This window comes from Xenorhabdus doucetiae (assembly GCF_000968195.1).
GTDB classification, from domain to species: Bacteria; Pseudomonadota; Gammaproteobacteria; order Enterobacterales; family Enterobacteriaceae; genus Xenorhabdus; species Xenorhabdus doucetiae.
In genome coordinates this window covers 749,728-865,070 of sequence record NZ_FO704550.1, presented here as the reverse complement: position 1 = coordinate 865,070, position 115,343 = coordinate 749,728, and the positions used below count along the sequence as shown (strand labels likewise).

101 protein-coding genes and 1 other annotated feature (2 of these 102 only partly in view) are annotated in these 115,343 nt (G+C 43.4%); of the genes, 52 read left to right on the top strand and 49 right to left on the bottom strand.

The genetic code is table 11. The features are described from left to right. Positions 1 to 355: the 5' end (the start) of a SmdA family multidrug ABC transporter permease/ATP-binding protein gene (locus XDD1_RS04130; RefSeq protein WP_045968963.1), read on the bottom strand. It extends 1,394 nt beyond the left edge of the window; the window shows 355 of its 1,749 coding nt (coding positions 1–355); the start codon lies at positions 353 to 355; the stop codon falls past the left edge of the window. Positions 356 to 411: 56 nt separating this feature from the next. Continuing rightward, on the bottom strand, positions 412 to 882 hold the full coding sequence (locus XDD1_RS04125; RefSeq protein ID WP_045968961.1) for an Lrp/AsnC family transcriptional regulator: 471 nt from the start codon (positions 880 to 882) through the stop codon (positions 412 to 414). Positions 883 to 1,004: 122 nt separating this feature from the next. Here XDD1_RS04125 and XDD1_RS04120 point away from each other — a divergent pair, with 122 nt between their 5' ends. Next, entirely contained in the window at positions 1,005 to 2,057 is a 1,053-nt protein-coding gene (locus tag XDD1_RS04120; protein WP_045968959.1) for a PLP-dependent cysteine synthase family protein, read from the top strand. 32 nt (positions 2,058 to 2,089) lie between these two features. After that, positions 2,090 to 2,788 carry a 7-cyano-7-deazaguanine synthase QueC gene (gene queC / locus XDD1_RS04115; protein ID WP_045968957.1) on the top strand — a complete coding sequence of 233 codons (699 nt, stop codon included), beginning with the start codon at positions 2,090 to 2,092 and terminating at the stop codon, positions 2,786 to 2,788. Positions 2,789 to 2,900: 112 nt separating this feature from the next. On the opposite strand, the gene XDD1_RS04110 is transcribed toward queC, so the two are convergent. The 9 genes from XDD1_RS04110 to bolA form a co-directional block, all read right to left on the bottom strand. Then, positions 2,901 to 3,308, bottom strand: coding sequence for an acyl-CoA thioesterase (locus tag XDD1_RS04110; protein WP_045968955.1), 408 nt, complete (start codon positions 3,306 to 3,308; stop codon positions 2,901 to 2,903). Positions 3,309 to 3,456: 148 nt separating this feature from the next. After that, positions 3,457 to 3,843: a ComEA family DNA-binding protein gene (locus tag XDD1_RS04105; protein ID WP_045968952.1), complete on the bottom strand. Its 387-nt coding sequence runs from the start codon at positions 3,841 to 3,843 to the stop codon at positions 3,457 to 3,459. A 148-nt stretch (positions 3,844 to 3,991) separates the two neighbouring features. Next, entirely contained in the window at positions 3,992 to 5,872 is a 1,881-nt protein-coding gene (ppiD, locus tag XDD1_RS04100) for a peptidylprolyl isomerase (RefSeq protein ID WP_045968950.1), read from the bottom strand. A gap of 174 nt (positions 5,873 to 6,046) precedes the next feature. Continuing rightward, entirely contained in the window at positions 6,047 to 6,322 is a 276-nt protein-coding gene (gene hupB / locus XDD1_RS04095) for a nucleoid-associated protein HU-beta (RefSeq protein ID WP_167541622.1), read from the bottom strand. A gap of 256 nt (positions 6,323 to 6,578) precedes the next feature. Beyond that, entirely contained in the window at positions 6,579 to 8,933 is a 2,355-nt protein-coding gene (gene lon, locus XDD1_RS04090) for an endopeptidase La (protein ID WP_045968945.1), read from the bottom strand. A gap of 205 nt (positions 8,934 to 9,138) precedes the next feature. After that, entirely contained in the window at positions 9,139 to 10,410 is a 1,272-nt protein-coding gene (gene clpX / locus XDD1_RS04085) for an ATP-dependent protease ATP-binding subunit ClpX (RefSeq protein WP_045968944.1), read from the bottom strand. Positions 10,411 to 10,560: 150 nt separating this feature from the next. Continuing rightward, entirely contained in the window at positions 10,561 to 11,184 is a 624-nt protein-coding gene (clpP, locus tag XDD1_RS04080) for an ATP-dependent Clp endopeptidase proteolytic subunit ClpP (protein WP_045968942.1), read from the bottom strand. Between the two features lie 271 nt (positions 11,185 to 11,455). Further along, positions 11,456 to 12,760, bottom strand: coding sequence for a trigger factor (gene tig / locus XDD1_RS04075; RefSeq protein WP_045968940.1), 1,305 nt, complete (start codon positions 12,758 to 12,760; stop codon positions 11,456 to 11,458). 395 nt (positions 12,761 to 13,155) lie between these two features. Further along, the gene (gene bolA, locus XDD1_RS04070) at positions 13,156 to 13,479 is read right to left on the bottom strand and encodes a transcriptional regulator BolA (protein WP_045968938.1); all 324 of its coding nucleotides are present in this window, start codon (positions 13,477 to 13,479) and stop codon (positions 13,156 to 13,158) included. A 256-nt stretch (positions 13,480 to 13,735) separates the two neighbouring features. Between bolA and XDD1_RS04065 the strand changes: the two genes are divergently transcribed. The 9 genes from XDD1_RS04065 (at position 13,736) to XDD1_RS04025 (ending at position 23,601) form a co-directional block, all read left to right on the top strand. Beyond that, positions 13,736 to 14,323 (top strand): lipoprotein, encoded by a 588-nt coding sequence (locus tag XDD1_RS04065; RefSeq protein WP_045968936.1) that lies wholly within the window; start codon positions 13,736 to 13,738, stop codon positions 14,321 to 14,323. Positions 14,324 to 14,394: 71 nt separating this feature from the next. Then, the gene (ampG, locus tag XDD1_RS04060; protein WP_045968934.1) at positions 14,395 to 15,924 is read left to right on the top strand and encodes a muropeptide MFS transporter AmpG; all 1,530 of its coding nucleotides are present in this window, start codon (positions 14,395 to 14,397) and stop codon (positions 15,922 to 15,924) included. Positions 15,925 to 16,180: 256 nt separating this feature from the next. Beyond that, on the top strand, positions 16,181 to 16,948 hold the full coding sequence (locus tag XDD1_RS04055) for a nucleoside-specific channel-forming Tsx family protein (RefSeq protein WP_045968932.1): 768 nt from the start codon (positions 16,181 to 16,183) through the stop codon (positions 16,946 to 16,948). 350 nt (positions 16,949 to 17,298) lie between these two features. Continuing rightward, positions 17,299 to 18,264, top strand: coding sequence for a cytochrome o ubiquinol oxidase subunit II (cyoA, locus tag XDD1_RS04050; protein WP_045968930.1), 966 nt, complete (start codon positions 17,299 to 17,301; stop codon positions 18,262 to 18,264). Positions 18,265 to 18,268: 4 nt separating this feature from the next. Then, positions 18,269 to 20,251: a cytochrome o ubiquinol oxidase subunit I gene (gene cyoB / locus XDD1_RS04045; RefSeq protein ID WP_045968928.1), complete on the top strand. Its 1,983-nt coding sequence runs from the start codon at positions 18,269 to 18,271 to the stop codon at positions 20,249 to 20,251. Next, a complete protein-coding gene (locus XDD1_RS04040; RefSeq protein WP_045968926.1) occupies positions 20,251 to 20,862 on the top strand; it encodes a cytochrome o ubiquinol oxidase subunit III in 612 nt (203 codons plus the stop codon). The genes cyoB and XDD1_RS04040 overlap by 1 nt, the downstream gene beginning before the upstream one ends. Beyond that, entirely contained in the window at positions 20,862 to 21,194 is a 333-nt protein-coding gene (locus tag XDD1_RS04035; protein ID WP_045968924.1) for a cytochrome o ubiquinol oxidase subunit IV, read from the top strand. The genes XDD1_RS04040 and XDD1_RS04035 overlap by 1 nt, the downstream gene beginning before the upstream one ends. Positions 21,195 to 21,206: 12 nt before the next feature. Beyond that, the gene (gene cyoE, locus XDD1_RS04030; protein WP_045968922.1) at positions 21,207 to 22,091 is read left to right on the top strand and encodes a heme o synthase; all 885 of its coding nucleotides are present in this window, start codon (positions 21,207 to 21,209) and stop codon (positions 22,089 to 22,091) included. 142 nt (positions 22,092 to 22,233) lie between these two features. Next, positions 22,234 to 23,601: an MFS transporter gene (locus XDD1_RS04025; RefSeq protein WP_045968920.1), complete on the top strand. Its 1,368-nt coding sequence runs from the start codon at positions 22,234 to 22,236 to the stop codon at positions 23,599 to 23,601. A gap of 83 nt (positions 23,602 to 23,684) precedes the next feature. Here the strand turns inward: XDD1_RS04025 and XDD1_RS04020 are convergent, their stop codons facing one another. Next, on the bottom strand, positions 23,685 to 24,176 hold the full coding sequence (locus tag XDD1_RS04020; RefSeq protein WP_045968918.1) for a YajQ family cyclic di-GMP-binding protein: 492 nt from the start codon (positions 24,174 to 24,176) through the stop codon (positions 23,685 to 23,687). A 172-nt stretch (positions 24,177 to 24,348) separates the two neighbouring features. Here XDD1_RS04020 and panE point away from each other — a divergent pair, with 172 nt between their 5' ends. After that, positions 24,349 to 25,263: a 2-dehydropantoate 2-reductase gene (gene panE, locus XDD1_RS04015; RefSeq protein ID WP_045968916.1), complete on the top strand. Its 915-nt coding sequence runs from the start codon at positions 24,349 to 24,351 to the stop codon at positions 25,261 to 25,263. A 93-nt stretch (positions 25,264 to 25,356) separates the two neighbouring features. On the opposite strand, the gene thiI is transcribed toward panE, so the two are convergent. Then, positions 25,357 to 26,805 carry a tRNA uracil 4-sulfurtransferase ThiI gene (thiI, locus tag XDD1_RS04010; RefSeq protein ID WP_045968914.1) on the bottom strand — a complete coding sequence of 483 codons (1,449 nt, stop codon included), beginning with the start codon at positions 26,803 to 26,805 and terminating at the stop codon, positions 25,357 to 25,359. 242 nt (positions 26,806 to 27,047) lie between these two features. Between thiI and xseB the strand changes: the two genes are divergently transcribed. The 5 genes from xseB (at position 27,048) to XDD1_RS03990 (ending at position 31,753) form a co-directional block, all read left to right on the top strand. Continuing rightward, on the top strand, positions 27,048 to 27,305 hold the full coding sequence (xseB, locus tag XDD1_RS04005; RefSeq protein ID WP_045968912.1) for an exodeoxyribonuclease VII small subunit: 258 nt from the start codon (positions 27,048 to 27,050) through the stop codon (positions 27,303 to 27,305). Between the two features lie 4 nt (positions 27,306 to 27,309). Continuing rightward, complete coding sequence (gene ispA, locus XDD1_RS04000) at positions 27,310 to 28,242, top strand: (2E,6E)-farnesyl diphosphate synthase (RefSeq protein ID WP_045973320.1); 933 nt, start codon at positions 27,310 to 27,312, stop codon at positions 28,240 to 28,242. Between the two features lie 76 nt (positions 28,243 to 28,318). Next, the gene (dxs, locus tag XDD1_RS03995) at positions 28,319 to 30,184 is read left to right on the top strand and encodes a 1-deoxy-D-xylulose-5-phosphate synthase (protein ID WP_045968910.1); all 1,866 of its coding nucleotides are present in this window, start codon (positions 28,319 to 28,321) and stop codon (positions 30,182 to 30,184) included. A 13-nt stretch (positions 30,185 to 30,197) separates the two neighbouring features. Next, a complete protein-coding gene (locus XDD1_RS20300; RefSeq protein WP_331710070.1) occupies positions 30,198 to 30,509 on the top strand; it encodes a 2OG-Fe dioxygenase family protein in 312 nt (103 codons plus the stop codon). Positions 30,510 to 30,526: 17 nt separating this feature from the next. Further along, complete coding sequence (locus XDD1_RS03990; protein ID WP_045968908.1) at positions 30,527 to 31,753, top strand: MFS transporter; 1,227 nt, start codon at positions 30,527 to 30,529, stop codon at positions 31,751 to 31,753. 86 nt (positions 31,754 to 31,839) lie between these two features. Here XDD1_RS03990 and XDD1_RS03985 read toward each other — a convergent pair whose 3' ends face one another. From XDD1_RS03985 to XDD1_RS03975, 3 genes are read right to left on the bottom strand one after another with little or no spacing between them, the layout of a single operon-like run. Continuing rightward, positions 31,840 to 32,808: a hypothetical protein gene (locus XDD1_RS03985; protein WP_045968906.1), complete on the bottom strand. Its 969-nt coding sequence runs from the start codon at positions 32,806 to 32,808 to the stop codon at positions 31,840 to 31,842. A 1-nt stretch (position 32,809) separates the two neighbouring features. Then, complete coding sequence (locus XDD1_RS03980) at positions 32,810 to 33,811, bottom strand: hypothetical protein (RefSeq protein ID WP_045968904.1); 1,002 nt, start codon at positions 33,809 to 33,811, stop codon at positions 32,810 to 32,812. Then, positions 33,812 to 36,520 carry a toxin VasX gene (locus tag XDD1_RS03975; RefSeq protein WP_045968902.1) on the bottom strand — a complete coding sequence of 903 codons (2,709 nt, stop codon included), beginning with the start codon at positions 36,518 to 36,520 and terminating at the stop codon, positions 33,812 to 33,814. It lies immediately after the preceding gene. 926 nt (positions 36,521 to 37,446) lie between these two features. On the opposite strand from XDD1_RS03975, the gene XDD1_RS03970 reads away from it, so the two are divergent. From XDD1_RS03970 to XDD1_RS03955, 4 genes are all read left to right on the top strand, one after another. After that, positions 37,447 to 38,121 (top strand): helix-turn-helix transcriptional regulator, encoded by a 675-nt coding sequence (locus XDD1_RS03970; RefSeq protein WP_045968900.1) that lies wholly within the window; start codon positions 37,447 to 37,449, stop codon positions 38,119 to 38,121. A 129-nt stretch (positions 38,122 to 38,250) separates the two neighbouring features. Beyond that, complete coding sequence (locus XDD1_RS03965) at positions 38,251 to 39,252, top strand: LacI family DNA-binding transcriptional regulator (RefSeq protein WP_045968898.1); 1,002 nt, start codon at positions 38,251 to 38,253, stop codon at positions 39,250 to 39,252. Positions 39,253 to 39,291: 39 nt separating this feature from the next. Then, a complete protein-coding gene (nhaC, locus tag XDD1_RS03960; RefSeq protein WP_045968896.1) occupies positions 39,292 to 40,731 on the top strand; it encodes a Na+/H+ antiporter NhaC in 1,440 nt (479 codons plus the stop codon). Between the two features lies 1 nt (position 40,732). After that, complete coding sequence (locus tag XDD1_RS03955; RefSeq protein WP_045968894.1) at positions 40,733 to 41,911, top strand: MalY/PatB family protein; 1,179 nt, start codon at positions 40,733 to 40,735, stop codon at positions 41,909 to 41,911. A gap of 597 nt (positions 41,912 to 42,508) precedes the next feature. Here the strand turns inward: XDD1_RS03955 and XDD1_RS03950 are convergent. Beyond that, positions 42,509 to 43,492 (bottom strand): IS30 family transposase, encoded by a 984-nt coding sequence (locus XDD1_RS03950; protein ID WP_045968892.1) that lies wholly within the window; start codon positions 43,490 to 43,492, stop codon positions 42,509 to 42,511. Positions 43,493 to 43,564: 72 nt separating this feature from the next. On the opposite strand from XDD1_RS03950, the gene XDD1_RS03945 reads away from it, so the two are divergent. Beyond that, positions 43,565 to 44,176, top strand: coding sequence for a helix-turn-helix transcriptional regulator (locus XDD1_RS03945; protein WP_084720928.1), 612 nt, complete (start codon positions 43,565 to 43,567; stop codon positions 44,174 to 44,176). A 258-nt stretch (positions 44,177 to 44,434) separates the two neighbouring features. Further along, positions 44,435 to 45,100, top strand: coding sequence for a pyroglutamyl-peptidase I (gene pcp, locus XDD1_RS03935; RefSeq protein WP_045968886.1), 666 nt, complete (start codon positions 44,435 to 44,437; stop codon positions 45,098 to 45,100). A 70-nt stretch (positions 45,101 to 45,170) separates the two neighbouring features. Here the strand turns inward: pcp and pgpA are convergent, their stop codons facing one another. The 11 genes from pgpA to queA all read right to left on the bottom strand — a co-directional run bounded on the left by pgpA (position 45,171) and on the right by queA (position 55,185). Then, a complete protein-coding gene (pgpA, locus tag XDD1_RS03930; protein WP_045968884.1) occupies positions 45,171 to 45,662 on the bottom strand; it encodes a phosphatidylglycerophosphatase A in 492 nt (163 codons plus the stop codon). Next, positions 45,655 to 46,704, bottom strand: coding sequence for a thiamine-phosphate kinase (gene thiL, locus XDD1_RS03925; RefSeq protein ID WP_045968882.1), 1,050 nt, complete (start codon positions 46,702 to 46,704; stop codon positions 45,655 to 45,657). Before thiL ends, pgpA begins: the two co-directional genes overlap by 8 nt. 101 nt (positions 46,705 to 46,805) lie before the next feature. After that, positions 46,806 to 47,222, bottom strand: coding sequence for a transcription antitermination factor NusB (gene nusB / locus XDD1_RS03920; RefSeq protein WP_045968880.1), 417 nt, complete (start codon positions 47,220 to 47,222; stop codon positions 46,806 to 46,808). A gap of 29 nt (positions 47,223 to 47,251) precedes the next feature. Beyond that, positions 47,252 to 47,722: a 6,7-dimethyl-8-ribityllumazine synthase gene (gene ribH, locus XDD1_RS03915; protein ID WP_045968878.1), complete on the bottom strand. Its 471-nt coding sequence runs from the start codon at positions 47,720 to 47,722 to the stop codon at positions 47,252 to 47,254. Between the two features lie 98 nt (positions 47,723 to 47,820). Beyond that, on the bottom strand, positions 47,821 to 48,927 hold the full coding sequence (gene ribD / locus XDD1_RS03910; protein ID WP_045968877.1) for a bifunctional diaminohydroxyphosphoribosylaminopyrimidine deaminase/5-amino-6-(5-phosphoribosylamino)uracil reductase RibD: 1,107 nt from the start codon (positions 48,925 to 48,927) through the stop codon (positions 47,821 to 47,823). 16 nt (positions 48,928 to 48,943) lie between these two features. Then, a complete protein-coding gene (gene nrdR / locus XDD1_RS03905) occupies positions 48,944 to 49,393 on the bottom strand; it encodes a transcriptional regulator NrdR (RefSeq protein WP_045968875.1) in 450 nt (149 codons plus the stop codon). Positions 49,394 to 49,526: 133 nt separating this feature from the next. Next, the gene (gene secF / locus XDD1_RS03900; RefSeq protein WP_045968873.1) at positions 49,527 to 50,495 is read right to left on the bottom strand and encodes a protein translocase subunit SecF; all 969 of its coding nucleotides are present in this window, start codon (positions 50,493 to 50,495) and stop codon (positions 49,527 to 49,529) included. 10 nt (positions 50,496 to 50,505) lie between these two features. Continuing rightward, positions 50,506 to 52,353, bottom strand: a complete 1,848-nt coding sequence (secD, locus tag XDD1_RS03895) for a protein translocase subunit SecD (protein ID WP_071827241.1) — start codon at positions 52,351 to 52,353, stop codon at positions 50,506 to 50,508. A 28-nt stretch (positions 52,354 to 52,381) separates the two neighbouring features. Further along, positions 52,382 to 52,720 (bottom strand): preprotein translocase subunit YajC, encoded by a 339-nt coding sequence (yajC, locus tag XDD1_RS03890; protein WP_045968871.1) that lies wholly within the window; start codon positions 52,718 to 52,720, stop codon positions 52,382 to 52,384. 123 nt (positions 52,721 to 52,843) lie between these two features. Beyond that, a complete protein-coding gene (gene tgt / locus XDD1_RS03885) occupies positions 52,844 to 53,968 on the bottom strand; it encodes a tRNA guanosine(34) transglycosylase Tgt (protein ID WP_045968868.1) in 1,125 nt (374 codons plus the stop codon). Positions 53,969 to 54,084: 116 nt separating this feature from the next. After that, positions 54,085 to 55,185 (bottom strand): tRNA preQ1(34) S-adenosylmethionine ribosyltransferase-isomerase QueA, encoded by a 1,101-nt coding sequence (gene queA, locus XDD1_RS03880; RefSeq protein ID WP_045968866.1) that lies wholly within the window; start codon positions 55,183 to 55,185, stop codon positions 54,085 to 54,087. Positions 55,186 to 55,305: 120 nt separating this feature from the next. Between queA and XDD1_RS03875 the strand changes: the two genes are divergently transcribed. The 3 genes from XDD1_RS03875 (at position 55,306) to ggt (ending at position 58,628) form a co-directional block, all read left to right on the top strand. After that, entirely contained in the window at positions 55,306 to 55,893 is a 588-nt protein-coding gene (locus tag XDD1_RS03875) for an acyl carrier protein phosphodiesterase (protein WP_045968864.1), read from the top strand. Positions 55,894 to 56,071: 178 nt separating this feature from the next. Next, complete coding sequence (locus XDD1_RS03870) at positions 56,072 to 56,674, top strand: peroxiredoxin C (protein ID WP_045968862.1); 603 nt, start codon at positions 56,072 to 56,074, stop codon at positions 56,672 to 56,674. 193 nt (positions 56,675 to 56,867) lie between these two features. Beyond that, complete coding sequence (ggt, locus tag XDD1_RS03865; RefSeq protein ID WP_045968860.1) at positions 56,868 to 58,628, top strand: gamma-glutamyltransferase; 1,761 nt, start codon at positions 56,868 to 56,870, stop codon at positions 58,626 to 58,628. Between the two features lie 45 nt (positions 58,629 to 58,673). Here ggt and XDD1_RS03860 read toward each other — a convergent pair whose 3' ends face one another. The 4 genes from XDD1_RS03860 to phoB form a co-directional block, all read right to left on the bottom strand. Continuing rightward, complete coding sequence (locus XDD1_RS03860; RefSeq protein WP_045968858.1) at positions 58,674 to 59,987, bottom strand: sodium-dependent transporter; 1,314 nt, start codon at positions 59,985 to 59,987, stop codon at positions 58,674 to 58,676. Between the two features lie 226 nt (positions 59,988 to 60,213). Further along, positions 60,214 to 61,554, bottom strand: coding sequence for a branched-chain amino acid transport system II carrier protein (gene brnQ / locus XDD1_RS03855; RefSeq protein ID WP_045968856.1), 1,341 nt, complete (start codon positions 61,552 to 61,554; stop codon positions 60,214 to 60,216). A 424-nt stretch (positions 61,555 to 61,978) separates the two neighbouring features. Continuing rightward, on the bottom strand, positions 61,979 to 63,277 hold the full coding sequence (gene phoR / locus XDD1_RS03850) for a phosphate regulon sensor histidine kinase PhoR (protein ID WP_045968854.1): 1,299 nt from the start codon (positions 63,275 to 63,277) through the stop codon (positions 61,979 to 61,981). Between the two features lie 26 nt (positions 63,278 to 63,303). Next, positions 63,304 to 63,993 carry a phosphate regulon transcriptional regulator PhoB gene (gene phoB / locus XDD1_RS03845; RefSeq protein WP_045968852.1) on the bottom strand — a complete coding sequence of 230 codons (690 nt, stop codon included), beginning with the start codon at positions 63,991 to 63,993 and terminating at the stop codon, positions 63,304 to 63,306. A gap of 281 nt (positions 63,994 to 64,274) precedes the next feature. On the opposite strand from phoB, the gene sbcD reads away from it, so the two are divergent. The 4 genes from sbcD to XDD1_RS03825 all read left to right on the top strand — a co-directional run bounded on the left by sbcD (position 64,275) and on the right by XDD1_RS03825 (position 69,922). Next, positions 64,275 to 65,492 (top strand): exonuclease subunit SbcD, encoded by a 1,218-nt coding sequence (gene sbcD / locus XDD1_RS03840; protein WP_045968850.1) that lies wholly within the window; start codon positions 64,275 to 64,277, stop codon positions 65,490 to 65,492. Between the two features lie 17 nt (positions 65,493 to 65,509). Continuing rightward, a complete protein-coding gene (locus XDD1_RS03835; RefSeq protein WP_045968848.1) occupies positions 65,510 to 69,190 on the top strand; it encodes an SbcC/MukB-like Walker B domain-containing protein in 3,681 nt (1,226 codons plus the stop codon). Between the two features lie 92 nt (positions 69,191 to 69,282). Then, the gene (locus XDD1_RS03830; protein ID WP_045968846.1) at positions 69,283 to 69,465 is read left to right on the top strand and encodes a type II toxin-antitoxin system HicA family toxin; all 183 of its coding nucleotides are present in this window, start codon (positions 69,283 to 69,285) and stop codon (positions 69,463 to 69,465) included. A gap of 52 nt (positions 69,466 to 69,517) precedes the next feature. After that, entirely contained in the window at positions 69,518 to 69,922 is a 405-nt protein-coding gene (locus XDD1_RS03825; RefSeq protein ID WP_045968844.1) for a type II toxin-antitoxin system HicB family antitoxin, read from the top strand. A 39-nt stretch (positions 69,923 to 69,961) separates the two neighbouring features. Here XDD1_RS03825 and XDD1_RS03820 read toward each other — a convergent pair whose 3' ends face one another. Continuing rightward, positions 69,962 to 71,584, bottom strand: coding sequence for an ABC transporter substrate-binding protein (locus XDD1_RS03820; protein WP_045968842.1), 1,623 nt, complete (start codon positions 71,582 to 71,584; stop codon positions 69,962 to 69,964). 470 nt (positions 71,585 to 72,054) lie between these two features. On the opposite strand from XDD1_RS03820, the gene XDD1_RS03815 reads away from it, so the two are divergent. Beyond that, positions 72,055 to 72,501, top strand: coding sequence for a VapA/VapB family virulence-associated protein (locus XDD1_RS03815; protein WP_167541621.1), 447 nt, complete (start codon positions 72,055 to 72,057; stop codon positions 72,499 to 72,501). A gap of 137 nt (positions 72,502 to 72,638) precedes the next feature. Here XDD1_RS03815 and XDD1_RS03810 read toward each other — a convergent pair whose 3' ends face one another. The 5 genes from XDD1_RS03810 to mak all read right to left on the bottom strand — a co-directional run bounded on the left by XDD1_RS03810 (position 72,639) and on the right by mak (position 81,071). Beyond that, positions 72,639 to 74,261: an ABC transporter substrate-binding protein gene (locus XDD1_RS03810; protein WP_045968838.1), complete on the bottom strand. Its 1,623-nt coding sequence runs from the start codon at positions 74,259 to 74,261 to the stop codon at positions 72,639 to 72,641. A gap of 190 nt (positions 74,262 to 74,451) precedes the next feature. After that, positions 74,452 to 76,086 (bottom strand): ABC transporter substrate-binding protein, encoded by a 1,635-nt coding sequence (locus XDD1_RS03805; RefSeq protein WP_045968836.1) that lies wholly within the window; start codon positions 76,084 to 76,086, stop codon positions 74,452 to 74,454. A 126-nt stretch (positions 76,087 to 76,212) separates the two neighbouring features. Further along, positions 76,213 to 77,862, bottom strand: coding sequence for an ABC transporter substrate-binding protein (locus tag XDD1_RS03800; protein ID WP_084721109.1), 1,650 nt, complete (start codon positions 77,860 to 77,862; stop codon positions 76,213 to 76,215). 261 nt (positions 77,863 to 78,123) lie between these two features. Next, positions 78,124 to 80,094: a bifunctional 2',3'-cyclic-nucleotide 2'-phosphodiesterase/3'-nucleotidase gene (locus XDD1_RS03795; protein ID WP_045968834.1), complete on the bottom strand. Its 1,971-nt coding sequence runs from the start codon at positions 80,092 to 80,094 to the stop codon at positions 78,124 to 78,126. Between the two features lie 62 nt (positions 80,095 to 80,156). Beyond that, positions 80,157 to 81,071, bottom strand: a complete 915-nt coding sequence (mak, locus tag XDD1_RS03790; protein ID WP_045968832.1) for a fructokinase — start codon at positions 81,069 to 81,071, stop codon at positions 80,157 to 80,159. Between the two features lie 168 nt (positions 81,072 to 81,239). On the opposite strand from mak, the gene rdgC reads away from it, so the two are divergent. After that, a complete protein-coding gene (gene rdgC, locus XDD1_RS03785; RefSeq protein ID WP_045968830.1) occupies positions 81,240 to 82,151 on the top strand; it encodes a recombination-associated protein RdgC in 912 nt (303 codons plus the stop codon). A 112-nt stretch (positions 82,152 to 82,263) separates the two neighbouring features. Here rdgC and XDD1_RS03780 read toward each other — a convergent pair whose 3' ends face one another. From XDD1_RS03780 to XDD1_RS03765, 4 genes are all read right to left on the bottom strand, one after another. Continuing rightward, entirely contained in the window at positions 82,264 to 83,412 is a 1,149-nt protein-coding gene (locus XDD1_RS03780; RefSeq protein WP_045968828.1) for a porin, read from the bottom strand. 577 nt (positions 83,413 to 83,989) lie between these two features. After that, positions 83,990 to 85,042: an alpha-xenorhabdolysin family binary toxin subunit B gene (locus XDD1_RS03775; protein WP_045968826.1), complete on the bottom strand. Its 1,053-nt coding sequence runs from the start codon at positions 85,040 to 85,042 to the stop codon at positions 83,990 to 83,992. A gap of 39 nt (positions 85,043 to 85,081) precedes the next feature. Further along, positions 85,082 to 86,296, bottom strand: a complete 1,215-nt coding sequence (locus XDD1_RS03770; RefSeq protein WP_148885885.1) for an alpha-xenorhabdolysin family binary toxin subunit A — start codon at positions 86,294 to 86,296, stop codon at positions 85,082 to 85,084. A 507-nt stretch (positions 86,297 to 86,803) separates the two neighbouring features. Further along, positions 86,804 to 88,678, bottom strand: a complete 1,875-nt coding sequence (locus XDD1_RS03765) for a BglG family transcription antiterminator (protein ID WP_167541620.1) — start codon at positions 88,676 to 88,678, stop codon at positions 86,804 to 86,806. Positions 88,679 to 88,907: 229 nt separating this feature from the next. Between XDD1_RS03765 and XDD1_RS03760 the strand changes: the two genes are divergently transcribed. The 7 genes from XDD1_RS03760 (at position 88,908) to XDD1_RS03730 (ending at position 93,974) form a co-directional block, all read left to right on the top strand. Further along, positions 88,908 to 89,222 (top strand): PTS sugar transporter subunit IIB, encoded by a 315-nt coding sequence (locus XDD1_RS03760; RefSeq protein WP_045968820.1) that lies wholly within the window; start codon positions 88,908 to 88,910, stop codon positions 89,220 to 89,222. A 64-nt stretch (positions 89,223 to 89,286) separates the two neighbouring features. Next, positions 89,287 to 90,531 (top strand): PTS transporter subunit EIIC, encoded by a 1,245-nt coding sequence (locus XDD1_RS03755; RefSeq protein WP_045968818.1) that lies wholly within the window; start codon positions 89,287 to 89,289, stop codon positions 90,529 to 90,531. After that, positions 90,528 to 90,902, top strand: coding sequence for a PTS lactose/cellobiose transporter subunit IIA (locus XDD1_RS03750; protein WP_231854454.1), 375 nt, complete (start codon positions 90,528 to 90,530; stop codon positions 90,900 to 90,902). The genes XDD1_RS03755 and XDD1_RS03750 overlap by 4 nt, the downstream gene beginning before the upstream one ends. 11 nt (positions 90,903 to 90,913) lie before the next feature. After that, positions 90,914 to 92,353 carry a glycoside hydrolase family 1 protein gene (locus XDD1_RS03745; RefSeq protein WP_045968814.1) on the top strand — a complete coding sequence of 480 codons (1,440 nt, stop codon included), beginning with the start codon at positions 90,914 to 90,916 and terminating at the stop codon, positions 92,351 to 92,353. Positions 92,354 to 92,380: 27 nt separating this feature from the next. Further along, positions 92,381 to 92,641, top strand: coding sequence for an HPr family phosphocarrier protein (locus XDD1_RS03740; RefSeq protein WP_045968812.1), 261 nt, complete (start codon positions 92,381 to 92,383; stop codon positions 92,639 to 92,641). Positions 92,642 to 92,788: 147 nt separating this feature from the next. Continuing rightward, a complete protein-coding gene (locus XDD1_RS03735; RefSeq protein WP_197540999.1) occupies positions 92,789 to 93,178 on the top strand; it encodes a cytidine deaminase family protein in 390 nt (129 codons plus the stop codon). 154 nt (positions 93,179 to 93,332) lie between these two features. Next, positions 93,333 to 93,974 (top strand): hypothetical protein, encoded by a 642-nt coding sequence (locus tag XDD1_RS03730; RefSeq protein ID WP_045968810.1) that lies wholly within the window; start codon positions 93,333 to 93,335, stop codon positions 93,972 to 93,974. 115 nt (positions 93,975 to 94,089) lie between these two features. Here the strand turns inward: XDD1_RS03730 and exbD are convergent, their stop codons facing one another. Together exbD and exbB are read right to left on the bottom strand one after the other, a co-directional pair. Continuing rightward, on the bottom strand, positions 94,090 to 94,515 hold the full coding sequence (gene exbD / locus XDD1_RS03725) for a TonB system transport protein ExbD (protein WP_045968808.1): 426 nt from the start codon (positions 94,513 to 94,515) through the stop codon (positions 94,090 to 94,092). A gap of 6 nt (positions 94,516 to 94,521) precedes the next feature. Then, complete coding sequence (exbB, locus tag XDD1_RS03720) at positions 94,522 to 95,532, bottom strand: tonB-system energizer ExbB (protein WP_045968806.1); 1,011 nt, start codon at positions 95,530 to 95,532, stop codon at positions 94,522 to 94,524. A gap of 341 nt (positions 95,533 to 95,873) precedes the next feature. Between exbB and metC the strand changes: the two genes are divergently transcribed. The 4 genes from metC to XDD1_RS03700 all read left to right on the top strand — a co-directional run bounded on the left by metC (position 95,874) and on the right by XDD1_RS03700 (position 99,450). Then, positions 95,874 to 97,085, top strand: coding sequence for a cystathionine beta-lyase (gene metC / locus XDD1_RS03715; RefSeq protein WP_045968804.1), 1,212 nt, complete (start codon positions 95,874 to 95,876; stop codon positions 97,083 to 97,085). 32 nt (positions 97,086 to 97,117) lie between these two features. After that, entirely contained in the window at positions 97,118 to 97,789 is a 672-nt protein-coding gene (locus XDD1_RS03710; protein ID WP_045968802.1) for a DedA family protein, read from the top strand. A gap of 212 nt (positions 97,790 to 98,001) precedes the next feature. Then, on the top strand, positions 98,002 to 98,832 hold the full coding sequence (dkgA, locus tag XDD1_RS03705; RefSeq protein ID WP_045968799.1) for a 2,5-didehydrogluconate reductase DkgA: 831 nt from the start codon (positions 98,002 to 98,004) through the stop codon (positions 98,830 to 98,832). Positions 98,833 to 99,168: 336 nt separating this feature from the next. Continuing rightward, positions 99,169 to 99,450, top strand: coding sequence for a hypothetical protein (locus XDD1_RS03700; protein ID WP_045968797.1), 282 nt, complete (start codon positions 99,169 to 99,171; stop codon positions 99,448 to 99,450). A gap of 38 nt (positions 99,451 to 99,488) precedes the next feature. Here XDD1_RS03700 and XDD1_RS03695 read toward each other — a convergent pair whose 3' ends face one another. After that, a complete protein-coding gene (locus tag XDD1_RS03695; RefSeq protein ID WP_045968795.1) occupies positions 99,489 to 100,154 on the bottom strand; it encodes a YtjB family periplasmic protein in 666 nt (221 codons plus the stop codon). A 116-nt stretch (positions 100,155 to 100,270) separates the two neighbouring features. On the opposite strand from XDD1_RS03695, the gene serB reads away from it, so the two are divergent. The 4 genes from serB to XDD1_RS03675 all read left to right on the top strand — a co-directional run bounded on the left by serB (position 100,271) and on the right by XDD1_RS03675 (position 105,896). Continuing rightward, positions 100,271 to 101,248 carry a phosphoserine phosphatase gene (gene serB, locus XDD1_RS03690; RefSeq protein WP_045968793.1) on the top strand — a complete coding sequence of 326 codons (978 nt, stop codon included), beginning with the start codon at positions 100,271 to 100,273 and terminating at the stop codon, positions 101,246 to 101,248. 39 nt (positions 101,249 to 101,287) lie between these two features. Beyond that, complete coding sequence (gene radA, locus XDD1_RS03685; protein ID WP_045968791.1) at positions 101,288 to 102,670, top strand: DNA repair protein RadA; 1,383 nt, start codon at positions 101,288 to 101,290, stop codon at positions 102,668 to 102,670. Positions 102,671 to 103,276: 606 nt separating this feature from the next. After that, the gene (gene nadR, locus XDD1_RS03680; RefSeq protein WP_045968789.1) at positions 103,277 to 104,503 is read left to right on the top strand and encodes a multifunctional transcriptional regulator/nicotinamide-nucleotide adenylyltransferase/ribosylnicotinamide kinase NadR; all 1,227 of its coding nucleotides are present in this window, start codon (positions 103,277 to 103,279) and stop codon (positions 104,501 to 104,503) included. A 664-nt stretch (positions 104,504 to 105,167) separates the two neighbouring features. Then, positions 105,168 to 105,896: an ATP-binding cassette domain-containing protein gene (locus XDD1_RS03675; RefSeq protein WP_045968787.1), complete on the top strand. Its 729-nt coding sequence runs from the start codon at positions 105,168 to 105,170 to the stop codon at positions 105,894 to 105,896. A gap of 89 nt (positions 105,897 to 105,985) precedes the next feature. Here the strand turns inward: XDD1_RS03675 and ettA are convergent, their stop codons facing one another. Further along, complete coding sequence (ettA, locus tag XDD1_RS03670; RefSeq protein WP_045968785.1) at positions 105,986 to 107,653, bottom strand: energy-dependent translational throttle protein EttA; 1,668 nt, start codon at positions 107,651 to 107,653, stop codon at positions 105,986 to 105,988. A gap of 379 nt (positions 107,654 to 108,032) precedes the next feature. On the opposite strand from ettA, the gene sltY reads away from it, so the two are divergent. Together sltY and trpR are read left to right on the top strand one after the other, a co-directional pair. Beyond that, positions 108,033 to 109,952, top strand: coding sequence for a murein transglycosylase (gene sltY, locus XDD1_RS03665; RefSeq protein ID WP_045968783.1), 1,920 nt, complete (start codon positions 108,033 to 108,035; stop codon positions 109,950 to 109,952). 57 nt (positions 109,953 to 110,009) lie between these two features. Further along, positions 110,010 to 110,333, top strand: coding sequence for a trp operon repressor (trpR, locus tag XDD1_RS03660; RefSeq protein WP_045968782.1), 324 nt, complete (start codon positions 110,010 to 110,012; stop codon positions 110,331 to 110,333). A gap of 118 nt (positions 110,334 to 110,451) precedes the next feature. On the opposite strand, the gene yjjX is transcribed toward trpR, so the two are convergent. Next, complete coding sequence (gene yjjX / locus XDD1_RS03655; protein ID WP_045968780.1) at positions 110,452 to 110,985, bottom strand: inosine/xanthosine triphosphatase; 534 nt, start codon at positions 110,983 to 110,985, stop codon at positions 110,452 to 110,454. Positions 110,986 to 111,039: 54 nt separating this feature from the next. Between yjjX and gpmB the strand changes: the two genes are divergently transcribed. Further along, positions 111,040 to 111,687: a 2,3-diphosphoglycerate-dependent phosphoglycerate mutase GpmB gene (gpmB, locus tag XDD1_RS03650; RefSeq protein WP_045968778.1), complete on the top strand. Its 648-nt coding sequence runs from the start codon at positions 111,040 to 111,042 to the stop codon at positions 111,685 to 111,687. On the opposite strand, the gene robA is transcribed toward gpmB, so the two are convergent. Beyond that, positions 111,684 to 112,565 (bottom strand): MDR efflux pump AcrAB transcriptional activator RobA, encoded by an 882-nt coding sequence (gene robA / locus XDD1_RS03645; protein ID WP_045968776.1) that lies wholly within the window; start codon positions 112,563 to 112,565, stop codon positions 111,684 to 111,686. The two genes, gpmB and robA, sit on opposite strands and share 4 nt — an antisense overlap. 570 nt (positions 112,566 to 113,135) lie before the next feature. Between robA and creA the strand changes: the two genes are divergently transcribed. Further along, entirely contained in the window at positions 113,136 to 113,612 is a 477-nt protein-coding gene (gene creA, locus XDD1_RS03640; protein WP_084720926.1) for a protein CreA, read from the top strand. A 101-nt stretch (positions 113,613 to 113,713) separates the two neighbouring features. On the opposite strand, the gene arcA is transcribed toward creA, so the two are convergent. Next, positions 113,714 to 114,430, bottom strand: coding sequence for a two-component system response regulator ArcA (arcA, locus tag XDD1_RS03635; protein ID WP_045968774.1), 717 nt, complete (start codon positions 114,428 to 114,430; stop codon positions 113,714 to 113,716). A 696-nt stretch (positions 114,431 to 115,126) separates the two neighbouring features. Then, positions 115,127 to 115,243, top strand: a sequence feature (Thr leader region). A 23-nt stretch (positions 115,244 to 115,266) separates the two neighbouring features. Here arcA and thrA point away from each other — a divergent pair. Then, positions 115,267 to 115,343, top strand: the 5' end (the start) of a protein-coding gene (gene thrA, locus XDD1_RS03630; RefSeq protein WP_045968772.1) for a bifunctional aspartate kinase/homoserine dehydrogenase I. The gene runs 2,413 nt beyond the window's last position; 77 of the gene's 2,490 nt are visible here — the first part of the coding sequence; its start codon is at positions 115,267 to 115,269; its stop codon lies beyond the right edge, outside the window.

Sequence of the window (115,343 nt, the reverse complement as noted above, 5' to 3'; positions counted from 1 at the left end):
GAGCCATAAGATCACCTGTCCTATGGCGCAAATAAAATTCAGGATTCTGGCTACTCAAACGCCAATAGAAGTCACTACGCAGCTTAACAGCCAGCCGATAAGAAGCACCGAACAACCATACACGCCAAACATAGCGCAAGCCATAGATTGCCAACGCAATAAACAGCATTAACCCCAGCCACATGGTGAGTTGACTCAACGTCATGGTTTTTGTACTAATGCCATCAACGATAACCCCGACCAAACGGGGAGGAATGAGTTGCAGCACTGCAATCAAAACAAGGAAAATAACAGCACCCAAATAACGCCGCCATTCCCTAATAAAATACCAGCTTAATTGTGAAAATAATCTCACACACCTATTCCTGAGATAAAAATGAAAGAGTTAGCACCTACCGACCAAAAAGATCTTTATGTTACTGAATCTGGGATTGGCAGCGCCGTTGTATATTTTATCTTTTCCATAGCAAAGTTAGAGGTGACATCAATCAAACCAGAAACCCCATTTACCATACGCTTGTAGAAACGATCATAACTTTTCATATCAACAACTTCTACATGCATGAGGTAATCATATTCACCCGCCATGCGATAAAATGTTAAGACTTCTGGCATCTCTTTTATAAAGGAGACAAACTGTTCATACCATTCACTGTTGTGTTGCTGAGTTTTAATCATCACTATCACTGTCAAACTCAGGCCAAGTTTTACCCCATTTAACAAGGCAACTTTGCCCACAATATAACCTTCATCTTCAAGCCGCTTGAGACGCTTCCAGCAAGGTGTCGAAGTTAAATTCACGGCTTCAGCCAGTGCATTCAGGGATAGACTACAGTCCTGTTGCAGCAGTTCCAGTAGCTTACGGTCTATTTTGTCTAGCATATCTAAATCCTGTAGAAATATTTCCCAAATATAACGGATAAACCCAGAAAAATAACAATCTATTTCTCTGAATGTAAGGGTAATCTATATACCACTACGGTATTATTATTCAGGGTCAATTTATGTCGTCTTTATGGGCTACAAATGCCATAAAAGCTATCCAAGCTGATTATCAACGCAGTGCTGATACACATCTCATTCGTCTTAACCTTCCTATGTTTCCAGGTATTCACCTCTATCTAAAAGATGAGAGCACCCATCCTACTGGTAGCCTCAAACATCGGCTTGCTCGTTCCCTGTTCCTTTATGCACTGACTAATGGCTGGATTAAGGAAGGAACCCCTATTATTGAAGCCTCATCTGGAAGCACTGCTGTTTCTGAGGCTTATTTTGCCCGCTTACTGGGTTTACCTTTTATTGCGGTCATGCCCTCCTGCACCGCTAAACGCAAAATTCAAGAAATTGAGTTCTATGGTGGTCAATGCCATTTTGTAGAGCATTCTGCCTTGATTTATCAAGAATCAGAGCGTCTGGCAAAAGAGCTGAATGGCCATTATATGGATCAATTTACCTACGCCGAACGAGCGACTGACTGGCGAGGAAACAACAATATTGCAGAAAGTATTTTCCGCCAGATGCAGCTAGAGCCTTTTCCTGAACCCACTTACATTGTGATGAGTGCAGGAACCGGTGGCACATCGGCGACACTCGGCCGTTATATCCGCTATAAGGGATATAACACTAAACTTATTGTTGTCGATCCAGAAAACTCCGTCTTCTACGATTGCTACCACCAGAATCGCCGTGATATTTACGGAAGTATTGGCAGCAAAATAGAAGGCATTGGCCGCCCACGCGCAGAACCGTCTTTTATTCCCTCAGTTATCGATGACATGATCCAAGTTCCTGATCTTGCCACTATTGCTACCATTTATTGGCTTGAAAAACTAATTGGCAGAAAAACCGGAGCATCAACGGGAACTAACGTCTGGGGAGCTTTAAAACTCGCCAGGCAAATGCACGATAACAACCAACAAGGGGCAGTTGTGACATTACTCTGTGATAGTGGAGAGCGTTACCTTGATACTTATTACAACCCAGAGTGGGTTCGCAATAATATCGGTGACATCTCTCAATATCTCACACAACTACCCAAGTTAAACGGTTATGAGTAACATATCTCCTTCAATTTACAGAGGCAGGTATCATGAAACGAGCCGTTGTTGTATTCAGTGGTGGGCAGGATTCCACCACTTGTTTAATTCAGGCACTTCGCCAATATGACGAAGTTCACTGTGTCACCTTTGATTATGGACAGCGCCACCGTGCTGAAATTGATGTGGCTTGTCATATAAGCAAAGAATTGGGAGCCGCTGCCCACAAAGTACTTGATGTGACTTTATTAAATGAGCTCGCAATCAGTAGCCTGACAAGGGACAATATTCCCGTACCCGATTTCAGTGAAAGTGAAAAAAGTGGCCTCCCAAGTACGTTTGTGCCTGGCCGTAATATTTTATTTTTAACTCTGGCGGCAATTTATGCCTATCAAGTTGAGGCTGAAGCCGTTATTACCGGCGTTTGTGAAACCGATTTTTCAGGCTATCCGGATTGCCGTGATGAATTTGTCAAGGCTCTCAACAAAGCTGTCAGCCTTGGCATTGCCCGCAATATTCGTTTCGAAACTCCTCTAATGTGGTTAAACAAAGCGGAAACTTGGGCACTGGCAGATTATTATCAAAAATTGGATTTTGTCCGCAATCAAACCCTAACTTGTTATAACGGTATTCAGGGTGATGGATGCGGTGAATGCGCTGCCTGCCATCTCAGGGCTAAAGGGTTAACTCATTATTTAAGCAATGCCCAAACTATTATGTTAGACATGAAATCCAAAACACATCTCAGTTAGTCAGAACGTTTTATACCCTATAAACTTCAAGTGCGGCTCGCAGGACAAAAGCCGCTTATTATCACCCCGCGCCGCGGGGCGATAATAAATATCTTAAGTACGGCAGGTATAGTTATCCGGCCTTGTTCTTATATGGTTCCATTCTTTCTCGTAACTCACCTTCTAAAACTAATGCTTTTTGCGTTTTTAAATCAATACAGGCAAATGTCGTTAAAGCATCTGCAATAATTTGATTATCACTCCTGCGTATGATTTCCTGAAAAAATGTCCCGCTTTTGTTGCGTAATTCCTGTATCGAAGATTTCACTTCCAGCTCATCCGCAATCACGGCTGGATGACGATAATTAATATTAATATTCACCACAACAAAACCAATATTTTTACGATTTAACCATGCCAACAGGTTATTTTCAGTCAGTAAATCCCAACGGGCTGCTTCCATAAATTCCAAATAGCGGGCGTTGTTCACATGCTGGAAAATATCAATATGATAGCCCCTGACTTTGATCATTGTGCTCATTGCTATTTCTTTCCTTACTCTCATCCGACCAGACAAAAAATAACAATAGCAAAACAATTTAATTACAATAAGGTTTAATGAATGATTCTTGATCAATATCACAGCCCCCTTGATAAAACTGCTGCGAATTCACAAGAGGGCCTAACACTTAGTAAGTTAATTTATCCCGATTTTTTTCTATAAACATAGGTCCAATACCTTGAACTTCCTGTAATTGATCTATTGCGGTAAAAGGGCCATATTTCTCACGATATTCAATAATCGCCTGTGCTTTTTTCACTCCCACTCCATTGAGTTCCTTAGCTAACTGTTCGGCATTTGCAGTATTAATATTAACAAGCTCCTTGTCCTGTATCTGCGGTTCCCCTCCCTCTTTCACCTGACCGTTTTCAATAGTGGCTTTGTCTTTATATTGACCAACAGGTTGTTTCACTATTTTATCAGTAGGTTCATTAGCTGTAGCTGCATGGGATAGCGGTATGCTAAAACACCATGCCATAATAAATGAATTGAATAATATCCTTAAATATTTCATGTAAATCTCTCCATGTTTTGTTGGTGAAGGAAAGATTGCCACAACAATATTTCTGAGCAACAGGCAAGATTCAGATATGCGAAAGGCCACGAAAGTGGCCTTTTTCAATTACGATTTTGCAAAAATAGATGCGAGCAGCTTCACAATTTTATTCAAGTTGACCAAACTTAATATCCGCATCATCACGTAAATTCATGATGAGTGACTCCAGCATGATATTACCTGTCTGGTATTGATAACCCATCATATATTGCTTGAGCTGATCATCTGTAACCGATCCCGGAACAACTTTATCCAATTGGATAAGCACAGCGTTACCCAATTCATCTTGGGCTAATCCATATACAGGCTTACCCTCTTTAGGATGCGGTAAAGTGAATGCCACATCGATAGCCTGATTAGTTTGTGACAGATGTTTTATCACAGTAGGCTGCTCGAACTGAATTCCGGCTGATTTCAGTGCCTGTTCACCTTTACCTTCTTTCAGGTCAGCCAGTAGTTTTTCACTTTCAATCTGAAGCTGTTTTTCCGCTTTTTGGCGTTTCACCAACTCAGTCACCTCAGATTTAGCCTGTTCAAGCGTTTGAATAGTCTCCGGTTTAACATCATCAACACGCAGAATAAAGGCTCTGTCACCTTCAACCGAAATGACATCAGAGTTAACGCCTGTCGCCCCTTTACCATCAATCAAATTGCCAGAGAAAATGGCCTGAACAACTTGATTGAAATTGATGTCAGCCGGAACATGATCGCGATCAAACCAGTCAGTGGTCACGGCCTGATAACCTGCCGCTTTTTCTGCTGCTGCCAACGATTCATTGTCATTCGCGGCGGCATCACTGACTTTTCGCTGTAATACATAAAATGCATCAACTGCTTTTTCCTGCTTAACAATTTGTTCTATTTCCGAACGCACATCCGCCAGTGGCTTGACTTCCTGAGGTTTAATATCATCCAAACGAAAAATGGCATATCCATTAGATAATTTGATCACTTCTGAAAGTTGCCCTTTCTGGGTCAAATTCGCTGATTTAAGTTCATTCGGCAGAGCGCTTTCTTCCATCCAACCCAGATCACCGCCCTTTTGAGCAGAAAATTTGTCGGTCGATTTTTCTGATGCCAATTGACTAAAGTCAGCTCCTTTTTTTAACTCATCCAAAACCGATTTAGCGGCAGCGTCTGAATCCTGTTGAATAAGGCTATACTTCTTCTGTTCAGGTTTAGTGTATTTTGCCAGATTATTTTTATAATACTTTTCAATATCAGCGTCAGATACAGTGACATGATTCAGTTCATTCTCTGCATCCATTTTGATATAACTGACTTTCACTCTTTCCGGCACAGTGAAATGCTGACTATTCGCGTCATAATAGCTTTTCAGCTCTTCATCAGTCACTGTTTGCTTCTCTTCAATTGATTTCAATTCAAGAGTGGCAAAACGCACTGTTCTTTCTTGAAAAAGTAAGGCTGCTTGCTGTTTTATTTCTGTCGGTAACGCAATTTCCGCACCGATAACAGCTTGCTGCAATTGACGATTAATCAGCTCCTGGCGAATCTGCTCTGCCAGACTATCAAGGCTGACGTTTGATTGGGCAAGCCAGTTTAAATATTCCTGATACTTTTTGTTATCAAATTGGCCGTCAGTCTGGAGAAATGGTAAATTACGTATCTCTTGGGCAACTTGATTATCGCTGGCTGATAAACCCAGCTTACGGGCATATTGTTCAATCAAGGTCGCATTGATGAGTCTCTCCAATGATTGGAGCCGAAGCTGTTGTAGCCTCTGTTCGTCGCTTAATAAAGTTGAAAATTCATCACCCAGCTTCTCCTGTTGAGCATTTTTTTCTTGCAAAAATGCCTGCTCCAGTTGAGCACGGCTAATGGTTTGGCCATTCACTTTGGCAGCATAACTACCACTTTCACTGGACAGGTAACCTGTGACACCTGTCAGCAAAAAAGTCAGGATAATTAGAGCCAACACAATTTTGAGCACAGGACCGTTTGCCGCCGTGCGTAGGTTGTCCATCATAAAGACGTAAAACTCCGCTTTAGTGAAAAAGAAACTGTCATATTACGCTAATTCAAACGCTAAGAGAAAAAAAGCGCACCAATCAGTTGATGCGCTTATATTCTAGCCTATCAATACGGGCTAGTCAGTTGAAGTTTATCGTAATAACAAGAACCAGAGCCGGTTTCCTGCTCATTAACCATTAACAGCATCTTTTAAACCCTTTCCAGCCCGGAAAGCAGGGACTTTTGCTGCTGCTATCTTGATTGCCTTGCCTGTCTGAGGGTTACGCCCTGTACGTGCAGCTCGCTCACGCACAGTAAACGTGCCGAACCCCACTAAAGCGACATCATCACCGTTTTTCAATACACCAGATACTGAAGAAATGAATGCATCTACTACACGTCCGGCTGCTGCCTTAGAAATGTTTACGTCAGCAGCAATTTTGTCGATCAGTTGTGACTTATTCACTCTTATCATCCCCATTTTAGTTTTACTATCGTAACGGAAACTGATTTATAACGGATAACACGGCAGTTATGCCGTCATATCAACCCTTTCCAGTATTAGCAAGAAATCATGGAACAGCAAAATATTTAATCAGATAATCAGACTAATCTAACTTAATGACACAAAAAAAGGCTGGCAAGTCTGAATTCACTCACCAACCTGAATTTTATATACAGTTCTTGAGTTAGCTCACTATTTTTGTACTATCTTAGTGATACTACTTTAGTGATACTATTTCTGCACCAAACGCGGGTTCCTGCAAAGCAATAGATAGAACATCTTCTATACGCTTAACGGGGTGGATCTCCAAGTCTTGGATCACATTCTGTGGGATCTCTTCCAGATCGCGTTTATTGTCATCCGGGATCAAAACCGTTTTTATTCCCCCACGGTGCGCCGCCAGTAATTTTTCTTTCAGTCCACCGATTGGCAGAACTAAACCACGCAGAGTAATTTCCCCTGTCATAGCCACATCAGCGCGAACTGGATTACCTGTCAGGCAGGAAACCAATGCGGTACACATTGCAATTCCCGCACTTGGGCCATCTTTAGGTGTCGCGCCTTCCGGCACATGAACATGGATATCACGTTTTTCATGGAAGTCAGCACTGATGCCCAGCTTATCAGCACGAGCCCGAACAACGGTCAACGCCGCTTGGATAGATTCCTGCATCACTTCACCCAGTGATCCGGTATAAGTCAATTTACCTTTACCTGGTACACTGGCAGTTTCAATCGTCAGCAAATCACCACCCACTTCTGTCCACGCCAGACCGGTTACCTGACCCACCCGGTTTTCTGTATCAGCACGGCCATAATCCACTCGTTGCACACCCAGATACTCTTTCAAATTATCCGCGTTGATTTCGATGTGCTTAAGTTTTTTATCCATCAGTAATGCTTTGACCGCCTTACGACACAATTTAGAGATTTCACGCTCCAAACTACGAACGCCAGCTTCACGCGTGTAGTAACGGATAATGCCAATAATTGCACCATCATCGATAGTCAGTTCACCTTTTTTCAGGGCGTTGCGCTCAATCTGTTTCGGCAGCAGATGACGTTTGGCAATATTCAATTTTTCATCTTCGGTATAGCCCGATAGACGAATAACTTCCATGCGATCCAACAAGGGGGCGGGAATATTCATGGAGTTAGATGTTGCCACGAACATGACATCGGAGAGATCGTAATCAACTTCAAGGTAATGATCGTTAAATGCGATGTTTTGTTCAGGATCAAGCACTTCTAACAATGCTGAAGCTGGGTCACCACGCATATCGGATGACATTTTGTCAATTTCATCCAATAAGAACAGTGGATTTTTAACCCCTATCTTGGACATTTTCTGGATTAATTTGCCCGGCATTGAACCAATATAGGTACGACGATGACCTCGGATCTCCGCTTCATCGCGTACACCACCCAATGCCATACGCACATATTTACGCCCCGTTGCACGTGCGATAGAACGACCCAATGAGGTTTTTCCCACCCCAGGAGGCCCTACCAGGCAGAGTATTGGCCCCTTGATCTTGCTAATGCGGCTCTGTACCGCAAGATATTCAAGAATACGCTCTTTAACGCGCTCCAAACCATAATGGTCTGTATCCAGCACTTCCTGCGCTTTGACTAAATCTTTTTTTACCTTGCTACGCGCAACCCAAGGAACTTGTACCATCCAGTCAATATAACTGCGAACAACCGTTGCTTCGGCTGACATCGGAGACATCATTTTTAATTTCTGCAACTCAGCTTCGGCTTTTTCGCGTGCCTCTTTTGGCATCTTCGCGTCTTCGATCTTGAGCTTCAGCGTCTCATATTCATCAGGTGCATCATCCATCTCACCCAATTCTTTCTGAATCGCTTTCATTTGCTCATTCAGGTAGTATTCGCGCTGGCTTTTTTCCATCTGTTTTTTAACGCGATTGCGGATACGTTTTTCTACCTGTAGCAGATCGATTTCTGATTCCATCATGGCAATCAGATATTCGATACGCTCAACAATATCAGACATTTCTAAAACTGCCTGCTTATCGTTGATTTTCAAAGGCATATGTGCAGCGATGGTATCTGCCAATTTTGCCGCATCTTCAATACTGTGCAACGATGTCAAGACTTCTGGTGGGATTTTTTTGTTCAGTTTGACATAACCTTCAAACTGATTAATCGCTGTTCTTACCAGAACTTCTTGCTCACGTTCATCAACGTCAGAGGATTCAAGGTACTCAACTTGTGCATAAAAATATTCGCCATTATCCGTCAACGTGGTAATGCGAGCGCGCTGCAAGCCTTCAACCAGCACTTTGACTGTGCCATCCGGCAACTTTAACATCTGTAACACAGAAGCCACTGTACCTACGGAGAAAAGATCATTGACTCCCGGCTCATCAGTAGATGCTTCTTTTTGCGCGACCAACATGACTTGTTTGTCATGCTCCATTGCTGCTTCCAGGCAATGAATCGACTTCTCACGCCCAACAAACAGAGGGATCACCATATGTGGGTAAACCACTACATCGCGCAAAGGCAATACAGGGATTTCTATGCGTTCGGAACGCTCAGGATTCATAGAGCTCTCTCTTCGTTTAGCTTTCGCCAGTTTTAGGAATCTCGTGAAACACGGTTTTCACGAGTTTCACTTCAAAGAATACAAAATATATGGGGACAGGAATCTGACATTCAATAGCCTATGTCTGCAAAAAACAAAATGAGGGAGAACCCCTCATTTGTTTTTTCAATGCGTCTTGATAATCAGCACTTCCTACCCCATTTCTTCACTCACCAGAAACTTGGGCATCCGGCTTGCTATATATCAATAATGGTGCGGAGTTATCTTCAACAACTGTTTCATCAACGACAACTTTCTCTACATGTTCCATCGATGGCAGATCGTACATTGTATCCAGTAAAGCACCTTCAACAATGGAACGAAGACCACGGGCACCGGTTTTACGCGCCATAGCCTTTTTCGCTATGGCAGTCAGTGCTTCTTTTCTGAACTCCAGCTCAACACCCTCAAGGTTAAACAGGGCCTGATACTGTTTCGTCAACGCATTTTTCGGTTCCTGTAGGATTTGAATCAATGCATCTTCACTCAGTTCAGTCAGCGTTGCTACAACGGGCAGACGACCGATAAATTCAGGAATTAACCCAAATTTGATCAAATCTTCCGGTTCAACCTGAGACAGCAATTCGCCTTCTGTTGCTTTCTCCGATTCACCTTTAACTTTAGCACTAAAACCAATGCCTGAACTGATATTCAAACGCTGGCTGACAACTTTATCCAAACCAGCAAACGCACCGCCACAGATAAACAGGATCTTGGAAGTATCGACTTGCAAAAATTCCTGCTGTGGGTGCTTACGGCCACCTTGAGGTGGAACCGCCGCCACCGTGCCTTCAATCAGTTTCAACAGAGCCTGCTGAACCCCTTCTCCCGATACATCGCGAGTAATTGAAGGGTTATCAGATTTACGAGAAATTTTATCTATTTCATCAATATACACGATACCACGTTGTGCTTTCTGCACGTCGTAGTCACATTTTTGCAGAAGTTTCTGGATAATATTTTCTACATCTTCCCCAACATAACCCGCTTCGGTCAATGTCGTGGCGTCAGCCATCGTAAACGGGACGTCTAAATAGCGAGCTAATGTCTCGGCCAACAACGTCTTACCGCTACCTGTCGGGCCAATCAACAGAATATTACTTTTGCCGAGTTCCACACCGTTAGTGGCGTCACCATTACGTAGTCTCTTGTAATGGTTATAAACCGCAACTGCTAACACCTTTTTCGCTGTTTCCTGGCCGATAACATAATCATCCAAGTGTTGGCGAATTTCATGAGGAGTAGGCAATGCGCTACGCTCACGATGTGGTACTAGCTCCTTAATTTCTTCGCGAATGATATCATTACATAAATCGACACATTCATCGCAGATATACACTGACGGGCCAGCGATTAATTTCCGTACTTCATGTTGGCTTTTCCCGCAGAAAGAGCAATACAGCAGCTTTCCTGAACCGTCTTTGCGCTTATCTGTCATCAGTCAACCTCACTTTATGAACTGTTATCCCAGTTTGTCTGGCATAACAGGAAAAACGCTGTCATTACTCCACTCCGACTCGTTTAGCGTCAACATCAAGAAACGCTTAGAGAAAGGCTAGCATCGGAGTAATAAAGTAATTATTAATAATTAGTTACGTTGAGTGAAAATACTATCAACCAATCCGTATCCTACAGCTTCCTCGGCTGACAAGAAACGATCGCGTTCTGTATCTCCAATGATTTTCTCAAGTGATTGTCCGGTATGTTTTGCCATCAATTCGTTCATACGAGCTTTAACTTTGAGTATTTCCTGCGCATGAATTTCAATATCAGTCGCCTGTCCCTGGAAACCACCCAGTGGCTGGTGAATCATAACTCTGGAATTTGGCAGACAAAAACGCTTCCCTTGTGCGCCAGCGGTCAGCAGGAATGCTCCCATTGAACAGGCCTGTCCCATACAAATAGTACTCACATCAGGTTTGATAAACTGCATCGTGTCATAAATAGACATACCTGCCGTAATAACCCCACCTGGTGAGTTGATATATAAATGAATATCTTTTTCTGGGTTTTCTGCTTCCAAGAATAACATTTGGGCAACGATCAAGTTCGCCATATGATCTTCAACAGGCCCAGTTAGAAAAATAATACGCTCTTTCAATAAGCGGGAGTAGATATCAAATGCACGCTCTCCACGTGCTGTTTGTTCAACCACCATCGGCACCAAAGACATGTTAGGTGCATATTGATCTTGCTTGCCACTGTATGACATTTCCGTCTCCTAATAGAACTCACGCTGGTGCCATTCATAACTGATTCTACTTGAGATAAGCGATGATGACCATGATCCAAAGTTAACTAACAAGGGGGCCTCCCCCTTCTAAAAAGTAGTAAGCTCTTACATAATAGTAAGAAAGGATATGAGGTTAAATCTGTTTTTTTCAAGAACAATAAAAAAACCCGCAAGCATAGCCTGCGGGTTTACTTCGGTTTGCTTCATTGAGTGCGAGGTTTCATCATCTCAGGCAATCAATAAATGAAACTTATGCCCATTGATTTTGGTTCATAAGATCATTAAAGCCAGTTTCTTTTTCAGAAACTTTAGCTTTGCTCAGAACAAGTTCAACAGCCTGCTCTTCCAGAGCAATGTTGCGAACGCTGTCCATCATTTCTTTGTTTTTACTGTAGTATTCAACAACTTCTTTTGGATCTTCATAAGCTGCCGCCATTTCTTCGATCAACGTAGTCACGCGATCTTCTTCGACTTTCAGCTCATTGCTGCTGATAACTTCGCCTAACAGCAAGCCAACAACAACGCGGCGTTTTGCCTGCTCTTCAAACAGTTCACGTGGCAGTTCAAGAGCTTGTTTTTCGTTGCCGCCAAAACGTTGGGCAGCCTGACGGCGCAGTACATCGATTTCACCATCAACCACTGCCGCAGGAACTTCAATTTCGTTAGCCTTAACCAGACCGTCAAGAACCTGAGTTTTGATGTTGTTACGAACCGCATTTTTCAGTTCACGTTCCATATTCTTACGAACTTCGGCACGCAAACCTTCAACGGTACTATCAGAAATACCAAAACGCTTGATGAATTCTTCAGTCAGCTCTGGCAGTTCACGCTGTTCAACTTTTTTCAGGTTGATCACGAACTTCGCCACTTTGCCTTTCAGATTTTCTGCATGGTAATCTTCCGGGAAAGTCACATCGATAGTAAATTCTTCACCGGCTTTGTGGCCAACAACACCGTCTTCAAAACCTGGGATCATACGACCCTGGCCCATTGCCAGAACGAAATCGGTTGATTTACCGCCTTCGAACTCTTCACCATCAATGGAACCCGTGAAATCAACAGTGACGCGATCTTCCGCAGTCGCTGCTTCATCGGTTTCTTTCCAATTTGCTTGCTGTTTGCGCAGTGTGTCCAGCATGTTGTCAACATCTGCATCTTTAACTTCAACAACCGGTTTTTCGACTTCGATTTCTTCCAGACCTTTCAGTTCAATTTCTGGATAGACTTCAAATTCAACAGCGTAAGTGAAGTCTTCGCCTTCTTTAAACTGTTCAGGTTTGTAGCTTGGTGCGCCTGCTGGATTGATTTTCTGCTCAATGATCGCATTGATGAAATTGCGCTGCATCAGATCACCCAGAACATCCTGAAGAACAGAAGCGCCGTAACGCTGCTTAACGATCTTCATTGGCACTTTGCCCTTACGAAAGCCGTCGATACGGACTTTCTTTGCTACATTAACCAGTTCACTGTTAACTGCTTTTTCGATATCGGCAGCAGGAACGGTGATTGACACACGACGCCCAAGGCCTTGAGTGGTTTCAACAGAAACTTGCATCTTGTTACCTCAAAAAAATCATAGTGCTCGGTCAACTTCAGAATGACTGTAATGCTTATCACAAGCTAATTACAGTACTCTTTAAGAACCGGGGCGGTCGCATTAAAAAACCGAGAATCCCTGTGATCAGAAGCGTCCCGAAACCATTCTAAAAATTTAGACGCAACATTATAGCGACGCAGACAGGATGAGTCGAGAATTGCAGACAAAAGCATGCATGATTCGTCGACTTAATATGGTAAACGTTGCTCAATGACTACATCACGATATCATTTATGATGATATTGTTTATGCAATATACATATAAACAAAAAGACAGCCCGAAGGCTGCTAGCTAAAATTAAACTTGGATGAATCAAATAATAACAAACAAGCTACTTGATTATCCTAAACAGTCACAGGCTTGACGTCGTTGTACTTCCGCCACGACAGGCCGGAGAAGCCAAAAAGGTATCTTCCAGTTCAGCCCACTCCTTTTCCGTATAAGTATGAAGCGCCAACGCATGTACGCCTTCCTCTAATTCTTTAGCCAAGACACTATATACTGAACGATGGCGACTCAGCATTCTTTGTTCAACAAATTCATTGCTGATGACAATGATTTTAAAATGGCTTTCAGAACCCGCTGGCACATTGTGACGATAACTTTCATCAATCACTTCCAGATGAGAAGGCTTAAATGCCGCCTGTAACTTTGTTTCTATTTCTTGACGAACCATCCCATTCTCCTAAATCACCAAAGGTTATTTATCAACCACATCATTGATTCTAGTTTATTTCCCGTGGTTTATAACATCGGGAGTAACCAAATCTCTTTAACCGCGTTCATGTGAAGTATTTCTCACTAAATTTCGACCATCAGGGGTTTCAACCATCAGGGATATGCCGCTACCTATGACGATGCTATGATTACTGCGGTTTATTCCACCCGTATTACTATATTGAATATCTGAATCTTGAATTGAGAAAACCCAAATGCTAAAGAAAATACTTATGCCATTGATGACGCTTTTCTTTTTAGCTGGATTATCTGGCTGCGCAGACTCAAGCAATACGTTGGCCATTGCGCCCAAAATTACCCTGCCGCCAGCCGATCCAACCATGAAAGCGATTACTGTCACTATTAGTGGGGTCGACCAGCGTCCATCTCAAGCCCTGGCCCAAATTAATCGTGATGCACGATTGGTCACATTGGTTCCTTCCCGCGATTTGCGCTTTCTACTGCAAGAAGCCCTGGAAAAACAAATGGTGGCTCGCGGCTATATGATTGGTTCGCCTGCCAATGCCAATTTGCAGGTCATTGTGAACCAACTCTATGCCGATGTGAAAGAAGGCAGTCTTCGTCACGATATTTCAGCAAAAGCTGAAATTTCCATCATTGCTTATGCCCAAGGCGGTAGTCAACAAATCAAAAACTATCGTACTAGCTACAATGTTCAGGGGCCATTGAGTGCAACAAACGCAAAAATTGCTGATGCCGTAAATACAGTCTTATCTGATGTGATCGCAGATATGGCTCAAGATGCGTCAATCAGCACCTTTATCAAGCAAAACGTCCGTTAACAGGATAATGAATAAACTTTCTGCTTAATTCTGGCAAAACGAGATGATATGCAGAAAGTTTTGGGAGGCCCATGACTAACCACCGTTATTTAAACCTATCTGCATTACGCAACTATCGTACCCTTCTATTGCTGGGCTTTGCCTCAGGTCTGCCTCTTGCGCTCACTGCTGGAACATTACAAGCATGGATGACTGTCGAAAATGTCGATATCCGAACTATCGGTTTTTTCACTTTGGTTGGTCAAGCCTATGTGTTTAAGTTTCTCTGGGCGCCTGCAATGGACCGATATTCCCCCTCCTTTTTAGGACGCCGGCGGGGATGGATGCTCATTACTCAACTTTTTCTGATTGTCAGTATTGCCGCAATGGGATTCCTGCAACCCTCCCAGCATCTATGGTGGCTCGCGGCATTGGCTGTCGCTGTTGCATTCTTCTCAGCTTCCCAAGATATTATTTTTGATGCCTATAAAACCGACCTGTTGACACCGGAAGAACGGGGGTCAGGTGCCGCCATTTCTGTACTGGGCTATCGGTTGGCGATGCTGACTTCGGGGGGGCTTGCCTTACTGCTCGCCACCTATATTGGCTGGCAAAGTATGTATTGGGTTATGGCTGGCATGATGTTGATTGGCGTTTATGCCACGCTCACAGCCAAAGAGCCGAAACTGAATACCGCACCGCCAAAAACATTGCATCAAGCGGTATTCGAACCCTTATCTGATTTTTTCAGCCGAAACAATGCCTGGCTTATCCTGCTATTGATTGTCTTGTACAAACTGGCTGATGCTTTTGCGCTCTCACTCAGCACACCTTTTCTTATTCGTGGCGTAGGCTTCAATCCAGCCGAAGTCGGGATGATCAACAAAACCCTCGGACTCGCTGCCACCATTGTCGGTGCCTTATACGGGGGTTATTTGATGCACAGACTGAGTCTGTTCCGTGCCCTGATGATCTTTGGCATTCTCCAAACCGTTTCAAATTTTGGTTACTGGATACTTGCTGTTACCCCTAAAGACATCTATGTCATGGGGAGCGCGATTTTTCTGGAAAATATCTGTGGCGGGATGGGAACAGCGGCTTTTGTCGCCCTCCTGATGACTTTGTGCAATAAATCATTTTCAGCCACCCAGTTCGCTTTGCTTTCTGCATTATCAGCCGTTGGCCGAGTTTATGTCGGCCCGGTAGCAGGATGGTTTGCAGAAGCTTATGGCTGGTCAACGTTTTATCTCTTCTCTATCATTATTGGATTACCAGGGCTTGCGCTGTTGCTCGTCTGCCGTAAGACACTGGATTACACCCAGAAAAATGATAGCTTTCTGCCCCGGACACTCTTCAAGAATGCTTATAAATCCGCCTTTATTATCATGATATTGGCTGCCCTGATGTTCATTGTTTGGTTAATGATCAGCAGCGTGTTGTTTATCATCATTCATTTAGTCTCTCTGATATGCACGCTATCTCCAGAATCTATGCTCAATCTGCATAAAGTCAGTGACTGGATATCCCCGCTATTATCCTGGAGTGTCATCATTGGCACCTTGGGTCTTCTTTTAGGAGGAATATTGGATTATTTCGCTTTAAAGAAAAGTCAGCTCACTTAATCGATTCTCCCCACTCCAGATGCTTTTTTCACATCTGTCTACAACAGAAGGCTGACAAAGTTCAGTCTTCTGTTGCCAGTTTATAGTGACAAACTTCACAAGAAGAATAAAAAACCACAATTCTGTGGCCTAGCGAACATCTTTTTCAAGGTGGAATTATTTATATTTGAACTAACAAATATTATCATTTGAACGCATATTATTTCGAACTATTCGAAATATCGTTAATCACCTTAAAACCATATAAAGGGAATTTATGAAAAGACGTATTTTGACACTCACCGCCATTGCCGCTGCCTTAGTTTCTGCTTCAGCCAGCGCGGAATACCAGTGGGGGTTTGGCAATGTCAGCATGAACTACCTTGACTGGAGCAAACATACCACGCATAAAACCGGGCAAACCTCACATAAGGATGATTTTGCTTATCTAGAACTGGAAGGTGGGGCAGGATTTAGCTGGGGCGAACTGTACGGCTTCGCTGATTTAGAGAATCCTTTTAACAGCAAAACCGCCCAACCAGGTGATAACCAACGTTACACGTTCAAGACAACCGGCCGTTTCTATCTGGGTGAGACGGGTTTCAACCTTTATGGTCATGTCTATGGAACCTACTCATTACCCGGCAAAGCAAACGGTGGAAACTTCCATGAAGTCAATACACTTTACGGATTAGGCTATAACGCTAATATTGCTGGCCTGTGGTTCAAGCCTTTTGTCGCACTGCATTATGTTGACCAACCTTTCTATTCAGGAAACAACGGTTATGTCGTAGGCTGGGTTGCCGGATACGATTTCAATCTTTGGGAACAAAAATTCAGCGTGACAAACTGGAATGAAATTGAATTAAACCGCAATCAACGTTACGGCAACGGCGGACGCGAAGGTATCAATGGCGCTATCGCATTATGGTGGACGCCACATCCTTCTTTTACTACTGGCGTTCAATACCGCTATGCGGATAACAAACTGGGCGAAGATTTCTGGCAGGATGGTATTGTTTATAGTGTAAAATATAACTTTTAATAACTAGTTTAATCAATGAGCAGCCTAATGCTGCTCATTAAAACTAATAAATAATAGTTATCCTATCGATAAAAAAGCGTATTTCAGGATTTCCCCTTTTATTTTTATTCTATTTTTTCTTTATAAAATAGAGACTTACATAAAATTAACTGTCTATTTTGATTTTTTGGCTAAGATAACCATCCGAAATTAACGTTTTGTTAAATTTAGAATCACATGTGATCCCTCTAGCATAAAAAGCCTACAAGCCAACCTGCTTCTATTACAATTGTTTACACCCCGGTAACCTTACCGTAGAATGCCCACACTGATGAAACGACAATAAAGCTTTTGTTATCTGGGGTCGCTCAATGAGACTTATGAAATACAAAAAAATTATTGGGTTATCGTCACTACTCACAGCCACTTTAATGTTAGGTGGTTGCGATATGGTATTGATGAATCCCAAAGGTGCGATCGGCGTCGAACAAAAAACGCTGATACTAACAGCGTTTGGCTTGATGCTGATCGTTGTTATTCCGGCTATTGTAATGGCAATCATTTTTGCCTTACGTTACCGGGAAGCCAATAAATCTGCAACTTATCGTCCAAACTGGGCACACTCAAATAAAATTGAGCTTGTCGTTTGGACAGTGCCTATCCTGATTATCATCACTTTGGCGACGATTACATGGAAAACGACGCATGAGCTCGATCCATATAAGCCATTGGACAGTGATGTGAAACCGGTGACGATTGAAGTGATTTCCCTTGACTGGAAATGGCTATTTATCTATCCGGAACAGGGTATCGCAACGGTAAACGAAATTGTATTCCCGAAAGATGTGCCAATTAATTTCAAAATCACCTCAGACTCTGTGATGAACTCTTTCTTCATCCCACAGTTGGGTGGTCAGATTTATGCAATGGCTGGTATGCAGACAAAACTGCACTTAATTGCTAACTCAGCGGGTAAATACGACGGGTTCTCAGCAAGTTACAGTGGTCATGGCTTCTCTGGCATGAAATTCACTGCAACAGCAACTGATGATCGCGCAGGTTTTGAAGCGTGGGTGCAGAAAGTTAAAGCCTCACCTAAAACCCTGGATACCGTGCAAGCATTCAATGCGTTGGCTAAACCTAGCCAAAACAACCCTGTTGAATACTTCTCAAGCGTGAAACCAAAACTGTTCCAAGAGACTATCGCCAAATTCATGGGTGACATGGGCCACGGCGGTATGCATGGCATGGCAAGTCATGGCAAAACAGAACATGGTGAAGCTGCGGGTCATAATATGAATATGAGTCAGCCGGCTCATTCAGGTGTTGAGGAATAAAAGCATGTGGGGAAAATTAACACTGGATGCTGTCCCATTGCATGAACCCATTATTGTGGTGACATTGCTTGGGATCTTGCTTGGGGGACTGGTCGTTGTCGGTTCCTTGACTTATTTCCGTAAATGGAAATGGCTCTGGAGTGAATGGTTAACCAGCGTTGACCATAAAAAAATTGGTGTCATGTACATCGTCGTTGCCATGGTGATGATGCTCCGTGGTTTCGCTGACGCCATCATGATGCGTGGACAGCAAGCCCTGGCTTCCGCGGGTGAAGCCGGTTTCCTGCCCCCGCACCATTATGATCAGATCTTCACCGCTCACGGCGTTATCATGATCTTCTTTATGGCGATGCCTTTCGTTGTCGGCCTGATGAACATTGTTGTTCCTCTGCAAATCGGCGCACGCGACGTTGCATTCCCATTCCTGAACTCTCTGAGCTTCTGGCTATTTGTTGTCGGCGTCGCGCTGATCAACATCTCTCTGGGGGTGGGTGAGTTTGCACAAACGGGTTGGTTGGCTTATCCGCCGCTATCCGGTCTGGAATATAACCCCGGCGTTGGGGTCGATTACTGGATATGGAGTCTTCAGCTCTCCGGTGTCGGTACCTTGCTGACAGGGGTTAACTTCTTCGTAACCATCCTGCGCATGCGTGCGCCAGGCATGTCCATGATGAAACTCCCTGTCTTCACTTGGGCTTCACTGTGCACCAACGTACTTATTATTGCTGCGTTCCCAATCCTGACGGTAACCATCGCGTTGCTCACTCTGGATCGTTATCTGGGCACCCATTTCTTTACCAACGATATGGGCGGCAACATGATGATGTACATCAACCTGATTTGGGCTTGGGGCCATCCTGAAGTTTACATTCTGGTGCTGCCTGTCTTTGGTATCTTCTCCGAAGTCACGGCAACCTTCTCGAAAAAACGCCTGTTTGGTTATACCTCACTGGTGTGGGCGACAATCGTGATTACCATCCTGTCGTTCATTGTCTGGTTGCACCACTTCTTTACCATGGGTTCCGGCGCGAACGTCAACGCCTTCTTTGGTATCGCCACGATGATTATCTCCATCCCAACCGGGGTTAAGATCTTCAACTGGCTGTTCACCATGTACCGTGGCCGTATCGAATTCAAAACCCCAATGCTGTGGACGGTTGGCTTCCTGGTTACCTTCTCCATTGGTGGTATGACAGGGGTTCTGCTGGCAGTCCCGGGTGCCAACTTCGTTCTGCATAACAGTCTGTTCCTGATCGCTCACTTCCATAACGTGATCATCGGCGGTGTGGTATTCGGCTGCTTCGCAGGTACAACTTACTGGTTCCCGAAAGCATTTGGCTTCACGCTGAATGAAAAATGGGGCGTCCGTGCATTCTGGTTCTGGATCACCGGTTTCTTCGTTGCCTTTATGCCACTGTACGCATTGGGCTTCATGGGAATGACCCGTCGCCTGAGCCAAGATATCAACCCAGAATTCCACCCACTGCTGGTTGTTGCCGCAGGCGGCGTTGTCTTAATCGCCTTAGGTATTCTGTGTCAGATTATCCAGTTTTACGTCAGTATCCGCGACCGTGACCAAAACCGCGACCTGACTGGCGATCCGTGGGGTGCCCGTACTCTCGAATGGTCAACTTCATCTCCACCGCCGTTCTATAACTTTGCCGAAGTTCCACACATCCAGACTCGTGATGCATGGTGGGATATGAAAGAAAAAGGCACTGAATATAAGCGCCCTGCTAAATATGAAGAAATTCATATGCCTAAAAACACAGGTGCAGGCGTGATCATCAGCGCATTTTGTCTGACATTAGGCTTTGCTTTGATCTGGCATATCTGGTGGATGGCTATCGCAAGTTTCGCAGGTATCGTCATCAGCTGCATCGTGAAAAGTTTTGACGAAGACGTTGATTACTACGTCCCTGTCGCTGAGGTCGAAAAAGTTGAGAATCAGCGTTACGAAGAACTGAGAAAGGCAGGTGTGAAATAATGTCGACTCAAACCCTTAACAACACAGCCGCCCATGACGCTCATGGGCACCACGATACAGGGGCTAACAAAGTCTTTGGCTTCTGGATCTACTTGATGAGTGACTTGGTTCTGTTTGCAAGTCTGTTCGCGACCTATGCAGTGCTGGTTAATGGCACTGCCGGTGGCCCATCTGGTAAAGATATTTTTGAACTGGATTTTGTTCTGGTCGAAACCTTCCTGCTGTTGTTCAGTAGTATTACCTATGGTTTCGCCATGCTGAACATGAACAAAGGTAAAGCCGGTCAGGTTAACCTGTGGCTGTTCATTACCTTCTTGTTTGGCCTTGGCTTCGTTTCAATGGAAGTTTACGAGTTCCATAAACTGATCACTGAAGGCTATGGCCCTGACCGCAGCGCATTCCTGTCTTCCTTCTTTGCACTGGTTGCCACTCACGGTCTGCACGTCACCTTCGGCCTGATTTGGATCATCACGTTGATGGTTCAGGTTTCACGCCGTGGTCTGACTGACGTGAACCGTACGCGTCTGAACTGCCTGAGCCTGTTCTGGCACTTCCTTGACGTCGTATGGATCTGTGTATTTACTATCGTTTATCTGATGGGAGCGATGTAATGAGTCATCCAAATACTTCTCATTCCGGCGCCAGCCACGGTAGTTTCAAAACCTATATGATTGGTTTTGTACTGTCAGTTATCCTGACCGTGATCCCATTCTGGATGGTGATGGAAGGTACAGCTTCACACAGCACAATTTTGGTGACAGTCGTTGCCATGGCTGTTATTCAGGTTTTTGTTCATTTCATCTACTTCCTGCATATGAATACATCATCTGAAGAGCGTTGGAATCTCCTTGCCTTACTATTCACATTACTGGTCATCGCTATCGTTGTTGTTGGCTCCCTGTGGATCATGTACAACCTGAACATCAATATGATGGTTGATTAAGGGTTGATTTGAATGATTAAGCAATACCTGCAAGTGACCAAACCAGGAATTATTTTCGGAAATCTAATTTCTGCGATTGGTGGTTTTCTACTCGCTTCCAGGGGCGTGATAGATTACCCCTTGTTCTTTGCAACGATGGTCGGGGTATCGCTGGTGGTAGCATCAGGTTGTGTATTCAACAACTATATCGACCGCGATATTGACCGTATCATGGAAAGAACAAAAGAAAGGGTCCTTGTGAAAGGGCTTATCGATCCGAAAATCAGCCTGATTTACGCCTCAGTGTTAGGTATTGCTGGCATCGTGCTGCTCTATGTAGCAGCCAATGCCTTAGCAATGCAGTTAGCTCTCATTGGGTTCATCATTTATGTTGGGGTGTATAGCCTCTACATGAAAAGAAAATCTGTTTATGGCACGCTGGTTGGTAGCTTGTCAGGCGCAGCTCCTCCCGTGATCGGTTACTGTGCAGTAGCGGGACATTTTGACACAGGCGCGTTGATCTTGTTGTTGATCTTCAGCTTGTGGCAGATGCCCCATTCTTACGCCATTGCTATTTTTCGGTTCAAAGATTATCAAGCGGCCAATATTCCAGTATTACCCGTGATTAAAGGTATTTCCGTCGCGAAAAACCATATCACTCTGTATATTCTGGCCTTTATGATTGCCACCTTGATGCTGGCCATCAGTGGTTATGCCGGTTATAAATACCTTATCGTCGCTACCGCAGTGAGTATCTGGTGGCTGGGTATGGCATTATCAGGTTATAAAACCTCCAATGACCGTATTTGGGCCCGTAAGCTATTTCTGTTTTCTATCGTCGCTATTATGTCATTAAGCGTCATGATGTCTGTAGATTCAGCAGCATCGCCAGAAAACCTCCTGACTTACGTCTGGTAATCTTTAGATGGCAGGGTAAACCCTGCCATCTTTTTCCTTTCCTTTATCTCTATTCAATGACAACTTATTCGGTTGCAAACGCTGCTTTTCCGTTTGCCTCTCACTTAATTGAAATGTCATATCAGATTTTTTTGAGGTATCCGTGAACGATAATAAAATGACTCCGCTTGAACTCCGGGCGACATGGGGCTTAGGTTCTGTTTTCTCTCTGCGCATGTTAGGCATGTTCATGGTTCTGCCTGTTCTGACGACCTATGGCTTAGAATTACGTGATGCGACAGAAGCGCTTATCGGCATTGCCATCGGTATTTACGGCTTAACACAGGCCATATTCCAGATCCCCTTCGGGCTGCTTTCAGACAAAATTGGCAGAAAGCCTTTAATCATCGGCGGGCTGCTCATTTTTGTATTAGGCAGTCTTATTGCCGCCTTAAGTGACTCTATTTGGGGGATTATTATTGGCCGCGCCCTGCAAGGCACAGGCGCCATATCCGCCGCTATCATGGCATTACTGTCAGATCTGACCCGTGAGCAGAATCGAACAAAAGCCATGGCATTTATCGGCATTAGCTTCGGTATCACCTTCGCTTTTGCGATTGTTGTCGGCCCGATTATCACCCACCAAATCGGTTTAAATGGCCTGTTTGGCGCCATTGCACTCCTTGCCGGTTGCGGTATTTTTATCACACTGTTTGCTGTGCCGAGTACACATAAACATTTGCTCAATCGCGAATCAGGTATCGCACGCGGCAGCCTCAAACGGGTGCTTTCAGATCCTCAACTCATAAAACTCAATTTTGGTATTCTCTGCCTGCATACCTTATTGATGTCGAGCTTTGTTGCCCTTCCCCTGATTATGGAAAAAGTGGGCTTTCCTCCACAACAACACTGGAAAGTGTATTTAATTACCACCCTGATCTCTTTTGTCGCTGTTCTGCCTTTCATTATTTATGCAGAAGTAAAACGTCGCATGAAGCAGGTATTTTTACTGTGTATCGCGCTGCTATTTATTGCGGAAATTGTTTTGTGGTCTCAGGGTTCACATCTTTGGGGGATCTTTGCCGGCATCCAAATTTTCTTCCTTGCGTTTAATATTATGGAGGCCATTTTGCCTTCACTGATCAGCAAAGAAGCACCGGCGGGTTATAAAGGCACTGCGATGGGCGTTTACTCCACCAGCCAATTCCTTGGCGTTGCTTTGGGAGGCAGCCTTGGGGGAATGCTTTATGAATGGCAAGGCGCATCCTTCGTCTTTATGGGAGGCATCGCGCTGACGACATTCTGGTTTATTGTCAGTCTGACATTACGGCAACCGCCCTATGTCAGCAGTATTAGGATCATTTTGCCGGAGCAACTGAGCACTCCTGAGATTTTAGCGAAAAAGCTATTGGCGCAAGCCGGGGTAAAAGATGTTGTTATTGCACCCGAAGAGTTCAGTGCCTATATCAAAGTCGATACCAAACTGACCAATCGCGAGCAGTTAGAACAGCTTGTCTTATCCCATAAATAGCCCGCGCTATTTGTCACAAGTACGGTTGTCACAAGTACGGTGTTGGCAAACACCGTACTATTATTGAGATTAAGTTATCGATATTAATCGCGGAAATTCGTAAACTGGAAAGGCTGCCCCAATTCTGCGCCGCGAATCAATGCAATAACCCCTTGCAAATCATCGCGCGCCTTGCCAGTTACCCGCACTTGCTCACCCTGAATCTGGGCTTGTACTTTCAGCTTGCTGTCTTTAATCAGCTTCACAATTTTTTTCGCTAATGGCGTCTCAATACCTTGCAGCAAAGTCGCTTCTACACTGTAGGTTTTGCCGCTATGAACCATATTTTCAGAAACATTGAGTACTGCACCATCAATTCCACGTTTAGCAAATTTTTCACGCAGAATATCGACCAGTTGGTTCACCTGAAAATCAGATTCACTGGCAATTTTGATCGATTCATTCTTTTCATTTAATTCAAAACTTGCGTTGACGTTGCGGAAATCCCAACGGCTGCTTAACTCCCGCTGCGCGTTTTCTACTGCATTACGCACTTCCGGCATCTCAACTTCAGAAACAATATCGAATGATGGCATTGCCCGTCACCTCCTGCTAATCAATAAATCGGCATGATAACCGCTTTCTATTATTGGCAAAAGCTCTATACTCGGGAAGCGCAATGATCTTTTCGAAATTATCCTATTTCGGGATCAATTAGCGTTAATGACGATCGAGGTTTCCCATGAAAGCGTCCCTCAAGGAAGAAATATGAAAATAACTGTTCTTGGCTGTGGCGCGATAGGTAAACTGTGGCTTGCCGCCCTATCCCAAAAAAATCATCATGTTCAGGGATGGTTAAGAGTTCCACAGCCTGTTATTTCCGTCCAAATCGAAAACTTTAATGGTCTGGTTTTTAAGCAACAATTTCCTGCCAATGACGAAAAACACCTTGCTGAAAGCAAATTACTCCTCGTGTGTTTAAAAGCATGGCAAGTTTCTGATGCGGTTAATCATATTGCTGACAAACTTTCCCCTAATTGCCCAATCCTGTTATTGCATAATGGAATGGGAACCCAAGAAGAGTTCGCGCCGTTGCCCAACCCGATTTTACTGGGTGTGACCACCCATGGTGCCTATCGAAAAAACGACATTGTGCACTATAAGTCACAAGGCATGACTCACATTGGTGCCATCACCACCAATGCCAACAAATTCAGCAACCTGGCCGATGTTTTACACTGCGCCCTGCCCGATGTCGCCTGGCACAATGAAATACAGGCTGTCAGTTGGATGAAACTTGCCGTTAACTGTGTCATTAACCCACTCACCGTTATCTATGACTGTAAAAACGGTGAATTACGGCATCATCATGCACAAATTCAGGCACTCTGTGATGAAATTTATCAAGTGATGAAGCATGACAATATCCATACCACCCAACAAACGCTGGTTGATTATGTTATGAACGTCATTGAGCAAACTGCTGAAAATTACTCATCCATGCTGCAAGATATACGGGCACAGCGGCATACAGAAATAGACTACATCACTGGCTTTTTAATGCGTCGGGCCCGTGTTCATGGTTTGCCAATCACAGAAAATATCAATGTTTATCATTACATTAAGCGCAAGGAGGAAGAATATAAGCCCCTCAGTCCTTATTTGCCTCGCTCACGGCAGTGAAGACATTGAGGCCATCACGACGATAGAGGGACACAGGCTGCCTGCCGGATCGGTTCCGTAAGCAGCCCTATGCTTTATGACAAATTAGACAAATTAAGGCCGATACACCTTCACGTTATCGAAGCCTTGTTCACGCAGATAAAGTGCCTGTAAACGGCTCATCACACCACGTTCACAATACAGCAGATAGGTTTTTTCTTTCGGCAGATCGCCAAACTGAGTGCTCAGTTTATAGAAAGGCAATGACTGAATTTCAATACCTTCTATGTTTAACGGACGATCATCCTGTTCATCGGGGGAACGGATATCCAGCAACACATCATTAGAAGAAAGTGCCGATACCATTTCCACTTCTACCACTTGCTCACTGGTTTGCTCGGCAATCTGGCGAATATCCAGATTCTGGGCTTCACGCACGACCCGCTCTAAAATCTCAAAGTCAAAATGGTTTTCTTCTGCTTCAATTTTGGCTTTAACCGCTTTCACGGTCGGGCTTTTTGATATCACACCACAAAATTCTGGCATCGTGCGGGCAAAATCTTCGGTGCCAATCTCACGCGCCAGCTTAATAATGTGTTCTTTATCATGAGAAATCAGGGGACGGAGGATCAGCGTATCGGAGGCATTATCGATCAACCTTAAGTTAGTCAAAGTCTGGCTGGATACCTGCCCCAAGGCTTCCCCGGTGACGATCGCCTGCACCCCGTAGCGCTCTGCAATTTGAGACGCTGCCCTGACCATCATTCTTTTCAGCACAACCCCCATCTGGCCGTCATCCACTTTTTCCAGAATTTCAGCAACAACTGGTTCAAAATCGACCGCAACGAAGCGAACTTTATGCGAACTGCCAAACCGGTTCCACAAATAATGGGCAACCTGTTTAACGCCAATCTCATGGGCGGAACCACCAAGATTAAAGAAACAGTAGTGCACGCGGCAGCCACGACGCATCAACATATAACTGGAAACACCGGAATCAAAGCCACCGGAGATCAATGACAGCACATCTTCCTGCGTACCGATAGGAAAACCGCCAATTCCTTCATGACGGGCTTTCACCAGGATCAGCGTGTCCTGATCAATTTCCAGATTCACCGTCACATCAGGCTTGGTCAGTTTCACTTTGGCTGATTCGATATGCTGGTTCAGTCCACCACCGACATAACGCTCAACTTCATTAGAGGTAAAGCTGTGTTTACCACGGCGTTTTGCGCGCACACAAAATGTTTTACCGTGCAGTAAATGGCCATAGGTTTCGTAGGTTTGCTCAAAGATATGATGTAGATCACGAAAATCCCGCTCTTCTACTTGCAGGATATGGTGAATACCGGGAATACGTGTCAGTGCGTCACAAATTTCGGCATCGAGGTTATCATTCTTGACCCGAACTTCGATATTATCCCAATGACGAACAACAGCAATGCCTTCGCCAAATGTTTTCAACACATTGCGGATATTGCTGGCAAGAATTTTAATAAAACGCAACCGGACGGTCTGGCTCTTGATCGTAATTTCTGGGAATAATTTAATGATAAACTTCATAGTAAGATATAGTAGTCATTCAATGTTGAACTATCACAAACAATATCAATGATTGTTCTTAAATGTTCAGTTGGATAGGGCGCAGAGTATAACATCATCTCGCTATATCACCCGTAAAAAATCACCTGTAAAAAAACAGCGGTAACGCATGATTTATTTTTCTTGGTGTAGTAGGGTACTGGGCAAGTCTGTAACGAACTTGCTTTGCTGTAATTCGTTAAATAACCATAAGTTAAGTCATTATGTCTAAAGCAAATCAAACATCAGCAACTGAACAAATGTCGACATTCGAGACCTCTCTCAAAGAGCTGGAAGAAATTGTGATTCGGCTGGAATCCGGAGAACTCCCTTTAGAAGATGCGTTGAATGAATTTGAACGTGGTATTCAACTTGCAAGACAGGGGCAGAAAACGCTGCAACAGGCGGAACAACGAGTGCAAATTTTATTGAATCATGATGCACAATCGCCACTTGATGAATTTTCTTCCGATGCTGAGTAAATTTATGTCCGAACAATATAAGACGCCTTTGGAAGCGCAATCTTTTGCAGAAAGATTACTCTCTTGTCAGCAACATATTAATGACAAGCTGCTGGCAACATTTTCTGCATTGCCTTTTTTAAACAGCCCATTAGGCACAACCATGCAGTATGGTGCGGTACTGGGTGGAAAGCGGCTGCGCCCATTTTTAGTTTACAGCGTGGGGGAAATGTTTGGCCTTCCCAAACAGAGTCTTGATGCCGCCGCCCTCGCAGTAGAATGCATCCATGCCTATTCATTGATCCATGATGATTTACCTGCAATGGATAACGACGATTTACGTCGCGGGCAGCCTACCTGCCATATCAAATTTGGTGAAAGTCAGGCTATTTTAGCCGGTGATGCCTTACAATCACTGGCCTTTGAAATTCTGGCAAAACAGGACATGCCCGATGTTGCCCTATCCGATCGCCTTGCCATGATCGCTGAATTGGCAAGCGCCAGCGGGTTTGCCGGCATGTGTGGTGGGCAATCATTGGATTTGGAAGCCGAAGGCAAACAGATCGATCTTGCCTCGCTGGAACAGATCCACCGGCATAAAACCGGGGCATTAATACGTTCAGCCGTCCGGTTGGGCGCTTACAGTGCCGGGCAACGTGGCCGTGAAGTATTGCCTTTGCTGGAGCAATACGCCCAAGCCATTGGTCTGGCATTCCAGGTACATGATGATATTCTGGATGTCATTGGCAATACGGAAGTTATTGGAAAACGTCAGGGCAATGATCAGCAACTCGGCAAAAATACCTACCCGGCTTTATTAGGGTTGGAACAAGCCCAGAAAAAAGCCCAGGAGCTGTATGAAGAAGCGCTTGCCGCCCTGACAGAACTGGAAAAATTGTCATATAACACCGCAATCTTAAAAAAACTGGCTGGTTTTATCATTGAGAGAAACAGCTAAAAAAGTCGGTCACATTAATTCCCGAATTCACCCTCAACCAATTTCTAACGGGTATAGCATTTTATACAGGCATAGCATGAGCATTGATATAGCGAAATATCCAACATTGGCATTGGCGGAAACTCCAGAAGAGCTTCGCCTGCTACCCAAAGACACCTTGCCAAAGTTATGCGATGAACTGCGTCAATTTTTGCTTAACAGTGTCAGCCGCTCCAGTGGTCACTTTGCTTCCGGCCTTGGCGCTATCGAATTAACCGTCGCACTCCATTATGTTTATAAAACGCCCTTTGATAATTTAGTCTGGGATGTGGGTCATCAGGCCTACCCCCACAAAATTTTGACTGGACGTCGTGATCGCATTAATACCATTCGCCAAAAAAATGGCCTTCATCCCTTCCCTTGGCGGGAAGAAAGTGAATACGACACTTTATGTGTCGGTCACTCATCCACCTCCATCAGTGCGGGCTTAGGGATGGCGATTGCTGCCAAACACGAAGGCAAAGGCCGCAAGACCGTATGTGTCATCGGGGATGGCGCCATTACCGCGGGCATGGCGTTTGAAGCCATGAACCATGCCGGAGCTATCGACCCCGACATGTTGGTGATCCTCAATGACAATGAAATGTCTATCTCTGAAAACGTCGGCGCATTGAATAACCATCTGGCACAAATTCTGTCAGGCAAGCTGTACACAACGTTGCGTGAAGGCGGCAAAAAAGTGTTTTCCAACCTGCCTCCGATCAAAGAGTTATTGAAAAAAACGGAAGAGCACCTGAAAGGCATGGTTGTTCCCGGAACGCTGTTCGAAGAGCTTGGCTTCAACTATATCGGGCCGGTTGATGGTCATGACGTACTGGCACTGACCCAGACATTGAAAAATATGCGTGAACTGAAAGGGCCACAATTCCTGCATATCATGACGAAAAAAGGCCGGGGTTATGCGCCAGCGGAAAAAGATCCCATCAGTTGGCATGCCGTCCCCAAATTTGATCCCGCGACCGGTTCCCTGCCAAAAAGTGCAGAGACCCGCCCGACCTTCTCCAAGATCTTCGGTGACTGGCTGTGTGAACAAGCCGCGCATGATAAGAAATTGATGGCGATCACCCCAGCCATGCGCGAAGGTTCCGGCATGGTGCGTTTCTCCCGCGAGTACCCTGAGCAATACTTTGATGTTGCGATTGCCGAACAACACTCGGTCACGTTTGCCGCAGGTTTGGCCATTGGCGGTTACAAGCCTGTCGTCGCCATTTACTCCACCTTCCTGCAACGCGCTTATGATCAGGTGATCCACGATGTCGCCATCCAAAACCTGCCGGTCTTGTTTGCCATCGACCGTGGCGGCATCGTCGGTGCAGATGGCCAAACCCATCAAGGGGCATTCGATCTCTCCTTCCTGCGCTGTATCCCGAATATGGTCATTATGGCACCCAGCGATGAAAACGAATGCCGCCAGATGCTGCATACCGGATATCATTACCAGGCAGGCCCGACGGCTGTCCGTTATCCTCGTGGAACAGGCACCGGCGCTGAACTTCAACCGCTGGAAACACTCCCCATCGGCAAGGGCGTGATCCGCCGTTTGGGAGAACGCATTGCAATCCTTAACTTTGGCACATTCTTATCTTACGCGCTGCAAGCAGCGGAAGCCCTGAATGCAACTGTGGTGGATATGCGTTTTGTCAAGCCACTGGACAAAGAACTTGTGCTGGAAATGGCAGCCAGCCACGATCTATTGGTGACGTTGGAAGAAAATGCCATCATGGGCGGTGCCGGCAGTGGGGTTAACGAATTGCTGATGCAGGAAAAGTTATCCATTCCCGTATTGAATTTGGGTTTACCCGATTACTTTATCCCGCAAGGAACACAACAAGAGCTTTATGCTGATCTCGGACTCGATGCAGCGGGTATTCAACATCATATCGAAAAATATCTGGCTAAATAATTTTTAATCATGGATGAATGTTTCATTAAACATTCATCTATTTTTCTATTTCAAATATATTCATTGTATTGCAACACGCTTTTATTATTTCTCCGCATCGCGGGGAGATAATAAGCAACTTTCATTTTACGATCTGCAACTTGAAGTTTATCGGGTAGAACTCCTAATTATAATGTTACATACCGCAATGGAACACTTTCTTGAAACACTCACAATAAATGATAAACAACTTTATCATCGAGCAAGCAATGTTCGGCAAATATCTCCTACAAACGCGGCATTTCGGGATCTATTGCTGGTCACTTTCCGGCAACTTCCGCAATAACCAGTGAGCTAATCATAATGTCAAATCAGGAAAATAGTTTGAATTTGCGTTGGTCCAGCCTTAATGGCTTACTGATCGTCAGTGCCCGATTCGTCTCTGATTTTGGCGCGTTCCTGAATATGGTGGCACTCTCCACCTACGTTTATCTGCTCAGTAACAGCGTCATGCACGTCAGTCTATTTCTCGCCTGCCGTGTTGCCGGTGGTATCATCGCCAGCTTGATCGGAACGCCGTTTTTCAGACGATTTGCGGGAAGATGGCCGCTGGTCTTTTTTGATCTGGTGCGGGTTATTTTGCTGTCCCTACTATTGCTGATCCCCACATCGCAGCAACTGCTGATCTTACCGATAATCGCCTTCGGTATTGGTTTAGGCAATTCAATGTTTGCTATCGGGCTAAACAGCCAATTACCCTATTGGGTACACGCCTCACAACGCATATCAACCAACTCCTGGCTCACCTCCGTTGCGGCCACGGGGGCAGTATTCGGCAGTCTGGTATCGGGATTGCTGGTCGCAAGCAGCGGTTATGAAACAGTATTTACCGTCAATATCATGACTTACCTGCTGGCAGCGATCCTGATTATGCCCCTGCGTTTCCTCTCTTTGCCTGAGCAAAAAACATCAAGAGAACTTGGTAACGAATGGCGTGAATTGCGCCACGGCCTGCGCGGTGCCCCCATGCTGGCGGGCATGTTATTTCTCAGCCTGGCCGACACACTGGGCAGTGCCGCCCATAACGTCGGTTTTCCCATCATTTCGAAACTCCTTACTCCTGATAATGCCAGTACTACCATGGGATTACTGCTGGCGACATGGGCAATAGGGAAATTCAGCGGTGCACGATTGGCGAGCTACTTGCTACGCAGCCGCAATCTGTTAAAGATGGAAAAACTGTTCTTTGTCGGCGTCGCTCTGATGTCAACCGGATTTATCCTCACATTCCAACAAAGCAGCGTATTCTGGTTACTGCTGTTTGCCGTCTGGGCAGGAATCGGGGATGGGATCGCAGAAGTCAGCCTGATATCGCGGGCACAAAGCGAACCGGAAAGTTTACGTCTGCCGATTTTCAGTTTGCTGACGCTATTGCAAATGACAGGCTTTGGGATAGGAATGCTGCTGGTCGCTCCCTTTTACGTCTGGCTGCCGCCTTCCATCGTAATCCTGATATTCCACGGCTTGCCGTTAACGGTATTAGTGCTGGTTTTATTGTGGGTACGGCGTTTAACCACAAACAATATGTAATTTTTGGTAATTGAATAATCAGCACCGAGATCATTATCATATTCTTCGGTGCTATTTTTTCTGGAATAGAAATATCACTGACTCTATTAATATTTTTCTCCAACGATATACTCAGGGTCAGTCGCCCTTTTCGGTACCCCAAGCCGGTCCAATTCAGCTAAAATAGCTGTAATCTGAGTTTCCCAATCGGTAGGTTTTGGATTTTTACATAGTGGAAATATGGGTGACTGGCGCTTAAAATCCACTGAACTGACAGACTCTTTTCCTTGTATCAGATATTTTGCAACAAAAGCCAATAAATATTTTTTGCTTATTATATCGTCGATCAGATTAGGGATACGAGGCTCAAAATCATAAATCATCAATTGGTTATTTTTGTCGAATCCATAAACCCTTAAATACAAAACATCATATAGATTAATCACATCGACTTGAGAATAACGTGCAACATACATTTTCCCCCTGCGCCAGGTATAAAACAGTTGCTTTTCCCGATCAATAACAAGCGGGGAAATTTTAAGCAGTAAAGATAATACCCATAAGTGGATTAAAATCATTGTAATAGAAAACAGGAAAAAACCACCATCCAGTAACAACGCTTTTCGAACACTCGATTTACTGTAAAAACCACTATCCGTATAACGAATATGAAAATATTGGGAAAAAGAAATGCTCTCGGCATCAGCAATATACTCATAAGCTTTATTATAAACTGGCAATTTAGGATTGAGGTAAAAATCCTCCCCATATCTGTCTTTAATAAGACTGACAATTTCTAAATAAGATTTTTCATTAGCTTTCCATGATGGAATATAATCATCAATAAAAAAACAAAAACCTAATACAAAACCCGCTAAAGAGGCAAGTAAAATTTTCACACGATAATTATTCTCTCCATATTTTATCTCACATTTTTTATCATCAATAAAATCAATAAAATCAATAAAACCCTCTGCTTTTATTTGCCCTTTATCCAGCATGCCGATATCTTCATCCAAAAGAGGATCACACACTGTTGACATTCGTGCTAATTTAATTCCGTTATCCTTAGCCATATCAATATTTCTCTCCAACGATATATTCAGGGTCAGTCGCCCTTTTCGGTGGGCCAAGCCGGTCCAATTCAGCTAAAATAGCTGTAACCTGAGTTTCCCAATCTGTTGGTTTTGAATTTTTACGTGAAAAAAATATTGATGAATGACGTTTAAAATCCACTGAACTGACAGACTCTTTTCCCTGTATCAGATATTTTGCAACAAAAGCCAATAAATATTTTTTACTTATTATATCGTCGATCAGATTAGGGATACGAGGCTCAAAATCATAAATCATCAATTGGTTATTTTTATCGAATCCATAAACCCTTAAATACAAAACATCATATAGATTAATCACATCGACTTGAGAATAACGTGCAACATACATTTTCCCCCTGCGCCAGGTATAAAACAGTTGCTTTTCCCGATCAATAACAAGCGGGGAGATTTTAAGAAGTAAAGATAATACCCATAAGTGGATTAAAATCATTGTAATAGAAAATAGGAAAAAACCACCATCCAGTAACAAATCTTTTCGAACACTTGATTTACTGTAAAAACCACTATCCGTATAACGAATATGAAAATACTGGGGAAAAGAAATGCTCTCGGCATCAGCAATATACTCATAAATTTTATCATCATCTGGCAATTTAGGATTGAGATAGAAATCCTCCCCATATTCATCTTTAATATCGTTAACAGCTCTTAAATAAAATTTTTCATTAGCATTCCATGATGTAATATAATCATCAATAAAAAAACAAAAACCTAATACAAAACCCGCTAAAGAGGCAAGTAAAATTTTCACACGATAATTACTGCTGCCATATTTTATCTCACATTTTTTATCATCAATAAAATCAACAAAACCCTCTGCTTTTATTTGCCCTTTATCCAGCATACCAATATCTTCATCCAGAAAGGGATCGCACACGGTTGATAGCCGGCTAATTCTGATATTATTATTTACTTTACCCTCAGGCTTTTTGGTCAGCCATTTTTTTATTGATTTTATCATTTAACGCACCTTCTCATCAGAATATCCATAAATCGCATTTTCTATTGTAGGCTCTTTTCCCCATTGATAACGCAGGGGGGAAATTGCATCTTCTTTTGGCATATAGTACCAATCAATTGTGATATATTCAGCATACTCTTTTTCTATTTCCAGTGTTAAAGTAAGCGTGCCATTTTCATCAATGGGATTTTCATGTTTATAAATGATTTCAGAGAGAGCTTGTTTCATTAATTCATCAAACCGCTGCTTAGCTTTAGCGTAATAACGGTCATTGACATAAATTGTGTGATCACTTCTGGAAGTAACCGTAGATGATGGTGCAACATGATAAATTAACTCTGATCTTTCCCATTGGAAATTCGGCAACATAAAATGATAAGCCATCATTCCTTTTTGATTACTCTCTTTTTTTAATATTGGTCTGGTGAAAAAATTTAAAAACTCCTGATATTCCACCTTAAATGCGTTAATGATTTCATTATCCATTTTACGAATTTTTTCAAATTGGTGTGTTATTTCTTCATATCGTTCAAATCCCATCTCCAAAAATGAATATTTATCACCACTTCCCCAAAAACAATTCATTAATAAATATTCAAATTGACTTTTGCCAAACAAAACCACATAAAAAGTGCCTGCTAACATACCGAGAATTCCCACCCATACCATACCAGTAAAAAATGTTCCTGCTCCTGCTGCTCCAGCACCTGTACCCAAAAGTGATGGTCCCAAAAATCCAGCAGTTAACATTAACGTACCGGTACCAATAGCAACATGTGCATATGCTTCCTTATGGCTGCCTAAAGCGCTGGCATGATAAGCATCATAGTAAGAAAGCGCCCCGCTTAAAATTCCGGTTACCCCAATCGTCCCCTTTGCCAGCAGTTTTATCTGAGCACTATTTAATAATGTAAGTCGGCGGGAAGCAGCACCTAATAGTGCTTCTGCCGCAGGATGATTCATCCTTCTCGCCAATGCTTCTGCTTTTGCAAGCCCTTTCCCGATAAGCTCAGAAGAATTTCGTACCGCTACTGCCATACCAAGTACCGTATTCAGGTAGGAAAAAGCTAAATACACAATTTTTCGATTCGCTTTCAATGGATTATTTCTATCAAAACCCGATTGTGATAATAAAGTATAGAAGGTATAACTTTTCATCAACAGATCAAATCCAGTTAGACTACAATCCAGCGCAATACTGATCGGTTTATCCAGATGTTGCATAAATTTAACATTGAATGTTGGACTGTTAATTTTAATGGTCGGTATTTTTAGTTTTAAATCGCCCGTATAATTTTTCACCCTATTTGCCCAATTAAATACCGCCGTCCCGCCTTTCTTTTGAAAATTCACCTTGGCTTTTTTTCTCAATATTTTCGACTTCCCGATAAGCCCTTGTTGTTTATATTTCTCAAGATCATTGATCAGTTTTGTTACTTCTTTTTCTGTCAATAAAACAGATCCTTTATATTCTTCTACGCCTAAAGCACCAAAAACTTTGTCAGTAAAAGTCTGGGTTACCTTTTCAATACTTTTTGCATATAAACTCACAGAGCCTTGAGCCATTTTCTCCGCTCCCCAGGCAAGAAACATTCCTATAACTTCACCTGTTGCACCGAATATTTTATCTATTCCTTTTGTTACAAAGTTTGTCATCAATAGTTTGTTAGCACCATCATGCCCTAGCGTATTGACGATGCCATTGTTAATGACATCCCATGAACTACTCTCATCTAATGCAAGCTTACCGCCAATAATCTGTTCTAATATCGACGTTCCCTCTGGGGTTTTCTGTAACGGTTGCATTAACTCTGCGGCAAGATCGCAGTATATTTCAAATTCCTGACCATCTTCTTCTGTCAGATCACTTTTTTTATCACCCAACGAAAAAAAATACTTGAAATAATGTGACAACCCTCCTAATTTACCGGCAACACTTGGACTTTCAAAAAATTCTTTGTATATTTCAAGAATTTTTTCTTGTCTTTTTTTTACATCCACAATCGGATCGGTAAGTTTAGGCCACCAGATTTTCCAATTCTCCTGATGAATATGTTCGTTAAAAGATTTTTTAATACTCTCATCCTTTGATGCAGCAATTATCTCAACAAAGCTTCCTATCGTCAGTGGATAAATATTTGTCGCAGAATAACTTAGCTGCCAAAGATTAAGTAACTCATATGCCATTAAAATATCACGCTGATATCCCACAGGATCATGCAATACCACAATCTTCGCTTTATCTTTGTAATAAGGACAGATAAGGCTGTCTATATAACGCATTTCCATATCTGCATCCATGAAAAAACTGCCTTCAGTCGTCATATCTCCCAAATCAGCAGATTGTAAGGTCGGATCGGATAATTTATTTTTGTACGCCTGAAATTGTTTTTCAGGATCTTTGAAATCTTCCACTAATCCGTCGAAATGTTCTTGTCTGGCATCAATGGCATAATCTGATGCTTCACTCTCTAAATCCACAAATTGCATCGCACTCTCGCGGAAGTTTTTATCGTTATCCATCTTATTCAGGACAGACTTAGCCAGCTTAACTTCACTGTAAACGATACTGATTTTGGTCACATCTTTATCAATTGCCAGAAAAGGATAGCCTAACCCCGCTGTACCGCTGGCAGGATGGATTTCTTTTGCCAGTTGCCTCAAGTAGTCAAGTTCCCATTGATAATAATACTCAAACGGATTCACCATTCACTCCTTTTCCCTTAAAGCAAAGCGATACGCCGCGCGCAATCTCCCTGCTTGCTCAAATACGATTAAATATGCAACCACACTCTTTACAAGAGAGTAGAATGTTAATTTAAGATAAAGCCTATTTCAGGCACAGCCATATTTAAAATAAAAAGGTTTTATATAGAATAAAATGACCTGTCATTATTTATTAATTAAAAAATCAAATAGTAATCATTGGCGAAAATATGTCAAACAAAAATCGACCAATAGGACAGGAGCTTCCCGACAATCATTTCATGATAACATTCAGATACTGATTAAACTGGAACAATAAGCCAAATTAGAAATAAAATTTAAAATATTAGTATATAAAATCGAGGAAAATTAACTTAACGCAATAAGTTGACAATAATCCATATAAAAAAGAGAAGTTGATCACATTACGTTAAATCCCATGAGAAATCAAAACCCATACATAAAAACAATGTTATCAACATATAATTAATAACATTGAATTAGTCACTCGTATTAATTTATAACGTTACAAGTAGTTTCTTACACAAAAATCACCTTAATTCACCAAAAACACTTAAAAATATACTCTTCCAGAAAATATTGAGCCTTGACTGATACGACTTGAATTTAGGCAAACCTGTGGATAGAAAACAACAGAATGAGTCACAGCTATAGCGCCATGTTTACTTATTCGGGACTAAACAAGATCAAAAAGCGTTACATAAATCACATTTTCACACTTCATGAAACCGATTACATGAATAGCAAACACTTCTCACATTTCATTTGAAATAAATTCGTTATCCTGTTTGTAACAACCGACTCAAACCGGAGCATAGCTTGCTATGTGACTGGGATGTATTGAGGGGTGATTGAAGCCAATAAAACGGCAACTTGAAAAATAACGGGTATATTATTGAAGGTTATATATGAGTCAAGTCACTCCTCAGTTAACCAATATGTGGGATAAAAGCCATGAGTCATGGTTTGTCAAAGATAAGCAACTCCGCTTTATCTATGCAAATAAGGTGTTTATTAACTTAAATAATTTACCTGAACGCTTTGATGTTACCGGATATACCGAAAAAGAGTTAAATACACCCTTTGAGCATCTTGTTCCTCTGTTTGAAGAACATGATCGGAAGGTCTTACAATCCATGCAGCGCATATCCTCTGTCGGTGCTTATTTTCAACATCATGATAAACAACTCAAGCCTTATTTCTGTGAAAAGTTTCCATTAATGGATGAAAATAGTCAATGTATCGGAATCATTGGTCACGCCAAAGAAATGACTCATTTTTCAGTCCATTATTATATTAAAAATGATATTTCCACTGCTATTAATCTTAACCCGCCTAATAATATCTTGACAGAGAAGGAATGGCTGATCATTTTTTTATTCTGCCGTGGCGTCAGAAATAAAGATATTGCTCATGAATTGAAAATATCATGTCGTACCTTAGAAAGGTATTTTAAAACTCTCTATGAAAAATTATCTATCAATTCAATTCTTGAGTTAAAAGCACTTTGTGAAAAAAAGAATTATGATCTCTATATTCCACCCCAATATTTAAACTCGATAAACCATGCTTTATTATATTAAGGATAATACCCATGCCCTACATCCTCTGTCGCGTAATCAAGAAGGTGATTTCATCCTTCATGAGTACCTGAATAAATTGGGATATGATCCTATTTCACATTTATCTAACATAACTGCTGAGGAGAAAGCATGGCCACGATGAAAGATGTCGCACATCGAGCCGGAGTGTCTGCCGCCACGGTTAGCCGTGTCATTAATAATACCGCTTATGTCGAGCCAGGCACCCGCGAGCGGGTAGAAAAAGCCATGCGTGAGTTCAATTACCACCGTAATTCCGCTGCACTGGCCTTGGCGAAAAGATGCGGAAATATGTTGGGCTTACTGACCGGTAATTTGGCTGATCCTTTTTTCTCCCTGTTGGCTCGTGGAGTTGAAAAAGTTGCCCGGCAAAAAGAAGCTAAGCTCATGGTTTGTAGTGGCGGGCATCAAGCTGAACTTGAGAAATCTGCTTTGGATTTTTTAATCAACCAAGGATGTGAAGCAATAGTCGCCCATGTCAGCAGAATGAGCGATACAGATGTATTACGTTATGCGGCCCACACGCCAGGATTAGTGATTATCAATCGTTATTTCCCTGCCATCGCTAACCGCTGTGTCTGGTTAGATAATGTCACTGCCTCTCAGATTGCTACCCATTATCTTCTGCAAAATGGTCACCGAAGAATTGCTTGTGTCACAGCAAATCTACCGATCGATGATCGAAAGCTGCGTCTGGAAGGCTATTATGCTGCAATGGCGAATGCGGGCATTACCGTTCCTGATGATTGGATTATTAGCGTTCCATTTAACGAAGAAGGTGGGGAACAGGCAGCAGAAAAACTGTTAGCGAGCGGCATCAACGTCACTGCGGCAGTAACATTCAATGATGTTATGGCGGCGGGTATGATGCGATCCCTGCATCAGCGGAAAATCAACTTACCCGAACAACTGTCAATCGTTGGATTTGATGATATTGTCACAGCCCAATATCTCTATCCTCCCTTAACGACCATGCACAACCCCGTCGAACAAATGGCGCAACGGGCAGCTAATCTCGCATTGCAACTCAACGCCAAACAAGAATTGCCTCCACAAATGAATATGTTCTCAGCGGAACTCGTCATCCGGGATTCCGTTTTTTCGATAAGATAACTGTTGTTTCAACAACCTAACTGAAACTGGATTTTTCATATGGATGATAAGAAAAAACTCAATTTAGGACTCGCTATACTACCGATTGCCGCCATGCTTCTGCTGCTTATTATTGGCTATGGTCAACTGAGCCTGCGCATCGAATCTTTATTGCTTGTATCAGCAACCCTGGCCGCGGTTCTGGCCTATTGGCAAGGCTATCGCTGGAATGACATTATTGATGCCATCGTGGCAAAGCTCGCCAAGGCAATGCCCGTGATCATGATATTGATTTGCGTCGGCGGCTTAATTGGCACCTGGATGTTCAGCGGAACCATACCTTACATGGTTTACTGGGGGTTAACGCTGATTAGCCCGCAATACATCCTGATTGCAGCCTTCTTTATTACGAGCCTGATTTCAGTTTGCACTGGCACATCATGGGGAGCAGCCGGAACCGTCGGTGTCGCCCTGATGGGTGTCGCCGCTGGTCTTGATGTGTCTTTGGCAGCGGCGGCGGGCGCGGTTGTTTCAGGTGCGTATTTCGGTGATAAAATTTCACCGTTATCTGACTCAACTAATTTCGCTGCCATCGTTGCCGATACCGATCTTTACGGCCATATCCAACACTTAATGTACACCACTATTCCGAGCTTTGTTTTAGCCGCCATTGTTTATCTTATTGCGGGTCAGACAAGTTTAACGGATAACGTGGCAACTCCCGAAAAAATTACAGAGATCCTGCAATCTCTTGATAACCTGTATCACTTCAATGTATTGCTGATTTTACCGCCGATACTGGTTTTGTGGGGAGCGGTGACAAAACGCCCTGTCATTCCCGTCATGCTGGCTGCCTGTACTTTAGCGATTGCCATCGGCGTAGGCCTTCAGGGATTCACGCTGAAACAGGGTCTTAATGCCTTAATTGATGGTTTCGATCTCGCCATGTTCTCTGAACAGGGACACAACATCAGCGGGATCGTTAGCGATGTTCCCCGCCTGCTCAATCGCGGTGGCATGTTCTCAATGATGAGTACGATATTGCTGGTATTCTGTGCATTCGCGTTTGCCGGCACATTAACACTCACGGGTGCCTTAACCATCATTATTAACAAGCTCCTGCAAGCTGTTCGCACAACCGGACAACTCATCGCTGCTACCCTATCCACAACCATTCTGCTAACCGGCGCAACCTGTGATGGAAAGCTGGCTCTTCTCATTCCAGCCGAACTGTTCAAAGACGCTTATCACCGGATGGGATTGGACAACAAAAATCTATCACGCACCATAGAAGATGGCTGTACGGTCATCGAACCGCTGATCCCTTGGACTTCTGCCGGCATTTATATGGCGACGACATTGGGTGTCAGTACGCTTGATTTACTGCCTTGGGCAATCCAGTGTTATGCTGCGGCCTTTTTGGCGCTTATTTATGGCTTTACTGGTTTCGGTATTGCCAGGGCCACATCGGGAAACTCCCTAAGAAATAAGGAAATTTAACGTGGAATCACCTGATTTTAACCAGATAATCGATCGCCACAATACGGGTTCCATTAAGTGGGATTTTTTAGATCATTATCTGCAATTAAATACCACTGAGCTGCTGCCACTGTGGGTATCTGATTACGATTTTCAATGCCCAGAAGCGGTTCAGCAAGCCCTATCCTCCCGAATTGATCACGGTATTTTCGGTTACAGTGAACGCGATGATCGCTACTATCAAGCCGCAATCGACTGGTTTGCAAGACGCCATCAACTGACCTTGCACAGAGAGTGGTTCACATCGATCGAAGGTGTCGTACCCGGATTGGCTTTATTGATACAAATGCTGAGTAAACCAGGAGAAGGCGTCATTGTACAGGGGCCTTATTACGCTTCATTTGCCAAAATTATTACGATGAACGGCAGAACGATGATTGAAAACCCGCTGCTTGAAGGCGCGGAAGGTTATAAAATTGACTATGTTCATCTCGAACAGATATTGGCGCAACACAGACCCCCTTTGCTATTGTTGTGTAATCCCCATAATCCTACTGGCCGCTGTTGGGATCGTGACGAACTGCACCAGCTATTGATGCTCTGCGAACGATACGGTACGACGATCATTTCCGATGAAATTTGGGCTGATTTAATTTTACCTTGGGGAAAATTCACCTCAATATTGCATCTTGGGTGTGAATGGCACAGTCATGTGATTGCGGCGACCTCAGCAAGCAAAACATTCGGGCTTGCATCGCTGCGTATAGCAAATTTTCTCATTCCAGATCCCACTCTCCGGCACGCCTTTCATGATCGGTTGAACGCTCATGGATTAGATGTCTTCAATTCATTGTCTATGACTGCGGCTACCGCCGCTTATCAATATGGGGATGCGTGGTTTGATAAGCTACAAGATTATCTGGCGGAAAATCGTTGTTGGTTCGAAAAGGCTTTAGCCTCTTCCGTTCCTTGGTGTCGAATGACCCAAGCGGAAGGAACTTATCTGGCCTGGCTGGATTGCCGCGATTTAGGTTTGGATGACAACACCTTGCAAGAAGCATTAATACAAAAAGCTAAAATAGCCGTTTCAATGGGATACAGTTTTGGCAATAAAGGAAAAGGATTTATTCGAATAAACTTAGGTTGCCCCCGTCAATACCTTGAAAAAACCATTACGGGTTTAGCTCAGTTAACACCATAAGATTAATATCATAAAATAAACAGGTTTTCGAGAAACCTGCCTTGTTTTAATTTTATGATCATACCTGAAACTTTTTTTGTAAAGTTTCAGGTAATTAGTTCTAGTATAAAGTAAGAAGACCGTTGCTATTATTCTTTCTTCTCTCCTTCAATTGAGTTACCTAAAGTGTTAGGTTTATACTACATTCAAATTTTCATATTTATTTTTATATTATTACAGATTTTTCCCTGGTGTTGGTGCTAGTATAAGGCACTAAGAGTTGAGCAATAAATATCCATGCAATTTTTTTACCGTTGAAACACTTGAGGATTTTAACTATTTTTGGCGACATTGGAAGCGTATAAAATACTTTAATTTACATCTCTTATCCTAGGGCAAATAAACAGCATTAAGCACTTGTTTGTAATCAATGAACATTTAAATATTCATATCCAACCTTTGACTCGCTAATTATTGTGCCATATTATATGATTCAAAAAATAATGAAGGAAAAAGACCATGAGTAATAAACCTATCATTTCACCTCAAATCATTAACACACTGGCAATAAGTCACGATCCTTGGGGAATTAAAGATAATAACTCTTGGATTCGCATATTAAGCGCAACACCGTAATGAACGAAGTAAATGAGTTGGGGTTCCTGTAAATAACTCATTCGGTGTTTTATAATCTCGTGTCTTACGTGGTCGATTATTTAGTCGGTTTGCCACAAGGTTAACCTCCCGCTCTGATACCTTATTAAAATCGGTTCCTTTTGGGAAGTAATCTCTGATTAATCCATTTATGTTCTCATTTATCCCTCTTTCCCAAGGGGAATACGGATGAGCAAAATAAATTTTTGTCTCTAAATTTTTACCGATCCGTTCGTGTTCGGCAAATTCGAGTCCGTTATCAAAGGTAATTGTTTTAACTTTATGTTTTATCATCGATAAATGTCTTGTCGCCGCTTTGGCAACACCTTCTGCTGTTTTATCTTCAAGTTTAATGATGATCGTAAATAACGATTTTCGTTCAACTAAAGTCAATAAGGCACTTTTACGATCTTTGCCAACGATAGTATCCCCTTCCCAATCCCCAATACGCTGCTTTTTATCAACAATTTTTGGGCGATTATCAATACTGACTCTGTTTTTAATTTTTCCTCTGTGCTCATGGCTTCCATAGCGTTTACGATACGGTTTTTTCGCTATCCTAAGATGTTGCCATAAATCACCGCCATTTATTTTATCTTTATAAATCAATCGATAAATTGTTTCATGATGTAAAGAGATTTTCGCTTCCCGCTTGAGATAACCCACAACTTGTTCCGGACTTAAATCTTGCCAAATTAACTGTTTTATCCACTTTGTTATCTCTGGCGTGATTTTTACGGCTTTTACCTTAGAATGACGGCGTTCTAATGCTTTACGCTGAGCTTGTTCAGGTTCATATTTCTCGGCTTCCCGGTTTCGTCTCAATTCCCGGCTAATTGTTGATGGGGCCCGATTAAGCGACGTTGCAATAAAACGTTGTGTAAAACCGGCTTCTTTTAAGCCGAAAATCTGGTATCTTTCTGTTTCGGTCAGTTGCGTATAGGCCATAGTGCATTTTCCTTTGGCGAGAAAGATGCCTACTATAGCAACTGACCGCCTTTCTTAGAAATTGCACTTACTATGCGAATCCAAGACTCATGTTTTATTTATGGCAACAAAGCATTAAGTGTGCTTAAAGGGTTTCCCGATTCATTTGATTTTGAAGGACTTTATGATAAAGATCTGCCTTGGGATGATGCTGAGTTTGCAAAAGCCTATATTTATCATGATCAAAAGGTCATGCAGGAAGAAAAATCCTATGTTTCACTAGAAACACATATTTGGGGAGAAGAAAAAACATTATCCTCTTATTTTTGTGAAAAATCACCTCTTTACCATGAAAACGGTGACTGTATAGGAATTATATATCACCTATGGAAAGCCCAAGATTATTCATTAACCCGCCTATATCATGGAAAACTCCCTGCTTCCATTATGTTTCAACCTCCTACTCATTTATTTACCCAACGTGAATGGGATATTGTTTTTCTCTCTCTACATAAATATACCAGCAAACAAATTGGCAGGACATTAAATATCTCCTACCGTACTGTCGAAAATTATACCGCTCAAATATATAAAAAAGCGGGGGTTAGCTCTGCCCAACAATTAGAAGAATACTGTCGCATTAATAATTTCGATCTCTATGTACCAGAAAGATTTTTGCGTCCTGAAAGCCGTATTCTTGACTGAATCCCAAATTTTTCGGCATCCACAATAATCCGTGTCCAACCTGAAAAACACCTCATCCAATAAACATGTTTTCATCCAAGAAGTGATCTGCATTCCATTTTTACAATCCGATGCGGATTTTATTTGCCTATTTGTTAATCGCAATCTATTTATTGCTCAACAAAAGGCACAAGTCCCGACCGGATACGTTTTACTGATGACCAACAAATTCCGGCTTTACTTTTTCATGATCTTATAAAACAACAATAAGGAACCGTTATGAAAACGATTTTAGTCACTGCTTTTGAGCCTTTCGGTGGTGAAACCATCAATCCATCATGGGAGGCCGTCAGGCCATTGCAGGGAGGCCAAATTGCGGGTGCGAAGATTGACGTTTGCCAATTGCCTTGCGTTTTCGATGCTTCTCTGGAACATCTCTACACCGCCATTGAACGGGTTAAACCCGAAGTGGTAATTGCCGTCGGAGAAGCCGGAGGCAGACCCAATATCAGCGTAGAACGCATCGCAATCAATATTAACGATGCCCGTATTCCGGATAATGTCGGCAAACAGCCGATTGATACGCCTGTGATTACAGGTGGTTCTGCGGCTTATTTTTCTACCCTGCCCATCAAAGCCATAGTAAATGCGCTAAATGCTGCCGGCATTCCTGCAACCGTCTCTCAAACGGCAGGAACTTTCGTCTGCAACCATGTAATGTACGGTTTGCTGCATTATTTGCATCAACGTAATTTGCATCAACCTGCCTCCGTTGTACGGGGCGGTTTTATCCATGTTCCTTATTTGCCTGAACAGGCCGCCAGACACTCTGGTACAACACCCAGTATGGCGGCAGAGATGATGACGGCAGCATTGAAAATCGCCATCGAATCAACATGCAAAAATGAAAAAGATATTACCGCCACAGGCGGGGCAATAAGCTGAAAAAAGTAAGCTGAAAAAAGTAAGCTGAAAAAACTGAAAAATAGCCACTGTAACTCAGTGGCTATTTCATTTAGAAAGGTAATACTTGGTAGATATTCAGTAGCCAAATAACCACAACCGCAAAGATTGCCGCGATGATGTCATCCAGCATAATGCCGATCCCGCCTTTCACATAGCGGTCAAACCAGCGGATCGGCCACGGTTTCCACATATCAAAAATGCGGAATACCACAAAGCCAACCAAAACCCATTGCCAGTTGAGCACCGGGATCGCCATCAGTGTGATCCACATACCAATGAATTCATCCCAAACGACACAACCCGGATCGTCCACCTTCATGGCATCGGCGGCTTTCTGGCAAATTACGCAGCCAATGACGGTTCCCAACACAATCGCCAGCCAAATACCCCATGTCGGTAACTGCACCAGCAGCAGCCAGAAAGGGATCGCCGCCACGGAGCCCATGGTGCCCGGTATAATCGGCGATAAGCCACTACCAAATCCCGTCGCCAATAAATGCCACGGATTACTCATTTTTAAGTGGCGTTTTGCATCATCCATGCGTTCCCTCCGTTTGATCATTTTCTTCCTGATGCGCAATCGGCGGACAAGGTACTACCGGTTTTTTATCCGTTTTAAAATGGTCAAAGCCGTTCAGATCCAACGCAATTTCTTCGTTATGGTTAAAATAGCGGATGCCTTCTGATTCTGGCCTGATTTGCCCAATACAGCAGAAGCTCGCGCCGGCATGAGCCAATGCCATATTTAACGCGCCACGGTTAAGCTCAGGTACAGTAAAGCACAACTCATAATCTTCCCCGCCGCTCAACGCCCATTTCAACGCCTGTTCAGGGGAGACATATTGCTGCATCGCCTCCGAATAAGGTAACGCATCCAGATTGATGCGTGCCCCACATTGGCTCGCGGTCAGAATATGGTTGAGGTCAGAAATTAATCCATCCGACAGATCAATCGCGGAAGACGCCAGATTACGCAGTGCCTGCCCTTGTAAAACGCGGGGTTGCGGACGGAGATGGCGCTTAACCAGCCAGTTGTGGATCGCAGGATCTTCCACCCTCAGGCGCTCTTGCAGCAAGGCCAGTCCTGCGGCACTGTCACCCAAGGTTCCGGTGACATAAATCCAATCGCCGTTTTTCGCCCCGGCACGACGCAATGCCCTGTCGGCAGGCACCAGACCGTGTACGGTCAGCGTCAAACTCATGGGGCCTTTGGTCGTATCCCCGCCAATTAACTGCATACCGTAATAGTTCAATTGTTCAAACAGACTATCACTAAACCGTTTTAACCAATCCTCATTGACGTCAGGCAACGTTAACGCCAACGATGCCCAGGCTGGATCTGCCCCAACGGCAGCCAGATCACTGATATTGACAGCCAAGGCTTTGTAGGCCAAATCTTCCGGTGAGATATCAGGAAGGAAATGGACACCCGCAACCAGCGTATCCGTTGTTACCGCTAATTCTTGCTTATCTGCAACGGTTATCAGTGCACAATCATCACCAATCCCCAGATTGACATCACGGCGGCGGACGGGATGGCGATTGAAATAACGTGCAATGAGGTCAAATTCACCACATGCCATAATAGAATTCCAAAAAGTGACCAATGACGAGCACATGAGGCCGGAAATCCGGCCTCATGTGTAAAATCATCGAGTTATAATGGGGAACTCCTGGCAAGCAATCACTTTTTCTTGCGTGCTGCCGGGCCAGCTTTATCCAACACCCCATTCACGAATTTATGACTATCTTCAGCGCCAAACACTTTTGCCAGTTCAATGCCTTCATTAATAGCCACTTTGTAGGGAACATCATCACGAAAGCTTAGTTCAAACATTGATACGCGCAAGATGGCTTTTTCTACCTGACCTAACTCTTCGAGCTGGCGGGAAAGATAAGGCGCCATCAAGGCATCCAATTTTGTAGCATTGACTGCTACCCCGGACAGCAATTCACGGAAATAGGTGACATCAACACCGGTTACGTCCTGCTCTGACAGAAACTGCAATTCAACATCAGCGATGCTGTTTTTGGATAATTGCCATGAATAAATTGCCTGAACAGCACACTCACGAGCACGACGACGAGCAGCAGGTTTCACAAAATTCCCCTTAATTAAAACTAAAAAACTTAAGCCTTAATGGCTTTAATTACATTGATCATTTCCAATGCGGTCAAGGCTGCTTCCGCACCTTTATTACCCGCTTTAGTCCCTGCGCGTTCAATGGCCTGCTCAATATTTTCAGTGGTCAGAACACCAAATGTGACAGGAATGTCGCTGGACATGGCCACACTGGACAAGCCTGAACTGCATTCGCCGGCAACATATTCGAAGTGAGCTGTACCGCCACGGATCACCGTTCCCAAAGCGATAACCGCATCATATTTTTGCGATTCAGCCAGCGCCTTGACGGTTAATGGCAGTTCATAAGCGCCTGGCACCCATACGACGGTGATATTGTCTGTAGAAACCTGACCGATGCGTTCTAGCGCATCAATGGCCCCTTCCAGCAGGCTGTCATTAATGAAGTTGTTAAAGCGGGCAATCGCAATAGCAATGCGGGCTTCAGGAGCTGCAACAACACCTTTGATTACGTTCATAGCCTTCCTTATACCTTATTCATATCCGCAGGGGCGCGGATCTTATCACATTATTTTTCTCTGCGTCTTGGTTTATGTCCAAACTTAAATCAGGACACCTAAAGCGGTCGTAAACGCAGACGCACATCCGGGCCAATCTGTTGAACATCAAACAGAGAAAATTCAGGCGCATCCGATAATTTTTGCAATTCAGGGATATCGAACAACCCACGGGCACGGTTACCCAACACTTTAGGCGCGATATACAGGATCAATTCATCGACCAGGCCCAGCGATAATAACGCCCCGGCCAAGGCAGGGCCACATTCCGACCAGACAGAATTCACCTGACGCTTACCCAGTTGCATCATCAGCAACACTAAATCGACACCGTGGCCATGTTCCGGCAATAAAATCTGTTCGACCTGATCAGGCCATTTTTGTGGATCTTGCTGAGTACGTGCCAGCCAACATTCCCCGGTTTGCCGGATAACTTGGTGCTGTGGCGTCACACGATTTTGGCTATCCGTAATAATACGAATTGGCTGGCGGAGCAATTCTTGCGGATAAACGGCTTGTGTTTCGGCATCCAGCTCATGCCAACGAACCGTCAGAGAGGGATCATCGGCCAACACCGTTGCGCTGGAACTCAAAATGGCACTGCATTGCGCCCGTAGTTTCTGCACATCTTGGCGGGCTTGCGGTGAGGTAATCCACTTGCTTTCCCCCGATGCCAATGCAGTCCGGCCATCCAATGATGCGCCCAGTTTCAATTGCAGGTATGGGAACCCGGTCCGCATGCGTTTAAGAAATCCTTTGTTCAGGGATTCCGCCTGCTCCATCATCAAGCCATGTTCAACGGCAATGCCGGCTTGCTGTAATTTATATAAACCCCGTCCGGCAACTTGCGGATTAGGATCTTGCATCGCGACCACCACACGGCTTAAGCCCGCGGCAATCAAAGCATCAGCACAGGGCGGTGTTTTACCGTGATGGCTGCACGGTTCAAGGGTCACATAAGCGGTAGCGCCCTTGGCTTTTTCGCCTGCCATACGCAGGGCATGAACTTCGGCATGAGGCTCGCCCGCCCGTAAATGAAAACCTTCCCCAACGATCTGCTCATCCTTAACGATGACACAACCGACATTCGGGTTTGGGGATGTGGTAAAACGCCCTTGATACGCCAACTCCAGCGCGCGGGACATATAGATTTCATCAAGTGTCATAACGTTTAGTCAGTGTTTAGTCTTGTAGTCTGGCTATCTCTTCACCGAATTCGCGAACATCTTCAAAGCTGCGGTAAACAGAAGCAAAACGGATATAGGCCACTTTATCCAGTTTTTTCAGTGCATCCATGACAAAGTTGCCGATCATTTTGGCCGGAATTTCACGCTCTCCGGTTGCCCGTACCTGTGATTTAATATGGCTAATCGCGGTTTCTACATCATCAGAGCTGACAGGGCGCTTTTCCAGTGCCTTTTGCATTCCACGACGCAATTTCTCTTCGTCGAAAGGCTCCCGAATATCATCACTCTTAATGACGCGCGGCATCACCAGTTCGGCAACTTCAAACGTCGTGAAGCGCTCATGACATTCCAGGCACTGACGGCGACGGCGCACTTGTGAGCCATCCCCAACCAAACGGGAATCAATAACTTTAGTATCAACGGCTGCGCAAAATGGGCAATGCATATCGTTTCCTGACAGTTAACCGATGGGGTAACAGTGTACCTTGAAGTGATGATGAAAAACACCCTGTCAGTAAGTACTCACAGGGTGTTTATGCAATATCAGCGCGCGATCATGCAAAATGATCCACAAGACCTCAAGGAAGAATGGAGGGCTGATCTGCCCCTTCTTTCTCCACTTTCTGCTGGATCAAATGCTCACGTTTCATCCCCAACTTCAACGCCAGTGCAGAAGCAACATAGATGGAAGAGATGGTACCGATAGAAACACCGATTAACATCACCAGTGAGAAGCCTTTCAGCATTTCGCCACCGAAAATGTACAGCATCAATACCACCAACAAGGTGGTGGCGGAAGTCATAATCGTGCGGCTCAAAGTTTGAGTCAGGGAGATGTTGGTGATTTCATACGACGTACCACGGCGGATCTTGCGGAAGTTCTCACGGATACGATCCGACACCACAATGCTGTCATTCAATGAGTAGCCGATTACGGACATCAATGACGCAACGATAGTCAGGTCAATTTCGATGTGGAACACCGACAGAATACCCAGCGTAATCACCACGTCATGTGCCAGTGCAATCACTGCCCCCAATGCCAGACGCCATTCAAAGCGGAAACCGACATAAATCAGGATACAGATCAAGGCCACCAGCAATGCCATCGCGCCGGTTTGTGCCAGTTCGTTCCCGACACTAGGGCCGACGAATTCCACCCGTTTAACCGTGGCTTCTTTATCGATATCTTGGTTGATGACCGAGATAATCTTATTGCCAAGTTCTTGCCCGGCATTCCCTTCCACCGGTGGCATACGCACCATCACATCCCGGCTGCTGCCGAAATTTTGCAATAGTGGGTCAGCAAAGCCATTCTGGTTCAGGCTCGCCCGCATCTTGTCCAGATCCGCGGGTTGACTCAGCTTCACTTCAATGACCGTACCACCGGTAAAATCAAGCCCCCAGTTAAACCCACGTGCGCCGATCATCATGATGGAAGCGACCAACAGCAGGAACGAAATCCCAAAGGCAACGTTGTCCCAGCGCATAAAGTCGATAACTTTACGCCCATAGTTTAATTGTTCAACAGTATAATCCTGTGCCACAACGTGCTCCTTAAATTGACAACTTATTGACACGCTTGCCACCGTACAGCATGTTCACGATTGCACGTGTTCCCACAATAGCAGTGAACATCGACGTCGCCACACCAATAGCGGTAGTGATCGCAAAGCCCTTGATAGAGCCAGTCCCCACGGCATACAAAATGATGGCTGTAATCAACGTCGTCAGGTTTGCATCGATGATACTGGAAAACGCCCCGCGATAACCTTCATGAATGGCCTGCTGGACTGAACGGCCATTGCGCAATTCTTCTTTGATACGTTCGTTGATCAATACGTTGGCATCCACGGCGACGGCAAGAGTCAGGACGATACCGGCAATCCCCGGCATGGTCAGCGTTGCGCCCGGCAACAGGGACATAATACCAACAATCAGTACCAGGTTAGCCAATAACGCAGAGCTCGCAATCAGGCCAAACTTGCGGTAGTAAATCACCATAAATACGACAGAAGCAATCAGCCCCCACAGACACGCTTCAAGGCCCTGCTCAATATTTTGCAAGCCCAGCGTTGGCCCAATGGTACGCTCTTCCACAATCTGGATCGGTGCGATCAACGCCCCCGCACGCAGTAACAGCGACAACTGACGCGCTTCCGCCGGATTGCTGATGCCTGTAATGCGGAAACTGTTACCCAAGCGGGACTGAATGGTGGCGATGTTGATCACTTCTTCTTGCTTCACCAAGACCGCACGACCATTGGCATCTTTCTTGCCGCTGTCCTTGTATTCCACAAACAGCGTTGCCATGGGTTTATGCAGATTATCTTTGGTGAAATTAGACATCGCGGTGCCACCCGCACTATCCAGCGAAATATTCACCTGCGGATAGCCGTTCTCATCCGTGCTGGAAGTCGAATCGGTAATATGGTCACCCGTCAGGATAACACGCTTGTACAGCACAACCGGGCTGCCATCACGGGTATCTTTTACTTCTGAATCAGCCGGAATACGGCCATATTGAATGACGTTCTGGTCAACATTGTTATTAACCAGACGGAATTCCAGTGTTGCGGTTGCCCCCAGGATCTCTTTCGCACGGGCAGTATCCTGAATACCGGGCAGTTCAACCACGATACGGTCGGCACCTTGACGTTGAACCAGAGGTTCCGCCACCCCCAATTGGTTGACACGGTTACGCAAGATAGTGATGTTCTGCTGTACCGCATAAGTACGCGCCTCACGCAGACGTTCATCACTCATCACCACTTTCAGCGTGCTTTCTGCTCCGGTGGAGAACACTAAGTCACGGTGGCGGGGTTCAAGATAGCTTTCCGCTTTAGAACGGGCATCGTTATCACGGAAACGGATTTCGACGCCATAATTATCCGTTTTGCGGATCGTAGAATAAGGAATGCCTTGATCACGCAATTCAGAACGCAAGCCATCGATATTCTGTTCCTGCAATTTGCCCAGCGCAGTTTCCATATCCACTTCCATCAAGAAGTGAACACCACCCCGCAGGTCAAGCCCCAGTTTCATCGGTTCAGCACCAACGGCGCTTAACCAAACAGGCGTTGCCGGTGCGAGGTTCAATGCCACGACATACTGTTCACCCAGTGCAGAGACCAGTGCTTCACGCGCACGGAGTTGCACATCGGTGCTACTGAAACGAGCAAGGATTGCACCATTTTCCAATGCAATGGACTTGCTCTTAATGTGATCTTTTTCTAAAACATTACGGACTTGGTCCAGCGTTTTTTCACTGGCGGCGATACCTCGCGCGCCAGTGATTTGTACAGCCGGATCCTCACCATAAAGGTTGGGAAGTGCATAAAGCAAACCGATGAGGATCGCAGCGATCAGCATCAGATACTTCCACAAAGGATAACGGTTCAACACGGCAGTTCCCTTCGGGAAAATCGGAAAATTAAATAGCCTTCATTGTACCTTTCGGCAAAACGGCGGCGACGAAGTCACGTTTGACGGTTATTTCTGTGGTCTCATTCAGTGCAATAACAACATAGCCGGTGTCAGACACTTTAGTGACTCGACCAACCAAACCACCCGAAGTCAGCACTTCATCTCCCTTGGAGATGGAGTCCATCAGTTTCTTATGTTCTTTGGTACGTTTTTGTTGTGGACGCAGGATCATGAAATAGAAAATCAAACCGAAAACAACCAGCATGATAATCAGAGAATATGGGTTCCCCTGAGCTTGCGCTGGTGCACCAGCGGCTGCCGCAGCTTCAGAAATAAAAAAACTCATCAAATTTCCCTCATTGTTATCGAAAATGTGACTGTCGAAATATTGCGATTGAAAATCGACAGTGGCTCGATCAAAAACCAGCCCAATATGCTACACATATTGAGACTGATTAGTCACGATAAATTATATATTTAACGGCGGAACGGGTTTACCGATCTGCTGATAAAACGTTTCGACAAACGGTTCCAGTTTGCCTTCTTCAATGGCTTGGCGAATGCCAGCCATTAAACGCTGATAATACCTTAAATTATGTATCGTATTCAGCCTTGCACCAAGAATTTCGTTACAGCGATCAAGGTGATGGAGGTATGCCCGGCTATAATTGCGACAAGTATAGCAATCACAATGCTCATCCAACGGAGAAGTGTCTTCTTTATGTTTGGCATTGCGGATTTTGATCACCCCTTCGGTCACAAACAGGTGACCATTGCGGGCATTACGTGTTGGCATCACGCAGTCAAACATATCGATACCACGACGAACCCCTTCAACCAAATCCTCTGGCTTACCAACGCCCATCAAATAGCGAGGCTTATCCTGTGGGATCTGAGGGCAAACATGTTCCAGAATACGGTGCATATCTTCTTTAGGTTCACCGACCGCAAGCCCTCCTACAGCGTAGCCATCAAAGCCGATTTCCACCAACCCTTTTATGGAAACATCACGCAGGTCTTCATAAACACTACCTTGAATAATACCAAACAAGGCATTTTTATTACCCAACTCATCAAAACGTTGGCGACTACGGGCAGCCCAGCGCAATGACATTTCCATCGAACGTTTCGCGTAATCCCAGTCCGCGGGATAGGGCGTACATTCATCAAAAATCATGACAATATCGGAACCCAAGTCATACTGGATTTCCATGGATTTTTCCGGGCTGAGAAACACCGGCGTTCCATTGATAGGGTTACGGAAGTGAACTCCCTCTTCCTTGATTTTACGCATGGCACCGAGGCTAAAAACCTGAAAACCGCCAGAGTCAGTCAAAATAGGGCCTTGCCACTGCATAAAATCATGCAGGTCACCATGCAATTTCATGATTTCCTGCCCCGGACGCAACCAAAGGTGGAAAGTATTCCCTAACAGGATCTGCGCTCCGGTTTCTTTCACCTCTTCCGGTGTCATGCCTTTTACCGTGCCGTAAGTTCCCACAGGCATAAATGCCGGTGTTTCCACAACACCACGATCAAAAACCAAGCGGCCACGACGGGCATTGCCATCCGTCTTTTGTAACTCAAATTTCACTTAACCTCCAGACATCAGAAAAACAGTCCGATGCGATGTTTAGATGCCATTCAAATCAGCGGAGCTGAAATGAAAAATATTCTGATTTTAAACTCTTTTATTTCAAAGTAATTAATTTATTTGGATACCATCTCTTTTGCTGCCATTCTATTGCGATTGATAAACATGGCATCACCATAACTGAAAAAGCGATATTTTTCTGCTACCGCTTCTTTGTAGGCACTCATGGTATTTTGATAACCGGCAAACGCAGAAACCAGCATGATCAGTGTGGATTCGGGCAAATGGAAATTGGTGATCAGTGCATCGACAACCTGATATTCAAATCCAGGATAGATAAAGATCTGAGTATCACCAAAAAATGGCGCAATAATCCCATCCTGACAAGCTCTCGCGGCACTTTCCAGTGAACGGACGGAGGTTGTTCCTACAGCAACAACGTTATTACCACGTGCCTTACACGCCAGTATCGCATCCACGACCTCCTGTGGCACTTCCGCATATTCGGCGTGCATCACGTGATCTTCAATCGTCTCCACCCGCACAGGCTGGAAAGTCCCGGCACCAACATGCAGGGTGACAAAGGCCATCTCGACGCCTTTTTCACGCAGGGCAGCCAAAAGTGGCTCATCAAAATGCAATCCGGCAGTTGGAGCCGCCACCGCTCCTGGACGTTCACTATAGACAGTCTGATACAATTCACGATCCGCATCTTCATCAGGGCGAGCGATATATGGAGGCAGTGGCATGTGACCGATCTGATCCAAAATGGTCAAGACATCACGCTCATCATCAAAACGGATTTCAAACAAAGTATCGTGACGCGCCAGCATCGTTGCCTTAATGCTTCGAGCCTCACCAAGAGCATCTTCACCAAGAACATCACCACCAAGAATCAGTTCAGTCCCTTCTTTTGGTGCCTTGGACGCACGAATGTGAGCAAGTACTCGCTTATCATCCAGCATCCTTTCGACTAAAACTTCCAACTTTCCCCCCGTCGCTTTGCGGCCAAACAGACGCGCAGGAATGACGCGGGTATTATTGAAAACCAACAGATCACCGGCTTCCAGCTTATCCAGCACATCAGTAAAAATACCGTGCGACAGCTTGCCTGTTTCACCATCAAGGGAAAGCAAGCGACAAGCACTTCGTTGCGGCTGGGGATAGTGAGCAATCAGCTCTTCTGGCAGTTCAAATGTAAAATCAGCGACACGCATTTTATCTGTATCAATTAAAAAAACAGGCGGACTAGTCTAGTGCTGCAAACGCCAGGGTGCAACCAAAGAAGCGCTTGGTTTAACTACTTACGGAATACTCTTTTACGGTATACTCTCACCATGAATTTTCTTGCACACCTTCATTTAGCGGCATTAGCGGAAAGCTCCTTATTGGGAAATTTGATGGCGGATTTCGTTCGGGGTTCCCCGGAAGGCGCATTCAGTCCTGATATTGTGGCGGGTATCCGGATGCATCGTCGGGTAGACAGCCTGACAGACCAGCATCCGCTTGTCACACAGGCACGCAAATTATTCCGTGACGAATATCGGCGCGTTGCCCCCATTACTCTTGATATTGTCTGGGATCACTTTCTTTCCCTTCATTGGGACAAATTTGAAAAAAATTACTCGCTACCTGAGTTTGTCAATTTTGCCCGCAACAATATAGAACCTCATCTCGCCTCAACCCCGAAAAAATTTCAAGCATTGAACAACACCCTTTGGTCACAGAACTTGCTTATCCGTTATGCTGATATGTCATGTATCGCCAATGTGTTGCAAAACATGGCACGCCAGCGGCCGAAATTATCCGCACTGGCCGGATCGTATCAGGATATCGAAAATCATTACCTTGATTTTGAAACGCTATTTTGCCAGTTCTACCCAGAGATGATGGCATTAGCGTCAAATAAGCGTCTGCTTGGATAGGACTTGAACTTTTTATAAATAGCTTTATCTTAATGTAGTCTAAAAGGAATTAAAAACAGCCTATTGATAGGTAAAACCTATTATATCAATTGGTATTTTATCCTTTATTGCTATACCCTAATTCCTTATGCTGTAACCCGTTTTTACATCACACCTTTTAAAATCACAGGAGTCAATTATGGTTTTAGTCACCCGCCAAGCCCCTGACTTTACAGCGACTGCCGTTCTCGGTAACGGTGAAATAGTTAATAACTTCAACCTGAAAAAACACCTGAATGGCCGCCCTGCTGTTCTTTTCTTCTGGCCAATGGATTTCACTTTCGTCTGCCCTTCTGAGCTGATTGCTTTCGATCATCGCTATGAAGAATTCCAGAAACGTGGTGTTGAAGTTGTTGGTGTCTCCTTCGACTCTGAATTCGTTCACAATGCATGGCGTAAGACCCCAATCAACGCAGGTGGCATCGGCGAAGTCAAATATCCAATGGTTGCTGATATCAAACGTGACATCATGAAAGCCTACGGTATTGAGCACCCAGAAGCTGGCGTTGCTCTGCGTGGTTCTTTCCTGATCGACAAAAACGGTGTTGTCCGTCATCAAGTGGTTAACGATCTGCCACTGGGTCGTAACATTGATGAAATGTTGCGTATGGTTGACGCGCTGCAATTCCATGAAGAGCACGGCGAAGTTTGTCCTGCACAATGGGCGAAAGGTCAAGAAGGCATGGGCGCTTCACCTGAGGGCGTTGCAAAATACCTGACCAAAAACGCTGACAAACTGTAATATCCATCAAGATTCAATCAGTCCGTTATATTCGAACTATCCAAAACCAGCCGTCCCATCGGCTGGTTTTTTTATTTCCCAAAATCCCGCTCTTTAGATAAGGTGTGTTAATCATTAGAAACAAAAAAAACACAAACACCCAAATCCATTAACAATCAGCCATCAAAATTGGCTTATGTCAGGAGAACAATACATGTTCAAAGCATGGAAAATTCCACTTATTGCTGTCTCCCTACTGATTTCCACTCCACTTTATTCTGCCACTGAGCCTGCTGTTGAAGCCAAACAAGGCATGGTTGTCAGTGCACAACGTCTTGCTTCACAGGCTGGCATCGATATTCTCAAAATGGGCGGGAACGCCATTGATGCCGCTGTCGCCGTTGGCTATGCCCAAGCCGTGGTGAATCCCTGCTGCGGCAATATTGGCGGTGGTGGTTTTATGACTATCCATCTCGCCAATGGCAAAGATACTTTCATTAATTTCCGTGAAACAGCCCCTGCCGCCGCCAGCGCTGATATGTATCTGGATAAAGACGGAAACGTTATCAAAGGCGCCAGCCTGTATGGTTATAACGCGATTGCTGTACCGGGTACCGTCATGGGGTTTGAAGAGGCATTGAAAAAGTACGGCACATTGTCCCGCGAACAAGTCATGGCACCCGCGATCAAACTGGCGCGTGAAGGCTATATTCTGACCCGTGGCGATACCGATGTTCTGGACACCACGGTTAAGCGCATCGCCCAAGACCCGGAAGCGGCCCGTATTTTCCTGCGCAAGGATGGTACGCCATTTGAACCGGGGGACAGACTGATCCAAACCGATTTGGCTAATACGCTGGAAATGATTGCTAAACAGGGGCCTGAGGCTTTTTACCACGGCAAAATTCCCCAATTAGTTGAAGAGGCCTCAAAAAAATCAGGAGGAATGATTACCGCAGCGGATTTTGCCAATTACCACGTCACAGAAACAGCCCCCGTCACCTGTAGTTACCGAGGCTACAAGTTTATCTCTTCTCCGCCTCCCAGCTCTGGCGGCGTGACATTATGCGAAATATTAAACATCGTTGAAGGCTACGATCTTAAATCTATGGGATACAACTCTGCTGCCTATATTCATACATTGACAGAAGCCATGCGTCACGCCTACATGGATAGAAATACCTATCTGGGCGATCCAGCCTTTATCAACAACCCGCTTGACCGACTGTTGAGTAAAAGCTATGCCGCATCGCTCAGAAAAGAGATTCAGCCCAACAAAGCCACTCCATCCGTGAATATCCAGCCAGGTATTGGCCCCCATGAAAAACCCGAAACCACCCATTATTCCGTGGTCGATAAAGCAGGCAACGCGGTATCAACGACTTACACCATCAATGGCCGTTTTGGTGCTGTCGTGATTGCACCGGGAACAGGCTTTTTCCTTAACGATGAAATGGATGATTTCACCACTAAAGTTGGTGAGAAAAATCTGTACGGACTCGTCCAAGGTGCCACCAATGCCATTGCACCTGGTAAGCGCCCACTATCATCAATGAGCCCGACACTGGTGACCAAAGATAACAAGATCTTTCTGGTCTTAGGCTCTCCGGGAGGTTCGCGCATTATCTCCATCACGCTACAAGCTGCCCTGAATATCATCGAATTCAACATGCCGCCACAAGAAGCCGTCAATAGCCCACGCTTCCACCATCAATGGCTGCCTGATGAGGTTTATTATGAGCAACGTGGTCTGTCGAAAGATACCCTGAATTTACTGGCAAAAATGGGCTACAAAATGGTGGAACAGACACCGTGGGGAGCAACAGAGTTAATTATGATTGGATTGCCGGGTGCTGCGGGTGTGACTCACGTTTCATCAGGCAATGATTCCGCCGTATCAGGCATTGTCCGTGAAGGCTATATCTACGGCTCCAATGATGCACGGCGACCTGCCGGTGCCGCGATTGGTTATTAAATGGCTAACGGGCGGTTTGATGGATAAACCGCCCGTTTAACGTTATCAAATCAGCCCGTGGACCAGAATCACGCCAATACATAAAGGTCCGACATATCGCCAGATAAACAGTAAACACTGGCGATTCCGCGATAACATATTATCCGGGATAAGCGCATTGACCTTACGTGACCAACCAAATACGAGGCAAATGATAATCCCGAATAATGGCATCAGGACGTTGGAAGTAATAAAGTCCAGCATGTCGAAGATGGTTTTTCCACCTAATGTAACGTGACTCAGGGGACCAAAAGATAAGGAAACCGGGATACCCATTAACATAATCGATGCCGTGACGATTAAGCTTGCTTTACGGCGCTGCCAGTGAAAACGTGCCTGAACATAAGCAACAATGTGCTCAAGTAATGAAATGGCTGAGGTCAGTGCGGCCATTAATAACAATAAAAAGAAAATGACGGCTAAAATTGAGCCACCGGGAAGCGTGGCGAAATAAATTGGCATCGTCATAAACGTTAATCCGGGACCTGCATTGGGTTCTAAGCCAGCAGCGGCCAAAGCAGGAAAAATCATCAGGCCAGCCAATATACAGACCAAACTGGAGAGGACGACAACCCAGATACTCGATTTACCAATGCCTTTGTTATTCGGCAAATAAGAACTGTACGTAATGTGGATACCCAAGCCGATAGACAATGAAAAAAATGCCAACCCTAATGCATCTAACACACCTTTTCCGGTCAGGCTATTGAAGTCTGGATATAAAAATAATTTCAGCCCTTCTGATGAACCCGGCAAACGGATGCCGACAATGATTAACACAATCATGATAAAGAACAGCAGTGGCATCATGATCTTCACTGATTTTTCCAGACCTTTTTGCACACCCGATAAGACCACGAAACAGGTTAGCCCTGAAAATGCCAGATGGGCGATTATCGGCCACCACGGATTGCTGATGAAATTGGTAAAAATAGAGGTCAGTTGAGAAATGTCGGTAATATTCAACTTTCCCGTACCCGCCATCACCGTGTAACCAATAGTCCAACCACCGACAACACTGTAGAAGCTATAGATACACCATGAACTGAATACACCGACAAAGCCAACCCATCCCCAGTGTTTACCCAGTAATTTCTTAAAGGCATTAACGGACACTTCACTCGTACCGCTTCCCAGCATATTTTCGGCTAATAGCACCGCCAGCCCGATCACAAAGCTGAACAATAAAAATACAATCAGAAATGCGCCGCCACCATTGGTTGCTGAAACATACGAAAATTTCCAGATGGCTCCAATGCCAACAGCAGATCCGGTTGCTGCTAATATGTGCCCCAAACGGGATGTCCATTGTTGACTCATGCTAACCCCCGAATGGATACAGTGTCAGCACAGGTAATATCTTTAGATGATAAACGGTATGTCATAATAATTATTAACTTATTGTTATAGATATAATTACACATTTAATAATGACCATTAAAACCATTTCAGCTTCCACGGGGGAAACTGGATGCTGATTTAACAGTCAGTGATAAGCATCATATTTACTGATACTGGTTTACTAATACTTACAAGAGACAGAGTGCTACTTTTCTTCATGCTGCATTTCATACTTTGGGAGCTTGACGCTTCCCGCAACACGGTCATAAATAGCGCATACAACGACAGCCAGCAAAGTAGGCAATAACCACGCCAGACCTTGATCCGCCAATGGCAAATGCTGCGCCCACTCAGGCAGTAAATGAGACAGGTACTCAGATGCCTTGACGCCATCCAAAATCCCAAACAGCAAGCTGACAGACATGGCCGGAGCCAGAATGCGTGTGGAGTTATGCCACCAGCGGATGGTAAAGCTCAATAATATCAGCGCGATACAAGGTGGATAAATTGCGGTCAAGACTGGAATTGAAAACTTAATCAAGTGACTTAAGCCCACATTAGAAACCAGCATAGAGAATGTGCCTAACAGCAATACCAGAGTACGGTAGGACAACGGCAAATAACGGCTGAAAAACTCAGCGCAAGCGCAAGTCAAACCGACAGCCGTCACCATACAAGCCACGAAAATCAGTACCGCCAGGAAGAAGCTGCCGTAGTTACCAAAAATATTTTGGACATAGGCGTGCAAAATCACAGCACCATTTTCTGCGGTAGGCACTAATGTGCCGCTGCCTTCCCCTAGCTTGAACAAAGAGAGGTACACCAGTGTCAAGCCAAGACCCGCAATCAAGCCAGCCCACATCGCATAACGGGTCAACAGGGAGGAAGATTCAACCCCTCTGGAACGCGCGGCATTCACAATCACAATACCGAATACCATTGCGGCCAAGGTATCCATGGTCAGATAGCCATTAACAAAACCGTTTGAGAACGGAATTTCCCGATAAGTTTCAATGGCAGGAACGGGACCGCCAGCCGGCCACAGTACCGCCGCAATCCCCAAAATGGCCAGTGCCAAAATTTTGACCGGAGCCAATATACGGCCGACGCTATCCAGCAGTTTGCCCGGATATAATGAAATTAGCATCACGAGTGCAAAATAGAGCACGCTATAGATGAATAGCGGAAGTTCACCCGTTCCGACAAGGGGTGCAATACCCACTTCAAAAGAAACCGTTGCCGTTCTGGGCGTCGCAAACAGCGGGCCGACCGCCAGATAGCAGATCGTTGCCAGAACCAAACCCGCCACTTTTCCAATCGGTGCACTGAGAGTATCAATACCCCCGCCCACTTTGGCCAAAGCAATGACAGTGATAACCGGCAAGCCAACAGCGGTTAGCAAAAAGCCGGCTGCTGAGATCCAAACATGCTCTCCGGCCTGCAAGCCAACCATAGGCGGAAAAATAATATTTCCCGCACCAACAAACAAGGCAAAGGTCATAAAGCCTAATGCCCAAATATCCTTAGATGATAAACGGTATGCCATAATGATTGTTAATGTGTTATTACCAAAAGAAATGCCTCTGCGACAGATAGTCACTATCGCAAGCACTAGAATTTTCACTGGCGAGACTGGATTCTGATTTCATGGTCAGTGATCGACCTAATATTCACTGATAATCGTAAGATACAGAATGATAGTGGTAATTACAGCTATAATCGCCAATAACTGCCCCCAAGTAAAACTTTTATAGCGTCAAAAGGCAAGCGACAAACCCAAAACCAGAACAATATACCAAACTACTTTTTAAAATCAGTGATTATTGTTATCTATCATTGAATACACACTATATGATTTGTACGTTTTTCGTCCTTGCTGATTAATAACTCATTTTTTGTCCGTATTTTTTGTCCATATTGTTACCATTTAATTCCATTGAACTTATTATTTTTTCACAAAACTATTTTTGTCAGGGAATTTTAGCAGGGACAATAAGCCGGGATGCCAATAGAAAGCTAAAAACAGATCCCTTCCCTACAGTGCTCGAAATATCGAGATGAGTATTGTAGTGATGCAGTGCGTGTTTCACTATCGCCAACCCTAACCCATTGCCGCCCGTCTGACGCGAACGGGCCCGATCGACGCGATAAAAACGTTCTGTCAGGCGAGGTAAATGTTCTACACCAATCCCACCGCCACTGTCTTTCACTTTGAACTGTGCACCCTGGGAAACATTTCGCCAACTCACCTCAATCCGTGTTCCCGGAGGCGTATGCCTAACAGCGTTATAGACCAGGTTGGACATTGCACTGCGCAGTTGTTCTTCATTACCAAAAACCTTTAGCTTTTCATCAACATCAAACACAATATCATACTGTTCACTTCCCAAGGCCAACGCTTCCCGCTGCAATATTTTTAATAGATTGGGAACATTCACAATTTCACTCATGTCCACTTGTGACCCCCCCTCAATTTTGGAAAGGTGCAGCAATTGCTGAACCAAACCATCCATTCTTTGTATTTGTTCCTGCATCGTGCCGATGACTTTCTGATGCACCTTATTACCAACCATCTGATCTTCCATCATTTCCAGATAACCTTGCAGTACAGTCAGGGGGGTTTTCAGTTCATGGCTCACATTGGCAAAAAAATCTCGCCGGGCATTTTCCAACTGTCGTTTTTGAGTCACATCGCGCACAACCATCAATAATTGTGTCTCAAAATAAGGCATAATGCGGAATTCCATCATATTGCCATTATTCAACTCGATGGACAGAGGGCGGGAAAAATCATTTGCGGTGATATAACGGCTAAAATCAGGATAGCGCAGCAGGTTGAAGATATGCTGGCCATTATCCTCAGGCCAGCGAAACCCAAGTAAATGTTGTGCCAGACGATTACACCAAAAAATATTGCCTTCCTGAGTCATCATCACAACGGCATCCGGCAGTGACTCAGCACCACTACGAAAACGCTTGATCAATAATGTGAGTTCACGACGCCGTTTGCGATTGCGTTGCTGCATCTGGTAAATGCCATAAAAGATAGGTTCCCAGCCGCCACGACTGGCTGGTGGTAACATCCTGCGATCCAGCCACAACCAATCAGATAATTTCAGCAAATTGTAGCCATGCCATACCAATGCCAGAAATAACGCGATAACCAGCAGCCATGCCAAGTGACCAATAAAGAGAGACAAAAAGAGAGCGGGCAAGCAAAAAAGCACAATACCCCATGCCAACTTTTTCCAAGATAAACGCTCAAGCACGCGACTTTACTCCCATCAATACACAGTCAATAGCGGGTAGAAAAGCGATATCCTGTACCACGCACAGTCTGTACCATCTTATCGTGCTCCCCTGTCTCCAGCGCCTTGCGCAAGCGTCGAATATGGACATCAACCGTGCGATCTTCCACATAAACATTGGTTCCCCACACATAGTCAAGTAATTGCTCACGGCTATAAACCCGCTCAGGATGAGTCATAAAAAAGTGGAGAAGTTTGAATTCAGTTGGCCCCATTTCCAAATCCTGTCCATGACTGGAAACACGGTGGGAAGAAGGTTCCAGAATCAATCCATCCATATCAATAACGTCTTCCGCTTCCATTGGTGAAATGCGACGCAGAACCGCCTTGACACGGGCAATCAATTCCTTGGGCGAGAAAGGCTTCGTTATATAATCATCAGCACCGACATCTAAACCACGTACCCGATCTTCTTCTTCTGTCCGAGCCGTGACCATAATGACGGGGATCGCCTTGGTGTTATTATCCCGCTTCATTTGCCGGATAAGTTGTATCCCCGAACCCCCAGGAAGCATCCAATCCAATAAGACCAAATCAGGATAAGGTTCAGACAGACGCCTTATTGCCGTATCGTAATCTTCGACTTCAATGGCCTGATAACCGTTTTGCTCCAGTGCAAAACAAACCATTTCACGAATCGGTACTTCATCTTCAACGACCAAAATACGTTTAACCATGGTTAATCCTGCTAATATCATTAAGGTCAGCGATTTTCACCGTAAAATATTATGAGTCAATTTTATGACACTTTTATGAACCCTTATATTCCTCAATCAGTAAAAGACAAACTGGCTCCCAGAGAAAATCTTGCACCGTTGTTATATTTCATTTTGGATGCGAAGCAGCTCGAAAATTCAGTAAAGAATGTCGAATTGCACAGGACATCCCTCTCTCTGCCATTATAATTAGCGCCTGTCACAACGGATAAGAAAAACACTCAGGCAACGGCGGGGAACTCATGCGAATCATTCACACATCTGACTGGCATCTTGGCCAATACTTCTTTACGAAAAGCCGCGCCGCGGAGCATAAGCACTTTTTGCAGTGGCTGATTAAAAAAATCGTCCAGCATCAAGTGGATGCCTTGATTATTGCCGGTGATATCTTTGATACCGGTTCCCCGCCCAGCTATGCGCGTGAGCTTTATAACAAATTCATTGTGGCGCTACAGCCCACAGGCTGCCAACTTGTCATTCTTGGGGGAAACCATGATTCCGTTGCCACACTCAACGAAGCAAAATCCCTCCTCTCTTACCTGAATACCACGGTGATTGCCAATGCTGAAACCGAAGATATCGCACAACAGATAAAGATCCTGCATAACAGAGAAGGCAATGCCGGGGCGATCCTCTGCGCCATTCCCTATCTGCGCCCACGGGATATCTTAACCAGCCAGCCGGGGCAATCCGGCGTACAAAAACAGCAGGCATTACAGGATGCCATCAGCGAACACTATCACAGGCTCTATCAGCAAGCCTGTACATTACGAGAACAACTTGGTCAGCCATTACCGATTATTGCCACCGGTCACCTCACCACAGTAGGGGCTTCCACAACAGATTCCGTTCGCGATATTTACATCGGCACATTAGATGCCTTCCCTGCTCAGGCATTTCCTCCCGCTGACTATATCGCACTGGGGCATATCCACCGCCCGCAAGTTATCGGTAAATCAGAGCATATCCGCTACAGCGGTTCCCCTATTCCACTCAGTTTTGATGAAGTGGAACAGGAGAAAAGTGTCTGCCTGGTGGATTTTAAATCAGGCAAACTCGATAGCATCACACTGTTAACAATCCCGCATTATCAGCCGATGCAGCTTATTCGTGGTAATTTGCAGCAAATCGAAGCGCAGTTACAAACATTTAAGGAATATCAGGGAGAACGCCCTGTTTGGCTGGACATTGAAGTCGCAACCCAAGATTATCTGCACGATATCCAGAAACGCGTTCAGACCTTAAGTGAAGGATTGCCCGTTGAGATCATCCTGTTACGCCGCAGTAAAAGCGCCCGCCAACTGTCACTGTCTGAACAAAATAACGAAACCCTTGCCGAATTAAGTGTCAATGAGGTCTTCGAGCGTCGTTTGGCGCTGGCAGAAATAGGCGATATTGCTCAGAAACAACGCCTGACCACCCTGTTTAAACAAACGCTGGACGATATTTCTCAGCAATAACCTAAAGAGAACGCACCATGAAAATTCTTAGCTTACGGCTGAAAAATATCAATTCATTGCAAGGCGAATGGAAAATTGACTTTACGGCAGAACCTTTTGCCAGCAATGGATTATTTGCCATTACCGGCCCAACAGGGGCAGGAAAAACCTCCTTACTGGATGCCATTTGCCTCGCCCTTTATCATGAAACACCAAGGCTCAACACCATTTCTGCTTCTCAAAATGAATTAATGACCCGCCATACCGCCGAATGCCTTGCGGAAGTAGAATTTGAAGTCAAAGGCGTCGCTTATCGGGCATTTTGGAGCCAGCGCCGCGCCCGCAATCAGGCAAATGGCAAGCTCCAAGCACCAAAAGGAGAATTGGCCCTCAAAAAAGAGGGAAAAATCTTGGCGGATAAGATCCCTGAGAAAAAAGAAAAAATTGCCGAAATAACCGGGCTGGATTTTAGCCGTTTTACCAAATCCATGCTGTTGTCACAGGGGAATTTTGCTGCATTTTTAAATGCAAAGGATACCGATCGGGCAGATCTACTGGAAGAGCTAACCGGCACAGAAATTTACGGCATTCTGTCCCAGGAAATTTACCAACGCCATAAAGAGGCACACTCTGAACTGAATATCCATCAGGCCAAAGCCTCTTCCATTGAATTACTCACGCCAGAACAGCAACACGCATATCAAAACCAACAACAACAGCTTGTGGCTGAAGAAAACCAACTCAGCCAACAAATAAAGGCATTGCAAACGGCCGAACAGTGGCTGTTTCGGCGAGATGAGCTCCAGCAATCACGGGCAAGCAATGCTTCACTTTTACAACAGACTGAGCACGCCATTCAAGAAGCCCAACCTCAATTACAACAACTTGCCGCCAGCGAACCGGCAGAGAAAATCCGTCCATTATGGGATGCACAAAACCGGGCACACCATGAAAAACAGTGGCTCACGGAACAACGCACAAAAATAGAGCATGAACACCAACAACAACTGGCAATGCTGCAACCTGCCGAACAGCAATTGGCACAACAGGAAAAAATACGGGAAGAGCACCAACAGTATCAATATCAGCAAGAAAAGCTCATCTCAGAGCAAATTATACCGCTCGATCATAAAATTGATGTTCAATCCAAAGAAATGATGAAACTCGAAAAAGAGATTGCCGGGCAAGACCGCGATCTCACAGAGATTTCATCCCAATACCAAGCCACACAGAATCAAATAACGGCTTTAAATAATGAACAAAAGGCGTTGGCATCTTACGATGAGCAGCATCCTTATTACCGCAATCTGGACAGCAAACTACCTGAATGGAAACAGCTATTCACTCGCCAGCAAGAGCGGCAAGAGAAAATAGACCAGCTCACCCAAAGTACCCAACAAATTACCTCGGAGCTGACCCGTACAACGGACTATCTACATACACTGCATGCAGAATTGGCTAACCAACAAGCACAGAGCCAACTACTGAGCAATAACCTTGCCGCAGCGGAAAACCAACTCACAACATTGCAGCACAAACACCCGCCGGAACAGTTACAGAAAAATTTAGAGAATTATCAGAAACAACTGGCATCACAAAACCAACTGGCGATCTTACTTCCACAGATCCAGCAGTTACAAACGACGATCTCGGCCGATCAAAGCCAATTGACACAATCCCAAGCATTGGTCAAAGCCTTGCCTGATCAGATCGCCATCCTCAATCAACAGTGGGCAGACAAGCAACAACATTATGACGATCTCAGCCACCGAATTCGCCTGGAACAACGGATAGTCAGTCTGGAAAAAGAACGAGCACAATTAAAACAAGGTGAATCTTGCCCGCTTTGCGGTTCAACGCATCATCCTTTAATCAGCGAATACCTGAATATTGCCCTGCCGCATTCAGAAGAGCGCTTGAAAATCCTGCGCCAACAGCTTGATCAACTTCAAGAAAATCGCACAACCCTACAGCAAAAACAGCAACATCAACAGCAGCACGGCGAACAATTGCAGCAAAACATTGCCCAATGCAATGCTAAATTAGCGGAATGGGTGAAACAGTGGCAACACCATTGCCAGCAGTTGCAGGTGACAGAATTACCCATAGATGCAGAGGCGGTTAATCATTTTATCAGCCAGCGACAATCGGCTTATCACCAACATCAAATGCAACAGGAAGCCCTGTTACAGGCAGAAAAAGACCATCAGGCAGCCGAAAAAGCATTGGCTGCCAACCGAGAGCAATATCAGGCATGTGAAAAGCGTATTGAACTGGAAAAGTTCAAACAGGATTCAGCCGAAAAACAACGAACAGAAAAGACGGCAGAAGCTCAACAACTCGCAGCCGCTTACGCGGCGACAGCACAACAGTTAAACACGGAATTACAGCCAACACCTTTCACCCTTCCCGCCCATCAGGAAATAGAAAACTGGCTGCAACAACGTGAGCAAGAATTAAAAAACTACCATGATTCTCGTGAAAAATGGCAGAAACTGCTAACAGAACAAGCCGCCCTGCAAAGCAAACTGAGTGAGTTGGACAAGCAAAAAAATAAGCTCACCGCCCAACTTCATACTTTGCATGAACAACAACAGCAGCAAAAACAGTTATTGGCACAAACACGCCAGGAGCGTCATCGTTTATTTGGTGAACAATCCACCATTGCCGTTCGTCAGGTTTTGCAGCAAAAAGCCCATGAACTGGAAATCGCCTACAAACAGGCCGCTTTCCATCTGCAAAAAATGCAAAACCAATTGAGCCAATTAACCGGCGCTGCCAATGAAATAGAAAAAAGCCATACCGCCGCCGAAGCAAACTACAAACTTGCCGCCAGACACTTCCAAGCAGGCTTAGAACAGCAAGGCTTTCCTGATCAATTCTCTTTTGAACGCGCTTTGCTGGAACCGGAACAACGGGAAAAATTACAACAGTTACAAGAAAAACTTGAACAACAACAATGGCAAGCCCAAACACGGCACCATGAATCAGAAGTCGCCTTACAGCGACATACAGAAACGCAGCCGCAGTTGCTTAATCAATATGAACCTCAACAGTTATCCGCCCTATTAACCGACGTTACCGCTAAGTTGAAACACAACAACCAGCAACAAGGTGAAGTCAGAACCCTGTTAAACAGCGATGCCACTCGCCGTCAGCAACAACAAGGGTTATTGGCACAGATCGCACTGTTACAACAAAAATATGATGACTGGAGTTACCTCAACAATCTTATTGGCTCTGCCGATGGCGCTAAATTCCGCCGTTTTGCCCAAGGTCTGACCTTGGATCACCTCGTGCATCTGGCAAATATCCGATTGGAAAAATTACATGGGCGCTATTACTTGCAACGCAAAGATGACGGCGGGCTGGAATTACAAGTCGTTGATATCTGGCAAGCGGATGCGATCAGGGATACCAAAACCCTTTCCGGCGGAGAAAGTTTTCTGGTCAGCCTCGCTCTTGCGCTCGCCTTGTCTGATCTCGTGAGTAACAAGACACAAATAGAGTCCCTGTTCCTTGATGAAGGCTTTGGCACACTTGATGCCGAAACCCTTGATATCGCCTTGGATGCACTGGATCAGCTTAATGCATCAGGAAAAACCATTGGCGTCATCAGCCACGTAGACGCCTTGAAAGAACGCATCCCCGTGCAGATCAAAGTGGAAAAAAAGAATGGCTTGGGATGCAGTCAATTAGCAGCAGAATTTCGGGTTTAAACACAGGCGTAAGTATCAACATGTTGTATTAATAAACAACTTGAATGATGTGTATCGTGTGTATATGATATTCAAAGCGGAAAGGAGGCTGCTTGAACAGTTCAGATTTGATGAGGTTATTAGAAAAAAATGGCTGGAAACTTAAGCGAATTAAAGGGAGCCATCATCAATTCACTCATCTTGAATTCTCTGTCGTGATAACTGTTCCGCATCCACGTAGAGATATAAAACGAGGAACTCTCAACAAAATCTTAAAAGATGCAAAGATCAAATAATCTTGTTAACGAATTACCTAAAAAAGCACATAAATAAAGATGGAATAAAATTATGTTATATCCAGCATTTGTCGAAATAGATCAAGATGGTAGCGCCAGTGGTTGGTTCCCTGACGTTGCAGGATGCATCTTTGCTGGTAACACACTTGAAGAAGCACATTCTGATGCACAATCTGCTATCAATGCACACTTCGAGTTAATGAAAGAGCAAAATCTGGAATTCCCATTTCCAAAATCCATGCAAGAGCACCTTGCAGAAAAGGCCGCTGAATACCAAAATGGGCAATGGCTTTTAATCCCTGTAAATATGAGTCAGTTCGAAGACAAAACAGAGCGCATTAATATTACTCTGCCATTGCGTTTAATTAACCGTATTGATGCAAAAGTAAAACAGCATCCCGAATATGGCAGCCGCAGTGGATTTTTAGCCTTAGCTGCCCGTAAGGCACTGCAATAAATATGGAGAGCCTGCTAAAGCAGGCTCTTAATTCAATGTTTAATGTTTAATGACATAAAGATCTTTGGTTGATGTCTGTCCCAGCAGATCGGCATAATAGCCACCAATATAAGGTTGAACCAATTGTGCAGTGACATAATAATAAACAGGAATGATAGGAGTATCGTTTGTCAGAATATCAAGAGCCTTTTGAAAATCCTCTTGCTTATTCGTTTCTCCGGCTTTATGCGTCCAATTATCAAAATCCTTGTTAGAATAAAATGAAGTATTATTTGTCTGATTTGTTGTAAATATATTAAAGAAAGATATCGGGCTATTATAATCGCCAATCCATCCAGCTCTAACGGCATCAAATTTCCCTTGATGTTCATTCTCCAACATCACTTTCCACTCTTCAGCTTGAATATTTGCAATAGCACCAAGATGCTTTTTCCACATAGAGGCCGCCGCAATCGCAACTTTCTTATGCAACCCATTTGAGTTATAAATCAAATTAAATTTAAGGGGATGATTTTTACTAAAACCCGCTTCATTCAATAACTGTTTAGCTTTTTCGTCACGTTGGTTTTGTGTCCATGAGACATAATCAGGTTGTTTGAATTTAAAACCACCAATTCCAGGTGGTAAAATTGTATAGGCCGGTATTTGCCCTTGGGCGACGACTTTATTAGCAATAATATTTCTATCCAAGGCAAGATTTAATGCTTGCCTGACTCTAATATCATTAAACAGCGGATTTTTATTATTAAGTGAGTAGTAATATGTACTCAGTATCGGTGAAATATGAATTTGTGAACTCATATTTTTCTTTAATGATGCAAAAGATTCCAATGGGATCGTAAATGTAATATCTATCTCCCCGGCCAGATAGCGGTTCAAATCTGAGGTCTCTGACGAAAGAGGAAGATAAGTCACTTTATTAATAACGGTATTTTTATTGTCCCAATAATAAGGATTTCTTACTCCAACAATTTTTTCATTCACTTTCCATTCAGCTAACTTAAATGCGCCACTAGAAACAAAAAATTCAGGTTGAGTCCATTTATCCCCATATTTTTTAACGACTTTTTCGCTAACCGGAGAAGAAATCGTGAACGCCAGCATCTGTAAAAAATATCCAACGGGTTTCTCTAGTCTTACCTCTAACGTTGAATCATCCAAGGCTTTAACACCAAGCTCCTCCACTTTTTTCTTACCGGCTAAAATTTCTTTAGCATTCATCACAGAAGCATCAACAAAATAGCTACCATAAGGAGAAAGCGTTTTTGGATCTGTCAAACGCCGCCAGCTAAACACCACATCATGAGCGGTAATGGGAGTTCCATCAGACCATTTGATCCCTTTCCTTAAATGGAAAATCCACGTTTTATTGTCCTTCGTTTCCCAGCTCGCGGCCAGTTTAGGTATAATCTGACCTTGTTTATTCGTGTCCACTAATGTATCAAAAAAATCATGGATAATATTTATTGCAATATTACCTTCAACTTTATCGACATCCAGTGAAGCAGGCTCTGCACCATTATTGCGGACAATTTCTTGTTTTTCCGCCAATTGTGTGCCAAGTGGAATAACGGCGGCATAAGACGGCGTGATACTGCCTAATACCATACTTATAGAATAGATTAATATTCTCATTTCTTTATAGCTAATTTTATTTAACATAGTTATTTCCCTCTATTGCTGTGATGTGGTTTTATTATTGAGAAAATTCTTTGTATTCCTGATGGAAACAGATCCATTTTATTCTTTCAGAAAGAATTTCGTAAGACATGAGTTACAAAAAATCAATTCATTTGAAATATACAGGCAAAAAACATATATTCTAATAAAATCAAAAAATTAAATTAAAAGTCAAAGAAAATTTTGCTTTCATGTTGAAAGCATCTTTATTTATACTATACTTTTAGTACGAATAAAATTTAAACCATAAATTATAAACACTGATAATCAATAGATTTAAATCTATTTTTTATAAACTTCAAGTTGCAGCTCACAAGAAAAAATCAGCTTATAATCTTCTCTTCCGGCGCCGCGGAAAGATAATAAATGCATCTTGAAGTATGAAGAGTAAAGAAATCATTATTCTTATCTCTATTCATTCCATTAGTGAGAAAACACACAGGATACATTTTATGAAAAATTTATTCTCTACAGAAAATAGGTTAGCAACCATTAAAAACTTTGCCAAAATCATGGATGGAAAAGTTGATAATGATGTCATTGATAATATTAAAGAAAAACTATTAAACTTAAGTGTAGATTCTTATGCAGGCACTGCATCTATAAATAGTTCTGTTTTTTACACAACACTGACAGTATCTCTTAATGTTGGGAAAACATTTAAGGGAAGTGCCTGGGGAATAGAGTCATGGACATTCGGTGATAACACATATTCTGGCGGATTACTGACAAGTGATTTTGATGCACTTATTACAAAAGGTAATAATTTTGTTATAGGTAATATCTCGGCAGGAATATCGATAGTCTTTTTAAATTCATCTCTTAAGCCTATGGGATATTTTGAAGGATTAGGAGATTTGGCGATAGGTGGAGCCAAAGGTAGTGGTAGTTGGTCTTAATTAATTTAAAACTCATTGTTATTTTATATACCCTACAAACTTCACATTGCAATTCGTAAAACGAAAGTGGCTTATTATTTCCCCGCACTGCGGGGAAATAATGAATGCCTATTGAATTACGACGAGCATCGTTATTTTTAATGCTTAATAACATAAAGATCTTTTGTGAAAAATTCGCCCCTGGCATTAATATTAAAACCACCCACATAAGGTTTTACCATATTATGGTTAACATAAAAATAAATAGGAATAGCAGGTACATCTTTTGTTAAAATATCAGATGCCTGCTGATAATAATTTTTCGCATTCGTTTTTTCTGCTTTTTCTAATAATTTATCAAATTCATCATTTTCATACATAGCGGTATTTTTCACTTGCTTCGATAAAAATATCGATAAGAATGCCATTGGGCTGTCATAATCCGCAACCCAAGCCCGGCGGATAACATCAAATTTTCCTTGATGCATATTATCCAACATAACCTTCCATTCTTGGTTCTGCAAAACAGCCTTCACACCCAGATTCTTTTTCCACATTGAAGCAACAGCAATGGCAATTTTTTTATGCCCTTCCTGAGTATTATAAAGCAGGTTAAAAGTGAGTGGATTATTTTGATTAAAACCGGCCTCATTCAACAATGCTTTTGCTTTGGCAATACGCTGCGCCTGAGTCCATAAAGCATAATCCGGTTGTTCAAAATTAAAACCGCCAATATTTGGTGTGAGCATCGTATATGCCGATAACTGCCCCTGCCCTAATATCTTATCAACAATAATATCTCTATCTATGGCTAAATTCAGCGCTTGTCTGACTCTGACATCATTAAAAGGCGGCTTTTTATTATTAAACTCATAAAAATAAACGGTTGCTTTGGGAGAAATATGTACCTGATCAGGCAATGATTTTTTTAATGACGGAAAAGATTCCGCCGCAATCGTATTGGTAATATCTATTTCCCCCGCCAGATAGCGGTTCAAATCCGCTTTTTCTGAAGACAAAGGAAGATAAGTGACTTTATTAATCACCGTATTCTTATCATCCCAATATTGCGGATTTCTGACGCCGACGATCTTTTCATTGACCACCCATTCAGAGAGTTTAAACGGCCCGCTGCCCACAAAAACTTCCGGTCTGGTCCACTTATCACCATACGTTTTGACGGCCTTTTCACTTATTGGAAACATAGCAGGGTGAATTAACATCTGGAGAAAATAGCCAATAGGTTTATCTAATCTCACCTCGACGGTAAAGTCATCCAGCGCCTTTATACCAAGTTCTTGCGGTTTTTTCTTACCGGTCAATACGTCATTCGCATTCATCACAGCGGCATTTTCAAGATAACTGCCATAAGGTGAAACCGTATTGGGATCAATCAAACGCCGCCAACTAAATACCACATCATGGGCCGTAATCGGTGAGCCATCTGACCATTTGTTCTCTTTTTTCAAATGAAAAACCCAGGTCTTATTATCATGGGTTTCCCAACTCGTGGCTAATCGGGGTTCAATATTGCCCTGATGATTAACATGAATTAAACCTTCAAAAAAATCACTAATAATATTGAATTCGACATTACTGGAGACTTTATGGGTATCCAATGAAGCCGGCTCTGCACCATTATTGCGCACAATTTCTTGTTTATCGGCCAATATTGTTCCCTCTGGAACCACTGCTGCATAAGAGAGTGAGATATTTCCCCATATTAATGCGATGGCACAATATAATCGTTTTATTTTCTTAGCGTTTGTTATTTTTAGCATATTATAACCTTCCATAATTGTGTTTATTCAAATAGTAACTTAAAGGCTTCTATATCCTGTAAACTTCGAGTTGCCGCTCACAAGACGAAAACCGCTGATTATCTCCCCGCGACGCGGGGAGATAATCTATGCATCTTGAAGTACAACGAGTATATAATCAGAGCCTGATAAAACAGACGCTGATTTATTTTTAATGCTTGATAATATAGAGATCTTTGGTGGAAACATAATCCATTGGGCTAACATAAAACCCGCCCACATAAGGCTTCACCATACGGTCAGTGACATAGTGATAAATAGGCATAACCGGCATATCGTTATTGAAAATAGCCATCGCTTTTTGGTAATACGCCGTCTCATTCGTTTCACCCGCTTTGGTTACCATCTGGTCAAAATCACTATTGGCATATTGTGGAATATTATGGCTGCTTCCGGTCAGGAACGTATTCAGGAAAGACATTGGGCTATTGTAATCCGCAGTCCATGCATATCTGACAACATCAAATTTGTTCTGGTGCATATTATCCAACATCACTTTCCATTCCTGGTTTTGTAAATTGGCCTGAACACCCAGGTTCTGCTTCCACATAGACGTCACGGCAATGGCAACTTTTTTATGTGATTCTTTCGTGTTGTAAAGCAAGTCAAATTTAAGCGGATTTTTCTCGTTAAAACCGGCTTCATGTAAAAGCGCTTTGGCTTGTTCAATTCGCTGTGCTTGTGTCCATGACGCATATTCCGGCGGGGTTAATGTGATCCCGCCAATATTGGGTGGCAGGATATCGTAGGCAGGCAATTGCCCCATTCCCAAGACCTTTTCAGCAATCACTTCCCTATCTATGGCTAAACTTAATGCTTTCCTGACTCTGACGTCATCAAATGGCGGTTTTTGGGTATTAAAGACGTAATAATATGTGCTTAACATCGGATTAACATGAACTTGATCGCCCAAGGTTTTCTTTAATGATGCAAAAGAATCCAAAGGAATGGTAAACGTAATATCAATTTCCCCCGCCAGATATCGGTTTAAATCTGATTTTTCTGATGTCAGGGAAAGGTAAGTGACTTTATTAATGACCGTGTTTTCGTTGTCCCAATAAAGGGGATTTCTGACGCCAATGACGTTTTCATTCACTTTCCATTCGGATAATTTGAATGCCCCACTGCCAACAAAAGACTCTGGGTGCGTCCATTTATCGCCATATTTTTGGACAACCTTTTCATTGATCGGCACTAAAATCGGATGAGTGACCATCTGCAAGAAATAAGCAACGGGTTTATCCAGTTTTACTTCTAATGTGAAATCATCCAGTGCCTTAACACCGAGTTCTTGCGCTTTTTTCTTGCCCAGCGATATGTCCCTTGCGTTAATGACATGAGCACTGCCCAGATAACTGCCATAAGGTGATCCTATTGCGGGATCAAGCAGACGGCGCCAGCTAAATACCACATCGTGGGCAGTAATCGGCGTACCATCAGACCATCTCGCCCCTTTTCTGATATGAAAAATCCAGGTTTGGTTATCGCTGGTTTCCCAGTGCTCCGCCAGACGGGGAATAATCTTGCCTTTATTATCGGTGTAAACTAAACCATCAAAAAAATCATGGATAATATTCAGCTCAACGTTACTTTCTACTTTATGTATATCCAAAGAGGCAGGAAAAGTGCCATTATTCCGCACAATTTCTTGTTTCTCCGCTAATTGTGTGCCCGGAGGAACAACCGCAGCATAGGATGGAATAATAGGGGTTAACAGTATTCCCAGCGAACAGGTCAGGATTTGGGTAAGTTTATTTTTAATGAAACTCGCCATGACTTTTCTCATGTTTTCATTCTCCATTAATGACAATTTTATTATTACATTACGATACCATTTTTATTTAAATTATGACTTCAAATAACTCAATTAAGTAACAAGAGCCTAATTTAACAGGCTCTTGTTATCGAAATATCAATGCTTAATCACATAAAGATCTTTGGTTGGCATATTTCCCATAGAATCTATATGAAATCCACCGATATAGGGCTTGACTAATTTTACCCGCACATAATAATAAACCGGAATAGTCGGCATTTCTTGATTGAGAATATCAATCGCCCGTTGATAATCGGCAGGATCGTTAGTTTCATCGGCTTTTAATGCCCATTGGTCAAATGCCTTATTTTGATATTTCGTGTAGTTGTTGGTATTTCCCGACGTAAAAATATCTAAGAAGCTGGTCGGGCTATTATAATCTGCACTCCAGGCGTATCTTGTCAGCTCAAAATCGCCTTGAGCCATACTATCATTCTGGGTTTTAGATTCCTGATTTTGCAAAACAACCTCCACCCCCAGATTTTTTCTCCACGCTGAGCTGGCCGCAATGGCAATTTTTTTATGGGCATCAGAGGTGTTATACAGCAAAGTAAACTTGAGGGGATTTTTTTCATTAAAACCCGCTTCACGCAATAACTTTTTGGCTTTGGCGACGCGCTGTTCCTGTGTCCATAAAGCATATTCAGGCGGTTTTAAATAAATTCCCCCGGCTCCCGGAGAGACCACATCGTAAGCGGGTTTCTGCCCATTACCCAATACCTTGTCGGTGATAATGTTTCGGTCTAATGCCAAGGCCAGCGCTTGTCTGACCCGAACATCATCAAATGGCGGCTTTTGGGTATTGAACAGGTAATAATAAACACTCATGACGGGCCGAACATGTAACTGATCACCATATTTTTTCTTAATCAGTGGCAGGAACTCCGATGGCCCACCGTTGGAGATATCAATTTCGCCGGTCAGATAGCGATTGAAGTCAGCTTTATAATCTGACAATGGCAAGTACGTGACTTTATTAATGACGGTATGTTTATCATCCCAGTAATAGGGATTCCTGACGCCAACAATTTTTTCATTGACCACCCACTCCGAGAGTTTAAACGGCCCGTTGCTGACAAAATGTTGTGGCTGCGTCCATTTATTGCCATATTTTTTAATGACTTTTTCACTGACAGGCGATACGGCGGGATGTGCCAGCATTTGCAGAAAGCCCGCTTTTGGCCTTTTCAGTGTAATTTCTATCGTTGCGTCATCCAGTGCCTTGACACCCAGTTCTGCCGGTTTTTTCTTGCCTGAAAGAATATCACCTGCATTCACAATTTGCGCTTGAATCAGATAACTACCATAAGGAGAAAGGGTGTCAGGCGTGACCAGGCGCCGGAAAGAAAAAACCACATCGTGGGCGGTAAGCGGTGTACCGTCAGACCATTTCACTCCTTTTCTTAAATAGAACACCCAGGTTTTATTATCTTGGGTTTCCCAACGTTCGGCCAGGGCCGGGATAATATTCTCTTCTTTATCCGTATCAACCAGACGCTCAAAAAAATCCCGCAAAATATCAAATTCACTGTCACCCTCAGATTTATGCGGATCTAAAGAACCCGGTTCAGAAAAATTATTACGGGTGATTTCTTGCTTATCTGCCAATTGAGTATTGGGGGGAACAATAGCTGCATAAGAAAAAGTGACACTGCTTAAAATAAGGCTAATAGAACAAGTTAATATTTTAGATAGTTTATTTTTTATTATCCTTACCCGCATTTTCTGCATATTCGTGGTCTCCATATTCGTCGTATCCACAAGTGTTTTCATTATTAAATAATCATGACATATATCACTATCACCTTATAACCATTACCGATATGAATATTACTGCATTCAGTGACATCTTCGATGTCATTAGAACGAATTATTGAATTCACATAATTAAGTGCAACGCGAAATAATTAGCGTTGCACTTATGATTTGGATCAAACAACCATTACAGTATCTTTGATCTATGGGTTTTATCTACGATGATCTGCGTTATCTTTTATCCCCGTCACACTATTTTGCACCGCGATCACCCGCGTGGGTCAGATCGATTTGATAGACAGCAAAACCAACATCATCATTTTTCAGGTACTTCACGGGATATTGGGCGTGTTCTTTGATGAATTTCGCTGCTTTTTCTGAGGGTGAAGTTTCGAAACGGATATCTAATTTTTTATCGGTTTTGATTGGCAGGAATGACCAATTATTTTCAGCCTGAGTTGATACGACGCCTTTCTCTTTGGTGATCCGGGAAATGTAAGACGCTAAAATGGTGCGGTTTTCATCCGGTGACGCAAACGCAATGTGATCGTCTCCGGTTCCGGCGAATTTGCCGCCGTAACCACGGTAATTATTGGTGGCGATCAGGAAAGTGGCTTTCGGATCAATCGGCTTGCCCTGCCAGGTGACGTCTTTGATACGGTTCGCCCCTTTATTGAGAAGCTGGCAATCGGTGTTGTATTTTGCGGGTTGGGTCAGGTCTATCTGATAATTAACCCCCGTGATGGTGTCGAAGTTATAAGTGCGGAACCCATCCCAGTTCAACAATTCTTGCGGCTTGGTGGAGGTTGGGTCAATCCGGTTAAACATCCCTGCCGAACACTCCAGCCATTCCACCACATCCGCCCCGGTTGCTTTCACGACGACCAGCGTATTTGGGTAGAGGTACAAATCAGCCGCGTTACGGAAAGTCAGATCCCCTTTTTCGACTTCCACAAAATCAGCCGGTGCATTTTTACGTCCGCCGACTTTGAAAGGTGCCGCTGCCGCCAAGACAGGCAGCCCATCCAGATTAGGATCACCCTGAATAAAGCGTTTGGTATAATCCACCTGCGCATCATTGACGATCTGGACGGTAGGATCACTCTGGATCAGCGCCAGATAGCTGTACATATTGTCAGAGGCTTTGCCAATCAATTTACCCACGAAATCGCGGGTTCCCTGATCCTCTTTTTCGATGAGGGAAGCCAGCTTGCTATCGCGTGCAACCAGCGCTTTCTTATGCGCTTTGTCATAGATAGAACGGGCTTCCGCCTTGGCAGATTCGACTTTCCATTCGCCGCTGTCGTTATTAATCACCATATCCACCACACCCAGATGATCCCCCCATTGCCCCGGCATCACGGCAGGAATGCCATTAATCGTTCCGTTGGCAACATCAACGCCCTTAATACCGGCATATTCCTTGTTGGGGAACACGCCATGGGCATGACCAAACATAATGGCGTTAATGCCGGGCACTTCGCTCAGATAGTACACGGAGTTTTCTGCCATCGCCTTATAAGGTTCTTGGGAAAAACCGGAGTGGGGAATGGCGATAATCAGGTCGGCGCCCTCTTTCTTCATTTGAGGAACGAATTTTTTCGCGGTTGCGGTGATGTCATTGACCACCACTTTGCCGGCCAGATTAGCTTTATCCCAAACAGTGATTTGTGGCGGCACAAAACCGATATAGCCGACTTTAATCGTGTGCGTTTTGCCCGCGCGATCTTTAACCAGCGTATCAACGATAATATAAGGCGTAAAGTAGTTTTTGCCGGTGTTGGCATCCATGATATTGGCGTTGATATAAGGGAATTTGGCACCGGCAACGGCCTGTTTCAGGAAATCCAATCCAAAGTTGAATTCATGGTTACCAAAGTTACCGACGGTATAGCCCATCGTGTTCATCAGTTTGTAGGCCGGATGAACTTCCCCTGATTTTAACCCCTTGGCCGCCATGTAATCCGCCAGCGGACTGCCTTGAATCAAATCGCCGTTATCGATCAGGATCGCATTGGTTGCTTCCGCTTTGGCGGCTTTAATTAAGGTCGCAGTACGCACCAAACCAAATTGCTCCGTGGATTTATCTTTAAAGTAATCGAAATCCATCAAATTGCTGTGAATATCCGAGGTTTCCATGACCCGTAAATCAACGGTTGCTGCGTTCACATTGCATGCCACCAGCATTGCCAGTGTTGACATTTTCCACATATTCTTTTTCATGCTACACCTCTTCATATACCCTATAAACTTCAAGTTGCCGCTCGCAAAACAAAATCTGCTTATTATCTCCCGCGCTGAGGCCACAACCAAGCCGCGCCGCGCACACCACTGGAATCACCATGCACGGCCTTTCTGATTGGGGTTGCACATTCCCCACCAAAAATCCACTCTTTGACTAAATCAGGCAACGTCAGGTAAAGGCGATCAACGTTGCTCATTCCGCCACCAAGTACAATCACATCCGGGTCCAGTAAATTAATCACCTGTGCCAACGCCCGCGCCAAACGCTTTTCATAACGACGCATCGCTAATTCTGCGAATTCATCCCCCTGTGCCAGAGCCTCAATGATTTCATGGCCTTTCTTCTGCACTCCGCTCAAGCGGAAGTAATCCGTCATAAATCCAGTACCCGACACAAATGTTTCGGTACAACCCGGTTTACCACAAAAACAGCGCACGGCATCCTGATAGGCGCGATCTTCTTCATCCATCCACGGTAATGGGTTATGTCCCCACTCTCCGGCCAATCCATTACCGCCGGCATGAAGGCACCCCCTAAATGCAATTCCTGAGCCACAGCCCGTCCCGATGATAACGGCAAATACCATTGGCATTCCTTCACCGGCACCATCAGTGGCTTCCGATACCGCCAGACAATTAGCATCGTTGGCGATGCGGATTTCGCGCCCTAACAAGGCCGCGATATCCTTATCCAATCGCTGTCCATTCAGCCAGACTGAGTTGGCATTTTTGACTTTTCCGGTAAAAGGCGAAATCACACCAGGAATGCCAATCCCCACAGTTCCTTGCTGCCCGGTTGCCTGTTCCGCATCACTAATCAGTCCAACAATAGCTTCCAAGGTTTTTTGATAATCATTTTGAGGCGTATCAACCCGTTTGCGAAATAACGCTTCCCCCTGATCGCCCAATGCAATCACTTCAATCTTGGTGCCACCGAGATCAATGCCTATACGCATAACTTACCTTTTCTATTTAGCCGGATGAGGCTTTTTATTATATGAAAATGAGAAAGTTATTATAGGAAACTGATGAAGTTCTAGGGCTTCGTCACATGATTCGTTATTATGCAGCCTTATGTTTTAAGATGACCTTTGTCACGATGCGCAACAATATGGGGTAACCGCATGTTATGGTTCAAAAATTTAATGATTTACCGTTTAAACCGAGAGATCTCCCTTTCGGCGGATGAACTGGAAAAACAATTAAGCCCATTGGCATTCACCCCATGCGGCAGCCAAGATATGATGAAAACGGGTTGGGTTTCTCCACTGGGTTCCCACGGTGACGCATTAACCCACGCTTGTGGCAATCAGATTGTTATCTGCGCACGCAAGGAAGAAAAAATGCTGCCTTCCCCGGTGATCAAACAGGAATTACAGGCCAAAATAGCCCGTCTGGAAGGTGAACAACACCGCAAGCTGAAAAAAACCGAAAAAGATTCACTGAAAGATGAAGTGATCCACACGCTGCTGCCACGGGCATTCAGCCGTTTCAGCCAAACCTATATTTGGATCGATACCGTCAACCATTTGATCATCGTTGATGCCGCTAGCGCAAAACGCGCAGAAGATAATCTGGCACTGCTGAGAAAAACATTGGGTTCACTGCCCGTTGTTCCCCTGACGTTCACCGATCCCATTGAGTTGACGCTCACTGAATGGGTACGTTCAGGTGATCTTCCTGCTGGTTATGCCCTGATGGATGAAGCCGAACTAAAAGCCGTGCTGGAAGAAGGTGGTGTGATCCGCTGTAAGAAGCAGGATTTGGTCTCAGACGAAATCGCGACCCATATTGAATCCGGCAAATATGTCACTAAGCTGGCCCTGGATTGGGAAGAGCGCATTCAGTTTATGCTGTCAGATGATGGCTCTTTCAAACGCATCAAATTCAGCGAAACCTTACGTGAGCAAAATGATGATATCGATCGCGAAGATGTTGCCCAACGATTTGATGCTGATTTTACCTTAATGACAGGTGAATTAAGTGCGTTAATCAAAAACACAATTGATGCACTGGGCGGCGAAGCCGAAAGATAGACGTAAACACCGTCATCACAGAAGAACTGCCTCAACAGTCAGGTTCATTGAGGCAGTTCGGCAAAAAAACACCCACTGTTTTTCAGCCAGTGTCTGAAAGTTGCTATCTCAATTAGAAGCGATAAACCAAGCCAACACCAAACACGTCGTCAGTGTTAATCTGCGTTTTCTTGGAAAAATCGTTGTCTTTTAGCAGGTTGAATTGATATTCAGCATAAGTGCCCATATTTTTGTTGAAATCATAGAAGGCACCGACGGAAACATATTTCACCAAATCCTCAGATCCCTTGCTTGCCGGTATGCTCTTGTCAGTCAGGTCATTCCCCAAATCTTTACCTTTGGAATAAACAAAAGCAAGTGATGGGCGCAAACCAAAATCAAACTGATACTGAGCCGTCAGTTCAATGTTTTGGGTTTTATTGGCAAACATGGTGTAGTTGTCCACGGAACTGCCAAATCGGGTTAAGTTACGGGTTTCACCATACATGGCCGCCAGATAGACGTTATTTTTGTCATACTTGGCAGAGACGATCCAGGCTTCGGCTTTATTCCCTTTTGCCAGAACCTTAGCGGTATCACTCCCCAGCTTCTGAGCTGAAGTACGGTTAGAGTTGCCGTATGAGGCACCAACGCTGATCCCATTACCAAAATCGTAGCTACTGGAGAGACCAAAACCATCACCATTCTGCCTTGAAACATCGCTACGGCTATTTCTGGTGCCACTGTCATTTTTGGCCTGATACTGCAAGGCAAAATTCAGGCCATTGACCAGACCAAAAAAGTCCGTGTTACGGTAGGTTAATAACCCGGTTGAACGCCCCATCAGGAAGTTATCGGTTGCCGCCATGGAATCACCACCAAATACCGGCAATGCGTCTGTCCATGAGTTAGCGTCATAAACGACACCATAATTACGCCCGTAATCCAGCGAACCATATTCGCCAAATTTTAACCCTGCGAAAGCCAAACGGGTTCGGGTGTTTGCACCACTCTCTACTTCTGTACCATTGGCACCCATATTAAACTCCCAGCGTCCGAAGCCAGTCAGTTTATCCGTAATTTGGGTTGAACCTTTGATACCAATACGGCCAACAGAACCATCACCATCCTGTTTATCTGATTTAGAAAAGGTTCTTTGCACATCGGCCTTTCCATATAAATCTATTTTATTACCCTCCTTATTATAAATCTCAGCAGCATTGGCTGCCCCCGTCATGAGAAGTACCGGAATTGCCATTGCTAGTGCGTTGCGTTTTATCATTATCATAATCCTCATTTATCTTGTTATTATTTAGCCACCGCCAAGAGATTCCTATTCCAAGACCCCTATTTTCTGGAATAATAAATAATCAGGTGAGCGGAGTACTTTACTTGTTTTGGTTAAACAAATGTTAAATTTGTAACAAGCAATGACGATACTAAGATCTAACGAAACCTTTTGCTAACAAAAATTAGCGAAAAATGCCATCTTGTGAAGGTTGTCACATTATAGGGATGTATCCCATAATTTAATAATATTAATTATGATAATAACTTATTAAAAACAGTAAGTTATAAATAATAAGTGACGTGATAAAAAATAGAATTTTCCATAAAGATAAGTTGTCTGCTCATATCAATTTATATTTTTTGCCAATAATTATCACAAATTGGGTGATAGTCATGATTTGATATTATTGACAACCACCTGAAAATTCTGTAAATACGCCACAAAATTCACGACGTCACTTTTCTACTTCTCATTAATCAAGGCTATAACAAAACGACTATGGTATAAAAATTCCTTACTCCCCGCACCGCAAGGAGTAAGGAAATGAATTACAATTTTAGAAAATTATTTATTTCAACATGTTATATTGCGAAGCTAAATCATCCAAAAATTCCAATTGACCATTGACCAGATTCGTTAAATATTTCTGATCAACTTTATTACCTGACAAACGGTGCAATTGAGTCGCGAATGTGTTCCACGCTTGTTCCAATTTCACCGCCTCAGCAAGCATAATGGTGCGTTCTGTATCGATTTGCATTACATCTTTTAGGCCGGCAAACCGTAGCTCCGTTTCCCGTAATGTCGCTTTCAGTGCATCGGATTCTTTTATTACCTGCTCGATTTGGTCACTGAGTTTCATTCTTGCATCAGCCAGATCGATATATTTCAATCCTTCAGAAACTTTAGCCAATATTTTTCTGGTTATCTCAACACCTTGTTTAATTGCCTGTTTAATCGCTTCTTTTTTAGGTTGTGTGAAATCCAATCCGTCAATATCACTGGCACTAGGAATAAAATCTTTAAACATATCTGCGATATTATTTTGCCGGATCACATCCTGACTTTCGATAATTTTAGCCCGTTCAGTATCCAATTTATTTCTTTTTTCGACTTTATCCTTAATATCACTCTGCAATTCTGCTTTTTGGGATTCCGTTTGTGCTAAAAGCCCCTCCAAGCGCTCCGCAATCACCATATTGCGCATATCACTAATTTTTCCAGTCAGTTGATTGGATCTGCTGCTGAAATTGACAATCACATGATCGATATCTTGCGATAATTTTTTGATCAATTGCTCACGTTCTTGCAAAAGAGCTTGACGATCATCCTCACTCAAACCGGGAACGGCCAAAGCTTCATCGATTTGATTAATTGTTTGAAAAGCCTCTCCCTCAGAGAATTGGCTAAGTATTGGAATTAATTGAGAGAGAGAAACACGTATCGATTCATTAAGATCACGGCTATAAAGCCTGAGACGTTCGACTTTTTCCCCAACAATTGCAATACCTGATGTTTGACGTTCAGCCAAGAGCCAAATAGTATTTGCCGCCTGATTGATGGCTTTAATATTAATTTCTGGATACGAGGTCTCGTTTAGAAAAACATTATTTTCAGACATTTCAATATTTCCTTATTACTTTATATTTTATTTAAAAATTTAGTTATAGAGTTTTCTGTATTCTGCTAATGCTTCATCAAAAGTTTTTATTAATTGTGTCGCAGAGCCTTGCACTTCTTTCCAAGGGCTAATAACTTGTTTAAACGTTGCGACAAAAGAGGTCAATTTTAATGCATTATTAATTTCAGCAAATTTGTCTTTAGAAGTCGTAATTTGCGTTAGCATCGTGCTCCACATAAAATCCAAATGGTTTAGGGCAACTTCTGCGTCCACCATACGAATACCAATGTCATTAAAATTAAGTGATAAATCCTGGATCACTTTTTGCAATGCACTTTTACCTTCAACTTGCTCTTGTAATACTTTGACTTCTCCAATCAATTCATTTTTCCGCTTACGTGCTTTTTCTGCTTTATCACCAAAAATACCGCCAGTAATCGCCCAGCCAATAATCCCCCCCGCCATTCCAGAAAATGCCAAACCAACGTATTTATCATAGTCTTTTTGGAGTTGATCAATCTCTTTACTCTTCTCATCAATCTTATCTTGCAGATCTTTGATAGTTGTAGAAAGATTATTATCATCCATCAGTTTTTTCTTACTATTTATTTGTGGCTGCACTCCCTGAGCAATATTGCCATTTGATAATTCCCCTCCAATGAGTATGAGTTTAAAGTCAGTTATTGCGTTTTTAACTCTCTGAGTATTTTCCTGCTGTTTTTGAATATCTTTTTTCATGCTTTCAAGGATATTCCCCAATTCGACAGCAATTTCTTTATCATCATTGGTATAAGTTATTTCAGCCAATTGCTTATCAGTTAAATCGCCTAATTTTTTCTTGACGCGTTCAATAATCGGCATCTGATCAATTATGCTAATTATTTCCCCACCCGTTTCAGTAATCTGCCTGCCTACATTTTCCAAATCAATACTCTGCTGCTGAACCTTATCTTCTACACCACTCCAGCTAAGTGCATGGTCATGGATCTCTTTAAATAAGGTTGTCATCTTTGCAGGTTTTAGCCCCTCAATATCAATATCGTTATAACCGATATATTTCTTTACCTCTTCTAACGTAAAAGGTAGTTCCAAACCACGCTTAACATATAATTTGATACTAATGAGATCTTCTTTAGTAAAGATCCCTCCCTGACGAGCAGCACCTTCTATCTGGCTGGTTAACATTTTCAAAGTAACTGCGGGAACTTCTGATACGGGTATCTTATTTTCTGTTAAAGGTTGATTTAATAACATATCGTTCTCCATTAGTATTAACGACTTAATCCAGATTAATTAAACTTTGTCTTTACCCATCTGAAAACCTCTTTTTTTAATATGATGTAAATATACATATTTACATTGACCTTAATGTGAAAAGTTAAAATTTTTATCTGGTAATTTATTTTAATCCATATTGTTTGTTTTATTTATTCTCATTACATCAGCATTGTTATTAAATGAAAATTTAATTTATTTACTATTGGAATAACTAAAAAAATTTGTTTTTTAATCCAGAACTAATCTTTATTATCAGCATATCATATAATATTTCTTAGCGTTTATTGCATTTTGTTGCAGAAGATATATCCATCAAAAAACAAAATAACAGGAGAATAGATAAAACCAAGATTAAACAGAAAGGATATGGGGGCAGAGTAATATAGAAAAAACAATCTATCTTTTACTTTTTTTAATACATAAAACCAGATTAATACTCTCGAAATAAAACAAAAAATATCATATCAGCATAAATAACCTTATCTAAGAACACTTCAATTGGTATTTATATTCAGTCAAAAGTTCCCGAAACTTTTCAAAATCAGTGAGTTTACTCAGTGCACGAATAACCCCATCGTGATGGAAGATATCCAACAAGGCATCATAACTCTCAGTAAAGTCGGTTTTGTCTACCCGGTTTATTGCGCTCAAAAATACCACATGCACACGTTCGTTTTTGCCCCAGCGTATGCCTTTTGGGCTGATGGCGACAGCAATACAGGTTTTCACCGCATCCAGTTTTATTGAGTGAGGCAGCGCTAACATGCCAAAAGCGGTTGAAGAGGCATTTTCACGCTCATAAACATAATCGATAAAATCCGCTTCCACATAGCCCTTTGTTAACATCTTCTGGCAAACCATTTCGATAAGTTCATTCCGATCGCGAAAATCAGGGTTAAAAAGAAAAAGATCGGGGTCAAAGAACAAATCCATATTTCGTTTTAATGTTGCCCACTTTCGGTTTGCCTTGGCGGTATCAATTTTGTCCATCAGCTCAGAATGTTTATCCCTTAAATGGAAAGGCGAGATGTAAACCGTTTCATAATCACGCGTCGGAGAAATATTTATCGTCGTAATCAATAGCTCAAACTCCATGCTTTCCAGTTCAGAGGGGTGAGCAACCACCTTAATGAGATTGATTTCATCGCCAAAATCACGCAATAACTGATGGTAAATTTTATTTTCAATTCCACGATAACTCGGACATAATAGCGCCGCTTTCACTTTAGTGACGTTTCTTTTTTGCCGTTCAAATTCCGCCCCAACATGTAATGCAATAAAAGAAATTTCATCCTCATTCAATTTATTATTGAAAAAGTGATTGAGTTGCAAAGAAATAAAGATAGCAATATCAAAGATGATTCTGCATTCCTTTTTGATGGTTTCTAACATGGGGTTTTTCGTGTAGATCTTATATTTCAGCCTGGTTTGTAATCCCGATAAATGTAAAGACAGTAAAGAAATAAAATCATCGGAGGCTAAGTCAATAAGATAATGTTCTTGCACGGACTGCGCAACTTTCCGCGTGAATTGGTAAAGTTCAGCGCCAACGGAATCAATAACCTCATTATCTGCCTTATTAAAATTAGTATTGGTTTTCAAAAAAAGGTAGCAAGATCTTCTTTCATTTTCAGACACAAAAATGCCAAAACTGAGTTGAAGTCTGTCGCATAATTCCTCTGAGATCGATCTCAGATCACCATTTTCTACCGGTAATCGCTGATTCTCCAAATATCTTTCCTGCTTTAATCGCTCAATCAATATCAGGAAGTGCAAAACAAGGTTAGTATAGGCAAAATCGCTCAGATACCATTCCCATTGATCAAAAATGTTGGTAATGATTTCAATCACTTCTTTGACTTGTTGACTTGCAAATGTTTTTTCCAATACTTTGACGTCAATGAAACGATAACGGGTTTGCTCAAAAATGGTATAAGAAACTAATTTTCTTAGATCATGTTCAGCACCTGAGATTTCAATATGACTATTTTTACATAAAAATTTCACGTTGAAGCGTTGAAATGATGAGTTCATTTTATATACCAATGCCTTTAAGGTAGAATCACTGATACATAAATCATTACTGAGGTCATATAGATTACTGCTTCGCTTAAATAACAAAATCGCTTTAATAACAAAGTGTGCCCTTTCTTGGTAAGTTTTGGGTAAACTGTTTTTCTGGCAATGTAACTGCTTGACTATTTTTGTTGATAATAAATTGTGGGATAATAAATATCCCTGTCGGCTGGAAATAATAATTTTCTGTTCATGTCTCTCATTAATCTCCGCAACATAATTTTTTACAGATCTTATTGATACCGCTAAGACTTGAGATAATTTTAATGCTGAAACAGGCATATTCTGCGTGAGTAGGTAATCTAATAATGCTTTTTGTTTAATCCTTAGCATAATAACACCCATAAGATTCAAAATAACGCCCCATATTACTGTTAATATTTTTATTTAAAAATAAAAAGTTGCCCCCTATGAGTGCAAACCGTCATTTGAATAGGTAATAAAAACAGTAGAGAGTGTATTTTCATCGAAAAATAGAAATTAATGAAAAACGTAAAAATAAGAGGACAACATGAAGAAAACATTTATTATGCTATGCTGCGGGGCGGGGATATCCAGTGGAATGCTGGCAACCAGAACTCGCAATGCGGCAAAAGATCAGGGGATTGCTGTTACCGTTGAAGCCAGAAGTGAAAGTGAGGTGGCAGACTATTTTTCTGTCATCGATATTCTATTTCTTGGGCCACATTATGCTTCACAGCAAAAAGAATTCCAGAAACTGGCCGACCGCTATCATATTCCTGTCATGGTTGTACCCCAAGAAATCTATGGAAGGTTAGACGGCAAGGCATTACTTGAGTTAGCCATTAATACCCTGAAAAACTAACTTGACCATTTAATTTAATATTACCAAGGAATTTTAGCGGAAAATAATTAACGAGGGATACAAAATGCAAGCGTTTATGTCTTGGCTATCCGACTCATTTGCACCCGCCATGCAAAATTTTACCAAACGACCTTGGGTCGCAGCAATTTCCGGGGCAATGCAAAAAAATATACCGTTTATTTTAGCTGGTTCACTTATCTTTTTTTATAACGTATTTCGTTCTTATTTTTTGTTTTTGCCTGACCTCGGACAAATTGCCAATTATTCCTTCGGGATGCTCGGTTTGATTACAGCTTTTATGATTGCTAACCAAATGATGGAGAAGCTGCATCATTTTCGTTATACATTGATCGCAGGGCTCACTTCGATTTGTGTTTACATGATGTTTATCAAGCCAGAATTTGCCAATGGCAATATGGTCGTGAGTTTTGACCGTTTTGGCCCTGCGGGAATATTATTAGGCATTGTCACGGGGCTGTTTGTTTCTTATCTCTTTCATTTATATACCAAGATAGGGTTTTTGAAAGAGAGTTCTCTGCCTGATTTCGTGGTCGGCTGGATACATGCGATTATTCCCATCCTGATTGCCATCGGCCTTGGAACATTGTTGGTCTTTACCTTTAATGTTGATGTTTTTTCCCAACTTCTGTCGTTCTTTTCCCCCATCGCAGCGTTCGGACAAACCCTGCCGGGCTTTATCCTTATGGCGCTGATCCCTGCAATCGCGATGTCGATGGGCATTTCGGTCTGGACGTTTACGGGGCTGCAAATGCCCATCTTTATGCTGGGGATCTCGGCTAATATTGCGCAGGTGGCTGCCGGACAACTGCCAACTAATATTGTGACTTACGAAACTTTATTTACTGCGGCCTTAATCACGATGGGAGGAACGGGTGCCACGCTTGCCCTGAATCTTTTAATGTTGTTTTCGAAATCCAGAGAACTGAAAACAACCGGTTATATCTGCATCGGCCCGTCTTTCTTCAATATTAATGAACCGTTGGTGTTCGGTACGCCGATTGTCCTCAACCCGCTCTTAATGCTGCCAATGTGGATCAATGCCATTACCAGCCCCATTATCGTCTGGATTTTCATGCGGTCAGATTGGCTGAATATTCCGGCCAAAATGATTCAAGTGGGTCAGATACCGGCTCCGTTTTCCAGTGTCATGATTACGGAGGATTGGCGGGCGATTATTTGCTATGTGGTATTGATGGCGGTTTTCCTTATTACCTGGTATCCCTTCTTTAAGGTTTATGAAAAGAAACGGATTGAGGAAGAAAATATCAATACAAGCCAGCAGGATTGAATTGTTTAATTTTATCAGGAAGTTTAAAAATGAACCGTGAGAGCAATATCTTAACCCCCGTTGCCCTGGAAATTATTCTCAACGCAGGTAATGCAAGGGAAAAAAGTGAGGAAGCCATTCAATATGCCCATAAGGGGGATTTTGCAAATGCTCATTTATCGCTTAAGCAAGCCAGAAAAATGATGCTCGCTGCACATCATGCACAAACTGAGATTATTCAAAAAGAAACGCAAGGTGAAAATTTTCATTTAGACCTTCTGTTTATTCATGCTCAGGATACATTAATGACGATACGCAGTGAGCTTAATCTCAGAAAAGAACTTATTAACCTGTATGAATTTATTCATCATATGACCAATACAAGTCAATAAAGGAAAGTATCATGGCAGAAAATAACAACTTATTTCCGGAAAATTTTCTTTGGGGAGCATCAACCAGTGCTTATCAGGTTGAAGGGGCTGCGGAAAAATACGGTAAAAAACTTTCGCAACAAGATGTCATCAATAATAATCCCGATTTTGCAGATACGCATATCACCAGCGATCATTATCATCGTTATAAAGAAGATATTGCCTTAATGAAAGAGCTGGGTTTGAAATCTTATCGCTTTTCCATTGCATGGTCGCGTATTTTCCCGGACGGTATCGGGAAAGTAAATGATAAAGGCGTCGAATTTTATCATCATCTTATCGATGAACTGTTAGAAAATGGCATCACGCCCATTCCGACGCTATACCATTATGATATGCCGATGGCGCTGGTTGAAAAATATCATGGCTGGATCGATCGGCAAAGTGTAGAAGATTTTGCTTATTACGCTGAATTTGTAATCAAAGAATTTGGCAAGAAAGTGCAATATTGGCTGACCATCAATGAACAAAGTATTATTGTGCAGTTCTGGACGAAAAAGTGTTTAATCCCGGATCACTACCTGCATGATGAACAGATCAAATATCAGATCAATCATCATATGAATCTTGCCCATGCCATCGCCTGCAAATTAGTGCATCAATGGGTTCCCAATGGTTTAGTCGGCGCAGCTTTGGGCTATTCCGCTATTTATCCACTCACCAGCAAACCGGAAGATAATTTAGCGGCGCAAAATGCCAATGATCTGCGTAATTACTATTTCACCGATATTTATCTGAAAGGACAATATAATCAATCAGCATTAATCTATTTGAAGAATCAGGGTCTGGCACCACGTATTGAACCCGATGATATGGCGTTAATTAAAGAAGGTTATTCTGATTTTCTGGCCATTAATTACTATTGCAGCCATGCCGCCGCTGCCGCACCAAAAGGTGCTCAACGGCGAATGGATGGGTTTAATCCAACCGGGGTTAAAGGGCAAATAGATGGGCATGAAATTCAACCGGATTTCTATCAAATCCATAAAAACCCCCATCTTGATACCACCGACTGGGATTGGACAATTGACCCCATGGGATTGGAATATCTGTTGCGTGATTTATATACCCGTTATCAGAAGCCATTGATGATCACCGAAAATGGCTTTGGTGCCGATGATAAGTTGGAAGCGGATGGAACTATTCATGACAATTATCGCATTCACTATATTCAACATCATCTTCATGCGATTAAGCGCGCGATGGATTATGGGGTTAAGGTGATTTCCTATAATCCGTGGAGTTTTATTGATGTGCTTTCCACCAGCAATGGATATAAGAAAAGATACGGTTTTGTTTATGTCAATCGGACAGATCAAGAGATTAAAGATCTGGCCCGTTATAAGAAAGATTCGTTTTACTGGTATCAGGAAGTTATTCAAACTCGCGGTGGTTCATTAACGAAACGCTAATTTTATTTTTATTGGCAGGTAAATTTTATGATTGAATATTCTGTCGTGGTGACAGCACCTTCAGGGTTACATACCCGCCCTTGTGCCCAACTGTGTAATTTTGCCAAAAATTACGCTGGCAAAATTGAAATTATCCGGGGAGAGAAAAACGCTAATCTAAAAAGCATGTTTAAGGTGATGTCGATGGGAATTAAAAATGGTATGGAGGTGATTATTCGGGTTGAAGGCGATAATGAACAGGAAATGGCACAATCGGTTGTTGAGTTTATTCGTAATATAAAAGATTAAACCGTCTATATTCTATAAATTTTAAGTTACAGATCGCAAGACGAAAGCAATTTATTATCTCCCCGTGGCGCGGGGAGATAATAAATGTATCTTGAAGTATGACGAGTATATTTATTATATGGTTCAATCTTCAGTAAGGAGTAGTTTGTGATTTCTTTTGACGAAATGGAACAGGTGGCACATCAATTAATCTCGCCAACCCAACTTAATAAATATATTAAATATGGTCATGTGGGTGCAGTTATTCAAAGTAAATCTGGCCATATTTATACCGGAATTAATATTGATACCGCCTGTTCCATGGGATTTTGTGCCGAACACGGCGCCATTGCAGAGATGATAAAACAGGGCGAAACCCGGATAATCAGGATGATTGCGGTGAATCGGCATGGCAATATCCTTCCCCCCTGCGGCCGTTGCCGGGAGTTTATCAGCCAAATCCATCCAGAAAATATCCATGCAGAAGTAAAAGTCACGCAAGAAAAAGTGTTGTTGCTCAGTGAATTGTTACCTTTTGACTGGAAAAAGCAGTATTAGTCAGTTGCTGAAACTGCCCGATTAACTATTCGGGCAATACAATCAAAGAAGCAAGTTTTCTTGTTGAATTTAGGCTAGCTTAACCCTATTATTACCTCCAGTAATGAGCAAATATTAACCATCCACTTTAGGTCACCGGGTTTGAGGAGAGGATATGCCAAAGAGATTGGTCATTCCTGAAAAGATCAATGAAGTTTTCGCTCATTTGAACGAAAGCTCAGATAATCGCACCCTCTATGCCTCATTAATGGATGGGGAAGATATAGCGATCCATATAAAAGGATTATCCCTTGCTCCCGGCTATCGCATGGTTCGTGTTGATAATCGATTGGCTGATAAGATTACTCAGTCTCATTTTGAGTTAGCTCTGATTAACGATATATCGAAAGAAGTTGCTTATTATAATCGAGTGGTTATACAGCCTGATATCGAGTTAAATTGCCGTCCTGTCACTCAAATTCTCGTTTGGCGTATTAGAACACCTCAACATCGAGCAGTTCTGCGTGACTTAGCGGGTAAGGTGTTCTTTGATTACTTGCTGGAGCACTATAGCGTAATAGTCTCTGACATGAACCAGACTAATGATGGCATGGCTTTTTGGCAGGATCGTATGTATGACGCTTTGGTGTATCATTTGCATGTTTACGCTTATGACATGATAACCTGCGAATTGCGCAAGATCCTAACCCAAGATGATGTTAGCCGGCAAGAGAGGTGGTTATGGGGAGATCCCGAACATCATCAAAATCGACTGGCAATCATTTCTAAAAACGAATTGCCAATACCGAAAGAATAAACAAGAACCCGCCCTGAACTGCTTGTTATTCATCTCCCCCTTGATGCTAAAAGCGCGTTTCACTCACAATTAGCATTCAGGAGGGAGAATTCCGCCGGTCTTGTTAAAAAAAGCGCTATTGAGCGGAAACGGATTCCATCCCCACCAATCCCACTTTGAGATAACCCGCTTTGCGTAAGGAATCCATTACACTCATCAGAGTTTCATAATCTACTGTTTTATCAGCTTGGAAGAAAATCGTCGTGTCTTTGTTGGATTGTGTGGTTTGATCCAAAACCAAAGATAAGTTATTGCGATCAACGACCTGCTCTCCCACATACAACTGCTTATCCGCTTTCACCGTCAAAAATACCGGTTTTTCTGGCCGTGGCTGCGGTTTAGCGGTCGATGCCGGCAAATCAACTTTGATATCTACGGTTGCCAATGGCGCTGCCACCATGAAAATAATCAACAGCACCAACATCACGTCAATAAATGGCGTGACGTTAATTTCATGCAATTCACCGTTATCGTCCAAATCTTCATTAAGACGTATTGCCATAATTGATTACCTTGCTTCTGCTTTTTCTGCTTTGCTTTCAGCCAGATCAAGATCACGCCCCAGCAACAGGACTGCCTTGGCCGCCATGTCGCCCACCTGACCACGGTATGATGCAATCACACGGGCAAAGACGTTATAAATCACAACCGCCGGGATCGCGGCCACCAGCCCCAGTGCTGTTGCTAACAAGGCTTCCGCAATACCCGGTGCAACAACCGCCAGATTCGTGGTTTGTGACTGAGCAATACCGATAAAGCTGTTCATGATCCCCCAAACTGTACCAAACAGTCCCACAAATGGGGAGATTGCGCCGATGGTCGCCAGATAGCCGTTACCACGCCCCATACCGCGGCTAATGGCAGCAACGGCACGCTCCATGCGGAACGAGGTTCGCTCTTTGGTGCCCACTTTATCGAGGCTGTCAACAGACAGGGCGCGCTCTGACTGTGCTTCACTCAACAACAGGCGGCTAATGCTGCGATTGCCAAAATCTGCTGCGATTTTCACCGCCGTATCCAGATTGGCAGCATCGACCAGCGCCAGTTGCTCCTTACGTAAACGGCGGCGAGCCATTAGCAGTTCAAATCCTTTAGAGAAAAATAGCGCCCATGTGATAACAGAAGCGATGACCAGACCCACCATGACGGTTTTTACGACGACGTCCGCGTTTTGGTACATGCCCCAAACAGACAAATCTGTTGCGAAACCACCGGACTGGCTGTCAGAAGAGGCACCTTCAACCGGTGCGACAACCGTTTCTGTCGTCACGGTTTCTGTCGCGACGACATTTTCTGCGCTATCTGCTGCCGCGGTTTGCGTGTCTGGGGTTGAGGGTGCATCTGTTTTCTGCATATCCGTGCTTGATCCCACCGCTTGCGCTGCTGTGGAAGATACGGGTGTTGCAGGAGCGGCTACCTGAGCAGCAGCCTGATTTTCTGGCGCGGCTGGCGCTGTGTCAGCCCATGCTGAACTTGTTAATCCGAGTGCCAATAGAATAGAAGCTGTCAAATTACGCATCAGTTAGCCTTACTCTCTTTCTTATAGATTCTGTTACTTAGCAATGAATCAGGTTTACTCATCTTGCTAATCCTAATATTCCTGAGGAAAAATTCCGCTGTAAATGATATCAGACATTGCACGATTTGATAGTAATTATCATTACTATTTAATAAAAAAGTCCAACTTAATGCTGTTCCTTCGTTAATCGATTTTGGTTTACCCTCGGCAACTCACCTTGAATTTTCGTCAAGTTGCGCGAATCCCTTTGGCAAAACAGCGCCAAATCTTTTAACTTTCTAATCATTATTTGAACAATGCCATTGAGATTAGGCAGGAAATGCACTTGGGGGAATGATGCCATGACAGAAAAAAAACGAGAAACCTTATTGGTCAGTGCGGGGAGAGACAAAAAGTATACACAAGGTGCGGTTAATCCCTTTATTCAGCGGACTTCATCTGTCATTTTCGATACCGTTGAAGACTTAAAACATGCTTTGAACAACTGTGACAAAGGGGAATTATTTTATGGGCGGCGTGGCACACTGACCCATTTTGCCTTTCAGGCCGCGATGGCTGAATTGGAAGGCGGAGCAGGCTGTGCACTCTATCCTTCCGGCACGGCAGCGATTACCCACTCTATTCTAGCATTTGTGGAAACCGGCGATCATGTTTTAATCACCGGTACGGCCTATGAACCCACGCAAAAATTTTGCGATCACGTTCTGAAAAAAATGGGAATTTCCAGCGATTATTTTGATCCCATGATCGGCGAAAACATCTCGTCGTTGATCCAACCCAATACCAAAGTTATCTTTCTGGAATCCCCCGGCTCCCTGACGATGGAAGTGCAAGATATTCCGGCAATTGTGCGTGCCATTCGCCGGGTCAACCCTGAGATTGTGGTTATCATCGATAATACTTGGGCGGCGGGTGTACTGTTTAAGGCGCTGGAGTTTGGTATCGATATTTCCGTTCAATCCGCGACAAAATATATTATTGGTCATTCAGATGGCATGTTGGGTACCGCGGTCGCCAATGCCCGATGTTGGGATCAGCTCAGAGAAGGATCTTATCTGCTCGGGCAAATTGCCGATCCCGATACGGTGTATATGGCGAACCGGGGGCTGCGCACGTTAGCGGTACGCTTAAAACAGCATGAAGAAAGCAGCCTCAAAATTGCTAAGTGGCTCGCACAGCGGCCGGAAGTCGCCGAGGTTTATCACCCGGCCTTGCCTTCTTGTCCCGGACATCAGTTCTTTCTGCGCGATTTCACCGGTGCTTGCGGGCTGTTTTCTTTTCGGCTGAATATCCCGCTTACACCGCAACAATTTGCGGATTATCTCGATAACCTGAACCATTTTAAGATGGCCTTTTCGTGGGGTGGCTTTGAGTCATTGATTCTGGGCACTCAACCAGAAACGCTTCAGCGGTTGCGTCAGTATCCTGCGCCGCAGAAAACCGGCACCTTATTCCGGCTCCATATCGGGCTGGAAGATCCACAAGACTTAATTGATGATCTGGAAGCGGGTTTTGCCCGTTTGCGGTACACTGGAGGTAAATTTGTTCGTTAATTATTTTATTCGCAAAAATCACAGGATACACAATGGAAACGTTAAGCGAGATCGTGCATGCGCTCTGGCATCATGATTTTAACCAACTGGCCAATCCAGATGTCATCTGGATTATTTATAGCGTCCTCTTTACCACGCTCGTGTTGGAAAATGGACTACTGCCAGCCGCCTTTTTACCCGGCGATACACTACTGGTGCTTTCCGGTGCCTTAATTGCCCAAGGTGTCATGAGTTTCATCCCCACCGTGGCTCTGCTGACCATCGCGGCCAGTCTGGGTTGCTGGCTGGGTTATTTGCAGGGGCGCTGGCTCGGCCATACCCGCGTTGTCAAAAACTGGCTGGCTCAACTTCCCTTGCAATATCGCCAACGTGCCAATGTGTTATTCTCCAAACACGGTCTGTCGGCCCTGCTTATCGGACGCTTTTTGGCGTTTGTCCGTACTCTCCTGCCAACATTTGCCGGTATTTCTGGCCTAAATAACAAACGCTTTCAATTTTTTAACTGGTTAAGTGGCTTCTTATGGGTCATTATTATCGTGGGTTTTGGTTATATTTTGAACCAGATCCCTTTCGTTAAAGCCCATCAAGATATGGTCATGAATATTTTGGTAATTTTGCCCATTATTCTGCTGATCAGCGGGTTGTCCGCTTCTTTACTGATGTATTGGCGTCACAAAAAAGGAGCATCAAAGAAAAGTAAGTAATCGGCTTATCGTTTTAACGCGATCGCAAAAACCACTATTTTTTCTATTTACTCGACTATCAATTTACTGGATTATCAAGCTACTGGATTATCAATCCAAGAATTGAACCAGCGTCCATTCCAACATTTTCCTGAATGGGATGGACGACCTCATCAACCAACCAACATCGAACCCACCCCCACCAAGGTCATTTTTGGCAGAAGGAGGTAAGAATGGGTCAGCAGACAATTATTAAACTCGTTGATGACAATCACATGCCACAATTGGGGCTTGGGGTTTGGAAAGCGAGTAATGAACAGGTTGTTAAGTCTATCCATACCGCGTTAGAAGTCGGTTATCGCTCCATTGATACGGCAGCCATTTTTCATAACGAAGAAGGTGTGGGGAAAGCCTTGAAGGAGAGTGGCATCCCCCGCGAAGAAATTTTCATCACCACCAAACTTTGGAATGATCGCCATCTGGATGCTCATGCGGCATTACAAGAAAGTCTGGACAAACTACAGCTAGACTATGTTGATCTCTATCTCATTCAGTGGCCAATACCTGAACAAGGCCATTATGTTGATGCCTGGAAGCAACTGATTGAACTGAAAGCCGCGGGTCTGACTCACAGTATTGGTGTTTGTAACTTTCATATCGAACATTTACAAAAAGTGATACAGGAGACAGGGGTGGTTCCCGTCATCAACCAAATTGAACTGCATCCCTTGCTGCAACAGCGGCAACTTCATTCATGGAATGCCACCCATTATATTACAACCGAGTCATGGAGCCCGTTATCGCGGGGCGGAAAAGGTGTTTTTAATTCTCCATTGGTTGAACGTCTGGCACTTAAATACGGTAAAACCCCTGCGCAAATTGTGATTCGCTGGCATCTTGATCGTGGCATGATTGCCATTCCTAAATCCGTTACACCTTCCCGCATTAAAGAAAATTTTGACGTGTTTGATTTCAGACTGGAAAAAGAAGACTTAACCGCTATGGCTGAATTGGACATTGGTAAGCGGATAGGCCCAGATCCCGATACTTACAATCAATTTTAGCCGGAAAAATGCACACCATAGATTCAATTTATCCCTTTCATTCAACTCATCCCAACAGACCTGAATTCTGTGTTTCAACGGAGTTCAGGTCATGTGCCTGAGCATTTATAACACGATATTCATAATACAATATTCATAACACAATAATTTATTAACAAAATCAGAAATATTAATAATAACTATGTTTACTATTTATATATGAACCATCATATAGACTTACTTCACGACGCTAAATAACAGCCATATTAAACAGATAACTGAAAATATTGGCCTGTCTACAGCGAAAATTCACCTATTAACTTTAACTCCTCAAACAGAAAACTTAAGGAAATGATAATGGTTTACATAGTTATTTCTTTATTAATGCTTATCCCTTTTTTCTTTACCTTGAAATGGTTCCTGTTGTCGCACCGGATCTACCACAATGCGGCGGGGATCTTGCTGGCAATCGCCGCGATGGCTTTTCATATGTATATCTTTCGGTTTGATAATATTCCCATTGTGCATATTGAGGTCTCCCATCGACCGATCGTGTTTTATGGCGCAGTCATGATCGCGCTTCTGCATGGTGTCCTCTATTCCATCTGTTTCAAGCGGTATTATGGGAACAAACAATAAGGAAAGCCATCCAAGCAATAACCAACGGTAACATTACGTTACCGTTGGGGATCATCATCCTGATCTTTATGTTCTGCTTCATCAGAAGATTTGGTATTGGCCGTCAGCAGATAAGGAGACTGTTGCCAACGGCTGGGGGAGAGTTTCAGTAAGTTATGAGCCAGAATAAAGCCAATCGCCAGGGATAGCAGGAGCATTATCCTCAGTAAGTTAGTTGTGTTATCGACCTGCTTGGCCTCGGTTGCCAATCGATGAGTATCCAGAGTCAGGCGAAGAAAACCTTTAGGATGATTTTTCCCTGGTATCGGCACAACGATTTGTTGGTTAAAGTAACTACTGGATTTTTTGCCTTCCAGCGATAACCGTTCACGAACAGAAACCGGTTCACCACTTCGGGCTATCTGTGTTCCACTCTCCAGATAGACACTGGCATCCAAAATGCGGCTGTTGCTCGTCAAGTAATCTAAATTAGCAACAATCTTTTTATTATTAAGATCTTTGCTACCATTCTCCATATAATCAGACAAGCTGAATGCGACCTGTTTTGCCAAGGTCTTTGCCAGATCTTCAAACTGATCCATATGCGCCTGTTGTTGAGAACGGCTGAAATAGGAAACTCCCTGCATCAGCAGTACTAACAGTGCTATACATATTAATATAATCGCCGTCTTGTGCAGTCTAATTTTTAGCTTTGCTTTTATCATCGTTATCTCATCCCACGCTTAGAAAGCACATGTTGCCAGATGCGGTATTGATAGGATAGTTTGAAAAGCGTTTTTTGCCTGCACCAAATTATACGGAATTACAGGAGTTGATATTCATGTCTAATAATCTGGCCTATCGCTATTTACCGGACGAGATCCACAAATGGCCCGGATTACCCTTGTCCCTCAGTGGTGATGAAGTGATGCCACTGGATTACCGAGCAGGAGATAGTGGCTGGTTGCTGTATGGACGCGGTTTGGATAAACAGCGTATCAGTGATTTTCAGCACCGATTGGGCGCAGCCATGGTGGTGGTCTCTTCATGGCGGATCGATGATTATCAGGTTGTCCGTATTGCCGGTAGCCTTTCGCCCCGCGTTAAACGACTGGCAGACGAATGCCGTTTGGATGTCGTTCCATTGGGGCAGATCCCCCGCCTTCGCGCACCGGGCTTATTGGTGATGGATATGGATTCCACTGCTATCCAGATTGAGTGCATTGATGAGATTGCCCGTCTGGCCGGCGTGGGTGATAAGGTGGCGGCAATCACCGAGCGGGCGATGCAGGGCGAACTGGATTTTTCAGACAGTCTGCGCGAACGGGTTGCCCAACTGGCCGGTGCTGACGTCTCGATTTTGCAGCACGTGATGGACACACTGCCACTGATGCCGGGGCTAACCAGCCTGGTTCGCAAGTTACAATCATTAGACTGGCATGTCGCGATTGCCTCCGGTGGTTTCACTTTTTTTGCCGATAATCTTCGCCAGCAGTTACGTCTTTTTGATGCAATTGCCAATCAACTGGAGATCAGAGATGGCAAGCTGACCGGTAAAGTCAAAGGGCCGATTGTTGATGCAAAATATAAGGCAACCACGTTGATCAGGTTGGCAAAAGCGCTGGATATTCCCCTAAGCCAAACTGTCGCCATCGGAGATGGTGCCAATGATCTGAAAATGATCCGCAAGGCCGGGTTGGGCATCGCCTATCACGCTAAGCCCAAAGTGTATGCTCAGGCCAAAGTGGCTATCCGCCATGCAGATTTAATGGGCGTTCTGTGTGTATTGAGCGGTGGTTTGAAACACGAAGAACGTTAATGCCAACCGACAAAAATCATTATATTGAGGAAGTACACCGTGGCAAAAGCAGCAAAGCGGGCATTTGTCTGTAACGAGTGTGGCGCGGATTATCCCCGTTGGCAGGGGCAATGTACCGCGTGCCACGCATGGAATACGATTACAGAAGTACGTTTGGCCGCCGCTTCATCCTCCCGCAATGAGCGTTTCAGTGGTTATGCCGGCGATGCCGGGATCAGTAAAGTACAAAAACTATCTGATATCAGTCTGGAAGAGCTGCCCCGTTTTTCCACCGGGTTTAAGGAATTTGACCGCGTTCTCGGCGGTGGCGTGGTTCCCGGCAGTGCCATTTTGATTGGCGGTAATCCCGGCGCGGGGAAAAGTACCCTGCTTTTACAAACCATGTGCCAATTATCAACCCAGATGAAAACCCTGTATGTGACAGGGGAAGAGTCCTTGCAGCAAGTGGCGATGCGGGCACATCGGCTGGGTTTGCCGACCGATAAACTGAATATGCTGTCGGAAACCAGCATTGAACAGATCTGTCTGATTGCCGAGCAAGAACAGCCCAAACTTATGGTGATCGACTCCATTCAGGTCATGCACATGGCCGATATTCAATCGTCACCCGGCAGTGTTGCTCAGGTCAGGGAAACCGCAGCCTACCTGACACGGTTTGCCAAAACCCGTGGCGTTGCCATTATCATGGTTGGGCATGTGACAAAAGATGGGACGTTGGCCGGCCCCAAAGTGCTCGAACATTGCATAGACTGTTCGGTTATGTTGGATGGTGAAACCGATTCCCGTTTCCGTACTTTGCGCAGCCATAAAAACCGCTTCGGTGCCGTTAATGAGCTGGGCGTGTTTGCGATGACCGAACAGGGGCTGCGCGAGGTCAGTAATCCTTCCGCCATTTTCCTCAGCCGTGGTGATGAAATTACCTCAGGCAGTTCGGTTATGATTGTCTGGGAGGGCACTCGCCCGTTGCTGGTTGAAATTCAGGCATTGGTCGATCACTCCATGATGTCAAACCCACGCCGCGTAGCAGTAGGGCTTGAACAAAACAGGCTGGCGATCCTGCTGGCGGTCCTGCACCGACACGGCGGTTTGCAAATGGCTGACCAAGATGTTTTTGTCAACGTTGTTGGTGGGGTCAAAGTCACAGAAACCAGTGCTGATCTGGCGTTATTGCTCTCTTTGGTTTCCAGTTTCCGCGATCGGCCGCTGCCCCGTGATCTGGTGGTATTTGGTGAAGTGGGATTAGCCGGAGAAATTCGTCCCGTTCCCAGTGGACAAGAACGCATTGCAGAAGCCGCTAAACACGGTTTTAAACGGGCTATCGTTCCTCATGCTAACATGCCGAAAAAATCACTGCCCGAGATGAAAGTATTTGGTGTCAAAAAGCTGGCGGATGCGTTAGCGGTTCTGGATGATCTCGATTAAGAAATAATGCTTCATTCCTTTTAGATCTATATAGCCAATAGATTTCAAGTTACCGCTTGAAATCTATTAAGACACAATCTAAGTATTTTTCTTAGTTAGTGAGAATATTTTCTGCCGACCATCACATATCAAATTAAGGCACTGAAAATTTCATTTCCAAAAAAGAAATAAGAATTTTCCGAATTAAGGTAAAATTTGGGTGGAATATTTTTATTCATTTACCTTAAATAAAAAATCAATGCGCTAAGCATTATATTATTTTAATTTCTTCTATTTTTACCCCAAACTATTATTTATTGATCACAAAGAATTGGTCAAATTTAAACCACAAATGGTTATGTAAATATTTATACCGCAGATAAAATCAATCATTCTATTTAATAAAAATTCAACAAATACCATTGCCGTTTATTTTATTGTTTAACTGCCAATTTAGCATTTGGTTATTTTATTTCATCTATATCGCTGATTATGCGATTTTAACTGCTTGTAATAGTTAAAATAGCCATATTTGATCCCAAAGCATCAATAAACAATCAATTTTGCTTTTACCTTTCACAACAAGCATGCTATTTTGTTTAGTATACTAAACATAAAGGAGGTCTTATGGGGCAATTTGACTATTTAAAAGAGGCGATCAAACAGGCAGGTTACACGTTACAGCAAGTTGCTGATGCTAGCGGAATGACAAAAGGCTATCTAAGCCAACTGATTAACGACAAAATAAAAAGTCCCAGTGCACAGAAACTCGCTTCTCTTCATCAATATCTAGGATTGGCGTATCCCATGGAAAAGAAAACCGTCGGCGTGGTGTTTGGTAAATTTTACCCATTGCATACTGGACACATTTATTTGATTCAACGAGCATCCAGCCAAGTGGATGAGCTACACGTTGTTCTTTGTTATGACGAAGTGCGTGATCGTGACTTGTTCATCAACAGTTCGATGTCCCTGCAACCTACTGTCAGTGACCGTCTGAGATGGTTGTTGCAAACATTCAAGTATCAGAAAAATATTCATATTCATGCATTTAATGAGCAAGGACTGGAGCCCTACCCAAATGGTTGGGAAGTGTGGAGTAAGAGCGTTACGTCGTTTCTGACAGCAAAAAGCATCAATCCTAACTATATCTACTCCAGCGAAGTACAGGATGTTCCGCGTTATAAAGAGTATTTTGGCATCGAAACAGTGCTTATCGACCCACAACGCTCATTCATGAATATTAGCGGCAGCCAAATCCGTCAGGCTCCTTTCCGTTATTGGGAGTATATCCCTACCGAGGTCAAGCCATTTTTTGTACGTACAGTGGCCATTCTTGGCGGAGAATCCAGCGGAAAATCGACATTAGTCAATAAGCTGGCGAATACGTTTAATACCACCAGCGCATGGGAATATGGGCGCGAATACGTATTTTCCCATCTGGGAGGCGATGAAAGGGCTTTACAATACTCAGATTACGATAAAATTGCATTAGGTCATGCTCAATACATCGATTTTTCAGTTAAATATGCCAATAAAGTGGCGTTTATTGATACGGATTTTGTGACAACACAGGCATTCTGCAAACGCTACGAAGGTAAAGAGCACCCCTTTGTTCAAGCGATGATTGACGAGTATCGCTTTGATTTAGTAATTCTTTTAGAAAACAATACACCGTGGATTGCAGATGGTTTAAGAAGTTTAGGCAGTGATCGGGATCGCAAAGAATTTCAACATTTACTTGAAAGTTTGCTGAAGAAAAATAATATCGATTATGTCTGTGTCAATTCACCGGATTATGATCAACGTTTTCTGCGTTGCGTTGAACTGGTCCAACAAATGTTAATGGAGTGACTAACATTTATCTATAAAATAGATTACACTTATATTATTATCACAATTAATTGATAGTGATTTATTATTCAGTGTAATCTTTATCGTTTTGTATTTATCCTATTTAAACAGCAAGTTAAATGTTTACTTTGGTTATTTTTACAATAGTAATAAAATAAATTGTGATAATGATATTTTTTGATACTTTAATTTTACTGTTTTGACTTGAATTACAGGGAAATAAGTCATTTAATGAACAGACCTATTGATTTATAAATATAAAATTTATTAGTGACTAACAAATCCACAAATATTATAGGTGTTTTTATCAATAAAGGAGGTAATAAAAAGTAACATTAAAATATAAATGGCATTTTCCTTATTATAAAAATGGAATAAAAATAGAAGAATTTATGCTATTTTTATTTGGTTTAAGCGTTATTTTAAGCATAAATACTTAATATTCTTGATTTTTTATTCCAAGACTAAGAAACATCTCATTTATTAGATAGTCATTGTAAATAATAATTGACATAAGATGAGTATATCCTTGGTGAAGATGTTTCACATATAGACTATTTTTATTCGTACAATACCATAAGGATATCAGTGTTATTGCGAATAAATTCAGACAGCATATGTTAAGGGAAAGGCTTTAATCTTTTAACCTAATTGTGTTGAGAATATGAACTTGAATCAATTTAAATCGATTGAGGTTATCAATATTTCATATGGTTTAACTGGTGTTACAGTTAATCATGAAATGATTTCAGATATCACATTTTCTATTATACCAGGTGAAATTACTTTGATAACAGGGCCGAAAGCATCGACTAACCGTACAGTGTTGTCGATTGCATCGGGTATGTTACAACCAGATCAAGGAGATGTATTAATCAATAATAACAAGCTAAAACTAATGGATGATGTAGAATTAGGAAAGTTTCATCATGAAAATAGTGGGTTTATTTTCCAGGATTTCAACTTATTTAGTGAACTCACACTGTTAGATAACTTGTTATTATCAACGTCTTATGGGTTATCACTTTCTCGCGAGCAAGCAGAAAAAATCGCTCAGAAGTCATTGGATATTGTGAAATTAGGCGATAAAAGCCGTTATTATCCAGGCGAGCTGTCTGAAAACGAGAAACAACTGGCTGCAATGGCAAAAGCCATCGTCAGAAGACCTGAATATTTATTTGCTGATGACCCAACACGCAATTTAGATCATCAGGCATTTAAGACATTCATTAATATCTTTAAATTTATTGCCCATGAACAGAAAGGTACGGTTGTCATTGCCTCTCAAGACAGACGTTTGATACAACATGCAGATAGCGTTATCACTTTAGCAAGTGGGAAGGCAGTTAAGACTTATGAATCCATTCTAAATCAACGCGTTTTGGTGTCGTAATAGCATAGTAATGACAATGAGTGAGTGACTCGTAAAAAAACGGCCTGTTATCAGGCCGTTTTTTCTATCAATCTGATTTTCTATCAGACTTACTTGCTGATCTTTTTATATTTAATACGATGAGGCTCTAATGCTTCAGCCCCCATCGTCCGCTTCTTGTAATCTTCGTATTCGCTAAAGTTCCCTTCAAAGAAGGAGACTTTCCCTTCATCCTGATAATCAATGATGTGGGTCGCGATACGGTCAAGGAACCAACGGTCATGGGAAATAACCATTGCACAGCCAGGGAATTCCAGCAGGGCGTTTTCCAATGCGCGCAAAGTTTCGATATCCAAGTCGTTGGTGGGTTCATCAAGCAATAACATGTTGCCGCCAACTTGCAACAGTTTGGCTAAATGCAAGCGACCACGCTCACCCCCAGACAATTCACCAACACGCTTGCCTTGATCTACGCCTTTGAAGTTAAAGCGCCCAACATAGGCACGACTTGGAATTTCAAAGTTGCCGATACGCATGATGTCTTGACCGCCAGAGACTTCTTCCCAAACGGTTTTACTGTCATCCATGTTATCGCGGAACTGATCGACGGAAGCCAGTTTAACCGTCTCACCCAGTGTAATAGCGCCGGAATCGGGCTGTTCTTGACCGGACAACATACGGAACAACGTCGATTTACCCGCACCGTTCGGGCCGATGATCCCAACAATCGCACCTTTTGGCAGGGAGAAACTTAAGTTGTCGATCAGAACGCGATCACTGTATGACTTGGTTAGATTGGTCACTTCCAGCACTTTGTCACCCAAACGCGGGCCAGGTGGAATGAACAACTCGCTGGTTTCATTACGCTTCTGGTACTCGACGTTATTGAGTTCTTCAAAGCGAGCCAGACGTGCCTTACCTTTCGCCTGACGCCCTTTCGGATTTTGGCGAACCCACTCAAGCTCTTTCTCAATAGATTTACGGCGAGCCGCTTCTGACGCCGCTTCCTGTGCCAGACGCGCGTCTTTTTGTTCCAGCCATGAAGAGTAGTTGCCTTCCCACGGAATACCTTCACCACGGTCAAGCTCCAAGATCCAGCCTGCAACGTTATCAAGGAAGTAACGGTCGTGGGTAATCGCTACCACAGTCCCTTCGTAATCGTGCAGGAAGCGTTCCAGCCACGCGACAGACTCAGCATCAAGGTGGTTCGTGGGTTCGTCGAGTAGCAGCATGTCTGGTTTTTCCAGCAACAAGCGACAAATTGCCACACGGCGGCGTTCACCACCGGATAAGTGTTCAATCTTGGCATCCCATGCCGGCAGGCGCAGGGCATCAGCCGCTCGCTCAAGCTGATTTTCCAGATTGTGCCCGTCATGAGATTGGATAATCGCTTCCAGCTCACCCTGCTCTTTTGCCAGCTTATCGAAATCCGCATCCGGATCAGCATAAGCGGCATAGACTTCATCAAGGCGAGTCAGAGCATGTTTGACTTCGCTGACCGCTTCTTCCACGGCTTCGCGAACCGTATGTTCAGGATTGAGTTTAGGTTCCTGCGGCAAATAGCCGATTTTAATACCGGGTTGTGGGCGCGCTTCTCCCTCAATATCTTTATCAATACCCGCCATAATGCGTAGTAAAGTCGATTTACCGGCACCATTCAAACCGAGAACACCGATTTTTGCTCCAGGGAAAAAACTCAGAGAAATATTTTTCAGAATATGCCTTTTCGGAGGAACAATTTTTCCTACCCGATGCATACTATAAACATATTGAGCCAATGTCGTTTACCTTTTGATTAATCAGGAAATTTTGAAAATCGTTTGCATTTATAAAGCTTGGATGGTGTATTTTACCCTAAATTTTACCAACCGTGTTTTTATGTATCATGCTACCACCTAATTAGGGTTAAATTCAGTCATTCCGAGGCCACAAACGGTAAAGATCATCATTCACCTTCAAGAAAAAATCCAAAGTTCTGGCGTGATTATTGCCATGAATAAAATTCTGCTTGTGGTCACACCTTATGTGGCCTTTTTTCAACCCCTTCCTTTTAGCATTCACCCATTGTAATAACTCATATCAATAATATGATTATAATTACATGGCTTTTTATAATGCACTTGGGCACTGGGTCGTCTTCTGGAGGGGTATGTGGCAATGAGTAAGTGGCAGCATTTCGCAATGGCTGTAAGTATGGTTTCTGTTGTTGCCGGAGCAGCACATGCTGATTCTCTGGATGCCCAACGTCAGCGATATCAAGCCATCAAGCAGGCATGGGATGCCAAAAATAGAGCGGAAGTGGCACGCCTGATGCCAACGCTGAAAGATTACCCGCTGTATCCTTATCTCGAATATCGTCAATTATCTCAGGATCTGGCCGTTGCCACGCCCCAGCAAGTTCAGCATTTTATTAATACTCATCCTACCCTGCCGCCAGCGCGTTCGCTGACATCCCGATTTATCAATGCACTGGCAGATAAGGAGGACTGGCACGGTATCCTGACATTCAGCCCTAACCCGCCAAATACCGTGGCAGAACGTTGTGATTATTACTTTGCACAGTGGGCCACGGGGCACCAACAAGTCGCCTGGACAGGTGCCCAGGAAATTTGGCTCAACGGCAGCTCATTACCTGATCGTTGCGATAAACTCTTCAGCGTCTGGGAGCAGGCGGGACACCTCGCTGCAAATTTAATTTTGCAGCGTATCGAATTAGCAATGAAGGCCGGTGACACCACACTTGTTAGCTATCTGACCAAACGCTTGCCATTACGTTATCAGGGCTTGAGTGCAAGTTTGCTGAAACTACAGCATGATCCTACATTTATTGCACAATTTGCTACAACCACCACGCCAACCGACTTTACCCGCTCAGTGATCATAACGACCTTTTCCCGCTTTGCCCGTACAAAGGCCGAACTCGCCAGAGTCAGCATTCCCACACTTGTTCGCTCACAAAAGATGAATGACACTGAGCGCCAGCAATTAAAAGATATCGTCGCATGGCAATTGATGGGAGACATCACGCCGGAGCAGGCAAAATGGCGGGATGATACTATTCGCCATTCACATGCTATCAAATTGATTGAAAGACGCGCTCGCCTGGCATTGCGGGATGGCGATCATGCCGGGCTTGAAGCATGGATTTCGTTACTGCCCCAAAAAACTTTGCAACAAGATGAATGGCAATATTGGCGTGCCATGATCCTGCTCAAGCACGGAAACACCGCACAAGGTAATGTCATATTACGTAATCTGGCCAAGCATCGTGGTTTTTATCCTATGGTGGCCGCCCAAAAATTACAGATCCCCTACCCCCTGACCATCCACAAAGCAGAGAAACCTGATAGCGCCATTACCAATATGTCAGCCATTAAGCGTATCCGAGAGTTACTGTATTGGCATATGGATGATTTAGCACGCTCCGAATGGGGTCTCCTGGTTTCTTCGCAAGATCGCGTGAAACAAGAACAGTTAGCCCGTTATGCGTTTGAGCAACACTGGCCCGCTTTCAGTGTGCAAGCGACCATTGCAGGAAAGATGTGGGATCATCTTGAAGAACGTTTCCCGATGGCGTGGCGAAATGAGTTTGCCAACTTTACGTCAGATAAAAATATTTCACAAAGTTATGCCATGGCCATTGCCCGTCAGGAAAGCGCCTGGGATCCGCAGGCGCGTTCTGCCAAGGGCGCCAGCGGATTAATGCAGATCATGCCTAAAACCGCCGAACATACCGTGAAGAGCCAGAAAATTCAGGGTTATATCGGCAGCGGTCAATTAATGAACCCGATGACGAATATAAAAATTGGCACGGCTTATCTGGATTCAGTCTACCAGCGTTTTGACCATAACCGCATTCTTGCCAGTGCCGCTTATAATGCCGGCCCTGCCAATGTTGAGCGCTGGTTGGCTAACACTTCTGGGAGTATCGATCCCATCGCCTTTATTGAGAGCATTCCTTTTGCTGAAACACGCTCTTATGTCAAAAATGTCCTTGCCTATGACATGTTCTACCATCATTTTATGGGAAAAATGCCGAACGTGCTGACTAATGCCGAATGGCAAAGACGTTATTAATTTAAGAGGAATACTATGATATGCTGCCGTACTAGTTAAATAGTATGGCAGTTAATTATGGCACAAAATCATTTGATTGATCCGGCGCTCTCCCCAGAAGAGGGTGATGACTGGCTCGCTTTTGTCGAGCTATTACAGATAGCATTTGAACAAAATTTGCAACATTCTATTTTGCAGCTATTATTGACTCCCGATGAACGTACCGCTTTATCAACTCGGGTTCGGATTATTCAGGAGTTGATGCGTGGGCAGATGAGCCAGCGCGAGCTGAAAAATGAATTAGGCGTTGGTATTGCGACGATTACACGCGGTTCCAACAGCTTAAAGAACGCCCCGGCTCATGTTAAGAGATGGCTGGAGACTCAGTTATTAACTGATTGAAAATAGCCACTATAAAATAACGGTTTAAATAATTTCGTGGGGGCCATTCAATGTGCCCCCAACAACTTGCGTATTACTTATTACGGTTAGCGTTTTTAGCGTTAACTATGTCGTACCGTTAAGATTGATTATTCAACTCGTTGTAAATTTCATGATGGATAGGTACAAGAGCCAATATCAGCGCTTGATGATAAACGCTGGTACGTGTCAGAATACCGTTGGTAAAAAAGCCGATTGCACCACCTTTCTGCTTGATATTATCGACGCCAGCGACATCCGCCATTTCATGGCCAAGCTCGCGTCCCTGACGAATACCTTCCAGTACTTTTTCAGGCAGCATCAGGCTGGCAGAGCGCGATTCTCCCCGAATTTGTTTATGTTCAACAACCATCCAGGCAAACGTCATGTCATCTTCAATTCCTGCCTCAACCCCAACCCAAAAATCAGCTTCTGGCCGGACTTGGCGAGCAGCCATAACGCGATGACGAGCCCCTGTGCGGGTTTCAATATTCCCAATCGGTTGTTGAGGTACACTGCTATCTACATTGACATCTTCTATGTGGTAGGTGCCTGGGCCAAAAACATCATCGAATGCAAGGCTAATCGCTTTTATCTTCGCAGGGTTAGTTGTTGCTGCAATAACGTGGTACATATAAATAAATTATCCTTTGAATTATTTCATGATGCAGTATAACGGAAAATAACTATGTTACAGGTCTATCTTGTTCGTCATGGCGAAACCGAATGGAACGTGGCTCATCGTATTCAGGGGCAGTCTGACAGCCCCCTGACGGAAACTGGCCGACACCAAGCTCACTTAGTCGCGCAAAGAGTCAAAGCAGAAAACATTACCCATGTTATCACCAGTGATCTTGGTCGGACACGCCAAACAGCAGAGATCATCGCTAAAGCCTGTGGTTGCGACGTCATACTGGAACCTCGACTGCGAGAGTTACATATGGGCGTACTGGAAAATCGCGAACTCAACTCCCTCACACCAGAAGAAGAATCTTGGCGTAAAAGCCTTGTCGATGGTACACCAAATGGACATATCCCAGAAGGTGAATCGATGCATGAAGTATCTACCCGTATGCGTGCCGCACTGGACAATTGCCTCAATCTGCCGGCGGGCAGCCGTCCACTGTTGGTCAGTCATGGAATAGCACTCGTCAGTTTGATCGGCTCTATTCTGGGTCTTCCCGCTAACTCAGAACGCCGTTTACGGTTGAGAAACTGTTCTATCTCACGGGTGGATTATCAGGATAGCCCGTGGCTGGCTTCAGGTTGGATAGTTGAAACAACGGGCGATATCACTCATCTGGATATGCCCGCTTTGGATGAATTACCCGGTTAACGTTCAATTGGGATGAGATACTCAAATTCCACAACATGGTTTTGGGACTCATCCCCAAGATTTCTCCATTCGAGGTTAGTGAGATAATATCGCTCAACATCGTATCCCTTTCTGCGAGTGATGTTTAATGTAGGCAGGCAGACACCATAAACGGTAAAGAGAAACTCTTGTAACTGTTCTTTATCACCAAAATAACTGAATGAAATATAATCCCCACCGGGCAAAACGACTGGATGGTTATCTTGGGTATCAAAAGTGGCATATTCTGGTTCGATAGCTGTGGTATAGAACACCGTCTGTTCATCTTCGTTTTCCACACTAAGGGTCGTATGGTGTAATCCATACAGTCTCGGCGGTAATATCTCAGCATCCTGTAGATAGTTAATCCAAAAATCATGACGCATATTCTTGCAAGCCTCTGACCACTGTTCGAGGACATAACTGCAAGTGTGCTCTGTGCCGATAAGCGACTTCTCTTCCAATGTGACATATTTGTACTCTGGCAGCGGCTTATTATCCAGCAGGATAGGAGGGCATATCCCCTTGGCGCACCACTCTTCACTTCGACGATAAGCGGCCGGCGTCCGGTCAAATTGTTTCTTGAAAGCTCTCGTGAAAGTTTGCTGAGAATCAAAGCGATATTGTAAAGCAATGTCCAAAATAGGACGGCTGGTCAAACGTAATGCAACGGCGGCTCGGGATAATCTTCTCGCACGGATATAAGAGCCTATTGCCTGACCTGTTACCTCCTTGAACATGCGCTGCAAGTGCCATTTGGAGTAACCTGCTTTGGCTGCAACGTTATCAAGAGACAATGGACGATCCAGATTATTATCCACCCAATGCAGCAAGTCTCGAATGATGTTGGTTTGATCCATACATCTCCCTAAGTCATTAAGACAAAAAGAAAATCATATAAATATATAACAATTTATTAGCTTGAAAACAAAGACTATTTAAAAAGATATTATGTAATTTGCTTGACAATCAACACGATACTTTTTCCTAAAACCTTTCCCAAAAATTTTCCCAAAACAAACCTCAAGTTCAATTTCCCTGAGTGTTATGGCAGCATATTTATCTCGGCAATTGATTACCGATACTTACTATAACTGGTGGGTATTTATTCTATAAGTACAATAACGTCAAAATTATTTGGCATATTGATTGTTACATTCATGTTATCAACAAACCATCAACCAAATTAAACAAGATTTGGCTTGGAATAAATTATTGGTAGATTTAGTAATATGTCAAGCATTGTCTTGGTAAATAATCCAAGAACGTGAATTCAGCGACTCATCTTGGCTGCCTATTCAGCTATAATGCTATGATTTCCCATCACAGACACATTCACAGTGAAAATGATTTGATTAAATTCATTGAGTTACATTATATGTGAATGATAGATATTTTCACTGTATTTATTTAATTCAAATGGACTAAATATGGTAACAATGAAGAAAGTAGTGATAGCGGCTGCCTTACTCTTTTCTCCCGTAGTTCTGCACGCTGAAGAGATCGGTTCTGTCGATACGGTGTTCAAACTTTTTGGCCCTGATAACAAGATAGTGATCGAAGCCTTTGATGATCCTGATGTGAAAAATGTCACCTGTTATTTGAGCAGGGCCAAGACCGGAGGAATTAAGGGCGGATTAGGATTAGCAGAAGATACCTCGGATGCCGCCATATCTTGCCAGCAAGTTGGTTCGATTGAATTATCAGATAAGATAAAGAAATCCGCCAAGAAAGGACAAGTTGTCTTCCAGAAACGGACATCTTTGGTGTTTAAAAAATTACAGGTGGTACGTTTCTATGACCCAAATCGTAATACACTGATTTATCTAACCTATTCTGATAAGATGATCGATGGTTCCCCTAAAAATGCGATCAGTGCCGTACCGATTATGCCGTGGAAAGCGTGAATAGCTCACTAAAGTAAGCACTCGCTCAAAAGAAAAGCCCCGATGCCATTAGGACATACGGGGCTTTACTGGATAGAAATAGACTAATGAAAAAGGTTCACTTAATCTTCTAAATCACCACAGAAACGGTAACCTTCACCGTGGATGGTTGCAATGATTTCTGGCGTATCGGGTGTTGATTCGAAATGCTTACGAATACGGCGAATAGTCACATCAACAGTACGATCGTGGGGTTTCAGTTCGCGACCCGTCATTTTTTTCAGCAATTCTGCACGGGTCTGGATTTTTCCTGGATTTTCACAGAAATGAAGCATCGCACGGAATTCACTACGCGGCAGTTTGTACTGATCTCCCATCGGACTCACCAAAGAGCGGCTATTGATATCCAGCTCCCATCCATTGAATTTATAACTTTCAACCTGACGGCGCTCTTCACCTGAATGACTCAGGTTCATTGTCCGCGAAAGTAAATTACGCGCACGAATGGTTAATTCACGTGGGTTAAATGGCTTAGTTATATAATCATCAGCACCAATTTCGAGACCAAGGATTTTATCCACTTCATTGTCACGGCCGGTTAAGAACATCAACGCGACATTTGCCTGCTCACGTAATTCACGGGCAAGCAATAACCCATTTTTACCTGGCAGATTGATATCCATAATGACTAAATTGATATCGTTATCTGACAGAATGTTGTGCATTTCTGAACCATCAGTGGCTTCGTAAACAATATACCCTTCAGCTTCAAAAATACTTTTAAGGGTATTGCGTGTGACAATTTCGTCTTCAACAATCAAAATGTGCGGGGTTTGCATGGCTGCTACCTAAAATCGCTAAAAAAACAGAATCTGTATGACATAAGCCGTTATTATTAAAAGAAAATAGGCTGATCTTGTTCTGAGTTACAGAAAACCAGCTTATGTCCAAAATAAACGTTTGATATGTTTTACGCTAAAAGCCAGCGTCGCTTTCCTAGAGGGTACATACCCGAAAAAACCCGATCTAAACAAGGCTTCTATATTAGTCTATTAACAGCAATATAACAGCTAGTAATGTATTCGCCTGCTAAAAAAACTAACTTTTGTTGATACATATCAAAATCAATTGTAGCACGTTCACATTAATTGTAATTGTTAATTTTAATTTAGACCATTTGTTATTAATTTGAATAAATTATGTTAATGGGTATCAGAATGTCGCGAAGACTTGAAGAAATTGGTTCGACACAAAAATATCCAGACAACATGTTTTTATCATAAAGACAAAATAATTACAAAATATGTTTTTTGTAAAATTAAATGCTAATAAATAACCTGACTAGCCAGATAATAATTTGTCCATTTGGTTATATTTTGAATAATTCCGATACGGAAAATGCCGTTTTTTTCTTCTTTTGACCTAAAAAATATTTGACATTGACCACAATTTAATTTAACCAATAGAGGGTCGAACAAATCAAATAGACAGACAGGAAACTATGCACCACATCAGCCCGAAAAAATGGGTTCTTACAAATACCATGACAACCACCACTACGATTACCACCGGAACCTTGGGTTACGGTGCGGGCTGACGCATATATATAACAACCACAAGCCCGTATCCCACAAGATACGGGCTTTTTTTTGGACAGAAATCAGGAGAAAAGTTAATGCGAGTATTGAAATTTGGAGGAACCTCAGTGGCGAATCACCAGCGCGTACTGAGCGTCGCAGATATCGCCGAGCA

Excerpts from the sequence above, each read along its gene's own strand:
- XDD1_RS03975 (WP_045968902.1), bottom strand. The coding sequence starts at position 36,520 with ATGGTGAATCCGTTTGAGTATTATTATCAATGGGAACTTGACTACTTG.
- nrdR (WP_045968875.1), bottom strand. The coding sequence starts at position 49,393 with ATGCATTGCCCATTTTGCGCAGCCGTTGATACTAAAGTTATTGATTCC.
- XDD1_RS03765 (WP_167541620.1), bottom strand. The coding sequence starts at position 88,678 with ATGCCTGTTTCAGCATTAAAATTATCTCAAGTCTTAGCGGTATCAATA.
- XDD1_RS03740 (WP_045968812.1), top strand. The coding sequence starts at position 92,381 with ATGATTGAATATTCTGTCGTGGTGACAGCACCTTCAGGGTTACATACC.
- XDD1_RS04110 (WP_045968955.1), bottom strand. The coding sequence starts at position 3,308 with ATGAGCACAATGATCAAAGTCAGGGGCTATCATATTGATATTTTCCAG.
- XDD1_RS20300 (WP_331710070.1), top strand. The coding sequence starts at position 30,198 with ATGAATGTTTCATTAAACATTCATCTATTTTTCTATTTCAAATATATT.
- XDD1_RS03805 (WP_045968836.1), bottom strand. The coding sequence starts at position 76,086 with ATGAGAAAAGTCATGGCGAGTTTCATTAAAAATAAACTTACCCAAATC.
- robA (WP_045968776.1), bottom strand. The coding sequence starts at position 112,565 with ATGGATCAAACCAACATCATTCGAGACTTGCTGCATTGGGTGGATAAT.
- XDD1_RS03770 (WP_148885885.1), bottom strand. The coding sequence starts at position 86,296 with ATGTTATTAAATCAACCTTTAACAGAAAATAAGATACCCGTATCAGAA.
- yjjX (WP_045968780.1), bottom strand. The coding sequence starts at position 110,985 with ATGTACCACGTTATTGCAGCAACAACTAACCCTGCGAAGATAAAAGCG.
- XDD1_RS04020 (WP_045968918.1), bottom strand. The coding sequence starts at position 24,176 with ATGCCATCATTCGATATTGTTTCTGAAGTTGAGATGCCGGAAGTGCGT.
- exbD (WP_045968808.1), bottom strand. The coding sequence starts at position 94,515 with ATGGCAATACGTCTTAATGAAGATTTGGACGATAACGGTGAATTGCAT.
- XDD1_RS03825 (WP_045968844.1), top strand. The coding sequence starts at position 69,518 with ATGTTATATCCAGCATTTGTCGAAATAGATCAAGATGGTAGCGCCAGT.
- XDD1_RS03755 (WP_045968818.1), top strand. The coding sequence starts at position 89,287 with ATGCAAGCGTTTATGTCTTGGCTATCCGACTCATTTGCACCCGCCATG.
- XDD1_RS03990 (WP_045968908.1), top strand. The coding sequence starts at position 30,527 with ATGTCAAATCAGGAAAATAGTTTGAATTTGCGTTGGTCCAGCCTTAAT.
- XDD1_RS04040 (WP_045968926.1), top strand. The coding sequence starts at position 20,251 with ATGTCGACTCAAACCCTTAACAACACAGCCGCCCATGACGCTCATGGG.
- sbcD (WP_045968850.1), top strand. The coding sequence starts at position 64,275 with ATGCGAATCATTCACACATCTGACTGGCATCTTGGCCAATACTTCTTT.
- XDD1_RS04105 (WP_045968952.1), bottom strand. The coding sequence starts at position 3,843 with ATGAAATATTTAAGGATATTATTCAATTCATTTATTATGGCATGGTGT.
- serB (WP_045968793.1), top strand. The coding sequence starts at position 100,271 with ATGTCTAATAATCTGGCCTATCGCTATTTACCGGACGAGATCCACAAA.
- XDD1_RS03730 (WP_045968810.1), top strand. The coding sequence starts at position 93,333 with ATGCCAAAGAGATTGGTCATTCCTGAAAAGATCAATGAAGTTTTCGCT.
- brnQ (WP_045968856.1), bottom strand. The coding sequence starts at position 61,554 with ATGGCATACCGTTTATCATCTAAGGATATTTGGGCATTAGGCTTTATG.
- nhaC (WP_045968896.1), top strand. The coding sequence starts at position 39,292 with ATGGATGATAAGAAAAAACTCAATTTAGGACTCGCTATACTACCGATT.
- XDD1_RS03800 (WP_084721109.1), bottom strand. The coding sequence starts at position 77,862 with ATGGAGACCACGAATATGCAGAAAATGCGGGTAAGGATAATAAAAAAT.
- XDD1_RS03700 (WP_045968797.1), top strand. The coding sequence starts at position 99,169 with ATGGTTTACATAGTTATTTCTTTATTAATGCTTATCCCTTTTTTCTTT.
- XDD1_RS04035 (WP_045968924.1), top strand. The coding sequence starts at position 20,862 with ATGAGTCATCCAAATACTTCTCATTCCGGCGCCAGCCACGGTAGTTTC.
- queC (WP_045968957.1), top strand. The coding sequence starts at position 2,090 with ATGAAACGAGCCGTTGTTGTATTCAGTGGTGGGCAGGATTCCACCACT.
- tig (WP_045968940.1), bottom strand. The coding sequence starts at position 12,760 with ATGCAAGTTTCTGTTGAAACCACTCAAGGCCTTGGGCGTCGTGTGTCA.
- creA (WP_084720926.1), top strand. The coding sequence starts at position 113,136 with ATGGTAACAATGAAGAAAGTAGTGATAGCGGCTGCCTTACTCTTTTCT.
- XDD1_RS03675 (WP_045968787.1), top strand. The coding sequence starts at position 105,168 with ATGAACTTGAATCAATTTAAATCGATTGAGGTTATCAATATTTCATAT.
- XDD1_RS03980 (WP_045968904.1), bottom strand. The coding sequence starts at position 33,811 with ATGATAAAATCAATAAAAAAATGGCTGACCAAAAAGCCTGAGGGTAAA.
- XDD1_RS03775 (WP_045968826.1), bottom strand. The coding sequence starts at position 85,042 with ATGTCTGAAAATAATGTTTTTCTAAACGAGACCTCGTATCCAGAAATT.
- cyoB (WP_045968928.1), top strand. The coding sequence starts at position 18,269 with ATGTGGGGAAAATTAACACTGGATGCTGTCCCATTGCATGAACCCATT.
- XDD1_RS03760 (WP_045968820.1), top strand. The coding sequence starts at position 88,908 with ATGAAGAAAACATTTATTATGCTATGCTGCGGGGCGGGGATATCCAGT.
- XDD1_RS03945 (WP_084720928.1), top strand. The coding sequence starts at position 43,565 with ATGCGAATCCAAGACTCATGTTTTATTTATGGCAACAAAGCATTAAGT.
- XDD1_RS03815 (WP_167541621.1), top strand. The coding sequence starts at position 72,055 with ATGAAAAATTTATTCTCTACAGAAAATAGGTTAGCAACCATTAAAAAC.
- mak (WP_045968832.1), bottom strand. The coding sequence starts at position 81,071 with ATGCGTATAGGCATTGATCTCGGTGGCACCAAGATTGAAGTGATTGCA.
- queA (WP_045968866.1), bottom strand. The coding sequence starts at position 55,185 with ATGCGTGTCGCTGATTTTACATTTGAACTGCCAGAAGAGCTGATTGCT.
- pgpA (WP_045968884.1), bottom strand. The coding sequence starts at position 45,662 with ATGGATGATGCAAAACGCCACTTAAAAATGAGTAATCCGTGGCATTTA.
- XDD1_RS04055 (WP_045968932.1), top strand. The coding sequence starts at position 16,181 with ATGAAAAGACGTATTTTGACACTCACCGCCATTGCCGCTGCCTTAGTT.
- XDD1_RS03970 (WP_045968900.1), top strand. The coding sequence starts at position 37,447 with ATGAGTCAAGTCACTCCTCAGTTAACCAATATGTGGGATAAAAGCCAT.
- nadR (WP_045968789.1), top strand. The coding sequence starts at position 103,277 with ATGGGGCAATTTGACTATTTAAAAGAGGCGATCAAACAGGCAGGTTAC.
- XDD1_RS03810 (WP_045968838.1), bottom strand. The coding sequence starts at position 74,261 with ATGCTAAAAATAACAAACGCTAAGAAAATAAAACGATTATATTGTGCC.
- ampG (WP_045968934.1), top strand. The coding sequence starts at position 14,395 with ATGACTAACCACCGTTATTTAAACCTATCTGCATTACGCAACTATCGT.
- clpP (WP_045968942.1), bottom strand. The coding sequence starts at position 11,184 with ATGTCATACAGTGGCAAGCAAGATCAATATGCACCTAACATGTCTTTG.
- metC (WP_045968804.1), top strand. The coding sequence starts at position 95,874 with ATGACAGAAAAAAAACGAGAAACCTTATTGGTCAGTGCGGGGAGAGAC.
- sltY (WP_045968783.1), top strand. The coding sequence starts at position 108,033 with ATGAGTAAGTGGCAGCATTTCGCAATGGCTGTAAGTATGGTTTCTGTT.
- rdgC (WP_045968830.1), top strand. The coding sequence starts at position 81,240 with ATGTTATGGTTCAAAAATTTAATGATTTACCGTTTAAACCGAGAGATC.
- XDD1_RS03860 (WP_045968858.1), bottom strand. The coding sequence starts at position 59,987 with ATGAGTCAACAATGGACATCCCGTTTGGGGCACATATTAGCAGCAACC.
- thiI (WP_045968914.1), bottom strand. The coding sequence starts at position 26,805 with ATGAAGTTTATCATTAAATTATTCCCAGAAATTACGATCAAGAGCCAG.
- XDD1_RS03965 (WP_045968898.1), top strand. The coding sequence starts at position 38,251 with ATGGCCACGATGAAAGATGTCGCACATCGAGCCGGAGTGTCTGCCGCC.
- ggt (WP_045968860.1), top strand. The coding sequence starts at position 56,868 with ATGTTCAAAGCATGGAAAATTCCACTTATTGCTGTCTCCCTACTGATT.
- clpX (WP_045968944.1), bottom strand. The coding sequence starts at position 10,410 with ATGACAGATAAGCGCAAAGACGGTTCAGGAAAGCTGCTGTATTGCTCT.
- XDD1_RS04125 (WP_045968961.1), bottom strand. The coding sequence starts at position 882 with ATGCTAGACAAAATAGACCGTAAGCTACTGGAACTGCTGCAACAGGAC.
- ribD (WP_045968877.1), bottom strand. The coding sequence starts at position 48,927 with ATGACACTTGATGAAATCTATATGTCCCGCGCGCTGGAGTTGGCGTAT.
- yajC (WP_045968871.1), bottom strand. The coding sequence starts at position 52,720 with ATGAGTTTTTTTATTTCTGAAGCTGCGGCAGCCGCTGGTGCACCAGCG.
- XDD1_RS03695 (WP_045968795.1), bottom strand. The coding sequence starts at position 100,154 with ATGATAAAAGCAAAGCTAAAAATTAGACTGCACAAGACGGCGATTATA.
- xseB (WP_045968912.1), top strand. The coding sequence starts at position 27,048 with ATGTCTAAAGCAAATCAAACATCAGCAACTGAACAAATGTCGACATTC.
- XDD1_RS03780 (WP_045968828.1), bottom strand. The coding sequence starts at position 83,412 with ATGATAAAACGCAACGCACTAGCAATGGCAATTCCGGTACTTCTCATG.
- XDD1_RS03950 (WP_045968892.1), bottom strand. The coding sequence starts at position 43,492 with ATGGCCTATACGCAACTGACCGAAACAGAAAGATACCAGATTTTCGGC.
- XDD1_RS03795 (WP_045968834.1), bottom strand. The coding sequence starts at position 80,094 with ATGAAAAAGAATATGTGGAAAATGTCAACACTGGCAATGCTGGTGGCA.
- dxs (WP_045968910.1), top strand. The coding sequence starts at position 28,319 with ATGAGCATTGATATAGCGAAATATCCAACATTGGCATTGGCGGAAACT.
- gpmB (WP_045968778.1), top strand. The coding sequence starts at position 111,040 with ATGTTACAGGTCTATCTTGTTCGTCATGGCGAAACCGAATGGAACGTG.
- cyoE (WP_045968922.1), top strand. The coding sequence starts at position 21,207 with ATGATTAAGCAATACCTGCAAGTGACCAAACCAGGAATTATTTTCGGA.
- bolA (WP_045968938.1), bottom strand. The coding sequence starts at position 13,479 with ATGGTTCGTCAAGAAATAGAAACAAAGTTACAGGCGGCATTTAAGCCT.
- lon (WP_045968945.1), bottom strand. The coding sequence starts at position 8,933 with ATGAATCCTGAGCGTTCCGAACGCATAGAAATCCCTGTATTGCCTTTG.
- XDD1_RS04120 (WP_045968959.1), top strand. The coding sequence starts at position 1,005 with ATGTCGTCTTTATGGGCTACAAATGCCATAAAAGCTATCCAAGCTGAT.
- ispA (WP_045973320.1), top strand. The coding sequence starts at position 27,310 with ATGTCCGAACAATATAAGACGCCTTTGGAAGCGCAATCTTTTGCAGAA.
- pcp (WP_045968886.1), top strand. The coding sequence starts at position 44,435 with ATGAAAACGATTTTAGTCACTGCTTTTGAGCCTTTCGGTGGTGAAACC.
- cyoA (WP_045968930.1), top strand. The coding sequence starts at position 17,299 with ATGAGACTTATGAAATACAAAAAAATTATTGGGTTATCGTCACTACTC.
- XDD1_RS03835 (WP_045968848.1), top strand. The coding sequence starts at position 65,510 with ATGAAAATTCTTAGCTTACGGCTGAAAAATATCAATTCATTGCAAGGC.
- phoB (WP_045968852.1), bottom strand. The coding sequence starts at position 63,993 with ATGGTTAAACGTATTTTGGTCGTTGAAGATGAAGTACCGATTCGTGAA.
- XDD1_RS03710 (WP_045968802.1), top strand. The coding sequence starts at position 97,118 with ATGGAAACGTTAAGCGAGATCGTGCATGCGCTCTGGCATCATGATTTT.
- ppiD (WP_045968950.1), bottom strand. The coding sequence starts at position 5,872 with ATGATGGACAACCTACGCACGGCGGCAAACGGTCCTGTGCTCAAAATT.
- exbB (WP_045968806.1), bottom strand. The coding sequence starts at position 95,532 with ATGCGTAATTTGACAGCTTCTATTCTATTGGCACTCGGATTAACAAGT.
- arcA (WP_045968774.1), bottom strand. The coding sequence starts at position 114,430 with ATGCAAACCCCGCACATTTTGATTGTTGAAGACGAAATTGTCACACGC.
- XDD1_RS03820 (WP_045968842.1), bottom strand. The coding sequence starts at position 71,584 with ATGTTAAATAAAATTAGCTATAAAGAAATGAGAATATTAATCTATTCT.
- trpR (WP_045968782.1), top strand. The coding sequence starts at position 110,010 with ATGGCACAAAATCATTTGATTGATCCGGCGCTCTCCCCAGAAGAGGGT.
- XDD1_RS03745 (WP_045968814.1), top strand. The coding sequence starts at position 90,914 with ATGGCAGAAAATAACAACTTATTTCCGGAAAATTTTCTTTGGGGAGCA.
- dkgA (WP_045968799.1), top strand. The coding sequence starts at position 98,002 with ATGGGTCAGCAGACAATTATTAAACTCGTTGATGACAATCACATGCCA.
- panE (WP_045968916.1), top strand. The coding sequence starts at position 24,349 with ATGAAAATAACTGTTCTTGGCTGTGGCGCGATAGGTAAACTGTGGCTT.
- ribH (WP_045968878.1), bottom strand. The coding sequence starts at position 47,722 with ATGAACGTAATCAAAGGTGTTGTTGCAGCTCCTGAAGCCCGCATTGCT.
- XDD1_RS03875 (WP_045968864.1), top strand. The coding sequence starts at position 55,306 with ATGAATTTTCTTGCACACCTTCATTTAGCGGCATTAGCGGAAAGCTCC.
- XDD1_RS03985 (WP_045968906.1), bottom strand. The coding sequence starts at position 32,808 with ATGGCTAAGGATAACGGAATTAAATTAGCACGAATGTCAACAGTGTGT.
- XDD1_RS03870 (WP_045968862.1), top strand. The coding sequence starts at position 56,072 with ATGGTTTTAGTCACCCGCCAAGCCCCTGACTTTACAGCGACTGCCGTT.
- XDD1_RS04065 (WP_045968936.1), top strand. The coding sequence starts at position 13,736 with ATGCTAAAGAAAATACTTATGCCATTGATGACGCTTTTCTTTTTAGCT.
- thiL (WP_045968882.1), bottom strand. The coding sequence starts at position 46,704 with ATGGCATGTGGTGAATTTGACCTCATTGCACGTTATTTCAATCGCCAT.